Consider the following 113,434-nt stretch of genomic DNA (forward strand, 5'->3'; position numbering starts at 1 on the left):
GTCACGTTCTGTCCTGCCCGCTTTTGGCCTTCCAGGGCGTCGCCGAAGAAGGACGCGGTGACCAGGCCGGTGGTGTACCCCACCACCCAGGTGGAACCGTTGTTGTTCGAGGTGCCGGTCTTGGCCGCGGTGGGAACCTTGTCATGCACTTTGGGGTTGATCCAGACGCCGGAGCCCTTCTTCAGGACATCCTGCAGCACCGAGTTGACGCCGCGGGCCACGTCCGGTTTGACGGCCTCGTGGCAGTCCGGCGCCTGGGCAGGAAGTTTCGCGCCGGCCGCATCCGTGACGTCAGCCAAAGCAATGGGGGCGCAGTAGCGGCCGTCCGTGGCGAATGTGGCGAACGCGTTCGCAAGGGTGAGGGGGGCAACGCCGGTGCCACCCAGCAGGTTTCCCAGCTGGTGCATGTTGACAGGGCTGCTGTCGAGGCCGCTGTGCAGGCCCACGGCATCGACCATCTTTTGGATGCCGCAGAAGTCCAGCTGGGAGGCCGATGCGAAGGTGGCGGTGTTGATCGAGTTGTACAGGCCGTAATTGACGGGCATGCGCCGGTAGAAGCCTTCTTCTGCGTTCTGCAGGTCATCGGCAGCGCCAAGGGCAGGGTTTGCCTGCGCAGTGCTGTAGGCTCCCAGCACCTTGCCGCAGCTGTCCTTCCATGGGAAGCCCAGGGGGTAGACCCGCTTCGATGCGTCCACTTCGGCGGTGATCGGCTTCCCCTCGTTCAACCATTCCGCGAAAGTGAAGGGCTTCATGGTGGACCCCGGCTGGAATCCGCCGGCGCCGTTCAGGTCATTGCCCTGCGCGTCCTTGGCATCCACGTTGAAGTTCAGGTTGGTATCGAACTTGCCGGGTTGCGGAAGGAACGTCGTGTTTTGGGCCATCGCCAGGATCTTGCCGCTGCCGGGCTGAACGGTTACCAGCGAAGCAGCCCACCGGTCCGGATTTGCCCCTGCGGTCCCGTCCACCTGGGCCTGCGCGGCCGCCTGGAGCCTGCTGTCCAAGGTGGTGGTGATCGTGAGGCCGCCCCGGTACAGCCTCCGCTCACGTTCAGGCTCCGTTGGGCCGTAGGCCGGGTTGTTCAGGATCAGGTGCGAGATGTAGTCGCAGAAGTACGGCGCAATGGCGGCATTGGCACAGCCTTGCTGCTGCGGCGTGATCTTCAATTCGATGGGAGCGGCCACGGCCTCATCGTGTTGGGCCTGCGTGATCTTCTTCAGGCGCAGCATCTCGGAGAGGACCTGGTTGCGGCGCACGATCGACTTGTCCGGATTGGTGGCGGGGTTGTAGAGGGTAGGGCTGTTGACCAGCCCGGCCAGAAGGGCTGCCTGGGGAAGGGTGAGGTCTTTCGCGCTGGTGCTGAAGAAGTAGCGTGCCGCGGCTTCAATCCCGTAGGCGTTGCTGCTGAAGAACACGATGTTGAGGTAACCCTCAAGGATCTGGTTTTTGGTGTACTTCTTCTCCAGGGTGACGGCGAGCTTCATCTCCCGCAGTTTGTCGCCGAGGGTCTTCTGTCCGTTCAGGACCACCTCGTCCGGCCTGTCCTGTGAAAGTTGTGCCTCGTTCAGGACATTGGTGACGTACTGCTGGGTGATGGTCGATGCGCCCTGCTCGCCGCCCTTGGTCAGGTTGGACACCAGTGCCCGCAGGATCCCCTGCGGATCCACCCCTGCGTGATCGTAAAACCTGCTGTCCTCGATGGCGATAATGCCGTCCTTGATGAAGGGCGACATCTGGTCCAGCGGCACGCGCACACGGTTTTCCGCGTAAAACGTTGCGATTGGCTGCCCGTCGGAGGTCAGGACTTTCGTAGCCTGCGACGGCGGTTGCACGGTCAACTCCTCCGGCAGGCGTTCGAAGTAGCCAATGGAGGAACTGACACCCATTCCCGCGGCTGCCACCGCCGGGACCACCAGGCTGGCCACCAACACTCCGCACATGACACTTGCTGCAAGGAACCCCAGGATCCGTCCCAGGGCAACGCCAAAGCCGCGCCTGCGCTTCCGCCTCTTCACCATTCCTCAGCCCTCGTCCTCGAAGGTGGGAACAGAATACGCTTCCGCCAGGGGGCGAAACAGGGGCGAAAGGTCATGTTTTGGTCACGCTAAACCGTTGACCAGCGATAGTTACCGACATATCGTTAACTATCGCTGATGAAGCAGCGAAGACCTCAACAATGAAAGGACCATGCCACCATGAAAGGCATATTCGACGACAGGAATTCCGGCCCGGAGTTTGGCCGGGAGTTTGACAAGGGGCGCTTCGAACGGGGGAGGGGCCACAGGGGACCGCACGGGCACCGGGGTCCAGGCTTCGGCCCGGGCTTCGGACCTGGATTTGGGCCCGGATTTGGACCCGGTCTTGGCCCGGGATTCGGGCCCGGTTTTGGTCCGGGTTTCGGACGGGGAGGCCGGCGCGCCAGCCGCGGCGATGTCCGCGCCGCCATCCTCTCGCTCCTGGCGGAGGCCCCCTCCAATGGTTACGGACTGATCAAGACCATCGCCGCAAAGACCGGCGGAATGTGGCGGCCAAGCCCGGGCTCCATTTACCCCACGCTGCAGCAGTTGGTGGACGAGGGCCTGATCGAGGCGCTGAGCGAAGGGCGCGGCACCGAGTTCGCCCTTACCGACGCGGGCAGGGCCTACGTGGCGGAGCACGCCGAGGAGATGGAGAACGCCTGGAACGCCGAACCGGACAGCGCGGACAGGGACTTCCACCAAAGCATCGGCAAGCTCCTGGGCGCCATCCACCAGTTCCGCACTGGTGTGAGGCAGGAGCAGCGTGCTGCTGCCGTGGAGAAGATGGACGAAACCCGCCGCGCGCTTTACAAGATCCTTGCGGACTAGGACCTACGCGAAGGAATCTTCCTTGGCATGCCGTTCCGCGGGAGCCGCAGCGGTGGGGATGTGCGCCTGTGCCTGGCGCAGGGGATTAAAGCCTGCTCCGATCTCGCCGAACGCGTAGGCGGTCTCGGCGTGCTCGTACAGGTCCACGCCGGCGGTCTCCGCCTCATGGCTGACGCGGAACCCCACAGTGTTGTTGATGACCCGGGCAATGACCGCCGTGCCAATGCCTGACAAGAGCAGGGTGATGACGACGGCGGCAGTCTGGGCGATGAGCTGCTGGACACCGCCGCCGTAGAAGAGGCCGCCGCCCTGGCCGTCCACAGGCAGGGCGATGAAGCCCAGCGACAGGGTGCCGATAAGGCCGGCACCGAGGTGCACGCCCACCACGTCCAGCGAGTCGTCAAGGCCGAAGCGGTACTTGAGGTCCACGAAAACGCAGCACGCCGCTCCGGCCACCAGGCCCAGTCCGATTGCTGCAACCGGGCTGATGTTGGCGCAGGAAGGCGTGATGGCCACCAAACCTGCCACAACACCTGAGGCGGCACCCAGGGAGGTGGGGTGCCCGTGGCGGACCTTCTCGGTGATCAGCCAGGTGAGCATGGCTGCGGCAGGGGCCACCAGGGTGTTGATCCAGATGAGGCCGGCCTGTTCAACGCTTGTTGCGGCGCCGCCATTGAAGCCAAACCAGCCGAACCACAGGATGGCCGCGCCCAGCATGATGAACGGCAGGTTGTGGGGGCGGTGGTTGGGATCCTTTGCGAAGCCATGGCGCTGGCCCACGATGACCGCCAGCACCAGCGCGGCAGTTCCTGAACTGATTTCCACTACAGCGCCGCCGGCGAAGTCGATCACCTGGCCAAAGATTGCGGTGACGGCTCCGCCGGCACTCATCAGGCCGCCACCCCACACCATGTAGGCGAGGGGGCAGTAGATCAGCGTGATCCATACGGGCACGAACAAGGCCCAGGCGCTGAACTTGGCGCGGTCTGCGATGGCGCCGCTGATGAGGGCCACGGTGATGATGGCGAACGTTGCGCTGTAACCGGCCTTGAGGAGGTCCGGCGAACCCATCAGGTTCTGCAGGCCGAAGCTGGTGAAGGGATTTCCGAAGAGCCCCAGGAAGCCGTCGCCGGTGGTCATCGAGTAGCCCCAGAGAACCCAGACCACACCGACGATTCCTGCTGAGATGAAGCTCATCATGATCATGTTCAGTGCAGCCTTGGCACGGGTCATGCCGCCGTAGAAGAGGCCAAGCCCGGGGGTCATCAGCAGTACCATGGCGGCCGAAATCATCAGCCAGACGTGTTGGGCAGTGATTTCCACCGGTGGGTCCCTTCGCAACGTGATCTTGGCCCAGGGTCCCTTTTGGCCCCGGGGCATTTCCCCCGGGATCCATTTTTGGCGCCGCGTGTTTCAGCCAGTGCCGCTTAAAGTTGCGGCCACGTTACACAAATTGCTCCGGCGTGAAGTTCACGTGTCCGGTATGTTTCGGGCATGTAAACGGCTCCTCAGGCCGCAGGCGCCCGCGGCAGCAATTTCCGCGGAGGTTCCCTCCACGACAGGCCACGCGGGCCGCCCAAGGTGAGAAACGGCGTCGTACCCTGTTTTGCCTTCTGTTTCAGATCGGTGAACGGCGCCTCACGGGATTAGAACCTGCGGGCGTTGGCCAGCACCGGCAGCTTGGCCCGGACGTCATCCACGGTTGCGGGATCAATATCGACGACGGCGAGTTCGGGCTTGCCGCCGAGTGCCACCAAAGGTTTGCCCAAGGGGGTGACAACAGCGCTGTGGCCCACTCCGGTGGGAGCCGTACCCGCCGGACCGGCGCCAATGGTTTCGGGATCGCCCTGGCCGCAGGCAACCACAAACGTGGTGCTGTCCAGCGCCCGGGCGCGCACCAGCAGGTCCCACTGCTCTGCCTTGCCCTCCCCGGCGCCCCAGGAAGCACAGACGATGTTCACCTGCGCACCAGCATTCGCGTTGGCGGTGAACAGGCCCGGAAAGCGCACGTCGTAGCAGGTGGCCAGGCCGAGCACCGTCCCGTCCAGCTCAAAAGTCACCGGCGCTTCCCCTGCATCAACCGTCTTGGACTCTGTAAATCCAAACGCGTCGAAAAGGTGGACCTTGTCATAGGAAGCCTCCACCCCGGGACCGGTGACCAGCAGCGTATTGCGGACGCGGCCGTCCTTCCCGGGAGTGAACATGCCGGCCACGATCGTGATGTCCAGGTCCTTGGATATCCTGCGCACCTCGCTGGCCCATGGGCCGTCAAGCGGCTCGGCAATGTCCTTCAGGGAGTGGCCGAAGGCGCGCATCGTCGCCTCGGGAAAGACCACTAACTGCGCGCCAGCGTTCTTCGCCTGGGCGGCGTAGTCCCATACCAGTTCAAGGTTGGCGGCGGTATCGGCGCCGCTGATGATCTGCGCTACTGCGATCCGCATTACTGCCGGTAGCCCTCAACCTCGCTGATGGGGCGGGCCTCGGCGTCGTTTGGGTTTTCGCCCGACTCCTTCTTGGCCCGGCGCTGGCGCAGGAGGTCCCAGCACTGGTCCAGGCTTTCCTCCACGTACTTCAGGCGGGCCTGGTCCGGTGCCTGCCCATCCCCGGAACCCTCGCGCAGCGAGTGCTCCTCCTCCACCAGGGCCTGAATGTGCGTCAAAATATCCTGATCGTTCATGGCTTCCCCTTTACTCCGGTCCGGTCTCCTTCAGCGTACGGATCAGGTGCTGAAGCCACCAGTCCCCGCGCTGTACCATCAACTTCATGCCCACTGCGCTCGATATGGCAGGTCCCATCCTGGAAGTGCTCACCTGGTTGTGCCTGCCCGCCGGATTGGGGCTGCTGTTCTACACCGGATTCCTCCGCCGCTTCGTGCATCCGTGGGAGGTGGCCGAGGCCGTGGTGTATTCCGATTCCACCGGGGTGGGGTTCCGCTGGTTCGACCGGAAGCACCAGGTGCACAACGCCCCCATGTCCCCCTACGACATCAGGGACATGGCAGTGGGGGACACCCTGTCCATCTACTACCACCCCAAGCGCCCAACGCAGTGGCAAACCACCACTCCGGAGGAAGCCGGCAGGACGGCCTCGGTCCTGGGCCGCTGCCTGACGGCGATCGGCTCAGTGGCGCTGCTGGCCGGCTTCGTCCTGCCGATGTTCTAGCTGACTGATGTTCTAGCTGACCAGGATCACCACAATGCCCAGGCCGCCGAGGACGACTCCGGCGAAAGCGGTCCAGAGCACGGCAGTCAGGTCGGCCTCGATACTTTCGCCCGCCAGGCCATGCGACCTCGCCTGGTACCGGCGGCGCTGCGTGAGGTAAATGGCAAGGGCGGCGCTCCCGGAAATCACCGGCAGCACCAGGATGGGCGGCCCGTACGTGGGAAGCCAGCGCAGGAAGAAGGCGCTCGCCGTCACCAGCGCCAGCATGGTCCGGCCCCAGGCGAGGGCGGTCCGTTCGGGCTGCAGGCCGGGATCGCCATGGTGGCCGGGGGCGCGGGATGCCACAGGCTCAGCGCCAGAGGATAAAGACCAGTACGACGGCGGCAGCCAGCGCGCCTGCCCCGGCCAGCAGGGGCACGAAGAGCGGCAGGGGCAGCGGGGCCTTGGTGCGCATGCTCCGTTCCACCCGAAGCCACCGCACGGCGGCACCGCCACTGAGCATCATGCCCAGCAGGAGCAGGAGGACGGCCAGGCCTTTCCGGACAGGCTCGATGAAGAGGCCGGACGTGAACGCCTCGACGGCAATGCCACCGGCCAGCAGCGCGAGCGACGTACGGATCCACGCCAGGAAGGTGCGCTCGTTGGCAAGCGTGAAGCGGGGGTCGGGTTCCTCGCCGCCGGGCAGCAGCCGTTCGGCGATTCTTCCGCGCGGGGGCGGGCCTGCCGGTCCGGGCTGCTGCTCGCTGTTGGTCACCGGGCCAGTTTAGCCGTGGCCTATCCGCCGCTCCGCGGGGCAAACATGATCACGGCAACCCCCAGCAGGCAGACCAGGGATCCCGCGATGTCCCACCGGTCGGGGCGGAAGCCGTCAAAGGCCATGCCCCATGCCAGGGAACCCGCCACAAACACTCCGCCATAGGCTGCCAGGATCCGGCCGAAGTGCGCGTCCGGCTGCAGGGTGGCCACGAAGCCGTAGGCCCCGAGCGCAATCACGCCGAGGCCGGCCCACCACCAGTCCTTGCCTTCCCGGACGGCTTGCCACACCAGCCAGGCGCCGCCGATTTCCGCTGCAGCCGCCAGCACGAACAGCACAATGGTCTTGAAAATACTGACGGTTTCTTCCGGAATACCACGCAGCCATCATGCCAGCCGGGAATGCCGCCGCAGGCCGCGCAGTTGGGGAAGGTATGGAGCGCATAGGATTCCTTTCATTCGGCCACTGGGGCCCCGGCCAGGGTTCCCGAACCAGGACAGCGGCCGACGCCCTGCTCCAGGGAATCGAACTGGCGGTTGCCGCTGAAGAACTCGGCGTGGACGGCGCATTCTTCCGCGTCCATCACTTCGCCAGGCAGCAGGCATCGCCTTTTCCCCTCCTGTCGGCCATCGCCGCCCGCACCAGCCGCATCGAAATAGGCACCGGGGTCATCGACATGCGCTACGAAAATCCCCTGTACATGGCGGAGGAAGCCGCAGCGGCAGACCTGATCAGCGGCGGCAGGCTGCAGTTGGGCATCAGCCGTGGTTCACCCGAACCCGCCCGGGAGGGTGCGTCAGCCTTCGGCTACCGGCCGCAGCCGGGGGAGACCGATGCGGACATGGCCCGGCGCCACACCGCCGTGTTCCGCAAGGCCATCACGGGGGCCGGCATGGCGGAGGCCGACCCCCGGTATGCCGGCGGTGCCACCGGCCTCTTGCCCATCCAGCCGCAGTCCCCGGGCCTGTCCGAACGGATCTGGTGGGGCGCCGGCAGCAGGAAGACCGCCATGTGGGCGGCGGAACTGGGCATGAACCTGATGAGTTCCACGCTGCTCACCGAGGACACCGGCGTTCCCTTCCATGAACTCCAGGCCGAACAGATCCAGCTGTTCAGGGACGCGTGGGCGGCGGCAGGCCACGCCCAAACCCCCCGCGTTTCGGTCAGCCGCAGCGTCCTTCCCATCGTGGACGAGGAGGACAACTACTACTTCGCCGGCAGCGCGCTCCGGGACGGCCGCGACCAGGTGGGCGTCATCGACGGGCTGACCGCCAGGTTCGGGAAGAGCTACGTGGGCGCGCCGGACGTCCTGGCGGAGCAGCTGGCCACCGATTCAGCCGTGCAGGCGGCGGACACCTTGCTGCTGACTGTTCCCAACCAGCTGGGCGTGGAGTTCAACGCCAAGTTGCTGGGCAGCATCGTGGAGCACGTCGCCCCCGCCCTGGGCTGGAGCCGCCGATAGGGGTGTGGGAACCAATTGTGAGACCGAACCGTTACTCTTAGAGTGCGGCGTGGGGGCTTCGCGCCTACAACTAGTGTGTGACTGCGGAACGGTCATATGACGGAGAGAGAGATATATGGCTCACACCGCCCTAGGCTTTAACGCATGATCCGGCTACGTCAGCTGGCCCAGGCGGCCTCAGTGCTTACTACCCCTTTGGCGCCCGAAGACATTCTGGCGCTGTTCAACCCCGTCTACTCAGCCAGGCAATTGCGCGGCGTGGTGACCCGGGTGGTCCAGGAGACCGCCCAGTCGGCCACCATCTTCTTCCGCCCAGGCCGCGGCTGGAAGGCGCACCTGGCAGGACAGTGGGCGCGCATCGGCGTCGAACTCGACGGCGTCCGCCACTGGCGCTCCTACTCCCTCAGCGCCCCGGCCGGAAAAGACCCTGCCATCACCGTCACCGACGTCGGCGCGGTCTCCGGCACCCTGGTGCGCACCACCAAACCCGGCGACGTCCTGTTCCTGGCTCCGCCCCAGGGCGACTTCGTGCTCCCGGAGCACCCCCGCCCCCTCCTGATGGTCACCGCGGGCAGCGGCATCACTCCGGTGATGTCCATGATCCGTACGCTCGTGCCGCGGCGCCCGGACGCCGACGTCGTACTGGTCCACTCCGCACGCACCCCAGGTGACAGCCTGTTCCGTGAAGAGCTGGCCGAACTTGCCGACCAGTTCCCCAACTTCCGGCTGGCGCACTGGTACACCGGCGAACAGGGGCGCATGGACTTCTCCAGCACCAAGGAGCTGGACGAGATCTGCCCCGACTGGAAGGACCGGGCCGCCTACGCCTGCGGCCCCGACAGTTTCCTGGACGACGCCGAAGCCCTCTGGAAGCGTGCCGCGCTGACCACCCGGGCGCCCGGGACCGACGTCGCCGTTGCCGGCGAGGCCGGCAACCTCATGATCGAACGCTTCAACACCACCTTCAATGCCGGTGTAGGGCACGACGGCGGCCTGGTCACCTTTGAAGCGTCCGACCGGGAAGTGGAAGCCGACGGCGACACCCCCATCCTGGATATCGGCGAGGACGCCGGGGTGCTGATGCCCAGCGGCTGCCGCATGGGCATCTGCCACAGCTGCCTCACACCGCTCCTGGCCGGGCAGGTCCGTGACCTGCGGACCGGGGAAATCCATGGCGAACCAGGCCAACTGATCCAAACGTGTGTCTCGGCAGCCGCCGGGCCCGTCAACCTCGAACTCTGAGGAGCAGTACGTATGTCTGTCATCTCACCCACCAAGACCACTGCCGCCGGAGGAGCCAGCGCCGGAACCTCACGGACGCGGCCCGGCAAGCTCGCCGAATCCGGCAGCCCCGCCGTCCGGCCGCCTGCCGCCGCGCACCTCACTGACGAACAGGTTGCCGAGCTGGGCCGCGAACTCGACGCCATCCGGGACGAGATCCTGGGCAAGCGCGGGGCCGAGGATGCCGCCTACATCCGCCGGATGATCAAGATCCAGCGCGGCCTGGAAATCTCCGGCCGCGCCGCCCTCCTGGTCAGCAAGAACAAAGCCGCCTGGGTCACGGGCACCACCCTGCTCAGCCTGGCCAAGATCCTGGAAAACATGGAACTCGGCCACAACATCCTGCACGGCCAGTGGGACTGGATGCGGGACCCGGACATCCACTCCACCACCTGGGAATGGGACTTCGTCACCCCCTCACGGTCCTGGCAGCACACCCACAACGACCTGCACCACCGCTGGACCAACGTAGTGGGCAAGGACAACGACGTCGGATACAACCTCCTCCGGATGGACGAGAACCAGCCGTGGAAGCCCATCAACCTGGCCAACCCGCTGTTCAACGCCATCCTGGCACCGGTCTTCGAGTGGGGCATCGCCATCTACGACCTCGAGCTGACCGAGTACAAGGAAGGCACCAAGTCCAAGGAGGCCCTGCTCAAGGACCTCAAGGCGCTGGGCAAGAAGGTTGTCACGCAGTTCACCAAGGACTACGCGGCCACCCCCGCCGTCGCAATGCTGACCGGATCCGCCAAGCAGGCCCTGTTCGGCACCATCACTGCCAACGCCGTCCGGAACGTGTGGGCCCACGCGGTCATCTTCTGCGGCCACTTCCCGGAAGGAACCGACACCTTCACCGAAGAGATGGTTGACGGGGAAACCCGCGGGGACTGGTACGTGCGGCAGATGATCGGCTCGGCCAACATCTCGGGGTCCAAGTTCATGCACCTCATGACCGGCAACCTCTCGCACCAGATCGAGCACCACCTCTTCCCGGACCTGCCCTCCAACCGGTACGCCGAGGTGGCGCCCAGGGTCCGCGAAATCTGCCAGCGCTACGGCCTGAAGTACACCACCGGCCCGCTGCTGAAGCAGGTGGGGTCGTCCTGGGCCAAGGTCTTCAAGCTGGCACTGCCCGGCAAGGCTGCCCGGGCCTAGCCAAAATCGCCGGGACAAAAATGCTCCTCCGGTACCGGGAACCACCCGGGACCGGAGGTGCATTTTTGCCGCATAATTGATCCCACAGCCGCCGCGGCCATGGAGGAATCATGCGGATTCTCGGAGCACTTATCGTCATCTGGCTGATCATCGGCGGCGTGGCCGCCTGGCAGCGCGGTTACTTCGGCTCGGCTCCGGGAAATTGCGCCGAGGCCAGCACCATAGCGTTGACCATCGCAGCCGGACCATTGAACTACATGGGCGCCAACCCCCGGATATCCTGCGAACTGCCGCAGCCTTCCCCGTAGTCCGCGGCATGGCGGACCACCCTAGAGTAGGAACTGCACGGCCAGGCACTGCCCGGCTCCGACAGATTCCACAGCCTCGAAAGGACCGCCTCCATGGCTTTCATCACCGTAGGTACCGAGAACAGCACTGACATCGAGCTCTACTACGAGGACCACGGGTCGGGCCAGCCTGTCGTGCTGATCCACGGCTACCCGCTGGACGGCGCCTCCTGGGAGCGGCAGACCACCGCGCTGCTGGATGCCGGTTACCGCGTGATCACCTACGACCGCCGCGGCTTCGGGAAATCGAGCAAGACCACCGAAGGGTACGACTACGACACCTTCGCGGCGGACCTGAACACCCTGCTGACCACCCTGGACCTGAATGATGTGGTGCTGGTGGGTTTCTCCATGGGCACCGGTGAGGTGGCACGGTACCTGGGCAATTACGGATCGGCCCGCGTTGCAAAGGCCGCGTTCCTCGGATCCCTGGAGCCGTTCCTGCTTAAGACGGATGATAACCCCGACGGCGTGCCGCAGGATGTGTTCGACGGCCTCAAGGAGGCGGTCACGGCGGACCCGTACGCGTTCCTGGCCGACTTCTTCAAGAACTTCTACAACTCCGACGCCTTCCTGGGGACCCCGCGCCTCAGCCAGGAAGCCGTCAACGCCAGCTGGAACGTGGCCGCCGGAGCGGGGGCGACCGCCTTGGTTGCGGCACAGGCCACGTGGGTCACGGACTTCCGCGGCGACATCCCCAAGATCGACGTTCCGGCACTGATTCTGCACGGCACCGCGGACAACATCCTGCCCATCGACTCCACGGGCCGGCTGTTCACCAAGGCCCTGCCGAGCGCTGAGTATGTGGAGATCGAGGGTGCCCCGCACGGCCTGCTGTGGACCCACGCGGCAGAGGTCAACCAAGCCCTGCTCGGTTTCCTTTCGAAGTAGGGATCGGGAAACGGGGATGGCGACGGCGGGATCCCGCCGTCGCCATCCCCGTATGCCCCGTCAGCAGCAGGATTTGCCCGTGATGTGCGGCTCCTGTGAAACCGGCGGCGTCGGCGCGGCGAGTTGTCCGGCGAGCTCCCTGAGCTCCCACGGCCGGAAAGGCTTGGTGAGGTAGCCGGCGGCCCCCGAGGCCATGCCCGCCAGCACGTCGTCGCCCTCCGAACGGGCCGTCAGGAACAGCAGGGGCGCGCTGTTGACCTCCCGGATGGCGCGGGCCACTACATGCCCGTCCATGTCCGGCAGGCCAAGGTCCAGGGTCACCAGGACAATGGCGGGGTCGGCGGCGGCGGCGATGGCCTCAGCCCCTGTGCCCACGGTCCTGACCTCAAAGCCCGCTTGTGTGAGGACCACTTCAATCAGTCCGCAGATATCGTCGTCATCTTCCACGACAAGGCAAACACGCTGCTGTTCCATCAAGCCCCCCGGCGAAAAGTTGGCATCAGTCTACCGGCGGAAACGCTTGCCGCGGACCGCCGCGTCCGATATGGAACTAGCCGTCATAATGCGTCCGTGCCGGTCCTTGTCCCAAGGCGTTGACCACGGCGGCTGCCACGTCATGCAGCTTGGTGTTCCGGGTGCTGGAAGCGGTCTTCAGGATGTCGAAGGCGTCCTGCTGGCTGCACCGGTTCTGGGCCATGATGATGCCAACAGCCATGTCGATGACTGTGCGGGACTCAAGGGTGGCCCGAAGGTTCGCGGCCGTTTCGCTGTAATGGGCAAACCGCACCGCCAGGCGGAGGGCCAGCGAGGTCTGGCTGACGAAATCCTCGGCGAACTTCAGCACCCGGCCTTCAAACCGGTGCGCGCGGCGGGAGTACAACAGCAGGGACGCCTTGGTTTCCCCTTCAAGGCGGAAAGGAACGGCTGCCACGGAGCGGACCCCTTGGGCAACGGCGGCCCGGGAGTAGTCTGGCCAGCGGTCATCGGCGGTGAGGTCCGGGGCGTGGACAATCTCCTGGGCGGTGGAAGCCGTCAGGCCCGGGGTATCGCTGAAGCTGTGTTCAAGCCCTCCGATCGACTTTGCCTCCTGGCTGCTGCTGGCCACAGTGGCGGCTTTGCGTTGCCGGAGAAGGGCGATGGCGCACAGCATTTCGTCGCCGGGTTCGGAGAGATTGCGTGCGGAGACTTGTGCCAGTTCATTAAGGAAGTCCTCAACGTCGGAGCTGTTGAGGACTAGTTCATGCAGGTGCTTTGTAATCGATGTATCAGTTTTTGCTGTTGACTCGCTGGCCACGGTTTTCTGGTGCCATTCGTTCAGGTCAAAACGAGCCGGCAACACGCGAACCCCCAACTGGGTGGGGAGCCGGTGATGGTCGCTGGATCGACGAACTTTCCAACGGCCTGCTGCTAAACCGATAACCAGAAGTATATACATTCCCCGGCCGCCCACACTGTCAGATTCGCTGCCTCCAAATGCGCTCAGGCTGGCGCAGGGCCAGGCATGACCGGCACAATGAAGCAGGCGCCGGTGCTGCTGCGGGCTGGCCCTGGGACCAATGGCTGCCCGGCAGCGGAGGGACGGGAACATGACCAGGCTGCTCATTATTGGCCCGCCCGGGTCCGGCAAGGGAACGCAGGCCGAACACCTGGCGCGGCATTTCCGGGTTCCGGCCGTTTCCACGGGGGACATTTTCCGCAGCAACGTCACCCAACAGACCGAGCTGGGAAACCAGGCCGCCACGTACCTGGACGACGGCCATTTCGTCCCGGACCATCTCACCAACGCGCTGGTCAGGGACCGACTCCTGGAGGGCGACGCGGTGCAAGGGTTCCTGCTGGACGGCTATCCGCGGACAGCGCACCAGGCAACGGAACTCGACCGCATGCTTGCGGCCCAGGGGCATGTGCTGGATGCCGTGATCGAACTGCAGGCACCCGACGCGGAACTGGAGCAGCGCATGCAACGCCGGGCCCTGGAGCAGGGGCGCACGGATGACACCATTGACGTCTTCAGGCGCAGGCTGGACCTCTACCACCGGCAGACGCATGAAGTAGTCTCGGTGTACGCGGGCCGGGGCATTCTTGTGTCCGTCAACGGCAGCGGGGACCCGGGCGGGATTACTGCACTGGCGATCGCCGCCGTCGAAAAGTTCCTTGCAGCCCCACGGCCCCCGTCCTGACCGGAACACGCACGGTGAAGCACTCGAGCAGAAGGAAACACTGATGAGAATTGCCGTTACAGGCGGAAGCGGAAAACTCGGGCGGCACGTGGTGCGCCGGCTGGCCGACGACGGCCACCAGGTCCTCAACCTGGACCGCGCGGGCGCCCGCAGCCCCGGACTGCTGGTGGTGGACCTGCGCAACTACGGCCAGGTAGTGGACGCGTTGCTGGGCGTTGATGACCGGCACAACGGGTTCGACGCTGTGGTGCACCTTGGTGCCATTCCCGCCCCGGGCATCCTTCCGGACGCAGCCACCTTCGAGAACAACATGCTCTCCACCTACAACGTCTTCCAGGCCGCACGGCGCGCCGGCATCAAGAAGGTGGTGTACGCCTCCAGCGAGACCGTGCTGGGGCTGCCGTTCGACATCGACCCGCCCTACATCCCGGTGGATGAGGAATACCCGCCGCGGCCGGAAAGCACCTACTCGCTGGTGAAGCGCCTCGAGGAGCAGATGGCCGTGGAAATGACGCGGTGGGATCCGGAGCTGAGCATCACGGGCCTGCGGTTCTCCAACGTCATGGATGAGGCGGACTACGCCAGATTCCCCTCCTTCGACGCCGACGCCACCCTGCGGAAATGGAACCTGTGGGGCTACATCGACGGCCGGGACGGCGCGCAGGCAGTAGTGCGGGCTCTTGAGAACGCCAAGCCGGGGTTTGAAGCCTTCATCATCGCCAACGCGGACACAGTCATGAGCCGGTCAAGCGCCAGCCTGGCCGCCGAGGTCTTCCCCGACGTCAAGGTGACCAAGGAACTGGGTGAGCACGAAACAATGCTCTCCATCGACAAGGCGCGGCGCATGCTCGGTTTCGAGCCAGAGCACACTTGGCGGAACCACGTGGGGGCCGCCTCCAGCGCCCGGGAAAACCGGGAATAGATACCGGTCCGCAGGAACCGCCAAGGGTTGGCGAAGGATCATCCAAGGAGCCGGAAGCCGTGTGCTTCCGGCTCCTATCCTTTTGGTACAGCCACCCCTTTACCGCCACCTGAAGGACCCCAAAAATTCGTACCCGTTCCCTCGCGCTGCCTGCCCTCACGGCGCTGCTCTCCGCCGTCGCCCTATCCACGGCGTCCCTGCCGACCGTTGCTGCCCCCGCCCCTGTTGCCGGTGCCAGCCGTTACATCGTCCAGTACGCCGCCACCGCTGACGTCGCAGCAGAGGTTGCCGGACTGCGCGGCCAGGGACTCGCCGTCGGCCGTACCTTCGAACATGCCCTCCGCGGCGCCGTCATCACCGCCAATCCCGCCCAGGCGGCGGCCCTGGCCAAATCCGGAAAGGTCTTGTCCGTGGAGGCCGACGCCCCCGTCAAACTTTCCGGGACCGAACAGCCCGCCCCCTGGGGACTGGACCGCACGGACCAACGGGCCCTTCCGCTCTCCGGTTCCTACTCCTGGACCGCGGCCGGCGCCGGTGTGACGGTTTACGTGGTGGACACCGGCATCCTGGCATCGCATACGGACTTCGGGGGCCGGGTGGCAGCAGGCTGGACCGCCGTGGCGGACGGCAACGGAACCACCGACTGCAACGGCCACGGCACCCACGTGGCCGGAACCGTGGCCGGCACCACGTACGGCGTGGCCAAGAGCGCCACCCTGGTGCCGGTCAGGGTGCTCGATTGCGCCGGGTCCGGCTACAACTCGGACGTGGTGGCAGGCCTCGACTGGATCACCGCGAACCACGTTGCCGGCACGCCCGCCGTGGCCAACCTCAGCCTGGGCGGGGCAGCCAGCAGCACGGTGGACGCCGCCATCCAGGCAGTCCTCAACGACGGCGTCACCACCGTGGTTGCCGCCGGAAACTCCGCCGTGGACGCCTGCACCGCTTCACCCGCCCGCGTCCCGGGGGCCATCACCGTGGCAGCCAGCGACTCCGCCGACAAGCAGGCATCCTTCTCCAACTTCGGGTCCTGCGTGGACCTCTATGCTCCCGGCGTAGGCATCACCTCCGCCTACTACACCTCCACCACCGCCACGGCGTCCATGTCCGGGACCTCCATGGCCGCGCCGCACACCGCCGGAGCCGCCGCCGTCGTGCTGTCGCAGAACCCCGCCCTGGCGCCGGCTGACGTGGCTGCAGCCCTGGTGTCCAATGCCACTCCCGGGGTGATCGCCGGTGCCTCCACCGGGACCCCGAACCGCCTGCTGTACGCCGGTGCAGCGGCGCCTGCCCCTGCTCCTGCTCCTGCTCCTGCGCCCACTGTCACCTCCGTTTCGCCGGCACCCAAGGCCGCGGCAGTCGCCTCCGGTGCGAACGTAGCAGCCACCTTCAGCACTGCCGTGCAGGGCGTGTCCACCGGGACCTTCGTGCTCAGGAATGCAGCCGGCAGCAGCATCGCGGCCACTGTCACCTACAACGCCACCACCATGACCGCAACCCTTGACCCGGCAGCAAACCTTGCCCCGGACGCAAGCTACACGGCCACCCTGACCGGCGGAACCTCGGCCATCCGTGATGCCGCAGGCACCCCGCTGGCCTCCGCCAGCTGGACGTTCACCACCGGCCCGGCGCCCACCGTCACCGGCTACTCGCCGGGCAGCAACGCCCTCCTGGTCCGCAGGAGCAGCAACATCAGCGCCACGTTCAGCGAGGCAGTCCAGGGCGTGGGCACCACCACGTTCACCCTGAAGAACTCCGCAACCGGCGCCGTGGTGGCGGCAGCGGCCTACCGCAACGGCACCACCAACCAGTGGATCCTGGACCCCCAGGAGCCTCTGGCCGCCAAGACCCGGTACACCGTGACCCTTGCCGGCGGGACTGCCGGCATCCGGGACCTTGCCGGAAACCCGCTGGCAGGCCGGAGCTGGCAGTTCACCACCGGCTCGTTTTGACCGCGTGCTGGAGTGAACGGCCCAACCCCGGGATAATCTTCACCCTAGGCATTCATCACGGCACGCATCTTCCGCGGCGTAGGGACGGGCAGCACATTGGCACAGAAATCAGCAGGTTCGGCAGTCTCTGAACGAAGGGCGGGCAGGTGGCATGCCTTCCACGAGAAGTTCGTGGTGGAGGAACGCTACCTGGACCCTGCAGACCGGCGCGGTCTTTACCGGGCGTCCATCATCCTGGCCGTCGTGGGGGTGGCACTCTTCATCGCCACGCTGATCAGCGTGGTGCAGGCCGACGGCCTTTCCGCTGCGGACGTTCCCGTGCATGACTGGCTGCTCACGACGCGGTCCGGCGCCGTTACTGCCATCATGATCTTCCTGGCGGTGTTCTTCGGCCCCATCGCACTGCCCATCATCGTGCTGGTGGTGATCCTTGTCTGGGGATTCGCGGCGAAGCACGCCTGGCGCCCCATCCTGCTCGCGTCCGCCATGCTGACCGGCGTGATCATTTCGCAGATCATCCTCCACATCGTCCAGCGCTCGCGGCCGCCCGTGGACCAGATGCTGTTCGGTGCGGACCAGACGTTCTCGTTCCCGTCCGGGCACGTCCTGGGAGCCTGCGACTTCCTGCTGGTGGGGACCTACCTCATCTTTTCCCGGCGCCGGAACCGGCGGGCAGCAGTGTTTGGATTCATCGGGGCCGGAATCGGAATCATCCTCGCTGTGGTCAGCCGGCTGTACCTCGGCTATCACTGGACCACTGATGCGCTTGCGTCGTTCTCGCTGTCGCTGCTGATCCTCGGCGGCGTCATCGCGCTGGACACCTGGCGGACCGCCAGAATCCCGGGGGAGACCATCACCGGAGAGCTGTCAAGGGCCGAGTCGCCGCACGAATAAAGTCCAGCAGGGACACTGCTTTCACTGGGGCCGCGACCTGGCCCGCCGGAGCGCCCGGTGCAGTTTGACGTTGGCCGCCTCCAGCTCCAGGACCTTGGCAACGCCTGCCAGGTTCAACCCCTCCTGCAGGAGCTCGCCGATCCGCAGCAGCACGGCTATGTCGTCGTCACTGTACTGCCGCGTGCCGCCCGCTGTCCGCGACGGCGTCAGCAGCCCCCTGGTTTCGTAAAGCCTGATGTTCTGCTGCCCGGTTCCCGTCAGCTCCGCCGCCACCGAGATGGCATACAGGGCCCGCGGACGGGGGGAACGGCCAGCCCGTCCTGCAGCAGGATCTGCCATCGTCTCTCCCCAAAAATCGCGCCGCCGGTGTCTTGCTTCAGTTTTGCACGGGTGCTATAAAAAATCTATATCCACTGCCATAGATTACGGCGGCGGTGGGTAGCCGCAGTTCCAACACCTGGAAGCTAAGGAGTGGGAAATGATGTTGATGCGCACCGACCCGTTCCGTGAGCTGGACCGGCTCACGCAGCAGGTTTTTGGCACCGCCGCCCGGCCGGCCGCCATGCCCATGGACGCCTGGCAGGAAGACGGGGAATTCGTGGTGGCGTTCGACCTTCCCGGCGTGAAGGTGGACTCCCTGGACCTGAACGTTGAACGGAACGTCCTTACCGTCAGGGCCGAGCGCCAGGACCCCACCCAGCCCAACGTGGAGCTCGTGGCCTCCGAGCGTCCCCGTGGCGTGTTCAGCCGCCAGTTGATCCTGGGTGACACCCTGGACACCGGGAAGATCAAGGCCAGCTACGACCAGGGCGTCCTGACCCTTCGGATTCCGGTTGCCGAACAGGCCAAGCCGCGCAAGATCGAGATCCAGACCCAGCAGGGCGAAAAGCACCAGATCAAGAGCTAGAACCATGCTTTCGTGCCGGCGCCCCTGTCCCGTATGCAGGGGTGCCCGGCGAAACAGGAGGCAGGGATGACTGAAGTTCCCGACTACTACACCATCCTGGGCGTAGGCAGGGATGCCGGCCGGCAGGAAATTTCCCGTGCGTACCGGGCTCTCATGCGCAGCCACCATCCGGACCTGGACGGCGGGCGGGCCTACGGGGACACGGAAACGATGGGGGATACGGCTGCGACGACGGGCAGTTCCGGGCAGGGGGACGAACTTCTCCGGATCATGCAGGCATTCAACGTGCTGCGTGACCCAGTGCGCCGCGCCGACTATGACAGGAAGCTGGCGGCAGCGGCGCCCACCATTATTCCGGTCCGGAAAGTCCGCAGCCATGGCGGACCGTCCGGACCAACCATCCGCGCCACCCCGGTGCGGTGGGAAAGCGGGCCCTGGTCCTGAGCCGGGGGCAGGGCCATTCAGCCAAGGAGGCGGAAAACTGCATGAGCGACTGGCGGCGCTATGATTCACACCTGATTCCTGCATTCTTCGAGCGCTTTGAGCAGCGGTGGGGTGAGGGAACCGCACCCTTCCTGGACCCGGAGGCGCACGAACAGCCGTTGCCGCGCGCGCAGTGGATCAACCCCGCCACGGGTGCCGCGCTGGCAGTGGTCCCGGTCTGGACCGCCGACGAGAAGCAGCAGCGCTCTTTCGGGGTGTTCTACCTCCCGCCGGCCGGCGACATCTGGGTCCTGCGGCCCGGCTATACCGCGTACCTGGAGCCGTCCGACGGCGACACTGAACACCTGGTGACGCTGCGCAATGATGCCTTCCGCAAGGCAGTGGCGCACGCCAAGGAGTTCCTTTTCGGTTCCCAGTAGGCGCCGGCCCGGCGCGGAGTCGCTGCTCGTCAGCGGACCCCTGCTGTGCCATCCTGAGACGTACCCTGACTCCCGTGACATAAAGGCTGGCCCCAATGCACATCTCCGCCAAGGACCTCGCAGCGCTCATCCCTCCGGGGTTCACGCTTGGCGTCGCAACCGCAGCATTCCAGATTGAAGGGGCGCTGGACGAGGACGGCCGGGGACCCGCGGGCTGGGACAGGTTCGCCGCCCGGCCCGGCGCGATCGTGGAAGACCACAGCCCGGTAGTGGCCACGGACCACTACCACCGGATGCCGCAGGACGTGGCACTCCTGAAGCAGCTCGGCGTCGACTCCTACCGGTTCTCCTTCTCCTGGCCCCGTATCCAGCCCGGCGGCACCGGCCCGGCCAACCGGGCGGGCCTGTCGTTCTACGATCGGCTCCTGGATGAGCTCCTGGCCAACGGAATCTCGCCCATGGCCACCATCTACCACTGGGACACTCCCCTGGAACTCGATGAGGCGGGCGGCTGGATGAACCGCGACACCGCGTACCGCCTGGGGGACTATGCCGCGCTCGTGGCGGAGGCTTTCGGTGACCGGGTGGCCCGCTGGGTGACCATTAACGAGCCGGCCACCGTCAGCGCCAATGGCTACGCATTTGGCCTGCACTCGCCCGGCAAGGAGCTGGCCCTGGGCGCCTTCCCTACCGTCCACCACCAGCTGCTGGGGCACGGGCTCGCCGTCCAGGCCCTGCGCGCCGCGAAGGTGCCGGGCGAGATCGGCATGACGAACGTTTACTCACCCATGGTGCCGAACTCGATCAACCCCCTGGACAGGATCAGTGCCGGGCTCATGGACCTGGGCCAGAACCGGCTCTACGCGGATCCTGTCCTGACGGGCAAGTACCCCGACCTGATCCGTGCGGCCAAGTTCTTCAGCTCCTTTGAGCATCCCGAAGAGGACATGGAAATCATTTCGCAGCCCCTGGACTTCTACGGGCTCAACTACTACATGCCCACCAAGGTGGCGGCGGGACCCGGCGGCGGTACCGTGCCGTCAAGCATGGCGGAGGCCATGGGCAGCGACCTCAGCGCAACGGGCAGCGGCGCAACGCCGTTCCACGTCGAAACCTGGCCGGAAGCGGACATCACGGCCTACGGCTGGCCGGTAAAGCCCGAGTACATGGCGGTGGCCTTGAAGGAGATGGCGGAGCGCTACCCCAACCTGCCGCCCGTGATCATCACCGAAGGCGGAGCGAGCTTCGAGGACATCATCGTCCGCGACAAGTCCACCAACACCCGGTTCATCCCGGACGAGCGCCGGCTGAAGTACATTTCCGACCACCTTGAAACCGCCCTGCGCGCCACTGCCCCTGGCGGCGTGGCCGAGTCCCTGGACCTGCGCGGCTACTACGTGTGGTCCTTCCTGGACAACTTCGAATGGTCCGCCGGCTACAAACAGCCGTTCGGCCTCCTCCACGTGGATTTCGCAACGCTCGAGCGCACGCCCAAGGCCTCCTATTTCTGGTTCCAGGAGCTCATCGAGGAACGCGACCTGGCTGCCGCGGCCGGCGCGGCCATCGCGCAGGCGGCGGTTCAGGATCTGCTGGACAGCGATGATCTAGTGGACAGTGAACTGCCCGACGACGGCGCGCCCCTGGGTGCCGGCGCCAAATAACGGACAGCCCAGTAATCCCGGGGCCGGTCAGCCCTTGACCAGGTCCAGCATGGCGAGCTGCTTTGCGATGCCGGCGCCATCGGGGGAGTAGATCCACGGCACCCGGGAGGTGGTGTGGTCGCCGTCCTCGGAGTGGCCGCCGGCGAATACGGACTCGCTGACGGACAGCTGGCGGATGGCGATGGCGGCGACCTTGTCCGGGTTTTCGGCGGCAAAGGCGGAATAGATGGCCTCGTCATGCTGTCCGTTGTCGCCGATCAGGAGCCAGCGCATATCCGGGAATTCCTGGGCAAGCCGCTCCAGGTTGCGGTGCTTGTGGTCCTGGCCGCTGCGGAACCAGCGGTCCTGGGTGAGTCCCCAGTCCGTCAGCAGCAGCGCGCCTTTGGGGTACATGTTGCGGGTCAGGAACCGCGCCAGGGTGGGGGCGGCGTTCCAGGGGCCGGTGGACAGGTAGATGACCGGTGCTTCCGGGTGCTCGATGGTCAGCCGGTCCAGCAGCACAGCCATTCCCGGCGTGGCCATGCGCGCGCGTTCGCTGAGCACAAACGTGTTCCACAAGGCCAGGAAGGGGCGGGGCAGGGCTGTCACCATGACGGTGTCGTCGATGTCGGAGACGATGCCGAACTCCACGCCCGGGGCGATCACCTGGATCAGTGCCTCCACCGGATCGGTTCCTGCGGCCTGCAGCACGGCGGTGTGCCAGCCGGGGGACAGCTGCACGTCCACCTCGGTGTCGATCAGTCCGCCCCGGTCCGCCGTGACGTGGGTGACCACATGGCCGATGGTGATTTCGACATCGGTAAACTGCAACGGCACCCCGGTGAATGCCCGCCAGCCGCGGACGTTCTGGTTGCCGTTCCTGGCTTCGTGCTCGGCTTTGCTTCCGGGCAGTGGCTTCTGCGTCAGCAGTACCCTGCCCAGTACCCGCACCCGGGTGGTGGAGCCATAGCCCTGGTAGGCGATGGTCTGCGGCACGAAGTTCCACCGCTTTGCGAGCTGGATCCGGACGTCGTTCACTGCGTCCGACAATCGGTGTGCCAGCCGGAAGAACTGGCTTCCGGAAAGGGCGGTGCGGCCCTTCGTGTTCCGCCCGGTTGGGCGTGCCGTGTCCTGGGCGGGGTTCTGCGGGGCCGTGTCCATGCCACCACTCTGCCACAGGGCAGCGCCAGGCATCAGCCGTTGCCGAGGATCGCGCGCAGGGTCCGGGCGTTCCGCACGGCGTTCCCGCCGCCGTCGTTGTTGAAGTACGCGTAGACGTCGATGCCAGTGGCGTCCCACTCGCGGATCCGGTCGGCCCACCAGTGGAGGTCGGCGTCGGCGTAGGATCCCCCGTACAGGTGCTCCTGGTCGGGTCCATGCAGCCGGACATACGCAAAGGGGGCGGTGGTCCGCAGGATGCAGGGCAGGTTGGCGCCGCTCATGATGCAGTAGGCCGCCTGGTGCCGCTCCAGGAGGGCAAACACCTCAGGGCAGTCCCAGCTGGGGTGCCTGAATTCCACTGCCACCCTGATCCATGGGGGAACGGCGGCGAGGAAATAGTCCAGCCGCGCATCGTCCCGCTCGAGTTGGGGCGGCAGCTGGACCAGCAGCACGGCACGTTTGTCACCGAGTTCGTGCCAGCAGCGGGCGATGCGCTCCACCCACACTTCCGGTGAATACAGCTTCCGCGCATGGGTGAGTCCCCGCGGAGCTTTGACTGACATGCTGAACCCCGGCGGCAGGCGCCTGTTCCAGCCGGCGAAGGTGGTGTCCCGGGGCCACCGGTAAAAGCTGGCGTTCAGTTCCACCGTGGTGAATTCGGCGACGTAGCGCTGGAGCCGGTCCCGGACGGGCAGTCCGGGCGGGTACAGGACGTTCTCCCAGTGGTCGTAGCTCCAGCCGGAGGTGCCGATGTGGATTGCCATCTGCCTCAGGCTACACCTGGACATCCCCTTCCCTTCGGAGCTCTCTGTGGCAGGGTAATGTCATGGCGCGAATCGAAGATTATGCGGTAGTTGGCGACCTCCAAACCGGGGCATTGGTCAGCAAGGAAGGCTCGATCGACTGGCTTTGCCTGCCGCGGTTCGATTCCCCTGCCTGCTTCAATTCCCTGCTGGACACGCCGGACTCCGGGCGCTGGCTCCTGGCGCCCGAAAGCGGGGGTGCCTGCACGCGCCGGAGCTACCGGGACGGCAGCCTGATCCTTGACACCGAATGGGAGACGCCGGACGGAACCGTGCGCGTCACCGACTTCATGCCGCCGCGCGATTCCGTCGCTGACATCGTCCGGATTGTGGAAGGTATCAGCGGCAGCGTCAAAATGCACGGCGAGCTGGTCATGAGGTTCGACTACGGCCACATTGTTCCGTGGGTGCGCAAGGACAAGCGCGGGCTGCACGCGATCGCCGGCCCCGACGCCGTCTACCTGGTCACTCCGGCACCCCTGCATGGCGAGAACATGCATACGGTCAGCGACTTCACCGTCAACGCCGGCGAGAAAGTGCCGTTCGTGCTGACCTGGGCCCCCAGCCATGTGGGACGCCCGGTGTCAGTGGACGCAGAAGAAGTGCTAAACAGCACCTTTGCGTTCTGGCGCGGATGGTCTTCGCAATGCACCGTCAAAGGGAAGTACCAGGATGCCGTGGTCCGCTCCCTGATAACGCTGAAGGCGCTGACCTATGGCCCCACCGGGGGCATCGTGGCCGCCGTCACGACCTCACTGCCGGAGCAGCCGGGCGGCCAGCGCAACTGGGACTACCGCTACTGCTGGCTGCGGGATGCCACCATGACACTGCAGGCGCTGCTGGCTGCCGGCTACACCGCGGAGGCCGCTGCCTGGCGGGACTGGCTGCTCCGGGCCGTGGCCGGTGATCCCGCGGACCTGCAGATCATGTACGGGATCCATGGCGAACGGCGGCTGCCCGAGATGGAATTGCCGTGGCTGAAAGGCTACGAGAACTCGGTGCCTGTGCGGATCGGGAATGCGGCGGCCGAGCAGTTCCAGCTGGATGTGTGGGGCGAGGTCCTTGACTGCCTGGCGCTGACGCGGAACTCCTTGCTGAAGCACACGGACGAGGCGTGGGACGTGCAGATTGCACTGATGGAACACCTTGAAACCATCTGGGACCAGCCGGATAACGGGCTGTGGGAGATGCGGGGGCCGCGCCGGCACTTCACCCACTCGAAGGTCATGGCATGGGTGGCCGCGGACCGGATGGTGAAGGGCGTGCGCGAGTCCGGCCTGCCGGGCCCCGTGGAGCGCTGGGAGATGCTGCGGGACCAGATCCGCCGGGACATCATGGCCAACGGCTTCGACGCGGAGCGCAACACATTTGTCCAGTCCTACGGCCGTCCGGAGCTGGACGCCAGCCTGCTGCTGATTCCCAGGGTGGGGTTCCTGCCGCCCGATGATCCCAAGGTGGTGGGGACCATCGAGGCGATCCAGCGTGAGTTGACCCAGGACGGCTTTGTGCTGCGGTACCGGCCGGAGCAGAGCGACGACGGCCTGCCGGGCGACGAGGGCGTCTTCCTGGCCTGCTCGTTCTGGCTGGTGGAGGCTTTGTTGGGTGCCGGCCGCCATGAGGAATCCCGCGAACTCTTTGAACGGCTGCTGGAACTGCGCAACGACGTGGGGCTGCTGAGCGAGGAATGGGCGGTGAAGGCGAAGCGCCAACTGGGCAACACTCCGCAGGCCTTCAGCCATTTCGCCCTTGTGACTAGCGCCCTGGAGCTGCATCAGGATACGGTTCGGCGCAGTGACACCCCCATTCCGTCGGAAGGGGCGGATTCGCGCTGAGGCGGCGCGGACCGGGGCTGTAACTTCTCCTTCGCAGGATAGATAAGTATACTTACTAACACCTCATGGAGTGCTCCCAAGCACAGCGCCGTGATTGATGGAGGAGTGATAGTTATGGCCGGATATTTTGAACTCGTTGACGCCCCTGATGGTGGATACCGGATCAGGATGATGGACGGAAGCGGGAACCTGATGGCCATCTCGGTGACCTTCCCCACCAAGAGGGCCGCTGTGGCAGGCGTCGCCATGGCCCGGGAAATCGCCGGCACGGGCCTCATCCGGGACAAGAGCCTGGACGGGGCCGGATCCGTGATCCGCGACCGCGTCCGCCCCGTCAACTCTCCCAAGGAGGAGGCGGCCCGGCGGAAGAAGGCGCCGGACGTACGACGGGCAGCGGTGGGCTGATGCCGGATTCCATCACACCCCCTGGCGGCACGCGCCGGGGGGTACTCTTTGACGTTGACGGGACGCTGATCGACTCGTCCTACATCCACACCATCGCCTGGTGGGGTGCGTTCCGGCAGTACGGCCATCATGTGCCCATGGCGGCCATCCACCAGCTCGTGGGCATGGGCGGCGCCCGGCTGGTGGACAACCTCCTGCCGCCGGCCCGGGACCGTGACGAGGATGAGGACATTATGGCCAGCCATGGCGCGCTGTATGCCTCGCACTGGCCATCGCTCCGCGCCCTCGACGGGGCCAAGGAACTGTTGGGCCAGTGCCATGCGGGCGGCCTGGCGGTGGCGTTGGCCTCGTCGGCCCGCGAGCGGGACATGCAGGTGATGCGCTCCGTGCTGGACGCCGATGCCTTCATCGATGCCGCAACCAGCGCGAACGATGCGAAGGAAAGCAAGCCTGCGCCGGACATCCTGGAGGCTGCGCTGGCTGCGGCGGGCGTTGACGCAGCAGGCGCCGTCTATGTCGGAGACGCGGTGTGGGACATGAAGGCGGCAGGGGCGCTGGGAATCCCCGCCATCGGCGTTACCTGCGGCGGGATCCAGGCAAGCCAGTTGCGCGAGGCCGGCGCAGTGGAGGTTTATGACGGGCCGCGCCACCTGCTCGAAAACCTGGGTTCCAGCGCTATCGGCCGGCTGCTCGCCCTCCAGCCGAACCCCTGACGGACCCGGTGGCTGGTGGCTAGAGCGGCTGGCCGCCGGGCACCGATTCCTCGTCGCCCGCAATGGCGGGCTTTACCCAGGACACCACGACCTTGACTGAGCCGTCGTCGTTCCGTTCGATGTCCGTAGCCACCTCGGATGCCGGGGCGCCCATTTCCGCGATCCGTGTGCGGTAACTGTTGACCAATTCCACCAAGCTGTCCTCCGTCCATTCGCCCGGACGCATGCGGGTGGAGATTTCGACCGGCTCCGGCTGGTACAGCGACATGGCGTTCCTCTTTCACGTGGTCTTCTTCCCTGCCCTTCCTACGCTAGGAGCAGTCGACGGCGGCCACAAGGTTTTTATCAGCATGCTTACTTTTTTCGCGTAAAACCGATAGCGTCGAAGAAAGGGTGCCTGCGGGCATCCTGGCCGCCCTCTGAAGAACCCGGGGGCAAGACAGAGCGAAAGGGAGACTGTGAAAGCACTGACGTGGCAGGGAAAACGGTCGGTAAGCGTGGAGGAAGTACCCGATCCCGTTATCCAGGAACCGACCGATGCAATCATCCGGATCACCTCCACCGCCATCTGCGGCTCCGACCTCCACCTCTATGAGGTCCTGGGGCCCTACATGCACAAGGGCGACGTCATCGGACATGAACCGATGGGCATCGTGGAGGAAGTGGGAAGCGGCGTTACCAACCTCCGCAAGGGTGACCGCGTGGTGATCCCGTTCAACATCGCCTGCGGTTCCTGCTACATGTGCAAGCAGGGCCTGCAGTCCCAGTGTGAAACCACCCAGGTGCGGGAGAAAGGGTCCGGCGCGGCCCTGTTTGGCTACTCCGAGCTGTACGGGTCCGTTCCTGGCGGCCAGGCCGAATTCCTGCGGGTTCCGCACGCCGACTATGGTGCAGTCAAGGTGGGATCGGAGCTTCCGGACGAACGCTACCTCTTCCTCTCGGACATCCTGCCCACCGCCTGGCAGGCGGTGGAGTACGCCAACGTGCCGCCCGGCGGAACGCTCGGGGTCTTCGGCCTGGGACCGGTGGGCCAATTCGCCAGCCGGATCGGTGTGCAGCGGGGATTCCGCGTAGTGGGGGTGGACCCCGTTCCCGAACGGCGGGAGATGGCGGCCCGCCACGGGGTGGAGACCTTCGACTACACCAAGGACATCGCGGACGAACTGCGGGAGATGACCGACGGAAGGGGCCCGGACGCGGTGGTTGACGCCGTCGGAATGGAAGCCCACGGCTCTCCCCTGGCCGGCTTCGCCCACCAGGCGCTGGGACTCCTGCCGGACAAGCTCGCCCAGAAAGCGATGGAGACCGGCGGCGTTGACCGGCTGGCCGCGCTCCATACCTCCATCGACGCCGTGCGGCGCGGCGGCACGGTCTCCTTGAGCGGTGTGTACGGCGGAACGGCCAGCCCGCTGCCGCTGCTGACCATGTTCGACAAGCAGCTGCAATTGCGCATGGGCCAGTGCAACGTGCGCAACTGGACGGATACGCTGCTTCCACTCGTGGAGGACGAGGCCGACCCGCTGGGTGTCATGGACCTGGTCACCCACAGGTCGGGCCTGGAGGGCGCCCCGGCGCTGTACGAAAAGTTCCAGAAGAAACAGGACGGCTGCATCAAGGTGGTCCTCAACCCCGGCGCCTGAGCAGCGTGACGTAAAAAGCGGAGGCCGTTATGGACAGTCCATAACGGCCTCCGCTGCTGCCCGGGAGAGACCAGGGAGCACCTAGGTGAGCTTCACCTGCCGGTTCATGTCCTTGTACAGGAGATAGCGGAACTCGCCGGGGCCCCCGGCGTAGCAGGCCTGCGGGCAGAAGGCGCGCAGCCACATGAAGTCGCCGGCCTCCACCTCCACCCAGTCGTTGTTCAGCAGGTACATGGCCTTGCCCTCCAGGACGTACAGGCCGTGCTCCATTACGTGGGTTTCCGGGAACGGAATGACGCCGCCCGGCTGGAAGGTCACGATGTTCACCTGCATGTCGTGGGCCAGATCGTTGGAATCCGTGAAGCGGGTGGTCTTCCAGGCGTCATTGGTGTCCGGCATGGAGGTGGGCTCCACGTCCTTTTCGTTGGTGACGAAGGACTTGGCCTCGAAGCCCTCGAGCCGTTCGTAGGCCTTCCGGATCCAGTGGAAGGACACCACATCATCCGAGACGTTTTCCAGGCCCCACTCCGATCCGGCTGCCAGGTAGGCGTAGCCGCCTTCCTCCAGCTGGTGCAGCTCGCCGTCCAGGGTGAGGTTGACCTTGCCGCGGGTCACGAAAATGACGCCTTCCACCCCGGCCTCGAATTCGGCCTTGGGGGCGCCGCCGCCCGGGCCGATCTCCACGATCAACTGCGAGAACGTGGTAGCGAAGCCCGAGATGGGCCGGGCGATGATCCAGGAGCGGGTGTTCGAAAAGCCCGGCAGGTTGGACGTGACGATATCCGTCATCACGCCCTTCGGGATCACCGTGTACGCCTCGGTGACAATGGCCCGCTCGGTGGTGAGGTGCGTCTGCGGCGGCAGCCCGCCGGTGGGGGAGTAGTACTTGCCCATGAAGAGAGATCCTTAGCTAGGAGTTGGAAGTGGTGGCGAGCCGCGGGTGGGCCAGTCCGGTCAGTTGCGGAATTCCGACGCCGGCAAGCGCCTGGACTTCCTCCGCACCGACGGCGCCGCACTGGACCCCGCGCAGGACGAAGGCTGCCAAGGCGCGGGCGGTGGCGGGTTCGTCCATGACGCCGCCGTCGGTCTGCTCCACGTAGTTGCGCAGGCGGGCCGCGGCGGCGGGCAGGCCCTGCCGGTAGAAGGCGTAAGTGGCGGCGAAGCGGCTGGGCAGCTGGGCCGGGTGCAGGTCCCAGCCCTGGTAGTAGCCGCGTTCCAGTGACCGCCGGACCAGGCGGCCGTGCAGCTGCCAGGCGTTCTCCACGTTGTCGCCCACGGGAATGATGTTGGTGGATCCGTCGGAGAGCCGGATGCCCGTTCCGGCCACGGCTAGCTGCATGACTTCCTTGGCGAAATCGGCAACAGGGTGCTCCATGGACTGGTATTCCGCTGAGATCTGCAGTGACGCCGAGTAGTCGTACGTGCCGTAGTGCAGGCCGCTGATCCTGCCGGGTACGGCGTGCGGCAGCTGCGCCACCGGGGAGGTTCCTTCCGGGCCGAGGATCAGCTGCGGAGTTTCCACCTGCACCTCGAAGCGGAGCCGTCCCGCGGGCAGCGAGTGGACTTCCTCGAGCCGGGACACGGCGTAGTCCATGGCCTGGACCTGGGCCACCGTGGTGACCTTGGGCAGGGTCAGGACCAGGCCTTCGGGCAGTTCACCCGCCGCTGCGAGGCCTGAGACGAACAGGTCCAGGGTCCGCAGCCCGCGGGCCCGGGTGGGAGCCTCGAAGCACTTGAACCGGATCCCGATGAACGGGGGAGCAGACCCGGCAGCCACCGCCGTGGCCACCGCGGAAGCCGCGGCAACCGCGGCGGCATCCTCGGCGTCGTCGCCCCTGTCCCCGAACCCGTCTTCAAAGTCCAGGCGCAGGTCCTCGATCGGCTCGCTGGCCAGCTTGGCTGCCACGCGCGGGGCGACGGCCTCCGCCAGCGCCGCGTCCTGGCCCAGCAGCGCGCCGAGCTTTTCCAACCCGCCGTGGGCGTCGGCCGTTTTCAACGCCTCGGCGCCCCAGTCGGCAGCGAACGATGCCGTGAACCTGTCCGCGGGCACGTACACCGTGTGCACGGGCTGGCGTGAGCCGGCGTCGCCCGGGTAGTTCTGCTCCAGCAGGCGGTCCGTAGCGGCCAGCTGCCCGTCGATGGCCGCCAGGTCCCCGGCGGTCAGTGACGTTTTGGGTGATGCTGCCATGCCTCAGCCCACCAGTTCGTAGGCCGGGGTGGTGAGGAAGTCGGTGTAGTCCTCGGACAGGCAGATGTCCGCGATCAGTTCGCTGGCCGGCTGGTAGTAGCGGCGGAAGGCTTCGTCACCGAACTCGGTGCGGAGCCGCTCGGTCTCCTCGGCCAGGATCCGCTCCACCAGTTCCTTGGTCACGGTGTTGCCGGTGTCCGCGAGCACGGACTTGTTGCGGATCTGCTGCCACACCTGGGAGCGGGAAATTTCCGCGGTGGCCGCGTCTTCCATCAGGTTGTGGATGGCCACCGCACCGTTTCCGGAGAGCCAGACGGCCGTGTAGGCAACCGCCACGTAGAGGTTCAGGCGGAGGCCGGCCTCGGTGACCTGGCCGTCGGCGGAGGAGACATCCAGCAGTTGTTCTGCCGTGACGTTGACCTCCGGGCGCTGCTTGTCCACCTGGTTGGGCTTGTCCCCGAGCACCGAGTCAAAGACCTCGCGGCAGGTGGGCACCAGGTCCGGGTGCGCAACCCAGGAACCGTCGAAGCCGTCGTTTGCCTCACGGGTCTTGTCCGCGCGCACCTTTTCAAAGGCGGCTTCGGTGACTTCGGGGTGCCGCCGGTTGGGGATCACGGCAGCCATGCCGCCCATGGCAAAGGCGCCGCGCTTGTGGCAGGTCTTGACCAGGAGCTCGGTGTAGGCGCGCATGAAGGGGGCCGTCATCACCACGGAGGCGCGGTCCGGCAGGACGAATTCCTCGCCGGCATCACGGAAGTACTTGATGATGCTGAACAGGTAGTCCCAGCGGCCTGCGTTCAGGCCCGAGGCGTGGTCCCGCAGTTCGTACAGGATCTCATCCATCTCGAACGCGGCCGGGATGGTCTCGATCAGCACGGTGGCGCGGATGGTGCCCTGGTTCAGTCCCAGGAAGTCCTGGGCGAAGACGAACACGTCGTTCCACAGCCGTGCCTCGAGGCGGCTCTCCATCTTGGGCAGGTAGTAGTACGGGCCCTGCCCGTTGAGGACCAGCTGCTTGGCGATGTGGAAGAAGTGCAATCCAAAGTCCACCAGCGCACCCACCGCGGGTTCGCCGTTGACCAGCAGGTGCTTCTCCTGCATGTGCCAGCCACGGGGGCGGGCCACCACGACGGCGAGCGGAGCGTCGGTGCGGAGCCGGTACTCCTTGCCTTCGTCCGAGGTGTAGCTGAGCGTGCCCTGGGCGGCGTCACGGAGGTTCAGGATGGCGTCGATGACGTTCGCCCAGGTGGGGGTGCTGGCATCTTCGAGGTCCGCCAGCCATACTTTGGCGCCGGAGTTCAGGGCGTTGATGGCCATCTTTGCCGGTGAGGCAGGCCCGGTCATTTCAACCCGGCGGTCCTGCAAAGCCGCCGGTGCAGGCGCAACTTTCCAGTCGCCGTCGCGCACGTCCTGCGTCTCCGGCAGGAAGTCCAGCTTGCCGGTCTCGGCCACCCGCTGCCGTTTGGCGGCGCGGGCCGCCAGCAGCTCGTTGCGGGTGCCGGCGAACCGGTTGTGGAGTTCCTCGATGAAGGCCAGTGCCTTCGGGGTGAGGATTTCCTCTGCGCGGGCGATGGGCCGGGGATCTGTGACGGTGATGGCCATTTCTGGTCCTTTCCTTTGGCTGGAAGTCGGGCGGTCAGGCGGAGGCGAGTGCCGGCTCCGCTGCGGAATCGGCCGGTTCGGCAGCCGTTGCAACGTTTGAGGCCTGGGCGGCAGCCGCGACGGCGGCCGCGACGTTGGCTGTCACGTGCGGGTCGAAAATGCTCGGAATGATGTAGCTCGCATTGAGCTCATTATCATTCACCCGGTTGGCGATTGCCTCCGCGGCAGCCACCAGCATTTCCGGTGTAATGTCGCTCGCGCCCACGTCCAGGAGCCCGCGGAAGAGGCCGGGGAAGGCCAGGACGTTGTTGATCTGGTTGGGGAAATCGCTGCGGCCGGTGGCCACGACGGCGGCGTGCCGGGACGCGACCGTTGGGTCCACCTCCGGGGTGGGGTTGGCCATGGCGAAGACGATGGAGTCCTTGGCCATGGAAGCGATGTGTTCCTCGTTGAGGATGTTCGGTGCGGAGACGCCGATGAACACGTCGGCTCCCACCAGGGCCTCGTGCAGGCTCCCGGAGAAGCCCTCCTGGTTGGTGTTGTCCGCGATCCAGGTGCGGTGCGGATCGTTATAGGTCTCGCCCTTGTGGATTGCGCCGGAGCGGCCGGCGGCCACGATGTGACGGGCGCCCTGGGCCTTGAGCAGCTGGATGATGGCAGAGCCGGCGGCGCCGACCCCGGAAACCACGATCCTGACGTCCTCAATCTTCTTGTCCACCACGCGCAGGGCGTTCACCAGGGCTGCCAGGGTCACGATGGCCGTGCCGTGCTGGTCATCGTGGAAGACCGGGATGTCCAGTTCCTCGCGCAGGCGGGCCTCGATCTCGAAACAGCGCGGGGCGGCGATGTCCTCCAGGTTCACGCCGCCGAAGACGGGGGCCAGGAGCTTGACGGTGCGGATGATTTCTTCGGTGTCCTGGGTGTCCAGGCACACGGGCCAAGCGTCAACGTTCGCGAACTGCTTGAAGAGGGCGGCCTTGCCCTCCATGACGGGGAGCGCGGCAGCGGGGCCGATGTTGCCCAGGCCCAGTACAGCGGAGCCGTCGGTGACAACAGCCACGGTGTTGCGCTTGACCGTCAGGTTGCGGGCGGCGGCGGGGTCCTCGGCGATGGCGAGGCAGACGCGGGCGACGCCGGGGGTGTAGGCCCGGGAGAGATCGTCGCGGTTGCGCAGCGGAACCTTGGGGACCACCTCGAGCTTGCCGCCGAGGTGCATCAGGAAGGTGCGGTCCGAAACGTGCTGGACTGTGACCCCGTCGAGGGCGTTGAGCGCGTCCTTGACGCGGGCGGCGTGGGCGTCGTCGGTGGTGTTGCAGGTGACGTCGACCACGAGGGTTTCGTGGTGTGACTCGGTGACGTCCAGTGCGGTGATGGCTGCGCCGGCGGCTCCGACGGCTGCGGCAAGCTCGCTGGTGGCGCTGAAGCTTGACGGTGCTTCCACGCGCAGGGTGATCGAATTTCCGGGGCTGGGGTTCGCCATTGAATGTCCTCCTGTTAGGCCTTGTCCGGCTTCTGCTCTTATCCGAATATTTTCGTATTATGGATATTATTATCTACTTTATGGAAACACAACCCCTTGTATTACGACTGGCGGTCCACGTCGCCGCCGTAACCCAGGTGCTGTATCTTGGGTGTTCTAAGCAACTCTTTTCACGATGCGGATAAGAGTTGTCGGATTCCGAGCCGTAGGAGACAACGGAATGGCAGAAAAAGCCTCTGGTGGGGTGCAGTCGGTAGAGCGCGTCTTCGAACTGCTGGAGCTCATCACTGATGCCGGCGGTGACGTCACGCTCAGTGAGCTCTCGTCCTCCACTGACCTGCCGTTGCCCACCATCCACCGGCTGCTCCGCACCCTGGTGTCGCTCGGCTACATCCGCCAGTTGCCCAACCGGCGCTACGCACTGGGCCCCCGGCTCATCAGGCTGGGGGAGGGTGCCAACAAGCAGCTCGGCGCCCTGGCCCAGCCGCAGCTGAAGATCCTGGTGGACCGGCTGGGGGAAACCTCCAACATGGCCGTGCTGGATTCGGACATGGTGATCTACGTGGCCCAGGTACCGTCGCTGCACTCCATGCGCATGTTCACCGAGGTGGGCCGGCGCGCCCACACCCACGCCACCGGCGTCGGAAAAGCCATCCTGGCCCAGCTTGATGACGATACCGTCCGCGGCATTGTGGCCCGCGCCGGAATGCCCACCCCCACTGCCAAGAGCATCGGCGACGTCGACGAACTCCTCGCCGACCTCAAGCTCATCCGTGAGCGGGGCTACTCCATTGACGAGGAAGAACAGGAATTGGGTGTCCGCTGCTTCGCCATGGCGGTGCCCAACGCTCCCACCCCCAGCGCGATTTCCGTATCCGGTCCGGTCTCCCGGGTGGACGGCGACTTCGCCGACAAGGCCGTGCCCATCCTGCGGGAAGCGGCCGAGGCCATCTCCCGCGAGCTCAACCGCACCTGAGGCACCTGCCCCTTGCAGGCGGTCCCAACCACGCGCGACGGCGGCCCCTCCTTTTCGGAGTGGGCCGCCGCCATCCCCACCCGCACCCTGGCCTCGCAAGCTCGGCCAGGGAACCCTGCGGGCGTGGGCCCTTGCGGGCGGAGTCAGTGCTCCGGCGCCTTCTCGGCTGACTGGACGGGGACTTCCTTGCCGTCGCAGTCGATGAGCCTTCCGTTCTCGAAGCGGTCGCCCTCGGCCAGGCAGCGGAGGTCCTCGGCGCGCACCAGCCGCTCCGTTCCGGCAACGAACACCGACTGGTTGTCCGAATTCCCCGCCCGGAGGTGGTTGAACAGCAGGTTCAGCAGGATCGCCATCACGGCCGCTGAGCTGATGCCGGAGTGGAAGATGGTGCCAAACCAGGACGGGAACTGGTCGTAGAACGCCGGGGCGGCGATGGGGATCATGCCGAACCCGATGGAGGCAGCCACCACGATCAGGTTCATGTTGTTCTTGTAGTCCACCTTGGACAGGGTCCGGATGCCGCTGGCGGCAACCGTGCCGAAGAGCACGACGCCGGCACCTCCGAGGACAGGCGTCGGCACCGCTGCGACCACCCGGCCAAGGACCGGCAGCAGGCCAAGCACCACCAGGATGACGCCGCCGGCGCTGACCACGAACCGGCTCTTGACGCCGGTGATGGCCACCAGGCCCACGTTCTGGGCGAACGCGCTTTGCGTGAAGGAGTTGAACAGCGGGGAGATGGCGCTGGAGAGCATGTCCGCCCGCAGGCCGTTGCCGATCCGCTTGGAGTCCACCTTGGTGCCCACAATCTCGCCCACCGCGATGATGTCCGCGGACGTCTCTGTGAGGGTGACCAGGATGACGATCAGCATGGAGATGATGGCGGCCAGCTCAAACGTGGGCGGCCCGAAGGCGAAGGGGGTGGGGAAGGCGACAATCTCGCCCTGGCCCACCTTCGAGAAGTCGGCCATGCCGAAGACGAAGGCGATCAGCGTGCCCAGGACCATGGCCAGCAGGATGGAAAGCCGGGAGATGGCAGCGCTGCCCACCTTGCTCAGGAGCAGGACGATGCCCATGGTGGCCGCTGCCAGGCCGATGTTCGCGACGCTGCCGTAGTTGGGCGCCTTGCTGTTTCCGCCCATGGCCCAGTTCGCGGCGACGGGCATCAGGGTGAGGCCGATGGTGGTGATCACGGTGCCTGTGACGACAGGCGGAAAGAACCTGATGATCTTTGAGAACAGCGGCGTGATCAGCAGGCCGATCAGGGAGGCTGCGATGACCGAACCGAAGACGGCCTGGATTCCCCCCCCGCCGTGGACGATGGCCACCATGGTGGAGACCCCGGCGAAGGAGACGCCCTGTACCAGCGGCAGCTGCGAACCGAAGAAGGGGACGCCCACGGTCTGCAGGATGGTGGCCAGGCCGCCAACGAAAAGGCAGGCCGCAATGAGCAAACCGATGTCCTGGGAGTTCATTCCTGCGGCTGCGCCAATGATCAGGGGAGGGGCAATGATGCCGCCGTACATGGTGAGGACGTGCTGGAAGCCGTAGGCAAACATGCTTCCGATCGGGAGGCGCTGGTCCTCGGGGCGGGAAGGCCGTGCACCTTTTTCGGCGGCTGCAGGGGCCAGTTTCTTCTTGGTGTTCATGGCAGACTTTCTTGGTTCATGGCAGACGTCATCGTCTGGCTAACTGGTGTCTGGCTAACAGGGTGAAAGCTGTGGGGCGGCTCCGACGGGCCCAGCCGCGAAATGGGTGGCTGGGCCCGTCGGGACGCTGTGGGTGTTGTGTTTTAGCAGAAGCCGGCGATGCCGGACCAGGCTGCGGGGGCTGCCGCAGCGTCCTCGCGCTGGACCGTGGCCTCGATCAGGCCGTACGGGCGGTCCGCCGCGAAGAAGACCTCGTTGGGGTTGTCCAGGCCGAACGGCGAGAGGTCCACCAGGAAGTGGTGCTTGTTGGGCATGGAGAACTTGATCTCGTCGATTTCGCTGTGTGCCTCCAGCACCTTGGCGCCCATGTCGAACAGGGTCTGCTGCAATGCGTGGGAGTAGTTCTCGGTGAAGCCTTCGAGCAGGAGGCCCTTGACGTCGTCGTAGCTCTTGTTGAAGTCCAGCGCGCTGAAATCGGTGCCGGTCTTGAAGCGCCAGCGGGCCGAGACATCGGTGGCCAGGATGCGGTCGGTGGTCTCAGGCAGCGTGGTGTAGCGGTCCCGCGGGTAGCCAACAAAACCGGACTGGGTGGATTTGAGGACGGTGAGGTCCTTCAGTCCCGAGACCAGGTGGCTGGTGGCCCCGTCGCGGACCAGGACCGCGGTGCGGACTTCCTGGCCGTTGCGGACGAACGAGTGGTCGTGTTCGCTGCCGTGTGCCTGGATGCGGTTCCAGGCGTACGACTCTGCTTCCCAGCGGCCGCCGGTGACCCAGTCGAAGCTGGAGGTGAAGTGCTCGCCCAGGCGCAGCAGGAACGCTTCCGGTGAGCCGATGCCGTCGCGGGCGAAGGCGTAGATGGTGTTCTTCTGGGTGTCGGTGGCCACCACGTGGGCATTGTCGCCCTCGAGGTGGGCTGCGGCGAAGTCGCCCCGCAGCTGCGAGGTGACGTTCAGGTCTTCGATCTCGTGGCGGTTGGTGTCCCTGGTGATCTTGACGACGCGGACTTCTGCCTTGCCGTACTGGTTTTCGCCGAGGATGATCTTGCTGCTCATGGTCTGTTCCCAATCTCCGGTAAGTGGAACCAAGGTTCCATCACTGAAATTAAGCGCGCGTTTCAAGCGCGTTTCCGGTGGAGCCGACCCAACAAAAAAGAGCCGGCATCCATTGATGCCAGCTCATTACGACCCTGCCTGCTGCTCCCAGGTTACGTGACGTGCGCCACGAGTTGCCTAACAGCGTACCCCCGCAATCCGGTGGTGTACATCACAGGGCGAAAATTCATTTTGTGACTGCCCGGGCTGCATTCCTTCATCAGCAGGGCATTGACGGCGCCGGGCACCCCTACTTACACTTTTCATATAGCAATAACTATTTTCCGAGATACGGAATCGCTATGAGGAACAGGAGGAGCAGATGAACCCCCAGGAGCAGAACCAGGTAGTGGAATTTCCGGCACCGGGCCAGGAGTTGTACCTGCCCTTCGGAGCCAGTGACCCCGACTTCTACATTCCCGCGGACCATGAGCGGCGGGCCGGAGGGTTTTCCCGCTGGCTCCGTGCCCTTCCGGTCTTCGGCCGGCGCTGACCAGACGGCAGCCAGCCATCAGGAGCCTCCAGGCCACTGTTTACCGGCCCAGGGGTCGTAGTCCGCGATGAGTTCCTCCTGGGGAGGGCGTTCCGCCTCGGGTACGTGCTGAAGGTTCACCCGTACCCGGTACCAGAGCGAGCTGGACCCGCGCATCCCGTCAACCAGGATGTCGGCAGGCTGAAGGGACTGGACGACGTCGGCGTGCCGGGTCTTCCACTCATCGAGCGCCGCGAGTGCTTCGGGCTTGGTCCTGGTCCGGGCAACCTCGATGAGCGGCATCAGTGATTGCCGGCGTCCGGAGCCGTCGCCGCTGCGTGGCGCCTTCTCCGCCGGCCCCAGCTTTTCGGCAAGGGCCAGTAGGCCGTCCAGCCTGCCTGCCGCGCCGTCAATGCCGGCATGTGGATCGCCGATCTCCGCGAACCGCTCCAGGACGGCGGGCACCGTGAACTGCTCCGGCCGGGCAGTGCGCACCTCTTCCCAGGTGAGCGGTGTTGACACCCGGGCATCGGGCAGGGGCCTGACGGAGTAGGCAGAGGCCACGGTGCGGTCCTTGGCATTCTGGTTGAAGTCCACGAATACGCTCTCGCCGCGCTCTTCCTTCCACCACCGTGCGGTGGCCAGGCCGGGAGCGCGGTGTTCCACCTCCCGGGCCAGGGTTTCGGCAGCGAGCCGGACGTCCCGATAGGACCATTCCGGGGCAATGCGGACCAGGATGTGCAGTCCCCGTGAACCGCTGGTCTTCGGCCATCCCACCAGCCCAACATCGTCCAGGACCTCCTGCGCCACATACGCCACGTCCACGATCTGCGACCAGTCCACGCCCGGCATAGGGTCCAGGTCCACCCGGAGTTCGTCCGGGTGCTCCAGGTCCTCCGCGCGGACCGGGTGTGGGTTCAGGTCCAGGCAGCCGAGGTTGATGACCCAGGCCAGGCCTGCCGCATCGCGGATCACCGCTTCCTCGGCCGACGTTCCGGATGCGTAATGGAGCGTGGTGGTGTCGATGAAGGGCGGGTGGTTTTCCGGGACCCGCTTCTGGAAGAAGGGCTCGGCGTCGATGCCCTTGGGAAACCGCTTGAGCACCATGGGCCGGCCGCCCGCGCCCCGCAGCGCACCGTCCGCCACGGCCAGGTAGTACCGCACCAGGTCAAGCTTGGTCAGCCCAGGCTGGGGAAAGACCATCTTGTCCGGGCTGGAGATCCGGACTTCCTCACCATCGATGTCCAGGATCTCGGCCGGCGTCTTTGACGGAGTCATGGCGCCACGCTAGCAGTTGGCCGGGAAGGCGTCAGCCGTTCAGCGCGAGCCATTAATCAGGCGTCGTGCCGCGGCCGAGTGCTCGGCTATGAGCCCGGCCACGTCCAGTCCGGGGATCTGGCCGTCCACCACCCGCCACTGCCCGCCCACCATCACCCGGTCTGCCCGGTCCGCGGCACACAGGAGGAGGGCGGCGATGGGATCGTGGCTGCCGGAGAATCGCAGGTCATCGAGCCTGAACAGTGCAAGATCCGCCTGCATCCCCGGTGCCAGCTGGCCCAGCCCCGGCCTGCCCAGGGCGGCGGCTGAACCGCGGGTGGCCCAGCCCAGCGCCCACTCCACCGGGACGTCCGCACCATAACGGAGGCGCTGCAGGTACAGGGCCTGCCGCGCCTCCAGGATCATGTTGGAGGCATCGTTCGACGCCGAGCCGTCCACCCCCAGGCCCACCGGCACTCCGGCGTCCTCCAGTTCCAGGACGCGTGCGGTGCCGGATGCCAGCCGCATGTTCGAGGTGGGGCAGTGCGCCACGGCGGTTCCCGCGGCGCCAAGGCGGCTGATCTCGGCGTCGCTGAAGTGGATGCCATGCCCCAGCCAGGTGCGGTCCGTCAGCCAGCCAACGCTATCCAGGTAGTCCACCGTCCGGAGCCCGAACATCTCCCGGCAGAAGTCCTCCTCATCAAGGGTCTCTGCCAGGTGGGTGTGCAGCCGGACGTCCAGCCGCTCCGCGAGTGCCGCACTTTCGGCCATGATCTCCCTGGTCACCGAGAACGGCGAGCAGGGCGCCAGCGCGATCTGGATCACCGCGTCGTCGCCGCGCTCGTGGTACCGGCCCACCAGGCGCTCGCTGTCTTCCAGCACCACCTCCGGACGCTGCACTGTGGACTGCGGCGGCAGGCCGCCGTCGTCCGTTCCCAGCGTCATGGAGCCCCGGGTGAGCGTGGCGCGCATGCCCAGCCGGCGCACTGCCGCCACCTCGATGTCGATGGCGTCCTCGAGGCCTGCGGGAAAAAGGTAGTGATGGTCGGCAGCGGTGGTGCAGCCGGAGAGCAGCAGCTCGGCGAGGGCCACCGTCGCGGCCAGTTCCAGGTCCTTGGGGGTGAGTCGGGCCCACACCGGATACAGGTTCTGCAGCCACGGGAACAGCGGGGCATTGGACACCGGCCCCCAGGCCCGGGTGAGGGTTTGGTAGAAGTGGTGGTGTGTGTTGATCAGGCCCGGCAACAGCACGTGGCTGCCGGCGTCGAACGTCTCGGTGCAGGGCGCGGATGGCCGCTGCCCCGCTGCCAGGACCTCGGCAATGGCGCCGCCGCTGACCACCAGGCCACCTGAAGCGTCGAGGGTGTTGGCAGTGAAAGCGGCCTGCGGGTTTTTGATCCACAAGCGGGAAGCGGCTGCGTTGGATTGCGTCATGACGGTCCTTCTCTGAGCGCTGATGGTTTTCAATCCAGCTCAGTGAAGCCCTGTCTGCTGATCCAGGTGCCCGCAGCCTGCAGGGCAGGATGGGTGGGATCAGCCTAGGAAAACGCCCTCTCCTGCGTCAACGGGAGTCTTTGTGACTGCCCGGCCGGCACGGACGTGAAGGCGCCGAAACATCGATTTCACATTACGAAATTAAATTTCCAGAAAACTATGGCGCGGCCCACACAGCGGTGCTAATCTCGATTCTGCCAAAGGCGGGCGCCCGAACCCGGGAAGCTATCTACCAGGCGCAACTTAACCTTCACAGCACATGCTGAAGCCTGGTAACCGTTCGCACCTGGTTCTACTGGTCCTGCGCAGCACCAGGCTTCCCGGCAAAAGGAAGTCGCATCATGAGTACCACCGTCACGGCCGAACAATTTTTGGCCCGCTCCATCCGGCTGGCAACGGCCAACGTCCTCAACAGCGGAGGCCCCTTCGGCGCCATGATCGTCACGGCGGACGGCCAAACGTTCGACGGCGTCAACCGCGTCACCGCGGACAACGATCCCACCGCCCACGCCGAAGTCACGGCCATCCGCACAGCCTGCCGCGAACTCGGCACCTTCGACCTCAGCGGCGCCACCCTCTACACCAGCTGCGAGCCCTGCCCCATGTGCCTGGCCTCCGCGCTCTGGGCCCGGGTAAGCCGTGTTGTGTACGCCGCGGACCGCCACGACGCCGCCTCCGTCGGCTTTGACGACGCCGTGTTCTACGAATACTTCGAAAACCAGGACAGGGACTCCCTGATGCCGGTATCCAAGCTGGAGCTGGGCGATCCCCAGGCCCCGGCCCCGCTGGAGCCGTTCAACACCTGGAACACGCTCGAATCCAGGATCGACTACTAGGCCCGGCGGCTTCGATGACCATCCTGGACCATTCCCACGAGGAGCATCCGGCTCCAACCACCAGCACCTCCCGGCGGACGCCGCGCACGTCGGCGCAGGGATCACAGACCCCCCAGCCGCCGGAATCTTTCCTGGACCGCTTCTTCCAGGTCACCCGGCGCGGCTCAACCCTTGCCCGCGAATTCCGCGGCGGCCTGGTCACCTTCTTCACCATGGCGTACATCGTCATCCTGAACCCCCTCATCCTCGGCGGGTTCAGCGCGGACAACGCCCCCACCGACGTCGCCGGGGGCTGGCTGTCCGCCGCGCAGGTGGGCGCCGTCACCGGCCTCACCGCCGGCGTCATGACCATCCTCTTCGGCCTGATCGCCAACCTGCCGTTCGGGCTTGCCGCCGGGCTGGGCATCAACTCCTTCCTGGCCGTCTCGGTGATCCAGGAAGTCACCTGGCCTGAGGCCATGGGCCTGGTGGTGATCAACGGCATCCTGATCGTCCTCTTCGGCGTCACCGGGGCCCGGACCGCCATCTTCCGGGCTGTGCCCAAGGAACTGAAGGCCGCCATTACCGTGGGCATCGGCCTGTTCATCGCCTTCATCGGCTTCGTGGACTCCGGCTTTGTCCGGCCCACCGCAGGCGGCCCGCCTGTCCAGCTGGGCGACGGCGGCTCCATCACCTCGGTGCCCACGCTCGTGTTCGTCGTCGGTCTCCTGGCCATGGGCATCCTGGTGGCGCGCAAGGTCCAGGGCGGCCTGCTCATCGGCATCGTCGGCACCACCGTGCTGGCCGCCATCGTGGAAGCCGTCCTGAAGCTCGGCCCGGCCAACGCCACCAACCCCGGCGGCTGGCACCTGAACACCCCGGTCCTGTCCGGCCAGCTGGTCTCGGCACCGGACCTTGGCCTGGTGGGCCAGTTCGACCTCTTCGGCTCGTTCGCCCGGATCGGCGGCCTGGCCGCCACCATGCTGGTGTTCACGCTGGTGTTCACCAACTTCTTCGACGCCATGGGAACCATGACCGGCCTGGCCAGGAGCGCCGGCGTCGCCCACAAGGACGGCACCTTCCCGCGGCTGAAAGCGGCCTTCATCGTGGAAGGCTTCGGTGCCGTGGCGGGCGGGGCAACGTCCGGCTCCTCCAACACGGTTTACATCGACTCGGCGGCCGGCATCGGCGAGGGTGCCCGAACGGGCCTGGCCTCGGTGGTCACCGGTGTGCTGTTCCTCGGCTCGATGTTCCTCACCCCGCTCACCAGCGTGGTACCGCTGGAGGTTGCCGCTGCCGCGCTGGTGGTGGTGGGCGCGATGATGATGGCACAGATCCGCGAGATCAAGTTCACCAAGTTCACCGTGGCCCTGCCGGCATTCCTCACCATCGTCACCATGCCGCTGAGCTACTCGATCGCCAACGGCATCGGCGTCGGCTTCGTGAGCTGGGCCATCATCGGTGCGGCCTCCGGCAAGGCGAAGAAGATCCATCCGCTGATGTGGGTGGTGAGCATCGGGTTCCTGGTGTATTTCGCCCGCGGACCGATCAACCATCTGCTGGGCGGCTGAGCTTTGCCCCAACCAACAAGGGGGCCGGGCCAACGCTTGGCCCGGCCCCTGGCAGGACCGACAATAGACACCACCGCCGCGCGGAAGAAGGAGTGCCGCCATGCTTGACCTGATCCCTTCGCTCGGCCCCTGGATGCCCCGGGTCGCAGGCCGGCGGTTCGCCGTGGCCACCATCGTGGCCGCTTCCGGTTCCGTGCCCCGCCCGGTGGGCACCTCCATGCTGGTCACCGAAGCGGGCGAGGTGCTGGGCAGCCTCTCCGGCGGCTGCGTGGAAGGCGCCGTGGTGGCGCTCGCCCAGGAGGCAATGGACGACGGCGCCACGCGCCTTGAGACCTTCGGCTTCAGTGCCGCCGACGCCTTCGCGGCCGGGCTCACCTGCGGGGGACAGCTGGACATCCACATCCAGCCGGTCCCCGCCGCCAAGCCCGGAGAGGCGGGGCATCCGCTGCGCGCCGCCCTGCTGCGACTCGCCGAAGCAAGCCCGGACCAACCCGTGGCCCTGGTACGAGAACTGGGCGACGCAGGAGGCGGCGCCGTCGTCCTTTCCGATCCCGCCATCTTCCGTCTGGCCGCGTCTCCGGAACTGGGAGCCCTGCTGCACGGGGAGCCGGCGCTGCAGGTGGAGTCCATAGTGCGCGGCGGGGGCACGGGCCTGGTCCGGCTGAGCCAGCCGAGGGATTGTCCTCCGGACCGGACAGGCGCCGGGCAGCCTTCCGGCGAGCGGGCCATCCTCGTGGAGTCCCGGCTGGCCCCGCCGCGGATGCTGGTGTTCGGCGCCAACGACTTCGGCGCGGCGCTGGTCCCGGCCGCCAAACTGCTCGGCTACCACGTGACCCTCGTGGATGCCCGGCCGGCCTTTGCCGGGCAGCCGCGTTTTGCCGCCGCCGACCTGATAGTAACCGACTGGCCGCACCGGTACCTGGCAGCTGAAGCGGCTGCCGGCCGCACTGATACCCGGACCATGGCCGCCGTCCTGACCCACGATCCCAAGTTCGACATCCCGCTGCTGGAAACCGCACTGGCCCTGGACCTCGCCTACGTGGGCGCCATGGGCTCCCGCCGCAGCCACCTCCAGCGGGTTGCCGAACTCCTCAGCGCAGGCGTCCCACCGGAGCGGATCGCGCAGCTGCACTCGCCCATCGGTCTGGACCTCGGTGCCGTTACCCCCGCGGAAGTGGCGGTGTCCATCACGGCGGAAATCATCGCCGCCCGCAGCCGTGCGGCCAGCTGCCTGCCGCTGAGGGAAACGTCCGGCACCATTCATCAACACCCCACCCGTTCCCACCCCGCGCCCGCACCGGCGCCCGCAGACGTTGACAAGCAGGAGATCGCATGGACATGAACACCATTGAGGCGGTGGTCCGCACCACCGACCCCGCGGAATGGCGCGACGGCGACGCCTGGCTGGCCGGCGGGACGGTCCTTTTCTCCTACGGCAGTTACGCCTTCGGTCCCCAGCCGCTCAAACGGCTCCTGGACCTGGGCGCTGCAGGCTGGACGCCCATCACGGTGACCGGCGACGGCATCGAGCTCGCCGCCACCTGCACCATCGCCCAGTTGTACAGCCTTCCCGGCCAGCCGGAGGTGTCGGGCCGCAGCTGGCCGGCGCTGGACCTGGTCCGGGCATGCTGCGACTCCTTCGTGGCCTCTTTCAAGGTGTGGAACATGTCCACGGTGGGCGGCAACCTCTGCACGTCGCTGCCCGCCGGACCCGTCATCTCCCTCTGCGCCGGGCTCCACGGCGTGGCCACCATCCTGACGCCAGGCGGCGGCAGCCGCACCCTCCCGGTGGCGGACTTCATCACCGGTGATGCCAGGAATCGCCTGGCACCAGGCGAGCTGCTCCGCAGCGTCCACCTCCCGGCGTCGGCCCTTTCCGCCCGCGTGGCCTTCCGCCGCCTGTCGCTGAGCAACCTGGGCAGGTCCGGGGTGCTGCTCATTGGAAGGCTCGACGGCGGCACCTCCCTGGTGCTGACCGTCACCGCCGCCACCAAGCGGCCCGTGCAGCTGCGCTTCGACGCGCTGCCTGACGCGGACCAGCTGACGGCGGCCCTCGACGAGGCGATCCCTGCAGACCTTTACCACGACGACATCCACGGGCTTCCGGCCTGGCGCCGCGACATGACCTACCGGCTGGCCGAGGAAATCCGGGCCGAACTTGCAACGCCGCAGGGAACGCCGGGACTGGCTGTATCCGGAGACTTTTGGCCGCCGCGGACCGGCGGGATGCCGGGGTCCGGGCCCACAACTCTTTCGAAAGGGGCCTGAGCATGGCCATCGAGATCAACGGAACTTCCGCGGACGCCGCGCCCCGTCCCGGGCAGTGCCTGCGGACCTTCCTCCGGGAGCAGGGAAACCTGGGGGTGAAGAAGGGCTGCGACGGCGGCGACTGCGGTGCCTGCACCGTGCATGTGGACGGCACCCCGGTCCACAGCTGCATCTACCCGGCGGTCAGGGCCGAAGGACACGCTGTCACCACTATCGAAGGACTCGCCGGGGCTGGCGGCGCTGAAGGGCAGCTGCACCCCGTGCAGCAGCAGTTCCTGGAGCGCCAGGGTTTCCAGTGCGGCTTCTGCACGGCCGGCATGGTGATGACCGCCGCCACCTTCGACGACGACCAAAAGGAGAACCTGCCGCGGAACCTCAAGGGCAACCTGTGCCGGTGCACCGGCTACCGCGCCATCGCGGACGCGGTCTGCGGGCATGCCGGCCATCCAAATCCCCAGGGGCCGGGCTCCGGCATCGCCGGGGAAGGGCAGCCGGATCCGGAGCCTGGCCGGCTCGGTGACGACGTCCCGGCGCCGGCCAGCCGGGCCGTGGTCACGGGAAAGGCCCGGTACACCCTGGATGTTCCGCAGGAGCAGCTGCAGGGACTGCTGCACCTCAAAGTCCTGCGGTCGCCGCATGCCCATGCCCACGTGGTGTCCATCGACAAGGCGGCGGCGTTGAAGGTCCCCGGGGTGGTGGCGGTCTTCACGCATGAAGATGCGCCCGAACAACTGTTTTCCACGGCCCAGCACGAGCTGTTCACGGACGACCCCGACGATACCCGGGTGCTTGATGACGTGGTCCGGTTCATCGGGCAACGGGTGGCCGCCGTCGTGGCCGAATCAGTGGGGGCCGCGGAAGCAGGCGTGCGTGCCCTGCAGGTGGACTACGAGGAACTCCCGGCCGTCTTCTCGCCGCAGGACGCACTGCTGCCCGGCGCTCCGCTGGTCCACGGGGACAAGGATGCTGCACGCTCCCGGATTGCACGGCCGGAACGGAACGTGGTGGCGGAGCTGCACTCGGAGCTGGGAAATGTGGCCGACGGTTTCGCTTCCGCCGGCTTCATTCACGAACAGACCTACCAAACCCAGCGGGTGCAGCACGTGGCACTGGAAACCCACGCGGCAATTGCCTCGGTGGACGCCGAAGGCCGCCTGCAGGTGCGCACCTCCAGCCAGGTCCCGTTCCTGGTCCGCCGTACCCTCTGCCGGGTCTTTGGGCTTGAAGAGGACAAGGTGCATGTGGTGGCCGGGCGAGTGGGCGGTGGGTTCGGCGGCAAGCAGGAAGTCCTCACCGAGGACCTCGTGGCGCTCGCGGCCCTGAAGCTGAAGCGCCCGGTCCAGCTGGAACTGACCCGCACCGAGCAGTTCACCGCCACCACCACCCGGCATCCGTTCACCATCAAGCTGAAGGCCGGGGCCAGCCAGGACGGGAAGCTGACGGCCCTGGAGCTGGACGTGGTGACCAACACCGGCGCCTACGGCAACCACGGCCCCGGCGTCATGTTTCACGGCTGCGGCGAATCGCTGGCGGTGTACAACTGCGCCAACAAAAAGGTGGACGCGCATTCGGTGTACACCAACACCGTGCCGGCCGGTGCTTTCCGCGGATACGGGCTGAGCCAGATGATTTTCGCCATCGAGTCCGCCATGGATGAGCTGGCCGCCGGCATCGGCATGGATCCGTTGGAGTTCCGGCGCCTGAACATGGTCCGCGAGGGGGACCACATGCTGTCCACGCAGCCCGACCCGGAGGAGGACGTCCACTACGGCAGCTACGGGCTGGACCAATGCCTGGACCTGGTCCGGGATGCCCTGAGCCGCGGCCGCGAACGCTATCTGCAAGCAGGCCTTGAGGACCTCGGGCCGGACTGGATGGTGGGCGAAGGCGCCGCCTTGTCCATGATTGACACCGTGCCCCCGCGCGGCCACTTTGCCCATTCCCGCATCCGGCTCCTGCCGGACGGGACGTACCAGGCCGACGTCGGAACGGCCGAGTTCGGCAACGGCACCACCACGGTGCATGCCCAGCTCGCTGCCACGGCGCTGTCCACGCAGGCGTCCAAGGTGCTGGTGCGGCAGTCCGACACGGACCTGGTGGAGCACGACACCGGAGCGTTCGGCTCGGCCGGCACCGTGGTGGCCGGCAAGGCCACGCTCGCCGCGGCGGAGGAGCTGGCAGTCCGGATCCGGGCCCTCGCCGCCGGCATCCGGCAGACCCAGGCCTCCGCGTGCGTCCTCGACGGGGATTCCCTGGTGGTGGACGGGACTCCCTTGGCACTTTCTGAACTGGCGCAGGCGGCCGCGGAAGCCGGCGTCGAACTCGCTGCCGAAGGGCGCTGGGGCGGGACTCCACGCTCGGTCGCCTTCAATGTGCACGGTTTCCGGGTGGCGGTGAACCGCGGCACCGGCGAGCTGAAAATCCTGCAAAGCGTGCAGGCAGCCGACGCCGGTGTAGTGGTCAACCCGCGGCAGTGCCGCGGCCAGATCGAAGGCGGGATCGCGCAGGCCCTTGGTGCCACGCTGTACGAGGAAGTGGTGGTGGACGACGCCGGGAAGGTCACCACGGACATCCTGCGGCAGTACCACATTCCTACTTTTGCGGACGTGCCGCGCAGCGAGGTCTACTTCGCGGACACCAATGACAAGATGGGGCCGCTGGGGGCCAAATCGATGAGCGAAAGCCCGTTCAACCCGGTGGCGCCGGCGCTCGCGAACGCCATCCGCAACGCCACCGGGGTGCGCTTCGCATCCCTGCCCATTGCCCGGGACCGGATCTACCTGGGGCTGAAGGAGGCGGGGCTGGTGCCCAAGCTGGAGCGCGTGCCTTCGTAGGCCAGCCGCTGGTCATACTTCCGCTTGCGCGGGCGCAACCCGGGGTCGGATCTGACCCCGGGTTGCATCGTTGCATATAGTCGTGGGATGGAACAGCGGATTTTAGGCAAGACCGGACGGAACGTCTCCATCGTGGGGCTCGGCACCTGGCAGCTCGGCGCGGACTGGGGCAACGTGGATCCAGCACAGGCGCAGGCAATCCTGGCAGCTTCGGTGGAGGCCGGCGTCACCCTCTTTGACACCGCCGACGTGTACGGCGACGGCAAGAGTGAGCAGGCCATCGGTAAGTTCCTGGCGGACAACCCGGGCCTCGGCGTCACGGTGGCCACCAAAATGGGCCGGCGGATGGAGCAGCGGCCGGAAAACTACAACCTGGCCAACTTCCGCCAGTGGGTGGACCGCTCGCGGAAGAACCTAGGCACGGACACCCTGGACCTGGTCCAGCTGCACTGCCCGCCCACCCCGGTCTACAGCAACAACGAGGTCTACGACGCCCTCGATACCCTGGTGGCCGAGGGCGCTATCCGCAACTACGGCGTCAGCGTGGAACGGACGGACGAAGCCCTCGAGGCCATCCGCCACGAAGGAACAGCTTCGGTCCAGATCATCCTGAACGCCTTCCGGCTCAAGCCGCTGGACGAGGTGCTGCCCGCCGCCAAGGCCGCAGGGGTGGGCATCATCGCCCGCGTGCCGCTGGCCTCCGGATTGCTGTCGGGGAAGTACTCGAAGGACACCACCTTCGCGGAGAACGACCACCGGAACTACAACCGCCAGGGCGAGGCGTTCGACGTCGGCGAGACCTTCTCCGGCGTGGATTACGAGCTGGGGTTGAAGGCCGTGAAGGAGTTCGAACAGCTCGTGCCGGAAGGGGCCACCACCGCCCAAGCAGCCATCGCCTGGATCGCAGCACAGGATGGCGTCACCACCGTCATCCCCGGTGCCCGCAATGTGGACCAGGCCCGGGCCAATGCCGCGGCGGCCACGGTCAACGTGGGCAAGGAGTTCGACGACGGCGTGCGCTGGATCTACGACCACTACTTCCGCGAGTCCATCCACCCGCGCTGGTAGCGTCCGCTGCCTGCCCCATGCCTCGCTTCGCTCGCCGCGGGAATGCCGGGCGGCTATCTTACGCACTGCGCTTGGGGGTCCGCCGGTGAGTGCCTCGATCCACGGCTTTGTAAAGCGGCTTGCAGCCGTGGAGACCGGGCCTGCCTGCAACAACTTCTTCAATTACTCGGTGCCGGCAAATGAGGTGCGGCGGCGAAACCTGGAGATCTACCTGCAGGAGATGCTGGACAGGCGGCCCGGGGTACTGCTGGTAGGGGAGGCCCCGGGATTCAGGGGCATGCGCATCACGGGGGTGCCATTCACGAACCGGACCATCCTTGAGGGTCCGGCCAACAGCTTCGGGGTCTTCGGACCTGGGAAGGGGTATGTGCTGCCGCCCGAAGCTGTGGGAGTTGCCGCCGAGCCAACCGCCACCGTGCTGTGGCAGGTCCTGGAAGAAGTAGGGCTTTTGCCACTGCTGTGGAGCGCCTTTCCCTGGCATCCCCATCAGCCTGGGAAGCCGTTGTCCAACCGCACGCCCAGGCCCTCTGAAACGAAACTGGGGACACCTTTCTGGCAGGACCTCGCGGAGCTTTTCGGGATCAGTTCCATCGTTGCAGTGGGCAACGTGGCGCAGCACAGCCTGCAGCGCAGCGGGCTGGCTGCGCCCAAGATCCGGCATCCGGCGCATGGCGGTAGATCCGGCTTCAAACACGGGTTGGAGCAGTTGTTGGAAGGTGGGATTCAGGCCTGAATCGGCCGCATCAGAATGTCACACCCCCTTGCCATGATGGGTTTATGGGGAAAGCGGCGGTGGTGAGGGCGTTGGAGGACATCCGTGCTGCCCTTGCTGTGCTGAACGCGGAAGTTGACGGGGCGGGTTCGGAGTCGTTTTCGGAGGCTGATCCGTTGGCGAGGTTGGCGGATGGGTGCCTGGATATTCTTGCCGGTGCCGGTGAGGTGGAGGCCGGGTTTGCGGGGTTGAAGGCGAAGGCTGCTGTGAAGTACGCGGAGACTGCCTGTGCTGTTGCGGGGCCGGGTGTGCCGGTGGTGGCGCAGGAGATGGCGGTTGCTGCGGAGATCGGGTGCGTGCTGGCTCTGGGGCCGCGGGCTGGGGCGTCGTTCCTGGCCACGTCGCACGCCGTGATGACGACGTTGCCGCGGACCCTGGCGGCACTGCGGACCGGGGTGATCTCGTGGCAGCATGCGRTGGTGATGTCCGATGAAACCGCGAAAACAGGTGGGGCAGCGCAGGTTGCAGTGCTCGNAGTAGATGGCGGAGCGGGTTGCCGGACCGGCAGGAAAGGTGGGCCGCACGTCCAAAGACTCCCGGACCGCGGAGTCGAAGCTTTCCTCGATGTCCGCCATGTGACATCAAAGGCAACGCTGTGCACCCTGCCCGGTGCGAAGTCCGCAGCCATCGCCGCCACGGCGGCCTTAAGCGGATCGATGCTCATGACTTCACGTTAGCCGGAAAAGGACGAAAATGGAGAGCAAATGAAGGAACTGGGGCGTCGTTCCTGGCCACGTCGCACGCCGTGATGACGACGTTGCCGCGGACCCTGGCGGCACTGCGGACCGGGGTGATCTCGTGGCAGCATGCGATGGTGCTGGCCGATGAAACCGCGGGTCTTGATCCTGCGGGGGCGGCGGCGTTGGAGGCGCATTTCCTGGACCCGGACGCACCTGACGCGGTCAGGGGGTGTCCGGTGGGGGAGATGCCGGCGCATCGGTTCAGGGCCAAGGCCCGGGTCTGGCGGGAACGCCACCATGCCGGGTCGATCGAGAAGCGSCACGCCAAGTCCGTGCTGGACCGGCGGGTGGAGTTCCGGCCGGACCGGGACGGGATGGCCTGGCTCAGCGCGTGTCTGCCGGCGGACCAGGCCGTGGCTGGCTGGAACCGGCTTACCGCTGTTGCCCGGGGCATGCAGGGCCCGGACGAGTCCCGGAGCATGCCCCAGCTGCGGGCGGACACCTTCGCCGGCGCGATCCTGGGTGGTGGGCTGGGCATCGGCGGTGACAGCAGCGGCACCATGAGCGGGAGCGGTGCCGGCACGAACGGTGCCAGCGCGAACGGTGCCGGCGCCACGGGCGACGTCGCTTGGCTCAGCGCGTGTCTGCCGGCGGACCAGGCCGTGGCTGGCTGGAACCGGCTTACCGCTGTTGCCCGGGGCATGCAGGGCCCGGACGAGTCCCGGAGCATGCCCCAGCTGCGGGCGGACACCTTCGCCGGCGCGATCCTGAGCGGTGGGCTGGGCACGGGCGGTGACAGCAGCGGCACCATGAGCGGGAGCGGTGCCGGCACGAACGGTGCCAGCGCGAACGGTGCCGGCGCCACGGGCGACGTCGCGGGCAGAGTCGTCGCGGCCGGTGGCGGCGACGGTCGGAGTGACGGTACTGGACAGGAGCAGCTGTCAACGCCGATCCGGGCGCAGGTTTTGGTGACGGTTCCGGCGTTCGCGCTGATGGGGKTGACGGATGAGCCGGCGATGCTGGACGGGTACGGGCCKATCCCGGCGTCGATGGCCCGGCGGCTGGTTGCCGASGGGGCCGACTCGTTCCACCGGGTCCTGGTGGACCCGCGGGATGGGGCGCCGCTGGAGATCGGCAGGACCAGCTACCGGCTCACGAAAGCCATGCGGAACTGGTTGCGGATGCGGGACGGGAAATGCCCGTTCCCGGGGTGCAGCAACAACTCCCTGGACAACGAAGCCGATCACATCCTCGCCTGGCACCAGAGAACGGGCCTGGGTCTTGGCGGTTACGGCGAGGCCCTCGAGCACAATGGAGCGGGCCGGAGTCGCGCGGTGACATAGCCCCCAAAGGTAGAGTGCGGCAACATGCGGAACTGGTTGCGGATGCGGGACGGGAAATGCCCGTTCCCGGGGTGCAGCAACAACTCCCTGGACAACGAAGCCGATCACATCCTCGCCTGGCACCAGGGCGGCACCACCGGAATCAGCAATTTGGGACAGCCCTGCCCGAAACACCACAGGCTACGGCACACCACCGGCTGGAAACCCACCCCGGCTAGCAAGAACGAACCACCCGGCTGGACCTCACCGGCCGGCCGGCACTACAAAAGCGAACACCAGGACTGGGAACCGCCACACTGGCCTCCCGGCTTCCTGCCCTGCCAACGAAGCCTCCTCGAGGAAGCACTCCTCCAGCATCTCGCCTCGTAAAGCCGAAGTGGGTGAACTGCAGACTGCCTGTCCTCAGCGTGACTCATGGACGAACCCGCCAGCCCCGCCGCTAGCCCCGCCGCCTGCCCGGGCGGCTGGCACCGGCGTCCAGCGCAGGCCACGACACCCCGCCACCCGCCGTCGGACTTTCCCTGTCCATGCACGTCCGGTTAGATTCATCAGCAAGATGACAAATTCACAGACTCCGATCCACGCAACCGCATACTGGACCACTGCCAAGGAACACGGCGAGCTCAGGACGGAAGAGGTGCCTGCGCCTGGACCTGGCGAAGCGCTGGTGCGCGCCCTCTACTCCGGCATCAGCAAGGGCACCGAGATGGTGGTCCATGCGGGTGCCGTGCCCCCGCGCGTCGCGGACGAGATGCGGGCCCCACACCAGGAAGGGAACTTTCCCGGCCCCGTGAAGTTCGGCTACCTCTCTGTGGGAGTGGTGGAGGACGGGCCCGAGGAGTGGAAGGGCCAGCGCGTCTTTTGCCTGAACCCGCATCAGGACCTTTACGTGGTCCCGGTGACCTCCCTGACCAGGATTCCCGACGACGTTCCATCCCGGCGCGCCGTCCTCACCGGAACGGTGGAAACGGCAGTCAATGCCCTGTGGGAAGCCGGCCCGCGTCTTGGCGACCGGATTGCCGTGGTCGGCGCCGGCCTGGTGGGCAGTATGGTTGCGACCCTGCTGCGCACCTTCCCCTTGCAGCGCCTGCAACTGGTGGACCTGGACCCCGGCAGGAAGCAGCTTGCGGACACTTTGGGTGTTGACTTCGCGCACCCGGATGAAGCTTTGGCGGACTGCGACATCGTGTTCCATTGCTCGGCGTCGCAGGAAGGCCTGGAGCGCAGCCTGCAGCTCGTCGGCGATGAAGGCGAGGTCATCGAAATGTCCTGGTACGCCAACCGTGAGGTCACTGTGCCACTGGGGGAGGACTTCCACGCGCGGCGGTTGTCCATCAGGGCAAGCCAAGTGGGCATGGTGGCACGCGCACGCAGGCACCGCCGCACCAATGCGGAGCGCCTCGACCTGGCCGTATCGCTGCTCAAGGACCCCGTCTTCGATGCGTTCCTGACGGGCTCGTCCCGGTTTGAGAACCTGCCCAGCGTGGTCCAGAGCCTGGCAGATGGCAGCCTGGAAGCCTTGTGCCACGTCGTCGAGTACCCCGCCGGCGCTCCCGAGCCCGGCCCAGCCGTCCACAACCCGGAAAACTTGAGGTAACCCATGTTCAGCCTGACCATCCGCCGCCACTTCATGATTGCCCACAGCCTTCCGCGTGAAGCCTTCGGACCTGCCCAGGGATTGCACGGCGCAACCTTCGTCGCCGAGGTGGCCTTCCGCCGTCGCGCCCTGAACGCCGACGCGATTGTCCTGGACATCGGCGCCGCCGGAACCATCATCGAGGAAGTGCTCGCCGGACTGAATTACCGCAACCTGGACGAGCACCCGGATTTCGAAGGCAAGCTCAGCACCACGGAAGTCCTCGCCGAGTACGTTGCACGTAAGGTGGCCGCGCAGGTCAAGGACACCGGCGACGGCCGCGAACTCGCAGGAATCGACGTCACCCTCCGCGAGAACCCGGACGCCTGGGCCACCTACTCCCTGGACCTCACCGCTTAGCCATGCGCCCCATCCGGCTGCTGGTCCCCGGCAACATCCACCACAGCTCGGGCGGCAACATCTACAACGCGCGCCTGGTTGCCGGGCTGCAGGAACGGGGGGCCCAGGTCGAAGTGATCGCCGTGGAGGGCACCTGGCCGGACGCCGGTGCGAAGGACCGGCGCAGGCTGGGCACCCTCCTTGGGGCGTGGGGACCGGGGGCTGGCCCGGGGCAGGGGGTGACCATAGTCGATGGGCTGGTTGCCGTAGGTGCGCCGGATGAGCTGGAATTCGCGGCTAAGGCAGGACGTGAAACATGGATCCTGGTGCATATGCCCGTAGAGGAAAGTTCCGGGGCTGCAGCGCTGGACCGCGAAGCCAGGGCTCTCCGCGCGGCAACGGGCGTGATCTGCACCAGCACCTCTTCCGCGTCGCTTCTCTTGGAGAGAGGGCTTCCGCGAGCGGGAGTTGTCCTTCCCGGGGTCAATCCCGCACCACAGGCATACGGATCCACACCCCCGCATGTTGCGGTGGTCGCCGCACTGCTACCTAACAAGGACCAGTTGCTGACGGTGGAGGCCCTAAGCCAAATTCAGGACCTTGCCTGGACGGCATCGCTTGTGGGCTCAGACCAGGCGGACCCGGACTACGCGCAGCAGGTCGGGGCAGCCATTACGGCCAACGGACTCAGCAAGCGGGTCCAGCTCACCGGCGAGCTCAGCGGCGAAGCCCTTGAGTCTGAATGGGCTCGCACGGATCTGACCGTGCTGGTATCACGGGTGGAAGCCTTCGGCATGGCCGTCACCGAATCCCTGGCCCACGGCATTCCCGTACTGGTCCGGTCAGGGACAGGGGCAGTGGAGGCGCTGGGGATGGCTGGACTGGCAACGGACGACGGCGAACCCCGCCTTCCGGGGGCAGTGCTTTCCCTTCCGGCCGGGGGACAGGAGAGTCCGGGCCGGCTGGCCGACGCCTTGCGCGGGTGGTTGGTGGATGTAAGGACTCGCGAGAGCTGGCGGACAGGTGCGCTTGATGCGCGGACCGGGCTGCCGGGGTGGAGCAAAACCGCGCAGGACGTGCTGGCACTTCTGGCGGGACGCGACGACCCGGGAGAGCGGCGACAGCGCTAGCGGATGCTCCGGTGGGCCGCGAAGAACTCCCGCAGCACCAGCGCGCATTCTTCTTCGCGGACCCCGGGGTACACCTCAACCCAGTGGTTGAGCCGGCGCTCCCGGAGGATATCGAATACGGATCCTGCGGCGCCGGCCTTCTCGTCCCAGGCCCCAAAGACAACCCGGGGGATCCGGGCCAGGACAATCGCGCCCGCACACATGGCGCAGGGTTCCAGGGTGACCACCAGTGTGCAGTCGGACAACCGCCAGCCGTCGCCCCTGCCGCCGTCGAGCCGTGCCCTCTCCTTCAACCGCGCCGCAGCCTCCCTGATGGCCACCACCTCGGCGTGGGCTGTGGGGTCGCCCAGTTCCTCCCGCTGGTTCCGTCCGGAACCCAGCACATCGCCGTCGGGCCCTATGACCACGGCGCCGATGGGCACATCCTCCGTGGCGAGCGCGCGACGGGCCTCCGCCAGGGCAAGGCCCATCCAGGCGTCGTGTTTCTTTTCGGGCAACCGCATGGCTCAATGATAGTTTCGGGGTTAGTCAGGTTACTTGCCGATGCCGGGAGGCACCATGGACACTCTTCGGGACCGCTTAGGTACTTGGTTCAAACCGTACGCGGCGCTGATCCTCACCATTCTGGTGGGCGGTGTGATCATCGTGTCCCTGGCGCTGCTTGGGTCCGAGGTCTATGACGACGTGGTGGACTCCGCCGGGCTGGCCAATCTGGACAAACCTGCCCTGGCGTTCGCCGAGACCCTGCGCAGCCCCTGGCTCGATGCGGTTGTCACGGGGTTCACCAACATCGGCGGCGGCATCGGGATGCCCATCCTTGCCAGCATCCTCACGGCATGGTTGACGTTCCTCAGCCGGAACTGGCGCCCCCTGGTGCTGATTGGTGGAGCAGCGGCGGCGTCCGTCAGCGCCACCACTTTCGGCAAGAAGTTGGTGGGCCGTACCCGCCCGGACCATGCTGACGCCGTTCCCCCCTACGAGGATTCGCCCTCTTTCCCCAGCGGGCACACCCTGAACACCACGGTGGTGATCAGCCTGGTGATCTACCTCATCTGCCTTCAGTTCCACACGATGCGGGTCCGCGTCACTGCTATCACCGCTGGTTCCATCTTCATCATCGCCATGGGCCTGAGCCGGGTTTTCCTGGGCCACCACTGGCTGACGGACGTCATGGCCGGGTGGATCCTGGGGCTGGCCTGGGTGGCCATCGTCATCCTGGCCCACCGGCTGTTCCACCTGGTCCGCAGGCGCGAACACATCGGCGCAGCGCCGTCGTTCGACCGTCCTATCGTCCGCGACGTGGTGGCCGAGGAACTACACGACGGCGGATCTTCCGGACGTGGGAAGGGCAGCGCCGGGTGATAGTTTTGGGGGATGCGCACTCTCGTTGTTGACCACCCCTTGGTCGCCCACAAGCTCACCGTCCTGCGGGACAAGAACACGCCGTCGCCGGTCTTCCGCCAGCTGACGGAAGAGCTGGTGACCTTGCTCGCGTACGAAGCGACGCGGGAGGTCCGCACCGAGCCCGTCACCATCCAGACGCCGGTCAGCACCACCGTCGGTACCGCCTTCACCAAGCCCACTCCGCTGGTGGTTCCCATCCTCCGCGCGGGTTTGGGCATGCTGGAGGGCATGACCAAGCTCGTTCCCACCGCTGAAGTGGGCTTCCTGGGCATGGCCCGGGACGAGGAAACGCTGGACATCATCACCTACGCAGAGCGCCTGCCGGAGGACCTCACCGGCCGCCAGGTCTTCGTCCTGGACCCCATGCTGGCCACCGGCGGAACCTTGCGCGAAGCCATCAAGTTCCTCTTTAAGCGTGGCGCCTCCGACGTCACCTGCATCTGCCTGCTGGCCGCCCCCGAGGGCCTGGCCCGGCTGGAAGAGGAACTGTCAGGAGCCAACGTGCACATCGTCCTGGCCTCCATTGACGAGAAGCTCAACGAGAAGTCCTACATCGTCCCGGGCCTGGGCGACGCCGGCGACCGCCTCTACGGCATCGCGGGGTAGATTTCACCCTTTTTCATAACTGTTCCCGCCGCTAGCCTTTGCGGATGGACTGGAAACTTGAGCTTGTCTTTCTCCCCGTGTCTGACGTTGACCGCGCCAAGGACTTCTACGTCAACAAAGTGGGCTTTAACGCCGATTTCGACGAGCGGCCGTCGGACTCCATCCGCTTCGTGCAGCTGACGCCGCCGGGTTCGGCCTGCTCCATCTGCATTGGCGAAGGACTCATCGACGCCCCTCCCGGCACGGGTTCCAACCTGCAGTTGGTGGTCAACGACATTAAAGCTGCGCATGACCACCTGAAGAACAACGGCGTGGATGTCAGCGATGTGGACGTGCAGGACTGGGGCCACTTCGTCTACTTCGCCGATCCCGACGGAAACAAGTGGGCCGTCCAGTACATCCCTTGGCGAAACACCGGACAGGAAGCTGGCCAGGGCAGTGTTCAGGACGCCCGGCAAAACGCGCGTTAACCACAAACGCGGGCCGCATCATGATGATGCGGCCCGCGGTTGAATGTGGCTTGCCTAGTACCAGTTATGCGCCAGGTGGAAGTTCAGGGCGCCGCAGGGCGACTGGTAGCGCTCCTTGATGTAGTCCAGGCCCCAGTTGATCTGCGTGCGGTAGTTGGTGAGGTAGTCCGCGCCGGCGCTGGCCATCTTCTCGGCCGGCAGGGACTGGACAATGCCGTATGCCCCGCTGCTGGCATTGGTGGCCGTGGTGGTCCAGTCCGATTCCTTGGTCCACAGCGTCTGCAGGCACTGCATCTGGTCCGGAGCCCAGCCAAAGGTCCCCAGCTGGCTGGCGGCGTAGGCTTGGGCACCGGCGGGATCGTTGACCGCGACGGCGGCAGCCGGCTCAGGTGCGGGGGCAGGCTCGGGAGCCGGCGCCGGGGCGGGGGCTGGGGCAGGCGCTTCAGGCGCGGCCGGTGCTGCAGCGGGGGCCGGTTCCGCTGCCTGCGGTGCCACGCTGATGGCAGCGGGAGCCGGGCTGGCTGCCGGGTTGGAACGGATTTCGCTCTTCTCGATGCTCATTTGAGCGTCGGACGCTGCAGTGGAAGAGTTGGACCCGGTGGATGACACCGGGGTCATGCTGCTGGTGGCCTGTCCGGCCGCGCCAACCCCCACCAGCACCGCACAGGATGCTGCAAGGACGGCCGCGCGCTGGCCCAGGGTGGTCTTCTTTGCCTGCTGCTTGGCCTTGTGTTTAGCCTTGGCCTGCAGCAGACGTGCTTCTGCCGTGTTTTTGGACATGATTGATCGCCTCTCACACCTGCGGAGTTAGCTGTCGGGTTCGGATGAGGGCATCCGGCTGTACGGAAAGATCACGTACTGGCTTAACCCCAAGGGCATTCAGTGCCCGGGACGGTGGGTCCCCCGCCTCTGCCGTAGCTCAATCGGAATCCGGGGAAGCGGCAGAGCTTGGCGTCAACCCGGGATATGCGGCCCGAACGGGGACCGCACCCAATCGACGGTACAGGAAGAACACGACAAAGTCACATTTAGGTAACGGAAGTCACGAGGGCCAGCGCGTCGAATTGCGGGACAGAACCTGTCGAAGATCTCGATTTGACGAAGCGGATGGCCTTGAACGCAATGTGTGACGAACTCAGGGCACGGCGGGGCCGGCCGCGGGAAGACGGACAGCAAACTCGGTCCTGCCCGGCCGGGACACCAGTTCCACGGTGCCGCCGTGGGCCATGACGATGGACTCGACGATGGACAGGCCCAGGCCGGACGAGCCCTCGGAGCCGGAGCGGGCGGCGTCAGCCCGGGTGAAGCGCGAAAAGATCCTGCCTTGGAATTCCGCGGGGATGCCGGGCCCGTCATCGGTGACCGTGACCACCACGCTCCCGTCGGCAGAGCGCATCAACCCTGTGGTCACGGTGGTGCCGGCCGGTGTGTGCTTCCGGGCGTTTGAGAGCAGGTTGGCCAGCACCTGGTGCAGCTGGGTGGTGTCACCGCGGACCGTCACGGGTTGATGGGGCAGCTGCAGCTGCCAGATGTGTTCAGGGGCCATGACCTTTTCGTCGCTGACCGTTTCTATGACCAGCTGGGTAAGGTCCACTTCGGTGGTCTCCGTTGCCTTGCCCTCATCGAGCCTGGCCAGCAGCAGCAGGTCCTCCACCAGCGCGGTCATGCGCTCCGACTGGCTCTGCACCCGCCCCAGCGACTTTTGCCCGTCCTCGGTGAGGTGTTCGGTCATGCGCATCAGCTCGGTGTACCCGCGGATGGCGGTCAGCGGCGTTCGAAGCTCGTGGGAGGCGTCGGCAACAAACTGGCGCACCTTCATCTCGCTGCGCTGCCGGGCCTCCAGCGCGCTGGACACGTTGTCCAGCATCAGGTTCAGGGCGTGGCCCACACTGCCCACCTCAGTGGTGGGGTGCGCTGCGGAGGGTGGCACGCGCACGGCGAGTGCCACCTCGCCGGCGTCAAGGGGCAGCTTGGAAACCTTGGTGGCGACGTCGGACAGCTGTTCCAAGGGGCGCATGGTCCGGCGGATCAAGGCGGTGCCAACCAGCCCAATCAGGACCAGCCCGCCCAGCGAGACCAGCACCATGGTGAGCACCAGGGAGCCTTCGGTGGCTTTCTTCGTAGCAAGCGGAAGGCCGGTAATCACCACATCGCCATAGGGCGTCCCGGTAGCCATCAGCCGGTAATCGCCGTTGGACAGTTCGCGGTCCACCGGCACGCCATCATGGGGGAGTGCCTGCAGGATGGCAACGTCGCGGGAGGTCAGGGAGATGCGGGTGGCGTCGGATGACAGGAAACCGGCGGCGCTGCTGACCTGGCCGTTTATCACGCGTGCGTTCAGCGTGCCTACACTTTGGCCGCGCGCGTCAAGGGGGTCGGGGCGGCCTGAGGGGTTGCCTTCGGGCGGCCGGCCGCGGGACGCCAACTTCAGCTGCGCATCCAATTGACTGGTGAGGACCACGTCCATCGAGGCATAGCTGACCACCCCGATGGCGCCCGAGATGGCTACCAGCAGGGCCATGGACAGCAGGATCAGGCGGGTGCGAAGGTGCCAGGTGGAGGGCTTGAACCAGGACCGGCCGGTGGGCCGAGGGACACCGGAAAGAGGCACGCGTTTCCTTTGGCTAGTCTGCAGGCTTGATGACGTAGCCCGCCCCGCGCACGGTGTGGATCATCGGCGGATGGCTGGCTTCGATCTTCTTGCGCAGGTAGGAAATGTACAGTTCCACGATGTTCGCCTGGCCGCCGAAGTCGTAATCCCACACGTGGTCCAGGATCTGGGCCTTGCTGACCACGCGCTTGGGATTTTCCATCAGGTAGCGGAGGAGCTCGAACTGGGTTGCCGTCAGTTGGATCCCTTCTCCGGCACGGGTAACTTCGCGGGTGTCCACATTGAGCACCAGGTCGCCCACCACCAGCTCGGCGGTATCCATGGCGGCCACCCCGGAACGCTGCACCAGGCGATGCAGGCGCAGCAGGACTTCCTCCATGCTGAAGGGTTTGGTGACATAGTCGTCCCCGCCCGCGGCCAGTCCCACGATGCGGTCCTGGACGTCGTCTTTGGCTGTCAGGAAGAGCGCAGGCACCTCCGGCGCAAAGGCGCGGATCCTGCCCAGCAGCTCGACGCCGTCGAACCCTGGCAGCATGACGTCCAGCACCAGGACATCCGGATGGAAGTCCTTGGCGAGCTTCACGGCAGCGGGTCCGTCCGCTGCCACGGCCACAGACCAGCCCGCCATGCGCAGGCCCATGCTCATGAGTTCGGACAGGCTCGGTTCGTCATCCACCACCAGGGCACGGATGGGGGAGCCGTCCGGGTGGGTGAGCTGGGGAAGGTTGTTGGTCATGGAGTGCGGGGATGCCATGGGACAACTCTCCGATCTGTCGGTTTGCCAAGGCTTTGCCAATGCTGTGTTCCAGCTGTGAGCTCCAGCCTAGCCACCTGAACCAGGGGCAACGGTTGCCTTGCCCAAGCGGCGCCGCGGGTCACAAGTTGGCTCGGACTGCCGTACAGCCCCTGCGCAGCATCGCGGCGGACCCTTGTGGGACAAGAGCATCACCGCCAGCAGTTTCAACCTCTTGGAGAACGCCATGGATCAGCGAGACCAGGCGCAGGGAATGCGTCAGGGGGCAGAGCGGGACCACCCCCGTCCGCTCAGCTTGTCCATCATGACCACGGGAGCCAGCGTTCGCGTGACGGCCCTGAAAGGATTCGGACAGAGCGCACAGCACAATGGTTGCCCCTGCGACGGGCATCGCACGCCACTGAGGCCCAAAAAATCAGCAGGAGACGGAACGTCGGCTGGACAGGAGAAGTTCCTGTCCGGTCGATTCTATGTCAAACGGTTGAATTTTGACTGAATTCGATGAAGTGCGCTTTCGGCGAAGAAAATTCTGGAATAGGTAGGGCCCGGGCATATTCTCCGGATAAGCAGCAAAAAAATTTCACTCTTCCGAAATAGTGATCTGCAGCACAATTCCGCGTTTCGTCTCACGATGCGGACGATCCGGTCCATTGTTACTTGCAAGTTGGCATTGTTACGCTGCACACTTCCAATGTGAACAAGAACTCAACAGCACCTGCAGCCGCAGAATATTGGCCCAGCACATCAGCTGCTGCCGACATGCGCTGTTGTCGAATGCACGCCTGACCTTCCCACCCACCGAAGTTCTTAGGCATTCGCCCCCAAGCCCAGCGTCGGGCGCCCCTCCCCGGTCCGCTGACGGGGAAGCCAGCATTCGAGCCGCGAATACGGCCATTTCACATTGAGGTAACCACACATGTCAGTTGCATCCGGATACGTCCACATCTCAGTCCGTAACGCCGCCAAGGCAGGACAGCCCTCCGGTCTTCGTCCCGGCTTCGGTCCGCGCACGTCGCTCGCTCCCTCCACGTCCGGCAGCAGCTTCCCCGGCCAGGGTTTCGCCCCGCAGGGATACAACCCCAACTCCTACGGCCAGCTCCGAGCCGTGCACCCCGCAGAGTCCGCACCCGTTACCGCCCCTACCCCTGTGGTGGCAGGTCCAAACGCGGTCCGCCCGGTAGCCAACGAGAACGTCGCCCGCGGCTTCGTGCTCTACATGGGCATCGACGAGGAGACCGCTGCAGCAGCGGGAACCTCCATCGCCAAGCTCGCACAGGAAATCCGTGCCTACGCCCAGTCGCTGGTCTCCGGTGCCGAAAGCTACGCCGCCGTGGCAGTAGCCCCCGCCGGCACCCCCGGCTCCGCGCTCGACGTCGTCCGTTCCACTTTTGGCGACCCCACCGTCAACTCCCGCCAGCGCACCGAAACCCCGCGCCCCGCCCAGCCCCAGGAACCGCGCCCCTCCGGTGTGCTCATCGACCTCGCCCGCCGCGAAGTCCACCTCGACGGCGAATCCCTGAACCTGACCTTCAAGGAGTTCGAGCTCCTCAACTACCTCGTCGAAAACGGCACCCGTACCGTGGGCCGCGACGAGCTCCTCGAAGGATTGTGGCGCAACGCAGAAGAAGTGCCCAACGAGCGCACCATCGACGTCCACATCCGGCGCCTCCGCTCCAAGCTGGGCCGCCTCGCCAACACCGTCCGCACCGTCCGCGGCCAGGGCTATCGGTTCTACGAGCACCCGGAAGTTGTTGTCTGGGCCGCTCCGGAGTACTCGATCTAGTCTTAGCCTTCGCTCGAAAGCCTGGCCCCTCTCTGGTGGGCGCCTTCGCTTTCGCAAGGCATCCTTTGGCGCCTGCGCTCGTTCCTCACGCAACAACGGCGCCTTCAGGACGCCTTGCTACGCTACGGCGCCGCACGTTAGAGGGGCCTTCCAAGCGCGTTGGGGCTCTCCGGGTGCTGTGCCTACGCGGCTGAGGGGTCCTCGCGTCACTGAGAGCACGCTTTGGAGCTCTGGTTTCGTTCTGAAGCCTGAATTTCCGCCGTATGTGTTGCTGGCGGCGGCTCAAAGCGTGCTTGGCGTGACGTTCCGCGGCGAAGGAAATCTTCGCTCCCTGGTGCTTTTGCTGGCGCTAGGCTTGGGCCATGAGTTCGCACCACGTTCGACGCCTTGTGATCATGCGGCACGCCAAGGCCGACTGGCCCGGCGGGGTGGCCGATCATGAGCGGCCACTCGAAGAGCGCGGGCACCGGGAGGCGCCGCTGGCCGGGCGTTGGCTGCTCAAGCACAACATCGTCCCGGACTTCATTTTGTGCTCCAGCGCCCTGCGAACCCGCCAGACCTGCACCTGGGTCTGCTCTGAACTCGGCGACAAGGCCCCCACGCCCAAGCTCGAAGACGGACTCTATGCGGCGTCGGCCCTCCGGATGCTCACCGTGGTCAACCATGTTCCGGACACCGTGACCACGCTGATGCTGATCGCGCACCTGCCCGGCGTGCAGGACCTGGCCATGCACCTCGCCTCGCGTGATTCCGACCATGACGCCTACATGGACGCCGCCACCCGCTTTCCCACCAACGCGCTAACCGTCCTGGAGACGGAGAAACCGTGGGCGGAACTGGACGGCCAGGATGCCCGGATCACGCGGTTTGCGGTGCCCCGGTCCCACTAGACAGGCCGGCTGCCGTCGGGCCCGCTGGCCCCGGACCCGCTGCCCGCGATCTCCCGCAGAAGTCCCGCCACGTGCCTGATGCCGGGGCTGGCAGTCATGGTCCTGCGGTGAACGAGTCCCACTTGCCGCGCCTGGACCGGATTAACCACAGGGATGGCGACGACGTCCGGAGGCAGCGCCGGGCGGCCCAGGCGCGGCACGAGCGCTACAGCCACCCCCTGCTCAACGAAAGCGATATGAGTCGCGAAATCGGGGTCGTAAACCCTGATGTCCGGAACCCGCCCCAGGTCGGCGAAGATCCGCAGCAGGGCTTCGTTGCAAATCGCTCCTGCCGGCGTGCTGATCCAGCGCTCGTCCACGAGTTGAGAAGGTTCAACCTCCGGCTGCTGCGCCAGCGGATGGCCGCGGTGGACCAGGACGTCCGCCACGTCCTCGCACAGCCACTCCAGCGTGAGGTGCTCCGGGATGACCAACGGCACGGAATTCCAGTTGTGCACCAGGCCCAGATCGGCTTCGCCGTTGGCAACCCGGGCCACGGCCTCGCGCGGGTCCTCGGCCAGGACGGAAATATCCAGTGCTGCCCCCGATTGCCCCACTTCGGCCAGCAGGGGGCCCACCAGTCCGCGGCAGGCAGTGGAAAAGGAAACCACCCGCAGGCTGCCGCTGGGTTTGGCGGGGTCGGCCATCAGTGTGGACTCCAGCTCCTCCAGCTCCGCGAGGATGCGCCGCCCATACGCCGCCAGGGCTAGTCCGCGCTCGGTCAGCAGGACTCCGCGGCCCCGGCGTTCCAGGACGGCGAAGCCGCCCTCTTTCTCCAGCTTCTTCACCTGTTGGGAGACGGCGGACGGGCTGAACCCCATGGCTTCCGCGGCGGCGATAACGGTGCCGTGCTGCTCAATGGCCGCGAGCGCCCGTAAGGACCCTATGTCGATCATGAAGCAAAGGTACATGATTGAACGCCGAATAAAGCGCTGGTGCTTCATTTGCCGCTCTGCCAGAGTAGGAGCGTGACCCTCCGCGATTCCCTCCTTGCCGTTCTCGTCGCCCTGCTGTGGGGGCTGAACTTCGTGGCCATCGACATCGGACTCCACGCCGACGGCCAAAACTTTCCACCCCTGTTGTTCGTTGCGCTGCGCTTCATCCTGGTGGTGGCCCCCTGGATCTTCTTCGTCAGGAAGCCGGACGTGGGCTGGAAGGCCATTGTCGGCGTCGGCCTTTTCATGAGCGCCGGCCAGTTCGGCCTCCTCTACCTGGCCATGGCGCTCGGCATGCCCGCCGGTCTGGCGTCGCTGGTCCTGCAGGCGCAGGTGCTGCTGACCGTCCTGCTGGCCGCTGTGTTCCTGAACGAGCGGCCGACCAAGCGCCAGTTGGCGGGCGTTGGGCTGGGTATTGCAGGACTCGCCGTCGTCGCCGTGGGACGCAGTGCGGTGGCACCGCTCCTGCCCCTGGTCATCGTCCTGGCGGCAGCGCTGTCCTGGGCGGGCGGAAACGTCATCGCCCGGAAGGCCAAAGCTGCCTCGGGCCTGGGGCTGGTGGTCTGGTCAGGCGCCGTGGTGCCGCTCCCGCTCGCAGCGTTGTCAGTGCTGGTTGACGGGCCGGGGCAGGTGTGGAATTCGCTGTCCACCATTCAGGGGCCAACCATGCTCAGCGCCCTGTACACCGCTGTTTTCGCCTCACTGGTGGGCTACGGAATCTGGAACCGGCTCCTGGCCAGCCATCCGTCGTCGGCCGTTGTGCCGTTCACCTTGCTGGTCCCCGTGGTGGGAATGAGCGCTGCCTGGCTGGTCCTCGCGGAGGTGCCGTCGCCAACCGAACTGGCGGGCGGGCTGCTCCTCCTGGGCGGCGTGGCGACGGCGGTGCTCACCGGGGCAGGAGCGCGGCGTCAGCGGCGGGAGGCGGAGTCGCTGCCGGGCCTGGAAGCCGGCCTGGCTGAGGGTGAAGAAGCGGACGACGACGGGCGCTTGGCCGCCGGGGATCCGGCGGGCGGGACGCGGGTGACGGAAGCCCGTTGACGGGCGGCGGCTTGGCTGCCCGGGCGCTGGGCGGCAGCGCGCTGGGCGGCAGCGCGCTGGGCGGCAGGGCGCGCCGGCCGCGGACTCCCGCGCCGTCCGGCGGAAGGCCTGCGGGCCGCCGCGCTCCCTCCCCGTCCCGGCCACAAAGCACCCAGGAAGAGGATCCCGAAGGTTCCGGCCAGCGCACAGGCGGCACCAAGGAAATAGTTGTCGGGGTCATGAGTGGGAAGCGGGGTGCCCAGGAACGAGGACTGGCCGTCGAACGCCAGCTCCCATGTGCTGAGGAACGCCAGGGAAAAGCCGAGGGCAAGGGCAGTCCCGGCGCCTGCCGCCAGCAGGGCAAACCGCCGCCGCCGGACCAGGATCTCGGCAAGCGCGGCGAGGTACGCCAGGACGAGGACGCCGAGGAACGCCATGAAGACCGGCTCGGCCAGCGTCATGGCCGTGAGCACCAGCAGCCCTGCAGCGACGATGCCGCAGACCACCGCGAACTTTCCGCTCTTCCCCGTATGGCGCATGTGCTCCATCATCCCCGAGAAGCGGGTTCCTTGAGGACGTAGCCGCGCATGATGGCCATGATTGCTGCAACGCTCTGGTCCCGGGTGCGCTCGGGGTTGTAGGTCTGCCGGTCCAGGCCCACCACAAAGCAGGCACCGAAGATGGCGGTCTCCAGGCTTCCCCTGGACACTGCATCGTCCACGGGGTAGGCCTTGGCCACCCTTTCCACGGCCTTGCCGATGACTTCCAGGAGCTCGCCGCGCAGGACCGAGAAGGTGCCCTGCCACTCACTGGGAATCCGCCAGTTCTCGCTGACCCACAGGCGTGCAAACGACGGGTACTCCGCCATGAAATCCATGGCCTGGCCGATCATCGCTTCCATGGCCAGCAAGGGGTCACGGCCGGTGCCTGCGCTGTCCCCGGCCTCGAGCAGCTGCGCCTTGAGGATGTCCACGCCATGCCGCAGCAGCTGCGCGATCAGCTCCGACTTGCTGCCGAAGTTGTAGTAGACGGTGCCTTTGGAGACTCCGGCCGCCGCAGCGATCTCATCCACCGTGACGCTGGCCGCCCCGCGCTCGCCGATCAGCTCCATGGAGGCATCGAAGAGTTTCTGGCGGGTGGCGTTGGTGCGGGCGGGCCTGAGGCTTTTGGCCGCGGCGGCGGGTTCGGTGGTCATACCGCGATCTCCGGTTTCAGCGTCTTGAGGGTCCAGTATTTGTTCTTCCGGACAGCGAGGGTGGACATTGCCGCGCCCAGCAGAGTGTAGCCCAGCAGGCCCGCCAGGGTGGGGACGATCATGGACAGGTCGCCGCCGTAGATCAGGTGCCGCATCCCGGTCACCACGTAACCCATGGGCAGGACCTGGTGCACCACGTGCAGTGGCTGCGGGGTGGTCTGCCACGGGAACGTGCCGCCGGATGACACCAGCTGCAGGACCAGCAGGATGAGCACCACCAGCTTGCCCGGCGAACCCAGCAGCGCCACCACGCCCTGGATGAGCGCGCTGAACGCCATGGCGGCGGCCAGCATGAACAGCCACATCAGGACCGGGTGGGCCGGGTTCAGCCCCAGCGCCACGTCCACCACCAGGGTCAGCAGGGACGCCTGCACTATTGAGACCAGCAGGAAGGGCAGCCAGCCGCCCAGCGCGATCTTCCACGACGGCGCATTGGACGCCAGCGCCCGCTGCGTAATGGGGCGCATGGCCTGGACCAGCATGAAGATCCCGATCCACAGGGCGAGCGTCAGGAAGAACGGGGCCAGCCCGGCGCCATAGGATCCTGCCTTGGCCTGCGACACGTTGCTGACCGCCACGGGATCGGCCATGACCTGGGACAGGTTGCTCTTCTGGGCGTCGTCCGGGTTGGGGACCTGGCCGGCGCCCTTCCCGATCTCGTCGGCGAGCGTGCGGGAGCCCGAGGCGGCCTGGCCCGCGCCATCGGCAACCTGGGCGGCTCCGGCGTCCACCTTGTGTGCACCGTCCGCAAGGCCTGCGGCACCGTCGACGGCGGATTGCTCGCCTGCCGCCAGGGCAGCGGCTCCAGTGTGCAGCTGGTCAGCCCCTGCCGAGGCCTGTGCGATGGCGTCCTTCAGTGCGGGCATCCCCGCAGCCAGCTGGGCCGCGCCAACACTGACTGCTTCGGAACCGTTGGCCAGCTGCTGGACCTGGGCCGCATCCGTCTGGATTTTGCTCTTGGCGGCTGCCACCGGACTGGATGAAGCGGCGGCGTCGAAATCGGCAAGGACCTTGTCCGCCTGCTCCTGGGTCAGGACGCCGGAAGCGACCAGCCTGCCGTTGGACTCCACAATGCGGGAGCGGAGTCCCTGGTCGGCTGCGTCCAGCTGCGCCGCCACGTCCTGGACCTTCGCGTTCAATTGGGCGTTCCCGGCAGCCACCTGGGCGGCGCCGGACGCGAGCGTCTGGGTGTCCGTGGGCAGGGTGGCCGTCTTGTCCTTCAAGACTGACAGGCCGCTGCTGAGCTGCCCCGCGCCGTCGGTCAGCTGGTTGGCGCCGTCCCGCAGCTTCAGCTGGCCGGCGTACAGCTGGTCCGCCCCGCTGCTCAAAGCCGTGGTTCCCTCGTGGAGGGTGAGGGTTCCGTCCCTGAGGGTTGCCACGCCGTCGGCCAGCTGGGAGGCGCCGTCCCCGGCCTGGACCATCTTGGCGTGGATGGTGCCGAAGCCGGTGAGCAGCTGGTTGGCGGTTTCCTCACCCACTTCCTTGGCAACGGTGGAGTGCACGGCAGTGGTCAGCTTGTCCACGATGGTGCTCAGGAGGTAGTTGTTGGCATCGTTCGTGGTCACATTCAGCATGGCCTGGCTGGCGGAGTCGAAGCTGCCGGGCGAAACCAGGTTGGCTGAAAAGTCCTTGGGGATCTTCAGCGCGAAGGCGTACTGCCCGCTGCTCACTCCGGCATCGGCTTCCGTGGAGCTGGCCACGGGCACCCAGTGGAAGACGTTGCCTTCCACCAGGCTGTCCGCCACCTTGGCCCCCGCCTCCAGCCGGGTGCCGTCGGCTGTGGTTGCGCCGGTATCCTCCACCACCAGGGCGGCGTCCAGGTTGTTGAGGTGCCCGTACGGATCCCAGTTGGCGTAGAGGTACACCGCGCCATAGAGCAGCGGGACCATGGTCAGCGCCAGGATGGTCAGCTTGGGCAGCAGCCCACCGGTCATGCGCTTGAGTTCTGAGCGGGCCAGCCGCAGGACAGTCACTTGGCAACCTCGGTTTCGAGTGGGGTTTGCTGGTTTTCGGGGGTTCCTGTGTCCTCCGGGTCTGGCGCAGCTTCCGCTGCCGGCGCCGCTGCCGGCGCCGCATTGCCGATCACAGCAGCCGGCCCGTCCCACGAGCCGGGGACGGCACTGACTGCCGCCACGACGGCGAGTGGACGCCCGGCGTCGTACGCCAACTCCTGCAGGCGCGGCAGCCAGGTGAGCTCATCGGCGCTGTGGCGGTCCGGGGAGTCAACCACCAGCAGGTCCGTGCGGGGGTTGGCCAGGGCCAGCGCCGTCAGCAGCTCCAGCCGCCGCTGCGGTTCCAGCTGTTCTGTCCACAGCCCCGCGATGTCCTCGAACCGGTTGACCTTGAGCCACGGGCCGCTGAGCAGCGCCCCGCGGTAGCGGCGGGGTATCAGGGCCAGGTCCTCGGTCACCAGGTCGCGGACGCTGAGGTGTTCCTCAGGTTCATTGACACCGGGGGAGTCCACCAGGGCTGCCGCCAGGCGGAGGTGCTTGGTCCGCGTGCTGTTGTCCCAGCTGAGGTGTCCACCGGCAGCCTTCATCCTCCCGCTGAGCAGGAGGGACAGGGCGGTGCGCTGGTCCTGGCGGTCGCCGGCAACGAGCAGCAGTTCGCCGCGGCGGACGGCCAGCGACGTTGGCGGAAGCAGCGGATCCCGGCGTCCTTTGGCATGGAGCTGGTGTGCTGAGAGCAAGGCTTGCCTTTCACAGAAATCGTCTGCATCAAGGCTAACCGAACTGACTGGTCAGTTCAAATAGGAATCAGAGCCCATACTTTTCCAGCAACCGGAGCCATACCTCGCTGATGGTGGGGTAGGAGGGGACGGCATGCCAGAGGCGGTCCAGTGGCACCTCGCCCACCACGGCAATGGTGGCCGCATGCAGCAGTTCGGCCACGTCCGGGCCGGCGAACGTGGCGCCAAGCAGGACCTTGCGGTCTTCATCAACCACCAGCTGGGCCCAGCCTTCATAGTTCTCCGAATGGAGGGAGGATCCGGCCACCTGGATGGGCAACTCAACGGAGCATGCGTTGTACCCATCCTTCCTGGCCGCCTTCAGCGTGCGTCCGACGCTGGCCAGCTCCGGGTCCGTGAAGACGACGCTGGGCACGGCATGCTCGTTGGCCGTCTGGGCATAGCGCGACCAGTCATCGGGGTTTCCCTTGAGCTCGCCGTTCGCCCGCGCCGCGATGGCGGCGCCGGTGGCGCGGGCCTCGTACTTGCCCTGGTGGGTAAAGAGGTTCTTGCCTGCGGCGTCCCCCACCGCGTAGAGCCAGGGTTCGTCGCCGGGGGTTCCCTGGACCAGCCCCGACCCGTCCGTTGTGAGGGAAAGATGCCCGGAATCGTCCGGCTCGAAACCCGCGCTCTCGAGGCCCAGGCCTTCGAGGGCAGGGTGCCTGCCCGTGGAAACCAGGACCTTCTCCGCCGTCACGTCGGTTCCGTCGCCGAGGCTGACGGTGAGGGTGCCGTCGTCGTTCTCCCTGATGCGTTTCGTGGCGGTGTTCAAGCGAAGTTCCACCCCGTCCGCGCGCAGCCCTGCCGCAACCAGTGCCGAAGCCTCCGGCGGAAAATTGCCCAGCAGCCCGCTGCGCGCCACCAAGGTGACGCTGGAACCCAGCCGGGCGAAAGCCTGGGCCAATTCGGCACCGGCCACCCCTCCGCCCAATACCGTCAGGCTCCTCGGGACCTCACCCGCTGATGTGGCTTCGCGGGTTCCCCATACCTGTACATCCTGCAGGCCCTCAATGGGTGGGGTATTGGGCGTTGAGCCCGTGGCAAGTACCACCGCATGCCGCGCCCGCAGCAGGTGCCGGTTTCCGTCCAGCCCTGCAACCTCCACGGCCCTGGGTCCGGTCAGCCAGGCATGGCCGCGGACCAGGTCGATGCCGGTATCTTCGACCCACGAGACCTGGCTGTCATCCTGCCAGTTGGACGTGAAGTAGTTGCGGCGTTCAAGGACGGCGGCGGCGTCGAGGGTGCGGGTGACTGCCTCCTTGGCGCCCGGCGTCGTCTGTGCCCCGTGCAGCGCGGTGCCTGGCCGGAGGAGTGCCTTCGACGGCATGCAGGCCCAGTAGGAGCATTCACCGCCCACCAGTTCCGCTTCCACGAGTACGGCGGTAAGCCCGCCTTCCACGACGCGGCCTGCCACGTTTTCCCCTACGGCGCCTGCGCCGATGACAACAACATCAAATTCGCGCTCAATGGCGTCGGGCATCATGTGCACAGCCTAGCCGGGGATGACGGGCCCGGCGGCACAAAAAAGGTCCGCACCGGCGAACCGGTGCGGACCTTGTTGGTGCGCCCAAAGGGATTCGAACCCCTGACCTTCTGTTCCGTAGACAGACGCTCTATCCAGCTGAGCTATGGGCGCATTCCGTGTCCCGGGAGAAGAACCGCTCTCCCTGAACCTCGAATTACTTTACGCGAGGGTTGGCCGGGATGCCAAATCGAAAGGACTGTAATCTCGACAACTAGACCGGTATAGGTGACCTTTGTCACTTAATCGGTCGTTTCGCCGCAATAATTCCTTGATTTTCCGCGGAATTCACTTTTGGTGACGGCAGATGTCAGTCAAGCTCCCCAAAAACTCCACTGGTCCGGACCATAGCATTTAGCTCACACCGATGAACCCGAGGAAGGGAACTGCAATGGGCGATCTGGCGCAGAAGCCGCTGCTTGAGAAAGCACCCACCACACATGCCGGTCTGCTGGCATGGGTCGAAGAGGTTGCTGAGCTTACGCAGCCGGACCGCATTTACTGGGTTGACGGGTCCGAAGAGGAAAACACCCGCCTTACCGACGAGCTTGTTGCTGCCGGAACCTTGACCCGGCTCAACCAGGATCTCTTCCCGAACTCCTTCGCTGCGTTCTCGGATCCCGCTGACGTTGCCCGCGTTGAGGAACAGACCTTCATTTGCTCCGAGAACAAGCGTGACGCCGGCTTCACCAATAACTGGATGGAACCGCGGGAGATGAAGGACAAGCTGCGCGGCCTGTTCGCCGGTTCCATGCGCGGCCGCACCATGTACGTCATCCCGTTCGTCATGGGCCACCTGGACGCCGAGGACCCCAAGTTCGGCGTGGAGATCACCGACAGTGCCTACGTTGTTGCCTCCATGCGCATCATGGCAAACATCGGCACCGAGGTCCTGGACAAGATCACGGCCACCAATGCCTTCTTCGTTCCGGCCCTGCACTCCCTCGGCGCCCCGCTGGCACCGGGCCAGGAGGACGTGGCCTGGCCCTGCAACCCGGACAAGTGGATTGTCCACTTCCCCGAAGAGCGGTCCATCTGGTCCTTTGGCTCCGGTTACGGCGGCAACGCCCTGCTCGGAAAGAAGTGCTACGCCCTGCGCATCGCCTCGGTCATGGCGCGCGACGAAGGCTGGCTGGCGGAGCACATGCTCATCCTCAAGCTCACCTCGCCGGAGAAGAAGTCGTACTACATGTCCGCAGCCTTCCCCTCGGCCTGCGGCAAGACCAACCTTGCCTTGCTCGACCCCACCATCGAAGGCTGGGAAGTTGAAACCCTTGGCGATGACATCACCTGGATGCGCATCGGCAAGGAAGGCGAACTGCGCGCCACCAACCCGGAGGCCGGCCTCTTCGGCGTAGCCCCCGGCACCGGCTGGGGCACCAACCCCAACGCGATGCGCGCCATTGCCAAGGGCCACAGCATCTTCACCAACGTGGCACTGACCGATGACGGCGGTGTCTGGTGGGAGGGCATGACGGACGAAGTTCCGGCCCACCTGACCGACTGGGAGGGCAACTCCTGGACCCCCGATTCGGGCCGTCCCGCCGCCCACCCGAACTCCCGGTTCTGCACCCCCATCTCGCAGGTGGACATGCTGGCTGAGGAGTACTACAGCCCCGAAGGCGTGGAGCTCTCAGCCATCCTGTTCGGCGGCCGCCGCAAGACCACGGTTCCACTGGTCACGCAGGCGCGCAACTGGACCAACGGTATCTTCATGGGTTCCACCCTGTCCTCCGAGACAACGGCCGCTGCCGCCGGGCAGGTGGGCGTGCTCCGCCGCGACCCGATGGCCATGCTGCCCTTCATCGGTTACGACGCTGGTGACTACCTGAAGCACTGGATCAGCGTTTCAGGCAAGGCCAACCCGGAACGCCTGCCGCACATCTTCCTGGTGAACTGGTTCCGCCGCACCGCGGACGGTGATTTCGCGTGGCCTGGCTTCGGCGACAACGCCCGGGTCCTGAAGTGGGCCATCGAGCGCCTCGAGGGCAAGGCGGACGCCGTCGAAACCCCCATCGGCTTCGTCCCGGCCGGACATGCACTGGACCTCACCGGCCTGGACCTCACCCACGCCCACGTGGAGGACGCCGTCCGCGTTGACCGCGAGGAATGGGACGCCGAGCTCGCTTCCATCGAGGAATGGTACGCAAAGTTCGGTGATTCCCTCCCGGATGCCCTGCGCGCGGAGCTCGACTCCCTCAAGGAACGCATGGCCAAGCACTAGCCACTGGTGGCCCCGCACCTTTTCGACAAGGTGCGGGGCCGCCGTCGTTCCCCACCATCGAATCAGCTGGCGAGCCAGATGTCCGGGCCGAAGACCTCGTAGTGGATCTTGGTGGCCGGAATGCCGGCGTTGATGGCCTCATTGCGGATGTTCTTCATGAACGGCAGGGGGCCGCATAGGTAGAGGGAGGCGTCGGCCGGAAGGTCCACTTCACGCAGGGTCATGAATCCCTCCTTGGCGCCGTCCACCGGCTTCTCCAGCCAGAGCTGCAGTTCGGCACCGTCAAGGCGTTCGACGTCGTCCGTCATCTGGCTGCGCAGTGCCCAGCTGTCCAGGGTGCTTTCGGCGTGCAGCACCAGGACCTGCCGGTCGGAGCCGGTTTCGGCGAGGGAGCGGAGGATGGAGGCGGTGGGGGTGCAGCCGATGCCGGCGGAGGCGAGAACCACCGGGCCGTCCCCCTCCTTGAGCGTGATCTCGCCGTAGGGATTCGAGATCTCGACGACGTCGCCCACCTGGACAGTGTTGTGCAGGACGGGGGAGACCTCGCCGCCGTCGTCCAGTTTGGTGGTGAAGGTGCGGCTGGTGCCCGCGTCCCCGGAAAGGGAGTACTGCCGGACCTGGCGCAGGCCATCAGCGACGGCCACCTTCACGCTGATGTACTGGCCGGGAAGGGCCGGGGTTACAGGGGTGTCGTCGGCGGGCTCGAGCGTGAAGGTCATGGAGCCGGTTCCTGCCGGTTGCTTGGCTGCCACGCGCCAGGGCATCCACATCCTGTCATTGGCCTGCGCTGCGTAAAGACCCTTTTCGAGCTTGATCAGGGCGTCCGCCATCAGCCAGTACACCTCGGTCCAGGCTTCGGCGATCTCGGGCGTGATGACCTCGGCCAGATCTTCGGCGATCGCCGCGAACAGGTGCTCATAGACCACCTGGTACTGCGGTTCCGTGATGCCCAGTGAGGCGTGCCGGTGCGCGATGCGCGAGAGGACGGTTTCCGGCAGGGTGCCCGGGTTGTTGACCAGGTGGGTGGCGAAGGCGGCAATGCTCCCGGCCAGGGCCTGCTGCTGGTTGCCGGAACGCTGGTTGGAGCGGCTGAACAGGCCATCCATCAGTTCGGGGTGCGCCGCAAACAGGCGGGCGTAGAAGTTGGGGGTGATGGATCCGATCCTGGAACCGACCAGCGGCAGGGTGGCCTCAATGACGGGGCGGGACTTGTCCGAGAGCATCTGAACTCCTGAGGTTATGGCCGGGGCCTTCGTCCGGCCGGATGAAAACTCATATTTCAAATACGAGTATTTCTGCCTCAGTTCTACACCTTGTAGAAGTTTGAAATCAAACCGGGAGCCGGCACCCGGATAGCAGGGTCACAGCCCCGGGCGGAGGCCGATCATCTGGAAGACCGGTGCCATTTGCCGCTCCTGCGGGAGGTCCGCGATGACCACGGAGTCCAGTTCCGCATAGAAGGCCTCGCGGGCCCGGGCGAGTGCGCCGCGGAGTTTGCACTCGTTAATGAGGGGGCAGTTCCCGCCGGGCGCCACGCAGTCAGCAGGGTCAGTGCGGGTATCAAGCTGCCGCAGGATCTGCCCCACGGTGGCGATGCGGCCCGCGTGGCTGAGGCGCGAACCGCCGGAGCGGCCACGGGCAACCTCAATGAGCCCCATGCTCCGGAGCTTCGCCATGGCCTTGCTGACGTGGTTGTAGGGCGTTCCCACTGAGTCTGCGATGCTCTGGGTGGTGAGCAGCGTGCCGTCCGGAACGGCTGCCAGCACCATGAGTGCGCGCAGGCTGACGTCAGCGAAGGCATTGATCTTCATGGCTGCAGTCCGGTCTAGTCCACCCAGATGGCGGGTTCGCTGGCGTCCGCACCCAGCTCGCCGAATTCCCAGGACTGGGTGGTCGCGTTGGCGGAGTATGGCAGCACCGCGGCAAACAGGGAACCGTCCCGGTGCTCGGCGGCCACGTGGATGGCGTCCGAATCCTCCTCCACCAGCAGGATGTCGCAGACCACGGCGGCGGCGCGGAAGTCGTCCCGGTTCTGGCGAAGGAGGGCCTGCAGGTCGTGGATCATGGCGTCGGCGTCGAAGTCCCCGTCGCTGCCTTCCGTGGCATCCGCCGGTGAGACGGCAACCAGCCGCACCTCGCCGTCGTTCTGGACCGTCAGCGCGAAGGGCAGGAACCCGCCGTTGCGCTGGAGCTGCTCCTGGGCCGCGCTGACGCCCGTGCCCAGGAGGTTCTCCAGGTCAGTTGCCGTGGCGTCGGAGACGGAATCGCGCCAGCTTTCCTGCCCGCTGTTTCCGTCCGCTGCCTGTCCGGTGGAGTCCGTCATCCGCGGCTAGGCCCGGACCAGGGACAGGACGCGGTCGCGGATGCGTTCCATGGTGGCCCGGTCCGTGGCCTCGGCGTTGAGCCGCAGGAACGGTTCGGTGTTGGAGGGGCGCAGGTTGAACCAGTAGCTGCCGTCGTTGGCCGTGAAGGTGCTGCCGTCGAGGTTGTCGATGGTGAGGTCCTCATCCGCGAAGGCCTGGCGCACCCGCTCCACCGCTGCCGGCTTGTCCTCCACCTCAGAGTTGATTTCGCCGGAGCTGACGTAGGGCTCGTATTCGCGCGCCAGCTCGGAGAGCGGGCCGTCCTGCTCGCCCAGGGCTGCCAGGACGTGCATTGCTGCCAGCATGCCGGTGTCGGCGTTCCAGAAGTCGCGGAAGTAGAAGTGGGCGGAGTGCTCGCCGCCGAATACCGCGCCTTCCTTTGCCATGACTGCCTTGATGAAGGAGTGGCCAACGCGCGTGCGGACGGCGCGTCCGCCGTCGTGCTCCACCAGTTCGGCGACGGCACGGGAGGTCAGCAGGTTATGGATGATGGCGGGCTTTTCCTCGCCCTGGGCCTTGGCGCGGGCGATCTCGCGCCGGGCCACCATGCCGGTAATGGCCGACGGCGACACGGGCTCGCCCTTCTCGTCGATGACAAAGCAGCGGTCGGCGTCGCCGTCGAAAGCCAGTCCGATGTCCGCACCGTGTTCGATCACCGCTGCCTGCAGGTCGCGGAGGTTTTCCGGCTCCAGTGGGTTGGCCGGGTGGTTGGGGAACGAACCGTCCAGCTCGAAATAGAGGGGGACGATGTCGAAGGGCAGCTTGGGCAGCAGCGAGTCACCCAGGACAGCCGGGGTGGTCAGGCCGGCCATGCCGTTGCCGGCGTCCACCACCACCTTCAGGGGACGGGAGGCAGAAAGGTCAACGAGCTTGCGGAGGTACTCGGAGTAGTCCTTGAGGACGTCGCGGACGCTGATGAGGCCCCTGGTGCCGGTTGCGGGAATGGACCCGGAGTTGAGGTACTGCTCCGCGAGGGCCTGGATTTCCTTGAGGCCGGTTTCGGAGGAGATGGGGACGGCGCCCGCCTTGGCCATCTTGATGCCGTTGTATTCGGCGGGGTTGTGGCTGGCGGTGAAGGTGGCCCCGGCGCGGTTAAGGAATCCGCAGGCAAAGTACAGCTCGTCGGTGGAGATCAGGTCCAGCAGCTCAACGTTGGCGCCGCGGGCTGCCGCGCCGTTGGCGAAGGCCTTGGAGAACTCGGGGGAGGAAGGACGCATGTCCCCGCCCACCACGATGGTCTGGCCTTCGAGCTGCAGGACGTCCACGAACGCGGCCCCCACGGCTTCGACGATTTCGGCGGTGATCGACTCGCCCACAATCCCACGGACGTCGTAGGCCTTGAAGGATGCCGAAAGGTCAAATGTCGTTGTCTGTTCGCTAGTCACGGGCTTTATCTTACGTGGGCAGCGCGCGCGGCCAATGTGGTTGGGGGAGGTCTTTCATAACAGGTCCGCCCTTGCGCCCGCTTTCCACATAGCAGCCGGCTGCTGTGCAGGGTGTCGGAGGGTGCTGGGATACTGAATCAATGGCCGATAACCAGTACACGTCCACCGTTTCCGCTACCGCCGTTGCAGACCCGGCAGGTCCCGGCGCACCCGGAACCGCCACCCACGCCGAAGCGCTTGAGGTCCTGCGCGGCCTGGTGGGGCACCCGGACGCGGTCTTCCACGAGGGGCAGTTTGAGGCCATCGAGGCATTGGTGGACGGCGGGCGGCGGGCTTTGGTGGTCCAGCGCACCGGCTGGGGCAAGTCGGCCGTCTACTTTGTGGCATCCCTGCTGCTGCGGCGGCGGGGTGCCGGGCCCACGCTGATCGTCTCGCCGCTGCTCGCCCTGATGCGGGACCAGGTGGCCGCTGCCGCGCGGGCCGGGGTTCGCGCCGTGGCCATCAACTCCGCCAACCAGCTGGAGTGGGACACCGTCCGTGAACAGCTGGCCGCCGATGAGGTGGACGTGCTCCTGGTTTCCCCGGAACGGTTGACCAATCCCGCGTTCCGGGAAACCCAGCTGCCCGAATTGATCCGGCGGACCGGCCTGCTGGTCATCGATGAAGCCCACTGTATTTCCGACTGGGGCCACGACTTCCGCCCCGACTACCGGCGGATCGCGGACCTCATTACACGGCTGCCGGATTCGGTCCCGGTCCTGGCCACCACCGCCACAGCCAACTCGCGCGTGGTGCACGATATCGAAGAGCAGCTCGGCGCCGGGGTCCTGACCATCCGCGGTTCGCTGGGCCGCGACTCGCTGCGGCTTGGTGTCCTGTCGCTCCCCGACTCCAAAGAGCGGCTGGGCTGGCTCTTGACCCACCTGGCGGATCTGCCGGGCAGCGGAATTATCTACACCCTTACCGTTTCCGCGGCCGAGGACACTGCCCGCCTGTTGTCGGAGGCGGGACATAATGTGCTGGCCTACACCGGACGGACCGATCCGGCAGACCGTGAGCGGGCCGAGCAGCTGCTGAAGGACAACCAGGTCAAGGCGCTCGTGGCCACGTCCGCCCTGGGAATGGGCTTCGACAAGCCCGATCTTGGTTTCGTGGTCCACCTCGGGGCGCCGTCCTCGCCGGTGGCTTACTACCAGCAGGTGGGGCGTGCCGGCCGTGGTGCTGCCGATGCTGACGTCCTCCTTCTCCCCGGCGCGGAGGATCGGGAGATCTGGCAGTATTTCGCCACCGCGTCCATGCCCTCGGAGGAAAAGGCCGCGGCGGTGCTGACGGCTCTGGCCGGGGCCGGAGCCGCCCTGTCCACGGTGGCGCTGGAAGCAAGGGTGGATCTTCGCCGCACACCGCTGGAGCTTCTGCTGAAGGTGTTGTCGGTGGACGGCGCGGTGGAACGGGTCGGCGGTGGCTGGCGGTCCACCGGCCAGCCGTGGGTTTACGACGCCGAACGCTACCGCCGGATTGCCGAGGCGCGGGTGGACGAGCAGGACTCCATGGTGATCTACCAGGACACCGCAGGCTGCCGGATGGAGTACATCACCTCGGTCCTGGATGATGAGACGGCCCGGCCGTGCGGGCGGTGCGACAACTGCGGGGGCCGCTGGTTCCCGGCGGAGGTGGCAGCCGATGCCACAGCGGCAGCCAGCCAGACCTTGAGCCGGGCCGGCGGTGTCCTTGAACCGCGGCTTCAGTGGCCCAGCGGCATGGACCGGCTGGGAGTGCCGGTGAAAGGAAAACTCAAGCCGGGAGAAGGCCTTTCGGAGGGGCGCGTCCTGGCCCGGCTGACGGACCTCGGGTGGGGCGGCGCCTTGCGGGAGCTGTTTGCCGCCGGCGCGGAGGACCGGGCGGTGGACCCCGGGATGCTCCAGGCATGCGTGCAGGTCCTGCGCGAATGGGGAACCGGTGATGGCCGGAACCCGGGGTGGAGCGGAGCGGGCAGGCCGGCAGCCATCGTGGGTGTGCCGTCCCGCAGCAAACCGCAGCTGGTGGGTTCGCTGGCAAGGGGGATTTCAGAAATCGGGCGGATCCCCTACCTCGGAGAGCTGCAACCGGCACATGGCGGCCCCACCGGCGGCCGCGGCGGAAACAGCGCCTACCGGCTGGCGGGGGTATGGGACCGGCTGGTGGTGGGACCGGAGCTTGAAGCCGCCCTGCAGTCCGTCCAGGGCCAGACGGTCATGCTGATTGATGATCTGGCCGACAGCCGGTGGACCCTTACCGTCGCGGGGCGCGCCCTTCGGATTGCCGGGGCGGGAGCGGTGCTTCCCCTGGTTCTGGCCCAGGCCGGCTGACGGCGGCCCCTGCATGGCGGGGGAGCAGGAGGCTGTCCGCGGTGCTGGCCAGCATCAGGACGGCCATGGCCACGAACGCGCCGCGGAAGGGCCCTGACGGATCCTGCGGTCCAAACGCCAGCCCGTCGAAGGTCCGGATGAGCAGGGCTGCCACCGCGATACCCGAGCCCGTGCCGAGTTGTACCAGCGTGGCGGAAACAGTGTTGGCGGAGGTCAGCTGTGCCGGCGGGATGTCGGCGTACTGCACGGAGGCATAAGCCGAGAAGCCGATGGAGCGGAAGGCGCCGCTGCATACCAGCAGCACAACCATCAACGCCTCAGGGGTCTCCGGTGTGAGAAGGGCGCAGAGAGCGAAGGTGACGGCGGACCCCAGCGAGGCGAACACCAGCATCGCCTTGAAACCGAATTTCCGGATCAGCGGGGTGGTGGCCGGTTTGATCCCGATGTTCCCGATGAACACGGCTGCCACCAGGGCGCCGGCATGCAGCGGGGACCAGCCGAACCCGGTCTGGAGCATCAGCGGAAGCAGGAACGGGACCGAGCTGATGGTGACCCGGTACACGAACCCGCCCGTGGCCATTGCCCGGAAGGTCCGGGTGCGGAAGACCTGCAGGTTGAACAGTGGATGCGGCGTCCGCCGCATCCAGAACACGGCTCCGGCCAGTGCCGCAAGGCCGGCGGCGGCACTGATTCCGGCCCAGGGGAGGTCCGGGTGGCTGCTGGCGAGTTCCAGGCCGGCCACCAGCGCGCCCACCCCCAGGGTGGTCAGGACCATCCCGGGCCAGTCGAGCCGCCGGCCGGAATCCCCGGGTGCTACCGGAACCAGGCGCAGGGCGGCGAGAAACGCGGCGGCACCCAGGGGGATGTTCACCAGGAAGATCCAGTGCCAGGAAAGGTACGTGGTGAGCGCCCCGCCCACCAGCGGTGCCAGGACCGGCGCAAGGAGTCCGGGCCACACCAGGAATGCGGTGGCACGCAACAGCTCGGATTTCGGGGTTCCGCGCAGGACCACCAGGGTCCCCACCGGAACCATCATGGCCCCGCCAACGCCCTGGGCGACGCGGCTCAGGGTCAGCGTGGCCAGGTCCTGGCTAAGGGCGCAGGCCAGGGAAGCAAGCGTGAAGACGGCGATGGCCGCGCAGAAGATCCGCCTGGCGCCGAACCGCTCCGCCAGCCAGCCGCTGATGGGAATGCCGACGGCTACGGTCAACAGGTACGCGGTCATGGTGATGTTGACGTCGGCGGCGGGAACGGCCAAATCTGCCGAAATGCTGGGGATGGCCGTGGTGAGGACCGTGCCGTCCAGGAATTCCATGAAGAACGTGGCCGCCACCAGAAGTGCCAGGCGTGGGTTCCATGCCGCCCGGGCGACGTCCGTTTGGTGTGATTTGCTGCGTGCCGCCATGCGCCAATCCTGCCACCGCTGCAGAGGCAGGCGCCTTCCCCGTCCGCTTTGCGGACAGCGCGTTCCAGGCGGAGGCGAAAGCCACACCCCGGTTTCAGAAGCTTGTCCGCGCATCCGAAACCATAACGCTCTGATACGCGAACGGGCTTATGGCAGGTTGCGGGGCGCCGGGAAACGCAAAAGGCCCCGGTCCAGTGGACCGGGGCCAAACGCGGAGACGGGGGGATTTGAACCCCCGGTCGAGTTTAACCCCGACCCTTCATTAGCAGTGAAGTCCATTCGGCCGCTCTGGCACGTCTCCAATTGCTATTCCTAGCCCACCAAGGATACGCAGATCCGGCCATGCAGTGCAAAACGGTCACTCCCAACGCCCCGGCCAGCCGGCCGCGGCCCAGGGAGCCTACGGGAAACGCTGCACGGGGCGGACCATGCGGATCTCCGGCAGGTCCTCCCAGTCCGGCAGGATGTCCCGGGCGCCGTCGGGTTCAAAGCCGAACCGGCGGTAAAAGCCGATGGCGCGGCCGTTCCCGGCGGCCACCCACAGACTCGCCGCCTTGGTGCCCAGGGCTGCCGTGAGCAGGCGCCGGCCAAGCCCAAGGCCCTGGTGCGAAGCCAGCAGGTACAACCCCCACAGTTCCAGATCACCCGAGGACGGCGGCGGGTGGCCTTCGGGGGAACCGGGAGCCGGCAGGAGCCGTACACCCGCGAACCCAACTACCGTCCCGCCGTCGCACGCCACCCACACCTCGGCAGGTTCCGGCCGGTCCAGCAGGTGCCGCCAGAGCCGCAGCCTGTCTGCCGGATCCACGGCAGCGAGGAAAGCATCGGACAGCATTCCCCGGTATGTTTCCTGCCAGCAGCGGACATGCACCTGTGCCAGCTGTTCGATGTCCCTGGCGCCGGCCCTGCGGACGGCCGGAGTGGGCTCCATGGCCGTCAGCCTGCCAGCGCCTTCCACAGGAAGTGCTGGCTGCGGGCCTGCAGCGCGGCGGCCTGCCGGTTGTCGGAGGCGCCGGCATGGCCGCCTTCCAAAGCTTCGTGGAACCACACGTTGGGAATGCCCATGGCCAGCATCCGGGCCGCCATCTTGCGCGCCTGCACCGGGCCGACGCGGTCGTCCGATGTTGCCGTCCAGATGAAGGTCTCCGGGTACTCCACCGCATCCTTGAGCAGGTGGTAGGGCGAGAAGGTCCTGATGTACTCCCACTGTTCGGGGACGTCCGGGTCCCCGTACTCGGCAATCCAGGAATGCCCGGCGGAGAGCTTGGTGTAGCGGCGCATGTCCAGCAGTGGCACTCCACAGGATACGGCCCGGAACAGTTCGGGGTAACGGGTGAGCATGTTTCCCACCAGGAGCCCGCCGTTGGAGCCGCCCACGCAGCCCAGCCGCCGGGGAGATGTGACGCCGCGCGAGATGAGGTCGCGGGCCACGGCTGCGAAGTCCTCGTACGCACGGTGCCGGTTTTCCTTCAGCGCGGCCCGGTGCCAAGCCGGCCCGTACTCGCCGCCGCCGCGGATGTTTGCCACCACATACACACCGCCGCGGGAGTGCGGCGCCTTCCCGTCGCTTGCGTCCGACAGCGTGGTCCGCCGCTCCAGCCATGCCCGGCCCACCGTGCCGCTGTAGGCGGGCGTCCGGGAAACCTCAAACCCGCCGTAGCCGGACAGCTGGGTGGGGTTCTGCCCGTCCAAAGCCAGCCCGCGCGGAGCTATCTGGAAGTACGGGACCCGGGTGCCGTCGTCTGACACGGCGAAGTGCTGCTCCACCTCATAGTCGCCGTCGGCAAAGAACGACGGCGAGGCCTTGATGGTGGCGTGGCGGCTCACCACGCCGGACGTCCCGGCCTCGTCGTGCCCGTTCCCGGCCCTTTCCAAGGTGCCGCGCATGAGGGTGGTGGGGGTGGTGAAGCCGGTGGCGACGAGCCAGAAGTCGTCGCCGGCGCCGCCGTCCGCCGGTCCCTCGTCCTCGTCGTCCACGGCGTAGGCGTTCACGTCATGCAGCGGCGGGCAGGCATCAAGGAGGGTTGCCGTCCAGCCGCCGTGCGCGCGGCCGGTGGGCCGGGAAGGGTCCAGTACCCGGATTTCCGAGGAAACGTCCCTGAGCAGGTTGAGCAGCAGGAAGTTCCGGGTCCAGCTCCAGGACTGCAGCGACGTGTGGTCATCCGGAGTGAACAGCAGGGTGGGCTGCCGGCTGCCGGACAGGTAGTCCTCGAAGTTGGCGGCGAGGAGCGATCCTGACGGGTAGGTGGTGCCGTCCAGGTCCCAGTCCTGCTGCGGGCGGAAGAGCAGCCACTCCCGGTGCGCGCTGATGTTGACGTCGGTGGGAACGTCAATCTGCACCCAGTCCCCGTCCCGCAGCACGAAGTTGGTCCGGTTGAAGAAATCGATGTAGTCCACGGCGAAGGTGCGCTCAAATCCGGGCGTGGAATCGTGCGCCGCAAACGCCATCATGTGCTCTTCCGGCACCTCGAACAGGCGCGGGGCCGCGGCCAGGGAATCACCGCGCTTGAGGGTCACCGCCGTGCGGGCATAGGAGGATGCGGTCCTGGGCAGGCCTTCTGCGGTGGAGGAAACCAGGAGCGTATCGGCGTCCAGCCATGACACATTGCCCTTCGCGGTGGGCAGGTCGAACCCGCCCCGGGCGGGATCAACGAAGCCGCGCGCCTCGACGTCGAACTCACGGTAGCGGTTCGCGTCGCCGCCGTCGGGGGAGAGCGCAAGCAGTGCCAGGCGGTAGGGCTGGCCGGCCGCGGGGCGCAGGAACGTGGCCCCGTGGAACACCCACTCTTCGCCTTCGGCCCGGGACAGTTCGTCAACGTCCAGCAGGACGTCCCATTCCGGGGAATCGGTGAGGTAGCTCTCCCAGGTGGTGCGCCGCCAGAGGCCCTTGGGGTTCCGGCTGTCCTTCCAGAAGTTGTAGTACCAGTCGCCGCGCTTGCCCACCATGGCGATCCGGTCCGTGGAGTCCAGGACCTCCAGGATGCTGTTCTCCAGTTCGGCGTAGCCGGCGTCCTCCAGCAGGTCCTCGGTCCGGGAATTCTGCTCCCGGACCCAGGCCAGCTGTTCCTCGCCGTAGATGTCCTCCAGCCACACATTTTCGTCGACGGGCACCGGTGCCGTTCCCTGCGGTGCGGTGCCGGGGGTGTCCTGGCCGGGACCGGGAAGGGATGCTTGATCAGCTGCTGTGGTGGTCATGGGGCCCATCCAAACAACATCCCCCAACGCTGGCAAGTCAAGCGGCCGCGGCATACTCCGCTTCCAGCCCGTACGCTGGATGCCGTGGAATTATCGCAGAGCATCCGGGCCGTCATCATCGGCGGCGGCCCCCGTGGCACCAGCGTGCTGGAGCGGCTGCTCGCCCACACCAACGCAGCGGGCACGCCCGTGCGGCTGCACATCGACGTGGTTGACCCCTACCCGGCGGGCCCCGGGCACGTGTGGCAGCCCGGGCAGTCCCGGCTGTTCCTGATGAACACCCAGTCGTTCTACCCCACCCTGATCCCGCAGGACCCTTCGCTGCCCGCGCCGGTTGCGGGCGGCACGTTCGACCAGTGGCGGGCGCAGCAGCAGCGGGAGCCGCTGCCGGTCCTCAACGGCGAGGAACGGGCGGAACTGGCAGTGCTTGAGTCGAACGACTTTCCCAGCCGGGCCCTGTACGGACGCTACCTTCAGTGCACGCTGGAGGAACTGCTGGGCAACGCACCCGACGGCGTCACGGTGGACTTCCACCAAACCTCGGCCGTGGCGGTGCGTCCGGTGGGGGACGGAAGGTTCGACGTCGGCCTGGCCACCGGAGCGACGCTTCGCGCCAACGCCGTGGTGCTGGCCCTGGGGCACATCCCGTCCCGGCTGAACCCGGAACAGCGCGAGCTCCAGGCCGCAGCTGTGCAGCTGGGTCTGCAGTACTTTCCCCCTGCCGCGCCCGCAGACGTGGACTGGTCCCGGATCCCCGCGGGCGAGCCCGTCCTGGTCCGCGGCATGGGCCTGAATTTTTTCGACACGATGGGGCAGCTCACCGAAGGCCGCGGCGGGAAATTCGTGTCCACCGGCAGCCGGCTTGAGTATGAACCGTCCGGCCAGGAGCCCCGGATCATTGCTGCCTCCCGGCGTGGGACCCCCTACCGTGCCAAAGCAGCCCTCAACGGCTACTACGCCGCGTCCGTCACCCTCCGGTACCTCACAGAGGCTGCCTTGGAGCGGCTGGCGAAGGCGGGTATCCGGCCCTCGTTCGACCATGACCTGTGGCCGCTGCTGCACCGCGACGCCCTCTGGGCCTACTATTCAACGCTTGTGCGCTCGCAGCCGGCCGCGGTCTCCGACGCGAAGGTCTTCCTCGCAGCGCTGGAGGAAGCCTTGCAGCCGCACGCGCACAGCGCCGTTAAGTGGGAAGACAACGTGGAGAGCGTCCTGGCCATCCACGTCGGTCCACGGCACCGGCTGGACCTGCCAGGCCTGGCGGCCCCGCTGGCCGGCCGCTCGTTCGCGTCCCGCGGCGAGCATGATGCCGCGGTGGTGGAGTTCCTGCTGGACGATGCGCGCCGTTCAGCCCGCGGCGAGGACGACCCCGTCAAAATGGCCATTGCCGCGCTGCACCACGGGCGTGCCGTCCTCAAAACGGCAGTGTCCGACGGCGGCATCACCGACGAGTCCTGGGTCGCCGGGCTGCGTGGCTGGTTTGAGTCCTTCGTGGAGGGCCTCGCCAGCGGCCCCCCGGCGCTGCGCGCCGAACAGCTTGCCGCACTGGCAAGGGCCGGCGTGGTCAGCTTCGTTGGGCCGGACCCCAAATTCGGTGTGGACCGGAAGTCCGCGATGTTCACTGCTTCCTCGCCGTGGGTTGCGGGTCCCCGGGTCATTGCGCGGACCATGGTGGAGGCCCTTGCCCCGGGCAACCGGGTGTCGGCAAACGATTCGCCGGTCCTGGAACAGTTGCTGTCCGATGGCCTGGTGCGGCCCAGGCTCATGATGGCCGCCGAAGGTGCTCCGGTCGAGTCCACCGGCCTGGACGTGGAGCCCCACCCGTACCGCCCGGTTGCCGCCAACGGGTCGGTGACGGAAAACCTGTACGTGCTGGGCCTCCAGTTGTCCTCCACCCAGTGGGGCACCGCCATCGCCGCCGAAGCCCTCCAGCCAGGCAGCCCCGCCTACCGCAGCGGTCAACGGACCCTCCGGGATGCCGACGAGATCGCGGCGGCCATCCTCCGCAGCTGACCCACGCCCGCTCACCTTTGGCAATGATTCTCCAAACGCCCGCTCACCTTTGACCGTAAAACAGCAGCGCCCGCTCACCAATGGCGAGCGGGCGCTGCTGTTACGCGGCCGCCTGGCCGCGCCGTCGGGGTGCCTTTCCGTCAGCCCCGCAGGCAGGCGCGGTAGGCGGCCATGGCCTGGCCGTAGTTCGCCTGGCCCCTGACGTCAGCGGGGCGGGTGGGCTTGACCGGCGGAACGCATACCGGCTGCGCCGGCGTATCGGCTCCCACCAGGACGGCGACCTTCACCACGGTGCCGGACTCGACGGCGGTGAGCACCAGTGTGGCCGCGCCCTCCGCTGTCCCGGCCGGGACCGCCAGGTTCACCGTGGCCGCGCCGGAGGCGACCGGAACGGTGCCCAACTGGGTCACAGTGCCGGCGGCATCGGTGAACGAGGCCTCCAGCGCCGTGTTTACCGGGCTGCCCAGGGACGTCATGTCCAGTTTGGACACGGCCGCCGTGACCGGTTCGCCGGGCTTGACGCCAGCGGCAGTGGTGTTGGTGACTGCCACGGAGCGGCGGGCGAAGTCCGGGGAGACGGGGCTGCTCTTCTGGAGGTACCCGATCCACGCGTCCCGGTCCACCAGCCCGGAATCGCGGGTGTTTGTGCCCTCCGTGAAGATCCGGAAGTTGTCTCCGCCGGTTGCCAGGAAGCTGAACGTGCCTACCCGGTAGGACCTGGCCGGGTCCAGCAGTTCACCGTTCACGTGAACCGAGGTGATGCGGTCTCCGGCTGCGCGGGCGGCGTCATAGGTGTAGTTCACGTTCTTCGACAGGCCCAGCTGCAGGTAGGCGCGGCTGGGAACCGTGCCGTCCGGGTTGGTCTGCCACTGCTGCTCCAGCAGGGTCTTGAACTGGGCGCCGGTCAGGGACGTGGTCCACAGGTTGTTCACGAACGGCAGCACCGCATTGGCCTCGGCGTAGGTAATGGTGCCGTCCGGTGCGTAGTACAGCTCATTGCGCAGGCCGCCGGGATTGACGACGCCGATTTCCGCGCCGCCGAGCTCAGCCGGCTGCAGGGAAGAGAGCAGGGAGTCGGCCACCAGGTTGCCCAGGGTGGATTCGCTGCCGCGGTCATCGCGCTTGGCGGTACCGGTGGCGTCGGTGGTGAAGGCGGTGGTGATGTCCTTGGTGACCGAGCCGATGGGCTGGTTGCCAACCACGGCGGCGTCCGCGAGCGCTTTCTTGACGATGGCATCCACTGCGGCCACCCGCGGGTACGCGGCGACCAGGTCAGCAGCAGCATCCGTGGTCCGTTTGACGTTACCGGCCTTGTACGCCGTCACCTCCTTGCTGGCGGTGTCCACGGTCAGCTGGATCTGGCCCACGTTCTCACCGTAGTTTCCGGTCTGCACAATGGGACGGGTCTTGCCCGCTGCGCCGGGAACGGGAGCGTCCCAGGCGTATTCCTTGTGCGTGTGGCCGGTGAAGATCGCATCCACCTCGGGAGACGTTTCGGTGACCAGCTTCGCGAACGGGCCGCCGGCTGCCACTTCCTGTTCCAGTGTGGCGCCTTCCACCACACCGGATCCGGCGCCGTCGTGATCCTCCACGATGATCACGTCGGCCAGCTTGTCCGCCGTGATCTTTGCGGCCACCCGGTTGATGGCGTCCACCGGGTCCCCGAAGTCGAGGTCGGCGATGCCGGCCGGTGTGACCAGGGACGGGACCTCCTGGGTGACGGTGCCGATCACGGCAACCTTGATGCCGTTCAGGTCCAGCACCGTGTACTCGGGCAGCACCGGTTCGGTGGTGCCCTTCCTGTAGACGTTCGCGCCCAGGTACGGGAACTTGGCGTTGGTGCCGCCCGCGATGACGCGGTCGCGCAGGTCCGCCCAACCGCCGTCGAACTCGTGGTTCCCCACCGCGGAAGCCTTCAGGTCCAGGGCGTTCAGGACGTCGATGGTGGGCTGGTCCTTCGCAACTGCCGAGGCGAACAGGGAAGCGCCGATGTTGTCACCGGCGGACAGGAACGCGGTGGCGCCGGGGGCGGCTGCGGCCCGCAACTTCTCGATGGTGCCGGCGAACTGGACCGTGTTGGTGTCGATCCTGCCGTGGAAGTCGTTGATGTTCAGGAGGTTGAGGTCAACGGTGGCAGGTGTGGACGCCAGGTTCAGGCCCACCACCACGGGGTCGTGGTCGCTGGCACGGAACTGGTCCGGGGCGTAGTAGTTGGTGATGTTGCTGTTGTAGCGGCTGTATTCCAGCGCCACGGATTCCACGGAGTTGATGTTCCAGATGTCGGCCCCGGTGACCACGGCATTGGCCGCCGGAGAGGCAAGGATGTGGTCCAGGGACCCCACCAGGCCGCCGAACAGGTAGGAGTGCTTGGCTGAGCCGTCGGCGTTGCGGGCCTTGTCGTCCTGGTTGACATAGCCCGCGGCGGTCAGGACGTTGATCGGGTCTTCTTTGCCGTAGGAGTTGAAGTCGCCGGCCAGGAACACCTTGTCGGTGCCCTTGGACTTCTGCAGTTCGTCGGAGAAGGCAAGCAGGGACTGCGCCTGCGCAGTGCGGGCAAGGTTCGAGGCGCCCTGGCCCTTGTCGGTGTCGTCCGGGGTAGCAGCCGAGCCCTTGGACTTGAAGTGGTTGGCGATGGCGATGAATTCGGTGCCGGCTCCGCCGCCCACAGGCCTGAAGACCTGGGCCAACGGCTTGCGGGCGCTCGCAAAGGCCACGGTGTCGTTGTGGATGATGGATTCACCTACGGGTTCGGCCACGGCCTTTTTGTAGATGAACGCGGTGCGGATCATGTCCTCGTCAGCCAGCGGCGGAGCGTTGGCGGGAGAGCGGACGTAGTCCCAGATACCGGGGCTGGGGATGTTGAGGGCTTCCACCAGCCTGGCCAGGGCATCGTCCCGGTTCTTGCCGAACTGCGCGGAGTTCTCGACTTCCATCAGGGTCACCACGTCGGCGCCGGATTTGGTGATGGCGGAGACGATCTTGTCCTGCTGGCGCTTGAAGTTCTCGGTGTTGGCGGCGCCGCGGGCGTCACAGCCGCCGCGGACCGTGATCGGGTTGCCCTCGCGGTCCTCATAGAACGTGCACCCGGACAACGTGTCGCCCGTGGTGGGGAAGTAGTTCAGGACGTTGAAGGACGCGATCTTCACGTTGCCGCCCACCGGTGCGGGAGCTTCGGTGCGGGTGGCCCCGAAGCTGGCCGGCTGGACCGTGCCCTTGTTGGCTTCGGTGAGGTGGGTCAGCGGCTGGAGCTTCCAGGAGTTGTTGGCGTAGCCCAGCACCACGTTGCTGGTGAAGGTAGCCGGGGAGCCCACGCGGACGGGGTCTGCAGTTGTGAGGTACGGAAGCACCTCGGCCTTGGTGGTGGCGTCCTTGAGGAAGTTGGTGCTGGACCCGTCATCGAGCTTGATGCCCCGGGCAGCATTGTCCGCGACGACGGTGGTGTACTCCGGTGAGCCGTACGGCGCCACGGCGGTGGGCTGCACCAGGGGAGTGGTTCCGCCGGCCAGGCCAATCTCGCCGTACTGGTTCAGGCTGTAGTTGTCGCTTACGGTCAGAGGGCCCTGGGGTGTCAGGAGCATGCCTTCCAGCGACTCGCGGAAGGCCTCGGTGGCGGGCAGGGTGAAGAGTGCCGGCTTTACTTCGGGAGCGGCGTCGGTGAGCTTGGTGAGCCCGGTTTCGGCTGTGACGTTGAGTTGGGTCATGCCGTAGTACTCGGCCACCGTGCCGGTTACCTGGACGTAGTCACCGGCCTGCACAGAGGCCACCGTGGCGGGGGAATAGACGAAGATTCCGTCGGAGGCTGAGTGGTTGGTGGCCGTCAGGTCACCGCCAGTGCCGGGGGTTTGGAGGTAGTAGCCGTTGAGCCCGCCCGTGGGAAAGGCCGCGGTGACTTTGCCCTTGGTGGTGACCATGGCGCCGGTCAGGGGGCTTTCCGTTCCGGTGCCCTGGATTTCCGCGATGGCCTTGGCCACGGGGTCGGGGGTGGGGACCGGCGTCGGATCCGGAGCGGTGCCGCCGGAGGAAGCCGGCGTGATGGCGGCAGCCAGGGTGAAGTCCGCGGCGTTGCTGTTGCTGTCCCCGCCCGCGGTCCGGTTGAGGCTCTTCACATCGGTGTTTGATGCAGGTGCCCCGGCGGCCCGGGTCTCAAAGGTGTTGGAGGTGCCGTAGCCCAGGAGGTCGGCCACGCCCGTCGTTTCCACCACGGAGCCGGTGGGGAGGCCGACGGCGGTGGGCTGTTTGGCGAGCACGATGGTGCCGCTGCTGCCGCTGAAGTTAAGGGCCCCGGCAACGAGGTCCGGCGCCGGCAGGTCGGCGCCGTTGGTGCCGTTGCTGCTGCCCTGTACCAGGTAGTAGCCCTTGGCGGGAATCGAACCCGAGAGGGCGGCCACCCCCGTTGGAGCCGCGGTGCCGGTGCCGGAACGGTACTGCACGGACCAGCCGTCCAGGGAAACAGGAGCGTCGGAGCTGTTGTAGAGCTCCACGAATTTGTTCTTGTAGGCGGCGCCGCTGCTGCCGCCGCTGAGGTAGGCCTCGTTGATGACAACGGGGGAGGTGCCGGCCGCGGTTGAGACCTCCGCGGCCGCCGGGACAGCTGTCAGCGGGGCTGCGATAAGCCCCGCTGACAACGCTGTGCCCAGCGCTAACTTCCAAGGTGTTTGATGCATCCGCTCTTACTTTCATTGAGGTGTCCCGGTGGGGGACCCAGTGGAGTGCGTCCGGCTGTGCCAATCGGACTGGGGCCCGGATCCTGCTCCTGGTCAAGTGGGTGTCCGGCACATGACAACAGCACTGAATGAACGCAGGGTGGATGGAGCGTGCATTCGGCGGGACGTTCCCCAGCGGAGCGGCCCGCTCTCCGGCCCGGAGCCTGCCTGGCCCGGACCGGAGGTGCTGTTGGCGGGAGTGATGGCGCCGGCAAACCCCAGGTGTGCCGGCAATCACAAACGATACCCGCGGGTAGCTTTCGGTCCCGGGTTTGGCTGCGGGTTAATCCAAAGAATTTACGTGCCTGCAACAGGCGCGGCCCGGAAAGTTAAAGCAGGAAACCCCTGGCGGCCGTTGCCGGCTGCCAGGGGTTTCTTCCGCGGAAGGTAAGAGATTCGAACTCTTGGTACGGGGTTACCGCACACTGGTTTTCAAGACCAGCTCCTTCGGCCGCTCGGACAACCTTCCTCAGCTAGTAGTGTTTCATAGGCACTTGCCTGCAACAAAACAGGCCGGGGATGGTGACCGGTGCACACTGGTTGCAGCCAGGATTTGAGTCAGGAACGGGAGAGGTCCATGAAAGCCGTCTACATATCGGAACCGGGCGGCCCGGAAGTGTTGGAAGTCCGGGACGTGGATGCCCCGGTGCCCGGCCAGGGCGAAGTGCTCATTGATGTGGTGGCCGCGGGCCTGAACCGGGCTGATGTCCAGCAGCGCAGGGGTTTCTATCCGCCGCCGCCAGGTGCCTCCGAGATTCCGGGACTGGAAGTGTCGGGCCGGATCGCAGGCTTTGGCCCCGGCGTCAGCAAGCCCTTCTCGCTGGGGGACAAGGTAGTGGCCCTGCTGGCCGGCGGCGGCTACGCCCAGCAGGTGGCGGTTCCGGCCGAACAGGTACTGCGGGTGCCCGAAGGGGTGGACCTGGTCACCGCGGCGTCGCTGCCGGAGGTGGCGGCAACGGTCTACTCCAACCTGATCATGACAGCGCAGCTGCAGCCGGGTGAAACCGTCCTCATCCACGGGGCTACCGGCGGGATCGGCACCATGGCCATCCAGCTTGCCAAGGCCTTCGGTGCCAAGGTGGCCACCACAGCCGGCACAGAGGAAAAGGTCAGCACCGCCAAGGCCTTCCTTGGAGCGGACATCGCCATCAACTATGCCGAGGAGGACTTCCCGGAGAGCCTCCGGCGGCAGAATGACGGCAAGGGGGCGGACGTCATCCTGGACGTGGTGGGCGCCAAGTACCTGCAGCAGAACGTGGACGCCCTGGCGGACTACGGGCGCCTGGTGGTGATCGGGCTGCAGGGTGGCGCCAAGGGTGAGCTGGACCTGGGCCTGTTGCTGAAGAAGCGCGCAGCCGTGGTGGCCACCGCCCTGCGGCCCCGGCCGGTGGCAGAAAAGGGCGCCATCATGACTGCGGTCCGGGACGCTGTATGGCCGCTGGTGGCCGATGGCCGGATCCGCCCGCTGGTCGCCAAGACGTTCCCGCTGGACCAGGTGGCTGCGGCGCACCGCTATTTCGACAGCGGCGACCACGTGGGCAAAGTCCTTCTGCTCATGTAACACCCTGAGCTGCATACCCGGTATTGCTTCCGGTTCCCCTCCGCGCTAGTCTGTCTATACGCGGTATGCACGGGTCTTGGGGGCCTGTGCATACCGGTAGTGACTAAGCCCGGGGGAGCAACATGTCTATTCGCCACAGCCTCCTCGCCCTGCTGCAGGACCAGCCGCGTTACGGCTACCAGCTGCGGGTCGAGTTCGAGAACCGCACCGGAGCCACGTGGCCCCTCAATATCGGGCAGGTGTACACCACGCTTGACCGGCTGGAACGCGACGCCCTGGTGGCCAAGGAGGGCGACGACGGCGAAGGCCACGTCGTCTACAGCATCACCCCCGCCGGCAAGGCCCAGGTGCGGAATTGGTTTGCCGCCCCCGTGGAGCGGAACAACCCGCCGCGCAACGAGCTTGCCATCAAGCTCGCGCTCGCCGTCACCCTGCCCGGTGTGGATGTCCAGGCCATCATCCAGGCCCAGCGTGTGGCGTCAATCAGGGCCCTGCAGGACTACACCAAGGCGCGCCGCGACACGGCCGCCAACCAGCGGGCCACGGACACCGCCTGGCTGCTGGTCCTCGATTCGCTGATCTTCCAGACCGAAGCGGAAGTCCGCTGGCTGGACCTCTGCGAGGCCAGGATGGTCCAGCAGGCCCAGGCCGCTGCGACGGGTGGAGCACGGAAAACGTCCAACGGGGCCACGGAAGACGCCCCGCTCAATGCGGACAGCCGCCGGTGAGCGTGCAGGGTCCGCAGCAGGTCCTTGAACTCGCCAAGGTGGGCAGGACGTTCGGGGAAGGCGCGACGGCGGTCGCCGCCCTCCGCGACGTTGACCTCACCATCTCAGCAGGGGAGTTCGTGGCCGTCATGGGCCCGTCGGGCTCCGGCAAGTCCTCCCTCCTCGCCCTTGCCGGCGGGCTGGACCGGCCGACGTCGGGCGCTGTCTACGTGGAGTCCACGCCCTTGGCAGGGCTGGGACTGAACGAACTGGCCCGCTTACGCCGCCGCGCCGTCGGCTATGTCTTCCAGGACTTCAACCTGGTCCCCACGCTGACTGCCGCGGAAAACGTGGCATTGCCGCTGGAACTGGACGGAACATCCACCAGGAAAGCGCACCGGCAGGCGGCCGATGCGCTCCGGCAGGTGGGAATTCCGGAGCTCGCGGACCGGTTCATGGACCAGATGTCCGGTGGCCAGCAGCAGCGCGTGGCCATTGCCCGGGCCATCGTGGGCAAGCGGCGCCTGATCCTGGCGGACGAACCCACCGGTGCCTTGGACTCCACCACGGGCCAAGGGGTCATGGAGGTGCTGCGCGCCAGGGCCGACGCCGGTGCAGCCGTCATGCTCGTAACCCACGAACCCAGGCACGCCGCCTGGGCGGACAGGGTGGTCTTCCTTCGCGACGGACGCATCGTCGACCAGGCCGCAGCCATGCACGACCCAGCCATGCTCCTGACGCAGGCCGGACTCTGATGCCCCTGGACCTCGCTCCGGTGCCGCAAGGGCGCCGGAGCAGCTACCGGGTTGCCCTGCGGCTGGCACGCCGCGACATCGCAAGGCACAAGGGACGGTCGCTCCTCATCGTCCTGCTGATCATGCTGCCCGTGGCCGGAATGACCGGCGCCGCCACCCTCTATCAGAGCTCGCAGCGGACACCGGACGAAATAGTCCGTTACGAACTGGGCAGCACCCAGGCCAGGTTCAGCGCCCTGCCGGTGCCCAGTGCCGATTCCCTTCAGGACCCGCTCAACGACGCCATGGTCGCCTCCAGCACGGGCCGCTATGATCCGGAGTTCCACGCGACCGACCCCCGCGATATGCTTCCCGCCGGCTACGACGTCCTGCCGCGACGCGAACTGCCGCTGACCACTGGAGTAGGGGATGCCCTGGTCGCCCTCCAAGGCGTTGAGGTGGACGCACTCAATCCGGCCTTCACCGGCAAGTTCACCCTCCTGGAGGGGCGGGCCCCGCGCGGCGGGGCGGAGGTGTTGGCGTCAACCGGGCTGATGGCGCGTTTCCACCTCACCTTGGGGCAGGAATTTACGACGTCGGCAGGAACGTTTGTGCCGGTGGGAACCCTTCGCGACGCCGGCGCCGCGGACAGCAACAGCATTCTGTACCTGAAGGCCAGCCAGGTCCCCGCGAACCTCGCCCGGGGACCGCAGACCCACCAGTCCGTGTCGTACTACCTGGTGGGTCCGGAGCCGGTCATCTGGCAGCAGATCATGGCGGCCAACAGCAAGGGGGTGGGCGTCCTCTCACGCAGCGTGGTGCTGAACCCGCCGTCCCTTCCGGAGCGCACGGTTCCCGGTTCCCTGCCGCGGGACGATTCCTCCGCCCTGGTGGCGGTCTACGCCACCTTCGGCCTGATCGGCTCCCTGGCCCTGCTGGAAGTCGGTTTGCTCGCCGGGGCTGCCTTCGCTGTCGGAGCAAAGCGGCAGGTGCGTGAACTTGCGCTGCTGGCGTCCGCCGGGGCGGAAAGTTCCACCATCGGCGCTGTGGTCACGGCGGGCGGGTTGTGGCTAGGCGGCATCGCGGTCGCCGTGGGAGTCGGGGTGGGCCTGGGAGCCGCTGCCGGCGCCGTCCACGTGGTCCGTTCCACCGGCTCTGTCCGGCTGGCCGGCCTGCATCCGGACTTCCTGCTGACCGTGGTGGCCGTGGCCATGGGGCTGGCGGCCTGTATCCTCGCGGCGATGGTGCCCGCCCGCCAGGTGTCCCGGCAGGCGGTGCTGGGCGCACTCAAATCCGGCCGGGCGCCGGCACCAAGGGGACGGCGTGCAACACTGGCGGGCGCCGCCACGCTGATGCTTGCAGCTGTGCTGCTGGCTGCCGGCCGGCTGCTGGGCATGTCCACCACCGACCCTGACCGGCAGGCGGAGCTGCTGCCGCTGGCGGTCACGATGCTGATTATTGGCGCGGTGCTGGCTGTAGCCGGCCTGGTGCTGCTGACCGGCTGGCTGATCCAGCGGCTCACCTCGCGGACCTACCGGTTGTCCCTGTCCCTTCGCCTGGCCGCGCGCGACTCGGCCCGGAACCAGGGGCGCAGCGTTCCCGCCGTAGCCGCCGTCCTTGCTGCTGCCGCGCTCGCCAGTGCCGCGCTGGTGCTGTCCGCCAGCCAGCAGGCGGGACAGCGGGAATCGCATTACTGGGGCGCGCTGGAAAACCAGGCGTATCTTCCGCTGGTGGTGGATTCACCGGTGTCGTCCGATGGCAGCAGGCCACCGTCGCGGCAGATCGATGCGGAGGAACTGTCCACGGCCCTCTCCGGTGCCCTGGAGACGGTGGAATGGACACGGGTGATGATGGCCCCGGAAAGCCTGCGCACCTGCTCGGACGGGCCGGCTGACCTGACGGTGCCTGCCCGGACGGCAACCTCCAACTGCCTCATGTACTCGCTGGCGAAGCCTGCAGCCAACCAGTGCCCGCGGACACCACAGGGAAGGATGGTGGATCCGGGTGACTGGCGCTGCCGCGGGGCTCTCGTGGGTGACCAGCCGTCCGACCGGGCCATCCTGGTGGGCGGCGCGGACGACATCCGGGCAGTACTGGGCCGTGCCCCCTCCGCGGAGGCACTGGCCGTGCTGGACGCCGGCGGGATGGTGGTGGCCAATCCCGTGTTTGTCACAGAGGGAAAGGTCCTGCTGCAGGCGCAGGATGTGCGGACGCAGGTGCCGTCGGCGTCGGGCCAGGCCTCCGTCCACGCAACGGTCAGGAGTGACTCCCTCCCAGCGGCAGTGCTTGAACCGGCCGTCCCCGTTCCCTATTACGGCGTTGTCTCACCGGAAACTGCCGCGCGCCTGGACCTGGGCGCGGCACCGGCCGGATTGTTGGTGCAGTTGGCGGGCTACCCTTCTGACGCGGAAGCGGACGCGGCCACCGCTGCTGCGGCGGCAGTCTATGGGCAACCCGGCATCCCTTTCCAGGCAGAGCCGGGAATTTCCCAGGGCACCCAATGGGCCATCTGGCCCATTGTCGCCGTGGCCGCACTCATCACGTTCAGCGCAGCAGGCATCACCACCGGCCTGTCCCTGGCCGACGCCCGCGCCGACCACGCCACACTTGCCGGGGTGGGCGCCTCGCCACGGCTCCGCAAGGCGTTGGCCGGGTCCCAGGCCCTCTTTACCAGCGGTATCGGTATTGTCCTGGGAGCGTTGGCGGGATCGGTGCCTGCCGTCCTGCTTGTCCTGTCCACGGACATGCGGACAGCCCTGGAGGTTCCGTGGCTGCACCTGCTTGCCCTCGTGCTGGCTGTACCGGCGACGGGTGCGGTGCTTGCCTGGGCCTTCACCCGCTCCGGTCTCCCCCTGTCCCGGCGCAATTTGGCCTGACGGAGCCTGGCCCCGCGGCATTAGGACACATAATTGGGTCTTTTTGATCGCTGGGATCAGGCCTACGGTGGGTTCCGGAAGCTGCCCGCCGGGTAGCGGAACTTACGGAGGAACCTCATGACAACACATGTTGCCGACTGCAGTGTCACCCGTTGTTCATTCAACGACCATGAAGGCTGCACCGCGCACGCCATCACTGTTGGCGGAAGCCAGGACCATGCATCCTGCGCCACGTTCATCGAGACCGGCATCCACGGCGGCCTGCCCAAGGTCCTGGCCGATGTGGGAGCGTGCCAGCGCGCCGAGTGCGTCCACAACGACCACCTGATGTGCAACGCCGCCGAGGTGCACGTGGGCCCCGGCGCTGACAACGCCGACTGCCTCACCTACGCCCACGCCTGACTAACCCTGACCCTCCCGAAGGCTCCCGTCCGGAATCCTGGACGGGAGCCTTCGCCGTGCCGCCGCCCGCCGTCGTCCACGTGATCCTGCTCATTCGGCGCCGGCTCACCGCCGCTCGCCGCACAGCCCGGCGCCGCGCCGCCGTCGGGCGTTTCCGGCATGTTACCCCTTGGTAGGGTTCCCAGTAGCAAAAGTGGGAAATCTCTCAAGGAGGAGACATGGCCGGAGTGCCTGACCAGCGGAAGAACGGATCCCGGGCGGAGGGCGGACTGGCGACGGACCCGGATCTTCCCCCGCCTTCCGTGGACAAGGCACGGCTTGAGGCCGAGGAGCGGAGGTGGACGCCGGCCAAGATCGCCCTCTGGGCAGCAATAGCCCTCCTGGGTGGCGTCGCCTGGTTCATGCTGGCGATCGTCCGCGGGGAAACCGTCAATGCCATCTGGTTCGTCTTTGCCTCCGTGTGCACCTACCTGATCGGGTACCGCTTCTACTCCAAGGTGATTGAGCGCTACATCACCAGGCCTGACGACCGCCGCGCCACCCCTGCCGAATACAAGGCCGACGGCAAGGACTACGTCCGCACGGACCGCAACGTCCTCTTCGGCCACCACTTCGCCGCCATCGCCGGCGCGGGCCCGCTGGTTGGCCCGATCATCGCTGCCCAGATGGGGTATCTCCCCGGCACCATCTGGATCATCCTCGGCGTCGTCCTCGCCGGCGCCGTCCAGGACTACCTGGTCATGTTCTTCTCCATGCGCCGCGGCGGCCGGTCCCTCGGCCAGATGGCCCGCGAGGAACTCGGCGTCATCGGCGGCACTGCCGCCCTCATCGCCACCCTGCTGATCATGGTGATCATCGTGGCCATCCTGGCGCTCGTCGTCGTCAATGCCCTGGGTGAAAGCCCGTGGGGCGTGTTCTCCGTGGGCATGACCATCCCCATCGCCCTGTTCATGGGCGTCTACCTCCGCTACCTGCGCCCCGGCAAGGTCATGGAAGTCTCGATCATCGGCTTCGTCCTCCTCATGGCGGCCATCATCGGCGGCGGCCTGGTGGCGCAGACCGAATGGGGTGCCACCGTGTTCCACCTGGACAAGGTGACCATTGCCTGGGGCCTCCTTATTTACGGCTTCATCGCAGCGGTCCTGCCCGTGTGGCTGCTGCTGGCCCCGCGCGACTACCTCTCCACCTTCATGAAGATCGGTGTCATCGTGATGCTCGCGCTGGCCATCATCGTGGTCCGGCCCGAAGTCAGCGTCCCGGCCTTCAGTGAATTCGCCAGCCGCGAGAACGGACCGGTGTTGTCCGGTGCCCTGTTCCCCTTCCTGTTCGTCACCATCGCCTGCGGTGCGCTGTCCGGTTTCCACGCCCTGATTTCCTCCGGCACCACCCCCAAGCTGGTGGAGAAGGAACGGCAGACCCGGTACATCGGCTACGGCGGAATGCTGATGGAGTCCTTCGTCGCCATCATGGCCCTGGTGGCAGCCATCTCGATCGACCGAGGCCTCTACTTCGCCATGAACGCCCCCGCAGCCCTTACGGGCGGGACCGTGGAAACGGCAGCAACCTGGGTCAACAGCCTGGGCCTGAGCGGCGTCAACATCACCCCCGGTCTCCTGAGCGAAACCGCCGCCAACGTTGGGGAGCAGAGCATCGTCTCCCGCACCGGCGGCGCACCCACCCTGGCCGTGGGGCTGGCGCACATCATGCAGCAGTTCATCGGCGGGACGGCCATGATGGCGTTCTGGTACCACTTCGCCATCATGTTCGAGGCACTCTTCATCCTCACCGCCGTTGACGCCGGCACGCGCGTTGCCCGTTTCATGCTGCAGGACTCGATCGGCAACTTCGTCCCCAAGTTCAAGGAAGCCTCCTGGCGCCCGGGGGCCTGGCTCTGCACGGCCATCATGGTGGCTGCCTGGGGTGCCGTGCTGCTGATGGGCGTGACCGACCCGCTGGGCGGCATCAACACCCTGTTCCCGCTGTTCGGCATCGCCAACCAGCTGCTGGCCGCCATCGCGCTGGCTGTATGCCTGGCGATCGTGGCCAAGCGCGGCACCTTCAAGTACCTGTGGATCGTTGCTCTGCCGCTGTCCTTCGCCGCCGTGGTCACCATCACTGCCAGCTTCCAGAAGATCTTCTCGCCCGTCCCCGCCGTGGGGTACTTCGCCAACAACGCCGCCTTCAGCAAGGCGCTGGCCGATGGCAAGAAGGAGTTCGGCACCGCCAAGACCGTGGCCGCCATGGAAGCCGTGGTCCGCAACACCGCCATCCAGGGCTGGCTCTCCGTGATCTTCGTGGTGCTCACCATCATCGTGATCGCGACGGCGGTGCTCGCCACCGTCAAGGCGTTCCGTGACAAGGCGGCCGGGAGAGCCACCACGGACAACGAGGACCCGGCAGTTCCCTCACGGGTCTTCGCCCCCGCCGGGCTGGTGCCGACAACGGCTGAACGGGAATTGGCAGCCGAGTGGGACAGGGTGCCCGCAGACGTACGGCTTGAACGGGCCGGGCACTGATGAGCGCCGGTATGGCCCTGGTGGCCAATGGATTCCGCGGCTTCGCCCGCTACCTGGGCGGAGTCATGGGCGCGGACGCCTATGCCAAGTACCTGGAACACCACAGGGCGGCCGGGCACCAGGAACCGCCCCTCACCGAACGCGAGTTCTGGCGGGACCGCACGGACCGCCAGGACACCAACCCGCAGGGGAGGTGCTGCTGATTTGAGCCGGCAGCGGACAAGCCCGCCACAGGCCTTCATGGGTGGGCCCCTGGCGGATGGGCCGTGAGAGTATGAACGCATGAGCGATCCCAATGACACTCAGGCACCTGAGGACCTCCCGGTAGAAGGCACCCCCGTTGATGACGCCCAGGACCCGGTACAGGTTCCGTCCGCCGCGGACGGCAAGCCCCGGGGCAGCAGCCTGCAGGACCTGGTGGACGAGCCGGCCAAGGTGATGCGGATCGGCACCATGATCCGGCAGCTGCTTGAAGAGGTGAAGTCCGCGCCGCTGGACGACGCTGCGAGGGGCAGGCTGGCGGCCATCCATGCCCGCTCCATCAAGGAGCTGGAGGACGGGCTTGCGCCCGAGCTCGTGGCGGAACTGGACAGGATCAACCTGCCGTTCTCCAATGAGGCCACTCCCTCCGATGCCGAGCTCCGGATCGCCCAGGCCCAGCTGGTGGGCTGGCTGGAGGGCCTGTTCCACGGGATCCAGACCGCCATCGCCGCACAGAACGCCGCCCGCGAACACGCCGCAGCGCAGCTGCAGCTGCGCCAGTTGCCGCCGGGCACCATGATTGCCCCCGGCGTCGTCATTGGCGAAAACGGTGAGCCGCAGCGTGCCCCGGCCGGGGCACGCCCCGGTCCGCAGGCGCGGCCCGGCCAGCGTGAAGACCCGGACCACGGTCCCGGGCAGTACCTGTAGGTTCCGCTTGGGCCTTTTCAGCGCCGCCCGGCAGGGGCGCAAAGATGACGCGGAATTGGGCAAGGGGCTGTGGCGCCGCGCGCACGACCGCTTCCAACGGGGACTTGACCGCTTCCACCAGGTGCTCGAGGGCGTGGAAGACGACCAGCTGTACGGCGAACTTCTTGAGATCGCCAACGAACTGGCTGCCGTCCTGCAGCGCGTCCGGGCGGTGTGCATGGAGGCGCAGCGGCGTGCGCCCAGCGAGGGCCTGGACATACCGGCAGGCCTGGCGGACGTGCACAGGTCCCTGTCCAAGGCCGGCAATTCGCTGGCCACCACCGCCGAAGCGGCGGCCATGCTTCGGCTCGCCGTGGGCCCGGTGCCGGTTGGTGCCGCGTCCGTGCGGCGCCGGGCTGACGCCGTCTTCCAGCAGGTGGACGACGCCGAGAGGCGGCTTCGCGGGGACTAGCTGGGCCGGCGGCACGAAAATATTCCCGCTTGGGCAGGAGAATATTGCGGTTAAGCGGGTGGCTTACATTGACCCAATCGGGGGCGTGGCGCGGGGGACGTTTGGCAGGATGAAGGAATGACTTCTTCACCTACCTTGACTTTCAACGACGGAAACACGATCCCCCAGCTCGGCTACGGTGTGTGGCAGGTTGAGGACGACGTGGCTGAAAAGGTTGTCCGCCAGGCGTTCGAAGCCGGCTTCCGCCACATCGACACTGCGAAGATTTACGGCAACGAGGCAGGCGTGGGCCGCGCCATCGCCAGCTCCGGCCTGTCACCGGAACAGATCTTCATCACCACCAAGCTGTGGAACGCGGACCAGGGGTATGAGTCCACCCTCGCCGCTTTCGAGGAATCCATGGACCGGCTTGGCCTCGAAACGCTTGATCTTTACCTGATCCACTGGATGCAGCCCAAGCAGGACAAGTACGTTGACACCTGGAAGGCCCTGATCGAGCTCCAGAAGCGCGGCCGGGTCAAGTCCATTGGTGTTTCCAACTTCACCGCCGAGGGCCTGCAGCGCCTGATCGACGAAACCGGAGTGGTTCCGGCCATCCACCAGATCGAGCTGCACCCCTACTTCAACCAGCGTGAACTGCGGGACTTTGGAGCCGAAAAAGGCATCCTGACCCAGGCCTGGTCCCCACTGGGCCAGGGCGGGGAACTGCTGGAGGACCCTGTTGTCGCCTCGATCGCTGCGAAGCACCAGGCCACCCCTGCCCAGGTGGTCATCGCATGGCACCTCGCCATCGGCAACGTGGTCATCCCCAAGTCCGTCACCGAGTCCCGCATCAAGGAGAACTTCGCGGCACTTGAGGTATCCCTGGACGCTGAGGACGTCGAAGCCATCAACAACCTGGACCGGACCGCCAGCGGCGAAGGCCGCATTGGACCCGATCCCGCGGTCTCCGACTTCGCGTAACCCGCGACGGCGGCACCGGCCCAACAGGCCGGGGAATCCGCCAAACCAACGTCAGCCCGCGCTGCCGGCAACCGCCAGGCAGCGCAGGCTGACGCCTTTAACGTCGATGGTGCAGAACATGGCCGTGGTGCCGTTGGCCGGCCCCGGGCCTTTCCCTGCGGCGGTCAGGCAGCGATCTGGACGTGCTCTACCGTGACGGAGTCCACCACGGCCCAGTTGTCTTCGCCATGGCAGTGGCGGCAGGCGAAGCGCTCGGCCTCTTCAAGCGTTTCAAAGACCTCTGAACGTGTGCGGCCGCAGTCGGCGTCAAAGTACGTTACGTGAAATTCCTGTACAGCGTGGGTTTCCATAGATCCAGTGTGCAACCGGGGTCTGACATTCCCAGGAACCAGCGCGCCGCGTGTTGTCTGGACATGACATGGCGGCGCGACTGGCGGCGGACCTGGAGGTTCAGTTGGTCCGTGAATCTGCGATGGCTTCCGGCGTCGGCCGTACCTTCAGCGCGAGTCCGGCCAGCGACAGCATCACCAGTCCGCTCCAGGTGAGGGTGCCGGTCCATATCTCGGGCTGGAAGCTGAGCGCCCCGTCATGCAGTGCCACGGCAGCGAAATAAGGCGCCCAAAAAACGACGGGTGCCAGGCCCGCGGCAGTCATGAGCCGCCCGGGCCGGTCCGGGGCAGGACGCACGGCCGCCCACACCAGTCCCACGAGGACGGCGCCGGCGAGGGCCGCCGGAAGAAACCATGCATCCCGCAGGGCCACCATGGCCTGCAGGGCTGCGGAGGGGACCAGTGCCATCGCCGCAACCAGCACGGCCGGCAACCGCCACCGCAGCGACAGCAACAGGACGGGAACGAAGAGCACCACGGTTGAGACAAGGAATGAGGCAAGGGAGACCATGATGCTCGACGACGTCGGAACCGTCACGGCCGGCTGGGTCCCCGCGGCGCTGGAGTAGGTCTGGATGAGGCCATGGCGGGCGAAGACCGCGAACTCCTGCAGGATGAACGCCGCCACCATTCCGGCGAGCATGGCGCTCACGAACGCCGGCACCAGCTGTGGCCAGGCCCGGTCAGGAGAGTGCCATGCTGCCGAGAACGGGGCGCCCAGGATAAGGAAGGCGCCGGTAGCGAGTCCCAGATGGGACGGGCTGAACAGTGCGCTGATGTTCTGCTCAATGCCGAACACCGAATGCCAGGCGAAGTCGCCCATTCCCGACGCCAGGAAGAGCATCACGCCGGCCGCCGCAGCTCCATAGCCTGCGGGAACCGCTTCCCGCCATCGCGTCCCCGGGGCATGCCGGCGCCAGGTCAGGGCGGCGATCCAGACGGCGCACGCCGCGAAGCCCGAGTAGAGGATGGCGTGCCACGGCGTGAAGAACGTCTCCAGGTCGCGGAGGTTGTTGTGGGCCCAGCCGTCAACGTAGGTCCCGGTAATGAGCCAGACACCGGCCGCGAGGGTGACGGCGTCTTCCGCGGCCGTCGTGGGGCGGTGAACTGACACCGGCGGAATCGCAAAGGCGTGTGCTGCTGCGGCGTCCATGGCTACAGAGTAGGTCCTGCCGGCACCCGGGGCGAGGGGACTTTCACAACACGTTGGCGCCTCTCAGTTGCTGGCCAGGCGGAGGACGCGTTCCTGCGCAAGCATGGCGGTACGGCTGGCCTTGCCGGCCGCCCGCACCGCTTGTTTCGCCTCCGCCGAAGTGGCGGCAAGTCCCTTGCGGGAGCGGTCCAGGCTTTCCTCGACGGCCTTGAGCCGGCTTCGAAGGTCAGCCGTTTCCTGCTGCAGTTCCGCTATTTCCAGCCGCATCCGTTCCTCCTGCTCCTGCAGGTCGCGTGCCAGCCGGGTGGCTTCCTCTTCCGTTGCCTGGGCTTCGGCCAGCGCAGCCTTGGCCCGTTCCAACGCCGGCGGCGACGCCGGCCGCGGTGTCTGGCGCACGGCCTCAAGCCGGGGCTTGGCGCGCGGTGGCTGGGATGCCTGCTCCGCCGTCGTCCGTGTCTTTGCCGCTGTTGCCTTTGCTGCTGCTCCCTTCACCGCAGCCGGGGGAGGGCTGGCACGGCGGGTGGTGCGCGCAACGGGGAGCATCCCTGGGAGGGCCACCGCCCCGTCCAGGTCCACGTCATTGATGCCGTCGGCGGTCAGCACCTTCAGCAGCCGGCCACTGCCCACGGCAGCCTCAGCACGCTCATCTGCCGTCATCGAGCGCAGGGTCTCCTCAACGTCGGCGGCCATGGCGTCGCTGATGGGGCGGCCCTGCTCCTGGGCAACAGCCCGGGCAACATCGACGGCGTCAGCCAGCATGGAGCGGCGCTCCCGGCCCAGCTCGCGGAGGGCAGGCGCATCCAGCGAATCCTGGGCCGCCCGCATGCGCTCCCCAAGCCCGCCAAGCCCGGCCAGCACGTCCGGCCGGTACCGGGAAAGCATGTTGACTGCCCAAGCGGCCACGGCTGGTTTCGGAAGGGCGCGGACCGCTGCAGCCAGCTGCTTGTCCTGGAGCGCAGCGTCCTTCGCCGCTCCGGTCCGGGCCGCAACGAAGTCGTCCAGCGGCCCGCCGTACAGCCTGTCCGCAATGTCCGCCAGGGCTTCGTCTTCCATGCCGCCATCTTAGGTGCCATGCTGCAGCGGGCCGGCCGGTCCGCCCGTCCGGCTCCTGGAGAGGACGCCGCCTGCAGTGGCAAGGGCACTCTGTTGTTCATCGGCCCGTAGGGGTATGTTGCACAAATGGACGATTCATACCAGGTCATTGTGGTGGGCGGCGGCTTCGCCGGAAAGACGGCGGCTGAGGAGTTGGGCCGCAAAGGCGTCCGGGTGCTGTTGCTCGATGCCAACAATTACCAGCAATTCCAGCCGCTCCTCTACCAGGTGGCTGCATCCCAGATAGGCGTCTCGGCAGTTACAAGGCCGCTCCGCTCCGAGTTCCGCCGGATCAACAACGTGCGGGTCCTGACGGCGGAAGTGACATCGATCGACGCGGCCAACCGCACCGTCACCACCGTAGACGGTTCAAGCTACCGGGCCAGGATCCTGGTCATTGCCACCGGGGCCGTGCCCAACTTCTTTAACACCCCCGGGGCTGAAGAGCACGCCTACCCGCTGTACTCTGTGGCGGACGCAACACGGCTCAGCGCTGCCATCACCGCCGTCCTGGACGAAGCTGACCGCGAGCCGGCGGCGGAGGCCGACGTGATTGTGGTGGGCGGTGGTCCCACGGGTGTGGAGACTGCCGGTGCCCTGGCGGAAAACGTCAAATACATTCTGCCCAAGTACTTCACACCGGGACTGGCCGCCCGGTGCCATGTCCACCTGGTGGATATGGTTCCGAATGTGCTTGCCGCCTTTTCGGAGAAATCACAGGCGTACGCCCGCCACCGCCTGACCAAGCTGGGCGTGCAGCTGCACATGGGCCAGGCAGTCGGCGAGGTACGGCCCGACGGCGTGACCCTCAAGGACGGCACCGTCATTCCTGGCCGTATCGTGGTGTGGGCCGGAGGCCTGCAGGCCGGCCGGATCATCACCGAGTCCGGCCTGAAACAGGGCAGGGGCGGCAGGGTGGACGTGCAGCCGGACCTCACAGCCCCTGACTTCGAGGGCGTGTACGTGCTGGGGGACTCCGCCAACATCACCGACGCCGCAGGAAACAAATTGCCGCAGCTGGGTTCGGTTGCCCAGCAGTCAGGCAAATGGGCGGCCCGCAACATCCATGCTGACCTGACCGGGGGTGTGCGGCAGCCCTTCCGCTACCTGGACAAGGGGTACATGGCCATGGTGGGCCGCGGGGCAGCCGTCGCGGAGCTGGGGCCCCGTCGCCTGCAACTGCAGGGACCCCTGGCATTCGTGTCGTGGCTGGCGGTCCACCTCGCCCTGCTGCCCGGATTCCAGCAGAAAGTACGGGCCCTGTTCTCCTGGGCAAACGGTTATGTCACCCACAGCCCGGCGCAAGTAGTGGTGGGCAGGCCGGATTAGGTTCGCGCCCGCACCTGCCGCGCCGCCGCCGTCGTCAGTTTTTCATGAAACTCAGGAGGCGGCCCGCCACGGCCCAACCCGACGCCTGGTAGCGGTCGGCGATGTCCGGTTCAACCACCATGTGCAGGTACTCGACGCCGTGGACGAACGCCTCCTCGGCCATGCCCGCGAACAGCCCCTGCTCAAACGTTGCCTGCTCCGGCCCTTCTGGGAGTTCCGTGACGGCGACCGCCGCGAAGTCGTCCCGCACCTGGATACGGCCCCTCGCCACGGGGCGGTCATAGACGGTGATTTCGACGGCGTCGTAGCTCTCCATGGGTGCCAGGGCCACCTGGGAGTTTTCCGGCAGTTGCACCGCTGTGTTCAGTCCGGCGGTTGCAGCCATGAGCAGGACCCGCTCCGAAGCCCGGGTGAGGCCGTCCGGAGCGCCCATGCCCTCAGCCTCGGCGCAGACCAGGGTGAGGCGTACGCCGGAACCGGCCGCTGCCTTGGCGGCAAGTTCCTCCACAGCAGGCCCCGGCCAACCTGCCAGGTACTCCTGCCCCTTGGCCGGCTGCCCTTGACCCGCGGGCCCTGCATTCGTCTGGGCAGGGCCGTCTCCGACGACGAATCCCGATTCCACGGCCTCAACCCTGCGCTCGTGAAGATCCGCCCAGGCAGGCACCCAGCCGATGGCGGGTGTGTTGTGCTGTTCCGGCATGGCGGGTCCTCACGTTTGGCGCCGGCCGGACATGGTCCACCCGACGCTGCTGGGCAGGCTTTCCCTGTCAACGTATCGGATCAGCACCCACCCTGCCAGCCGAAGTGTGCAGGCACGGTCAAGGCAGATGGGTGAAGGTGGTTCCAGCCGAGATCAGCTTGTCCACGGCCTGCTTGGTGCCTTCCGCGGTTCCGCCGTTGGGATGGTTGCCGTGGCAGATCACAATGTCTCCTGCCCGGGCCCTGCCCACCTCTTTGGCTACGACGGCGGCGGAATATGTTGCACCGCCGTCGCCATTGATGCTGAAGCCCGCAGGCTTCACGCCCAGCGTGCCCAGGATCTCCACGGCAACATCATCCATGTAGGCGGTGCCCGGGCGGAAGTACCGGGGACGTTTGCCTGTTATCCCGGACAGGACCTGATCGTTGGGCATGATCTCGTCGTAGACTTCGCCGGCACTCCTGGTGCCGGGGATGCCATAGGCCGTGTTGCCGCTGGTGGACAACGGCTTATGGGACGTTCCGTGGTTTGCGATTTCAAAGAGCGGATCCGCTGCCAGTTGCCTTGCCGTGGCCGGATTGGCTGTGACCCACCGGGAATTCAGGAAGAGCGTCGCCGGGACATGCCGTTGGCGCAGCATGTCGATCAGTGCCTGATCGTAACCGCTGCCGCCGGCACCGCCGCAAAAGTCGAAGGTGAGGGCGACGCCCTGTGAGCCGGAGGGCAGCCGCGTCAGGACACCCGGAGCTTCCAACCCCCAGTACCGCGCCTGGCGCGTGGTGTAAGTGTCCACGATCTGTGTCCGGGCCGGCACGGGCGCCGCTGGCCTGTTAGGCGTCGACTCGCCACCCCCGGGGCCCGTCTGTGCAAGCGGCGCGGAGACCTCATCCCTGCAGGTTTGCCCCAACGTATCTTGCGCCGCGGAACAACGTTCTGAACGCTGCTGCAGGTCCGGCACGGCGGCCGACAACGTCAGCACGGCTGCCAGGAGGACGGTCCTGCGCGCGGGGCCTTTCCCGTCCTGGCTCAAATGCCGGGGTGCGTTTGGTTCCACTCCTAAAATCCCCGCCGGGCCGCGACGCCGACGAACGTACGGGCTCGCCGCCCCGGGCATCCGGGGATGTCCGGCCGGGCGCAGCCGGAACGGACTGGATGTGCCGCGGCGCGCGGAACAGCAGCGTGGAAGCGGGGGATCATGTGGGGAGGATACCGCGGCTGTCCTGCCGTTTCCTGAACCTTGCAGCTCACGCGGAGCGGCGGGCGTAACAAAGGGCCTTGGCGTTCACTTATCCGCTGTTTCGCAAGCGTGCCGTGCCCTCAGGCAGTACCACCCGCTTAACCAGCGAAAAACCCCGGAAACCCCAAAAGGAGGGGCTGTCCGGGGTTTATCCCGAGCTTCCTATCAGAATCGAACTGATGACCTTTTCATTACGAGTGAAACGCTCTACCGACTGAGCTAAGGAAGCACCGCACAAAATCCCCGGCGGAACCGGGCGCTTCATGCAAGAGTCAACTGTAATAGAGTCCCGCCGCCCCGGTCAAAATGGCCGGACGGACTGTGGTGCGACCCTCAGCACACCGTGTTGTCGGCCGGCAGTTTGCCGCTGACCAGATAGTTGTCCACCGAATCCTCCAGGCAGCTGTTGGCCCGGCCGTAGGCGGTGTGTCCTTCGCCCCTCCAGGTGAGCAGGGAAGCGTTCCCCAGCTGCTTGCGCAGCGACGCGGCCCAGTCCACGGGAGTTGCGGGGTCGCCCGTGGTACCGATGACCACGATGGGCGAGTCACCGCTGTATTCCACAGGGGCCGGCGTGCGCACGTTCTTGTAGGGCCACTCTGCACAGGTGATCCCGCCGTAGGCGAAGAAGTAGCCCAGGGTGGGGGAGTCCTGTTCCAGCCGCTTCTCCTCCGCGCGCATGCCTTCGGTGTCCGAAACCATGGGGTAGTCCAGGCAGTTGATTGCGTTGAAGGCAAACGTCGAATTGGAGGTGTAGGTACCGTCGGGGGAACGGTCGGCGCCAAGATCGGCAAGCCGAAGCATGAGGCTTACATCACCGGACACAGCAGCTTCCAGCGCCTGGGTGAGGGCCGGCCAGCTTTGGTCGTTGTACAGCGGGGTAATGAGGCCGCTGACCAGCGTGGTGGCATTCACCAGCCGGCCGTCCTTGGCAGTGCGGGGTGTCTGCTGCACGGAGTTGATGAGGTCCCGGATCTGCTGCACGCCGGATTCGACATCACCACCCAGGGGGCACTTGCCTTGCTTCTGGCAACTGGCCACGTAGCTGTGCAGTGCTTTTTCGAAGGCGCGGGCCTGGCCGCTGGTCAGGTCCTCGTTGCTGATTGATGGATCGAGAGCCCCGTCGAGGACCATCCGGCCCACATTGGCCGGGAACAGTGAGGCATAGGTGGAGCCAAGGAAGGTGCCATAGGAGTACCCCAGGTAGTTCAGCTTGGTGTCGTTGACGACGGCGCGGAGAACGTCCAGGTCCTTCGCGGAGCTGACGGTATCGATGTGCCCCAATACCGGGCCCGTTTGTGCTGCGCACTGGTCAGCGATGGCCTTGGTGTCAGCCAATGCCTCCGCCAGCCCGGCCTCGGTTTCGTATTGGTAGGTCTTGGCGCGCGCGGCGTCGCGCTCCGCATCCGTCAGGCAGGTGACGGGGGCGGAGCGCTTCACACCGCGCGGATCGAAGCCCACCAGGTCGTAGGCGTTGCGGACAGCGGCTGAAAAGTGTGTCCCGGCGGCGTCTTTCACAAAGTCGTAGCCGGAGGCACCCGGTCCGCCGGGATTAACCAGGAGGCTGCCGGTCTTCTTTCCCGTGCTGGCGGCCCGCAGTGCGGCAATCTGGATGGTATCGCCGCCGGGATTGCCGTAATCCAGGGGCACGGTCACTTTGGCGCACTGGAACTCCTTTTCGCAGGGCTGCCACACGACTTCCTGGGAGTAGAACTTTTCCAGCCCGGCGGGAGCGGACGCCACGATCGACGGGTCGGCCTTGGCGGTGGCAGCCTCCGGCGGGTTTTTGTCGCCGCCGTTCAGGAGACTGCACGAGGCCAGGACCATGGCCAGGGCCATGGCACCGGCGGCGCGGACGGCGACACCGATGGACCTGTGGCGTGCGGGCAGGGGGCGGGCAGTCATCGGGTCTCCTTGGAGGGCTGGATCAGGCTGGCAGCCATGGACTCAATGGTCAGCAGCGGGGCAACGTTGGTGGTGGTGATGCGTTCACGGGCTTTGTTGATGGCATCCATTCGGGCCAGCGTGGCTTCCGGGGTGGAGCGGGCGGCAAAGTCTTCCAGCTCACTCCTCAGCTCAACGTTGACCAGCTCCACGGCGTTCCCAAGCTGGATGATCAGGACGTCCCGGTAGAAGGACAGCAAGTCCGTCAGTGTCCGGTCCAGGGAGTCCGTAATGGACCTCTTGGCCCGCCGTTTCTGGTCGTCTTCGAGCTGTTTCAGCTGGCTGCGCATGGCCGGAGGGAGGGTGCCTGATTCCGGTGCGCCCAGCGTCGCCAGGAGGGCAGCCTTCTCCGCCGCGTCCCTTTCCTCGTTGGAGCTGTTGGCTTCTGCCGTGGCAATCTTGACCAGCTTGTCCGCCATCATGACCGCGGCTGTTACGCCGCGCAGCCCAAGCGGAAAGCGGACCGTCTCCAGGCGGCGTTCCCTTGCGGCAGGATCCCTGGCGAGCCGCCGGGCAATGCCCACGTGGCTCTGGGCAGCACGGGCCGCCTGCTCAGCAAGGGCAGGGTCAACGCCGTCGCGCCGGACCAACAGCGCTGCCACGTCGGAGGCGGGCGGCAGCCGCAGGGCCACGCTGCGGCAGCGGGAACGGATGGTGACCAGGACATCGGCAGGGGACGGCGCGCAGAGCATCCACACGGTCCGCGGTGTAGGTTCCTCGATGGCCTTCAGGAGCACGTTGGTGGTCCGCTCGGCCATGCGGTCGGCGTCCTCCACCACGATGATCCGCCAGCGCCCGGACGATGGCCGGTTGCCCGCGGTAGCCACCAGTTCGCGGGCTTCGTCAATGGTGATGGTGACCTTCTCGGTGCGCACGAACGTTGCGTCTGAATGGGTCTCACCCAGGATCGTGTGGCATGCCTGGCACTGTCCGCAGCCACGCAGGCTGACGTCCTCCTGGTCGCAGTTCAGCGCGGCCGCGAACGCCTTGGCCGCATTGGAACGCCCCGACCCCGGTGGGCCGGTGAACAGCCACGCGTGAGTCAGGCTTTCGCCGCTTGCGGCCTGGCGCAATTGTTCGACGACGGCGGGCTGGCCTTGGAGGTCATCCCAGACGGTCATGAGCCACCGCCGTCCGTGGCCGTTGCCGCGGCGGGAACAGCAAGGAGCGTATCCACCCGGGCGAGGATCTGCCCGGCCAACTCATCCACCGGCAGGTGGGCCGGGAGGACCAGGTACCCCTCCGGGCGGCCGGCGGCGAGGCTGAGGAAAGCTTCCCGGATCCTGGTGTGGAACTCGTCGGCCTCGGATTCCAGGCGGTCTTCCGCTGCCTGGCCGGCAGTCCGGCGCCTGCGGCCAAGTTGGGGGTCGACGTCCAAAAGGACTGTGAGGTGGGGCTGGAGGCCCGAGGTGGCCCACTCATTGAGGGAGCGTACCGCCTCCAGGCCCAGGTTGCGGCCGGCCCCCTGATAGGCCACAGAGGAGTCGATGTACCGGTCCGTCAGCACGATCTCACCGCGGCCAAGGGCCGGGCGGATGACCTGGGTGGCGTGGGCGGCGCGGGAAGCGGCAAATATGAGCGCTTCCGTGTGGGCATCGATGTGGCCGTTCCCATGATCCAGGACCAGTGACCGCAGTTTCTCGCCCACCGGGGTGCCGCCGGGTTCCCGGGTGCGCAGCACGGTGTAGCCACGGGACTCCAGTGCCGCCGCAAGCCTGGCTGCCTGGGTGGACTTGCCGGCACCATCGCCACCTTCGAAAGCGATGAATACGCCGGCCCTCTGTTTATTCACTACTCAAGCCTACCGAGGCGCGGCGACATTCCTGGCCTCCGTATACCCCCTGTGCAGGAGGGGTGGATGTACCAGCGTCCACAAAATGACACCACTTTTCGGCCCAATTGGCCGGAACAGTACGCTTTTCACCATGAGTCTTTCCGAGCATCAGGCCGCTGCCCTCTCACCCGAGACCGTGGTGGTGGCGGCAGGGCGTCCGCCGCGGGAAAGGGACCAGCCGGTCAATCCTCCCATTACCCTTTCCTCCACCTACTTCGGCACCGGCCCCCTGGGGGACGGGGACCGGGGTTACGGCCGCTACTCCAACCCCACCTGGGATCCCTTCGAGGAGGCGCTGGGCCAGCTTGAAGGATCCGCTCTTCCCGGCCTGCTATACGCGTCGGGGCTGGCTGCGGTCAGTTCCGCGCTGTCCCTGATACCTGCCGGCGGCGTGCTGGTCATGCCCAACCACAGCTATTCCGGCTCGCTGGTGATGGCCTCGGAACTCGCCGAAAAGGGCTTCATCGAACTCCGGACCGTTGACATTGCCGACACCGATGCGGTGAAGGACGCCCTGGCACCGAACGGCCCGTCGTCGAAAGCCGCGGCCATGCTGTGGCTGGAAAGCCCCACCAATCCCATGCTGGGAATCGCTGACATGGCCGCCGTCGCGGAGGCCGCACATGCGGCCGGCGCGATCGTGGTCACGGACAACACCTTCTCCACGCCCCTGGTGCAGCAGCCCCTGCTGCTTGGCTCCGACGTCGTCCTTCACTCGGTGACGAAGTACCTTGCCGGGCACTCCGACGTCGTCCTCGGTGCGCTGGTCACCGCCAACCCGGACATCCGCTCCGCGCTGCTCCACCACCGCATCATTCACGGCGCCATCGCCGGTCCCTTTGAGGCATGGCTCGCGCTGCGGGGACTGCGGACCCTGGCGCTGCGCGTGGAGCGGTCCCAGGAGTCTGCGATGGTCCTGGCGGAACGTCTCGCCGCGCACCCCGCCATCGAATCCATCCGGTTCCCGGGGCTGGATACCGATCCGGGCCACGCCCGGGCCAAAGCGCAGATGAAGGGGTTCGGCTCCATCATCTGCATCCAGGTGGCACCCGCGGCGGGCCTGGGCGGCGCCGACGCCGCGGACAAACTGGTGCAGGCGCTGGATCTCTGGCTCCCTGCCACGTCCCTGGGCGGGGTGGAGTCCCTGATCGAACGCCGGCGCCGGCACTCAGCCGAACCCGCCAGCGTGCCGGAGAACCTGGTCCGGCTCAGCGTCGGCGTGGAAAACGTCGAGGACCTCTGGGCCGACCTGAAACAGGCGCTGGACACACTGGAGGGCTAGGCTGGGCTTGTGGACGGTCGAATAATCATCGCGTACGTAGAGCAGGCAGTGTTCTTCATCCTTGGCCTGGTGGCACTGGGGCTTGAACTGTGGGCGTTCGTCGACTGCGCCCGGCACCGGGCCAACGCGTTCGAAGCCACGGGCAAGCGGACCAAGACCTTCTGGCTTGCCCTGACCGGTGGCGCGCTGCTGGTGGGCATCATCTCGCTGTTCGGCGCCGGCGGCGGCATCATCAGCACCCTCGGCCTCTTCGGGCTCGCCGCGGTGGTGGCGGCCTCCGTCTACCTGGCCGATGTCCGTCCCGCAGTAAAGGACGCGGGCCGCGGCGGCAGCCGCAACATGGGCCCCTACGGCCCCTGGTGATCAGCGCTTAACCCGGCCCTAACCCAGCGGGGCCACCGCTTGCCAATCCACCGTCAGCTCGCCCAGTCGCCACCTGGCCGGTCCGTCCTGGAGCGGCCACCCGGCGTCGCGCAGGCTTCGGCACATACCCACCCAGCGCTGCCTGTTGCCAAACGAGGCAAGCGGCGCGCTCCCCAGCCACGCCCGGTCCATCGCCTGCATGAAGGCATGAACCGGTTCGCCCGGGACGTTGCGGTGGATCAAGGCCTTGGGAAGCCGTTCGGCCACGTCCGAGGGCAGGTCGAAACTGCCGAAACGGACAGAGATGCTCAAGGACAACGGGCGGTGTTGGTCAAGGGTCACCCAGGTCACGCGCCGCCCAATCTCGTCGCACGTGCCGTCAACGAAGATGCCGTCCGGCGACAACTTGTCCTGCACCAGCCGCCAGATGCCCTGGACATCGGCTTCCTCGTACTGCCGGAGGACATTGAAGGCGCGGACCAGGACTGGACGCCCGGGAATGGGCAGTTCGAAGCCGCCCACGTGGAAGGTCAGCCCGGGCCGCTGCAGGGGAAGCGCGGCGCGGACGCGCTCGGGTTCAATCTCAATCCCGCAGACCCGTACGTCCGGCCGGACGGCAGCGAGCCTTTCATAAAGTTCGACGGCGGTGGCTGGGGTTGCGCCGTAGCCCAGATCGACGACGAGGGGGTCCGCCCCGGACCGCAGGCGCCAGGCCTGCGGTCCGGTCAGCCAGCGGTCCACCCGGCGCATCCGGTTGGGATTGGTGGTGCCGCGGGTTACGTTGCCCACCGGGCGGCCCTGCCGGGTGCCGGAGGTCCTGCCGGAAAGTTGCGGGGCGTTCACCCGTTCAGCCTTTTGAACCACCGCACAACC

General features: G+C 66.7%; 102 protein-coding genes, 4 tRNA genes, 1 pseudogene and 1 riboswitch (1 of these 108 cut by a window edge). Of the genes and pseudogenes, 55 read left to right on the forward strand and 52 right to left on the reverse strand.

From position 1 onward, the window contains the following. A protein-coding gene (locus ASG86_RS02890) for a transglycosylase domain-containing protein (protein WP_056330002.1) crosses the window boundary here: on the reverse strand, positions 1-2,015 show its 5' portion. The gene continues 157 nt to the left of window position 1, outside the view; the window shows 2,015 of its 2,172 coding nt (coding positions 1-2,015); the start codon lies at positions 2,013-2,015; its stop codon lies beyond the left edge, outside the window. A gap of 177 nt (positions 2,016-2,192) precedes the next feature. Between ASG86_RS02890 and ASG86_RS02895 the strand changes: the two genes are divergently transcribed. Beyond that, positions 2,193-2,843: a PadR family transcriptional regulator gene (locus ASG86_RS02895; protein ID WP_056330005.1), complete on the forward strand. Its 651-nt coding sequence runs from the start codon at positions 2,193-2,195 to the stop codon at positions 2,841-2,843. Between the two features lie 3 nt (positions 2,844-2,846). Here the strand turns inward: ASG86_RS02895 and ASG86_RS02900 are convergent, their stop codons facing one another. From ASG86_RS02900 to ASG86_RS02910, 3 genes are all read right to left on the reverse strand, one after another. Beyond that, positions 2,847-4,166 carry an ammonium transporter gene (locus ASG86_RS02900; RefSeq protein ID WP_200946115.1) on the reverse strand — a complete coding sequence of 440 codons (1,320 nt, stop codon included), beginning with the start codon at positions 4,164-4,166 and terminating at the stop codon, positions 2,847-2,849. A gap of 323 nt (positions 4,167-4,489) precedes the next feature. Then, positions 4,490-5,284: a carbon-nitrogen hydrolase family protein gene (locus ASG86_RS02905; RefSeq protein ID WP_056330010.1), complete on the reverse strand. Its 795-nt coding sequence runs from the start codon at positions 5,282-5,284 to the stop codon at positions 4,490-4,492. After that, positions 5,284-5,520 carry a DUF2630 family protein gene (locus ASG86_RS02910; RefSeq protein ID WP_056330013.1) on the reverse strand — a complete coding sequence of 79 codons (237 nt, stop codon included), beginning with the start codon at positions 5,518-5,520 and terminating at the stop codon, positions 5,284-5,286. Before ASG86_RS02910 ends, ASG86_RS02905 begins: the two co-directional genes overlap by 1 nt. Positions 5,521-5,606: 86 nt before the next feature. Between ASG86_RS02910 and ASG86_RS02915 the strand changes: the two genes are divergently transcribed. Next, complete coding sequence (locus tag ASG86_RS02915) at positions 5,607-6,005, forward strand: hypothetical protein (protein WP_056330016.1); 399 nt, start codon at positions 5,607-5,609, stop codon at positions 6,003-6,005. Positions 6,006-6,017: 12 nt separating this feature from the next. On the opposite strand, the gene ASG86_RS02920 is transcribed toward ASG86_RS02915, so the two are convergent. Genes ASG86_RS02920 through ASG86_RS02930 form a run of 3 tightly spaced genes read right to left on the reverse strand, consistent with a single transcriptional unit; the run spans position 6,018 to position 7,133 of the window. Beyond that, a complete protein-coding gene (locus tag ASG86_RS02920) occupies positions 6,018-6,350 on the reverse strand; it encodes a DUF202 domain-containing protein (RefSeq protein ID WP_056330019.1) in 333 nt (110 codons plus the stop codon). Positions 6,351-6,354: 4 nt separating this feature from the next. Next, positions 6,355-6,759, reverse strand: a complete 405-nt coding sequence (locus ASG86_RS02925; RefSeq protein ID WP_056330021.1) for a YidH family protein — start codon at positions 6,757-6,759, stop codon at positions 6,355-6,357. 20 nt (positions 6,760-6,779) lie between these two features. Beyond that, positions 6,780-7,133, reverse strand: a complete 354-nt coding sequence (locus tag ASG86_RS02930) for a YnfA family protein (RefSeq protein WP_056330024.1) — start codon at positions 7,131-7,133, stop codon at positions 6,780-6,782. Between the two features lie 59 nt (positions 7,134-7,192). On the opposite strand from ASG86_RS02930, the gene ASG86_RS02935 reads away from it, so the two are divergent. The 5 genes from ASG86_RS02935 to ASG86_RS02955 all read left to right on the forward strand — a co-directional run bounded on the left by ASG86_RS02935 (position 7,193) and on the right by ASG86_RS02955 (position 11,898). Beyond that, entirely contained in the window at positions 7,193-8,221 is a 1,029-nt protein-coding gene (locus ASG86_RS02935; RefSeq protein ID WP_056330318.1) for an LLM class flavin-dependent oxidoreductase, read from the forward strand. Positions 8,222-8,365: 144 nt separating this feature from the next. Then, positions 8,366-9,463, forward strand: a complete 1,098-nt coding sequence (locus tag ASG86_RS02940; protein ID WP_056330028.1) for a ferredoxin reductase — start codon at positions 8,366-8,368, stop codon at positions 9,461-9,463. A 12-nt stretch (positions 9,464-9,475) separates the two neighbouring features. Next, positions 9,476-10,660 (forward strand): fatty acid desaturase family protein, encoded by a 1,185-nt coding sequence (locus tag ASG86_RS02945; protein WP_056330031.1) that lies wholly within the window; start codon positions 9,476-9,478, stop codon positions 10,658-10,660. 110 nt (positions 10,661-10,770) lie between these two features. Beyond that, positions 10,771-10,968 (forward strand): hypothetical protein, encoded by a 198-nt coding sequence (locus tag ASG86_RS02950; RefSeq protein ID WP_056330034.1) that lies wholly within the window; start codon positions 10,771-10,773, stop codon positions 10,966-10,968. Positions 10,969-11,061: 93 nt separating this feature from the next. Then, on the forward strand, positions 11,062-11,898 hold the full coding sequence (locus ASG86_RS02955; RefSeq protein ID WP_056330037.1) for an alpha/beta fold hydrolase: 837 nt from the start codon (positions 11,062-11,064) through the stop codon (positions 11,896-11,898). Positions 11,899-11,958: 60 nt separating this feature from the next. On the opposite strand, the gene ASG86_RS02960 is transcribed toward ASG86_RS02955, so the two are convergent. Both ASG86_RS02960 and ASG86_RS02965 read right to left on the reverse strand, forming a co-directional pair. Continuing rightward, positions 11,959-12,372, reverse strand: a complete 414-nt coding sequence (locus ASG86_RS02960; protein WP_056330040.1) for a response regulator transcription factor — start codon at positions 12,370-12,372, stop codon at positions 11,959-11,961. Positions 12,373-12,448: 76 nt separating this feature from the next. Further along, on the reverse strand, positions 12,449-13,192 hold the full coding sequence (locus tag ASG86_RS02965) for a GAF and ANTAR domain-containing protein (protein WP_056330043.1): 744 nt from the start codon (positions 13,190-13,192) through the stop codon (positions 12,449-12,451). Between the two features lie 292 nt (positions 13,193-13,484). On the opposite strand from ASG86_RS02965, the gene ASG86_RS02970 reads away from it, so the two are divergent. Then, positions 13,485-14,078 (forward strand): adenylate kinase, encoded by a 594-nt coding sequence (locus tag ASG86_RS02970; protein ID WP_056330321.1) that lies wholly within the window; start codon positions 13,485-13,487, stop codon positions 14,076-14,078. A gap of 43 nt (positions 14,079-14,121) precedes the next feature. Beyond that, the gene (locus tag ASG86_RS02975) at positions 14,122-15,000 is read left to right on the forward strand and encodes an NAD-dependent epimerase/dehydratase family protein (protein ID WP_056330046.1); all 879 of its coding nucleotides are present in this window, start codon (positions 14,122-14,124) and stop codon (positions 14,998-15,000) included. Positions 15,001-15,182: 182 nt separating this feature from the next. Here ASG86_RS02975 and ASG86_RS20895 read toward each other — a convergent pair whose 3' ends face one another. Continuing rightward, complete coding sequence (locus ASG86_RS20895) at positions 15,183-15,335, reverse strand: hypothetical protein (protein WP_235565077.1); 153 nt, start codon at positions 15,333-15,335, stop codon at positions 15,183-15,185. 75 nt (positions 15,336-15,410) lie between these two features. Between ASG86_RS20895 and ASG86_RS02980 the strand changes: the two genes are divergently transcribed. Together ASG86_RS02980 and ASG86_RS02985 are read left to right on the forward strand one after the other, a co-directional pair. After that, positions 15,411-16,952: a S8 family serine peptidase gene (locus ASG86_RS02980; protein WP_235565078.1), complete on the forward strand. Its 1,542-nt coding sequence runs from the start codon at positions 15,411-15,413 to the stop codon at positions 16,950-16,952. Between the two features lie 96 nt (positions 16,953-17,048). Then, positions 17,049-17,846: a phosphatase PAP2 family protein gene (locus ASG86_RS02985; RefSeq protein ID WP_056330051.1), complete on the forward strand. Its 798-nt coding sequence runs from the start codon at positions 17,049-17,051 to the stop codon at positions 17,844-17,846. Positions 17,847-17,867: 21 nt separating this feature from the next. Here the strand turns inward: ASG86_RS02985 and ASG86_RS02990 are convergent, their stop codons facing one another. Next, entirely contained in the window at positions 17,868-18,185 is a 318-nt protein-coding gene (locus ASG86_RS02990) for a MerR family transcriptional regulator (protein WP_056330054.1), read from the reverse strand. Positions 18,186-18,327: 142 nt separating this feature from the next. On the opposite strand from ASG86_RS02990, the gene ASG86_RS02995 reads away from it, so the two are divergent. The 4 genes from ASG86_RS02995 (at position 18,328) to ASG86_RS03010 (ending at position 21,277) form a co-directional block, all read left to right on the forward strand. After that, a complete protein-coding gene (locus ASG86_RS02995) occupies positions 18,328-18,753 on the forward strand; it encodes an Hsp20/alpha crystallin family protein (protein WP_056330324.1) in 426 nt (141 codons plus the stop codon). A 66-nt stretch (positions 18,754-18,819) separates the two neighbouring features. After that, positions 18,820-19,197: a J domain-containing protein gene (locus ASG86_RS03000; protein WP_056330057.1), complete on the forward strand. Its 378-nt coding sequence runs from the start codon at positions 18,820-18,822 to the stop codon at positions 19,195-19,197. Between the two features lie 41 nt (positions 19,198-19,238). Further along, on the forward strand, positions 19,239-19,616 hold the full coding sequence (locus ASG86_RS03005; RefSeq protein WP_056330326.1) for a hypothetical protein: 378 nt from the start codon (positions 19,239-19,241) through the stop codon (positions 19,614-19,616). 95 nt (positions 19,617-19,711) lie between these two features. Then, positions 19,712-21,277: a glycoside hydrolase family 1 protein gene (locus ASG86_RS03010; RefSeq protein ID WP_056330060.1), complete on the forward strand. Its 1,566-nt coding sequence runs from the start codon at positions 19,712-19,714 to the stop codon at positions 21,275-21,277. 27 nt (positions 21,278-21,304) lie between these two features. On the opposite strand, the gene ASG86_RS03015 is transcribed toward ASG86_RS03010, so the two are convergent. Both ASG86_RS03015 and ASG86_RS03020 read right to left on the reverse strand, forming a co-directional pair. Further along, positions 21,305-22,417 (reverse strand): App1 family protein, encoded by a 1,113-nt coding sequence (locus ASG86_RS03015; RefSeq protein WP_235565079.1) that lies wholly within the window; start codon positions 22,415-22,417, stop codon positions 21,305-21,307. A gap of 32 nt (positions 22,418-22,449) precedes the next feature. Next, complete coding sequence (locus ASG86_RS03020) at positions 22,450-23,181, reverse strand: DUF72 domain-containing protein (protein WP_056330066.1); 732 nt, start codon at positions 23,179-23,181, stop codon at positions 22,450-22,452. Positions 23,182-23,225: 44 nt separating this feature from the next. Here ASG86_RS03020 and ASG86_RS03025 point away from each other — a divergent pair, with 44 nt between their 5' ends. From ASG86_RS03025 to ASG86_RS03035, 3 genes are all read left to right on the forward strand, one after another. Continuing rightward, the gene (locus ASG86_RS03025; protein ID WP_268760563.1) at positions 23,226-25,052 is read left to right on the forward strand and encodes a glycoside hydrolase family 15 protein; all 1,827 of its coding nucleotides are present in this window, start codon (positions 23,226-23,228) and stop codon (positions 25,050-25,052) included. 114 nt (positions 25,053-25,166) lie between these two features. Next, a complete protein-coding gene (locus ASG86_RS03030; protein ID WP_056330070.1) occupies positions 25,167-25,457 on the forward strand; it encodes a hypothetical protein in 291 nt (96 codons plus the stop codon). Next, positions 25,457-26,170, forward strand: coding sequence for an HAD family hydrolase (locus ASG86_RS03035; RefSeq protein WP_056330072.1), 714 nt, complete (start codon positions 25,457-25,459; stop codon positions 26,168-26,170). Before ASG86_RS03030 ends, ASG86_RS03035 begins: the two co-directional genes overlap by 1 nt. A 19-nt stretch (positions 26,171-26,189) precedes the next feature. Here the strand turns inward: ASG86_RS03035 and ASG86_RS03040 are convergent, their stop codons facing one another. Next, positions 26,190-26,438, reverse strand: a complete 249-nt coding sequence (locus tag ASG86_RS03040) for a hypothetical protein (RefSeq protein ID WP_056330075.1) — start codon at positions 26,436-26,438, stop codon at positions 26,190-26,192. Positions 26,439-26,628: 190 nt separating this feature from the next. Between ASG86_RS03040 and ASG86_RS03045 the strand changes: the two genes are divergently transcribed. After that, a complete protein-coding gene (locus tag ASG86_RS03045) occupies positions 26,629-27,810 on the forward strand; it encodes a zinc-dependent alcohol dehydrogenase (RefSeq protein ID WP_056330077.1) in 1,182 nt (393 codons plus the stop codon). An 81-nt stretch (positions 27,811-27,891) separates the two neighbouring features. Here ASG86_RS03045 and ASG86_RS03050 read toward each other — a convergent pair whose 3' ends face one another. From ASG86_RS03050 to ASG86_RS03065, 4 genes are read right to left on the reverse strand one after another with little or no spacing between them, the layout of a single operon-like run. Continuing rightward, positions 27,892-28,704 carry a bifunctional allantoicase/(S)-ureidoglycine aminohydrolase gene (locus tag ASG86_RS03050; protein ID WP_056330079.1) on the reverse strand — a complete coding sequence of 271 codons (813 nt, stop codon included), beginning with the start codon at positions 28,702-28,704 and terminating at the stop codon, positions 27,892-27,894. 16 nt (positions 28,705-28,720) lie between these two features. Next, entirely contained in the window at positions 28,721-29,998 is a 1,278-nt protein-coding gene (locus ASG86_RS03055; RefSeq protein WP_056330082.1) for a DUF6986 family protein, read from the reverse strand. A 3-nt stretch (positions 29,999-30,001) separates the two neighbouring features. Continuing rightward, positions 30,002-31,600: a malate synthase A gene (gene aceB / locus ASG86_RS03060; protein WP_056330085.1), complete on the reverse strand. Its 1,599-nt coding sequence runs from the start codon at positions 31,598-31,600 to the stop codon at positions 30,002-30,004. Between the two features lie 34 nt (positions 31,601-31,634). Then, entirely contained in the window at positions 31,635-33,080 is a 1,446-nt protein-coding gene (locus ASG86_RS03065) for an NAD-dependent malic enzyme (RefSeq protein WP_056330087.1), read from the reverse strand. Positions 33,081-33,300: 220 nt separating this feature from the next. Here ASG86_RS03065 and ASG86_RS03070 point away from each other — a divergent pair, with 220 nt between their 5' ends. After that, on the forward strand, positions 33,301-34,056 hold the full coding sequence (locus ASG86_RS03070; protein WP_056330089.1) for an IclR family transcriptional regulator: 756 nt from the start codon (positions 33,301-33,303) through the stop codon (positions 34,054-34,056). A 143-nt stretch (positions 34,057-34,199) separates the two neighbouring features. On the opposite strand, the gene ASG86_RS03075 is transcribed toward ASG86_RS03070, so the two are convergent. Together ASG86_RS03075 and pucL are read right to left on the reverse strand one after the other, a co-directional pair. After that, positions 34,200-35,705: a nucleobase:cation symporter-2 family protein gene (locus tag ASG86_RS03075; protein WP_056330092.1), complete on the reverse strand. Its 1,506-nt coding sequence runs from the start codon at positions 35,703-35,705 to the stop codon at positions 34,200-34,202. A gap of 143 nt (positions 35,706-35,848) precedes the next feature. Next, positions 35,849-36,757, reverse strand: coding sequence for a factor-independent urate hydroxylase (pucL, locus tag ASG86_RS03080; protein WP_056330095.1), 909 nt, complete (start codon positions 36,755-36,757; stop codon positions 35,849-35,851). A 361-nt stretch (positions 36,758-37,118) separates the two neighbouring features. Here pucL and ASG86_RS20720 point away from each other — a divergent pair, with 361 nt between their 5' ends. Further along, on the forward strand, positions 37,119-37,289 hold the full coding sequence (locus tag ASG86_RS20720) for a hypothetical protein (RefSeq protein ID WP_200946117.1): 171 nt from the start codon (positions 37,119-37,121) through the stop codon (positions 37,287-37,289). An 18-nt stretch (positions 37,290-37,307) separates the two neighbouring features. Here the strand turns inward: ASG86_RS20720 and ligD are convergent, their stop codons facing one another. After that, entirely contained in the window at positions 37,308-38,546 is a 1,239-nt protein-coding gene (ligD, locus tag ASG86_RS03085; RefSeq protein WP_056330098.1) for a non-homologous end-joining DNA ligase, read from the reverse strand. Positions 38,547-38,585: 39 nt separating this feature from the next. Further along, entirely contained in the window at positions 38,586-39,959 is a 1,374-nt protein-coding gene (locus ASG86_RS03090; protein WP_056330101.1) for an 8-oxoguanine deaminase, read from the reverse strand. A gap of 401 nt (positions 39,960-40,360) precedes the next feature. Here ASG86_RS03090 and ASG86_RS03095 point away from each other — a divergent pair, with 401 nt between their 5' ends. The 12 genes and pseudogenes from ASG86_RS03095 (at position 40,361) to ASG86_RS03155 (ending at position 54,475) form a co-directional block, all read left to right on the forward strand. Further along, positions 40,361-40,855, forward strand: coding sequence for a nucleoside deaminase (locus ASG86_RS03095; RefSeq protein WP_056330103.1), 495 nt, complete (start codon positions 40,361-40,363; stop codon positions 40,853-40,855). Positions 40,856-40,869: 14 nt separating this feature from the next. After that, entirely contained in the window at positions 40,870-42,405 is a 1,536-nt protein-coding gene (locus ASG86_RS03100) for an NCS2 family permease (protein ID WP_056330106.1), read from the forward strand. Positions 42,406-42,505: 100 nt separating this feature from the next. Then, positions 42,506-43,747, forward strand: a complete 1,242-nt coding sequence (locus ASG86_RS03105; protein WP_056330108.1) for an XdhC family protein — start codon at positions 42,506-42,508, stop codon at positions 43,745-43,747. Continuing rightward, positions 43,738-44,673 carry an FAD binding domain-containing protein gene (locus ASG86_RS03110; protein WP_056330111.1) on the forward strand — a complete coding sequence of 312 codons (936 nt, stop codon included), beginning with the start codon at positions 43,738-43,740 and terminating at the stop codon, positions 44,671-44,673. The genes ASG86_RS03105 and ASG86_RS03110 overlap by 10 nt, the downstream gene beginning before the upstream one ends. Before the next feature lie 2 nt (positions 44,674-44,675). Continuing rightward, positions 44,676-47,507 carry a molybdopterin-dependent oxidoreductase gene (locus ASG86_RS03115; RefSeq protein WP_056330329.1) on the forward strand — a complete coding sequence of 944 codons (2,832 nt, stop codon included), beginning with the start codon at positions 44,676-44,678 and terminating at the stop codon, positions 47,505-47,507. Between the two features lie 87 nt (positions 47,508-47,594). Further along, a complete protein-coding gene (locus tag ASG86_RS03120) occupies positions 47,595-48,575 on the forward strand; it encodes an aldo/keto reductase (RefSeq protein ID WP_056330114.1) in 981 nt (326 codons plus the stop codon). An 85-nt stretch (positions 48,576-48,660) separates the two neighbouring features. Further along, positions 48,661-49,308, forward strand: coding sequence for a uracil-DNA glycosylase (locus tag ASG86_RS03125; protein ID WP_056330117.1), 648 nt, complete (start codon positions 48,661-48,663; stop codon positions 49,306-49,308). Between the two features lie 787 nt (positions 49,309-50,095). Further along, entirely contained in the window at positions 50,096-51,370 is a 1,275-nt protein-coding gene (locus ASG86_RS20900; protein WP_082566652.1) for an HNH endonuclease signature motif containing protein, read from the forward strand. 24 nt (positions 51,371-51,394) lie between these two features. Continuing rightward, positions 51,395-51,739, forward strand: a pseudogene (locus ASG86_RS03140) (HNH endonuclease signature motif containing protein); the annotation flags it as partial. 187 nt (positions 51,740-51,926) lie between these two features. Beyond that, the gene (locus ASG86_RS03145; RefSeq protein WP_056330126.1) at positions 51,927-52,967 is read left to right on the forward strand and encodes a zinc-dependent alcohol dehydrogenase; all 1,041 of its coding nucleotides are present in this window, start codon (positions 51,927-51,929) and stop codon (positions 52,965-52,967) included. Between the two features lie 3 nt (positions 52,968-52,970). Further along, on the forward strand, positions 52,971-53,366 hold the full coding sequence (locus ASG86_RS03150; RefSeq protein WP_056330129.1) for a 6-pyruvoyl trahydropterin synthase family protein: 396 nt from the start codon (positions 52,971-52,973) through the stop codon (positions 53,364-53,366). Positions 53,367-53,368: 2 nt separating this feature from the next. Then, positions 53,369-54,475 (forward strand): glycosyltransferase family 4 protein, encoded by a 1,107-nt coding sequence (locus ASG86_RS03155; protein WP_082566650.1) that lies wholly within the window; start codon positions 53,369-53,371, stop codon positions 54,473-54,475. On the opposite strand, the gene ASG86_RS03160 is transcribed toward ASG86_RS03155, so the two are convergent. Then, the gene (locus ASG86_RS03160) at positions 54,472-54,978 is read right to left on the reverse strand and encodes a nucleoside deaminase (RefSeq protein WP_056330132.1); all 507 of its coding nucleotides are present in this window, start codon (positions 54,976-54,978) and stop codon (positions 54,472-54,474) included. The two genes, ASG86_RS03155 and ASG86_RS03160, sit on opposite strands and share 4 nt — an antisense overlap. 55 nt (positions 54,979-55,033) lie before the next feature. On the opposite strand from ASG86_RS03160, the gene ASG86_RS03165 reads away from it, so the two are divergent. From ASG86_RS03165 to ASG86_RS03175, 3 genes are read left to right on the forward strand one after another with little or no spacing between them, the layout of a single operon-like run. Further along, positions 55,034-55,837 carry a phosphatase PAP2 family protein gene (locus ASG86_RS03165; protein WP_235565080.1) on the forward strand — a complete coding sequence of 268 codons (804 nt, stop codon included), beginning with the start codon at positions 55,034-55,036 and terminating at the stop codon, positions 55,835-55,837. A gap of 12 nt (positions 55,838-55,849) precedes the next feature. Then, complete coding sequence (gene upp, locus ASG86_RS03170; RefSeq protein WP_056330138.1) at positions 55,850-56,485, forward strand: uracil phosphoribosyltransferase; 636 nt, start codon at positions 55,850-55,852, stop codon at positions 56,483-56,485. 44 nt (positions 56,486-56,529) lie between these two features. Then, a complete protein-coding gene (locus ASG86_RS03175) occupies positions 56,530-56,955 on the forward strand; it encodes a VOC family protein (protein ID WP_056330142.1) in 426 nt (141 codons plus the stop codon). A gap of 54 nt (positions 56,956-57,009) precedes the next feature. Here the strand turns inward: ASG86_RS03175 and ASG86_RS03180 are convergent, their stop codons facing one another. The 3 genes from ASG86_RS03180 to ASG86_RS03190 form a co-directional block, all read right to left on the reverse strand. Further along, entirely contained in the window at positions 57,010-57,735 is a 726-nt protein-coding gene (locus ASG86_RS03180; protein WP_056330145.1) for a hypothetical protein, read from the reverse strand. Positions 57,736-57,740: 5 nt separating this feature from the next. Then, positions 57,741-57,901: riboswitch (cyclic di-AMP (ydaO/yuaA leader) on the reverse strand. 189 nt (positions 57,902-58,090) lie between these two features. Continuing rightward, complete coding sequence (locus ASG86_RS03185; protein WP_056330147.1) at positions 58,091-59,566, reverse strand: sensor histidine kinase; 1,476 nt, start codon at positions 59,564-59,566, stop codon at positions 58,091-58,093. A 13-nt stretch (positions 59,567-59,579) separates the two neighbouring features. Further along, positions 59,580-60,320 carry a response regulator transcription factor gene (locus tag ASG86_RS03190; RefSeq protein WP_056330149.1) on the reverse strand — a complete coding sequence of 247 codons (741 nt, stop codon included), beginning with the start codon at positions 60,318-60,320 and terminating at the stop codon, positions 59,580-59,582. Positions 60,321-61,236: 916 nt separating this feature from the next. Here ASG86_RS03190 and ASG86_RS03195 point away from each other — a divergent pair. Further along, entirely contained in the window at positions 61,237-62,103 is an 867-nt protein-coding gene (locus tag ASG86_RS03195; protein ID WP_056330150.1) for a winged helix-turn-helix domain-containing protein, read from the forward strand. Positions 62,104-62,465: 362 nt separating this feature from the next. Next, on the forward strand, positions 62,466-62,993 hold the full coding sequence (locus ASG86_RS03200) for a SixA phosphatase family protein (RefSeq protein WP_056330153.1): 528 nt from the start codon (positions 62,466-62,468) through the stop codon (positions 62,991-62,993). Here the strand turns inward: ASG86_RS03200 and ASG86_RS03205 are convergent. Then, positions 62,990-63,928 (reverse strand): LysR family transcriptional regulator, encoded by a 939-nt coding sequence (locus ASG86_RS03205; protein ID WP_056330334.1) that lies wholly within the window; start codon positions 63,926-63,928, stop codon positions 62,990-62,992. The genes ASG86_RS03200 and ASG86_RS03205 overlap by 4 nt on opposite strands. A 72-nt stretch (positions 63,929-64,000) precedes the next feature. On the opposite strand from ASG86_RS03205, the gene ASG86_RS03210 reads away from it, so the two are divergent. Further along, positions 64,001-65,005: an EamA family transporter gene (locus tag ASG86_RS03210; protein ID WP_056330155.1), complete on the forward strand. Its 1,005-nt coding sequence runs from the start codon at positions 64,001-64,003 to the stop codon at positions 65,003-65,005. A 526-nt stretch (positions 65,006-65,531) separates the two neighbouring features. On the opposite strand, the gene ASG86_RS03215 is transcribed toward ASG86_RS03210, so the two are convergent. The 5 genes from ASG86_RS03215 to ASG86_RS03235 all read right to left on the reverse strand — a co-directional run bounded on the left by ASG86_RS03215 (position 65,532) and on the right by ASG86_RS03235 (position 70,603). Then, positions 65,532-66,179 carry a TetR/AcrR family transcriptional regulator gene (locus ASG86_RS03215; RefSeq protein ID WP_056330158.1) on the reverse strand — a complete coding sequence of 216 codons (648 nt, stop codon included), beginning with the start codon at positions 66,177-66,179 and terminating at the stop codon, positions 65,532-65,534. Beyond that, the gene (locus ASG86_RS03220; protein WP_056330161.1) at positions 66,176-68,212 is read right to left on the reverse strand and encodes a YhgE/Pip family protein; all 2,037 of its coding nucleotides are present in this window, start codon (positions 68,210-68,212) and stop codon (positions 66,176-66,178) included. Before ASG86_RS03220 ends, ASG86_RS03215 begins: the two co-directional genes overlap by 4 nt. After that, positions 68,209-68,928, reverse strand: a complete 720-nt coding sequence (locus ASG86_RS03225; RefSeq protein WP_056330163.1) for a hypothetical protein — start codon at positions 68,926-68,928, stop codon at positions 68,209-68,211. Before ASG86_RS03225 ends, ASG86_RS03220 begins: the two co-directional genes overlap by 4 nt. Positions 68,929-68,995: 67 nt before the next feature. Next, positions 68,996-70,450 (reverse strand): dihydrolipoyl dehydrogenase family protein, encoded by a 1,455-nt coding sequence (locus tag ASG86_RS03230; protein ID WP_056330165.1) that lies wholly within the window; start codon positions 70,448-70,450, stop codon positions 68,996-68,998. Between the two features lie 76 nt (positions 70,451-70,526). Then, positions 70,527-70,603: transfer RNA gene (locus ASG86_RS03235), tRNA-Arg, on the reverse strand. A gap of 277 nt (positions 70,604-70,880) precedes the next feature. Here ASG86_RS03235 and ASG86_RS03240 point away from each other — a divergent pair. Beyond that, positions 70,881-72,713, forward strand: coding sequence for a phosphoenolpyruvate carboxykinase (GTP) (locus ASG86_RS03240; protein WP_056330168.1), 1,833 nt, complete (start codon positions 70,881-70,883; stop codon positions 72,711-72,713). A gap of 62 nt (positions 72,714-72,775) precedes the next feature. On the opposite strand, the gene ASG86_RS03245 is transcribed toward ASG86_RS03240, so the two are convergent. From ASG86_RS03245 to ASG86_RS03260, 4 genes are all read right to left on the reverse strand, one after another. Next, positions 72,776-73,936 (reverse strand): globin domain-containing protein, encoded by a 1,161-nt coding sequence (locus ASG86_RS03245; RefSeq protein ID WP_056330171.1) that lies wholly within the window; start codon positions 73,934-73,936, stop codon positions 72,776-72,778. Positions 73,937-74,074: 138 nt separating this feature from the next. Beyond that, positions 74,075-74,524 carry an RrF2 family transcriptional regulator gene (locus ASG86_RS03250; RefSeq protein WP_056330173.1) on the reverse strand — a complete coding sequence of 150 codons (450 nt, stop codon included), beginning with the start codon at positions 74,522-74,524 and terminating at the stop codon, positions 74,075-74,077. 14 nt (positions 74,525-74,538) lie between these two features. Continuing rightward, positions 74,539-75,036, reverse strand: coding sequence for a hypothetical protein (locus tag ASG86_RS03255; protein ID WP_056330177.1), 498 nt, complete (start codon positions 75,034-75,036; stop codon positions 74,539-74,541). A gap of 6 nt (positions 75,037-75,042) precedes the next feature. Then, complete coding sequence (locus tag ASG86_RS03260) at positions 75,043-76,461, reverse strand: phosphomannomutase/phosphoglucomutase (RefSeq protein ID WP_056330180.1); 1,419 nt, start codon at positions 76,459-76,461, stop codon at positions 75,043-75,045. A 140-nt stretch (positions 76,462-76,601) separates the two neighbouring features. Between ASG86_RS03260 and ASG86_RS03265 the strand changes: the two genes are divergently transcribed. Beyond that, complete coding sequence (locus ASG86_RS03265) at positions 76,602-78,806, forward strand: RecQ family ATP-dependent DNA helicase (RefSeq protein ID WP_056330183.1); 2,205 nt, start codon at positions 76,602-76,604, stop codon at positions 78,804-78,806. Here the strand turns inward: ASG86_RS03265 and ASG86_RS03270 are convergent. The 4 genes from ASG86_RS03270 to ASG86_RS03285 all read right to left on the reverse strand — a co-directional run bounded on the left by ASG86_RS03270 (position 78,730) and on the right by ASG86_RS03285 (position 83,406). Beyond that, entirely contained in the window at positions 78,730-80,211 is a 1,482-nt protein-coding gene (locus tag ASG86_RS03270) for an MFS transporter (protein WP_056330185.1), read from the reverse strand. The two genes, ASG86_RS03265 and ASG86_RS03270, sit on opposite strands and share 77 nt — an antisense overlap. A gap of 212 nt (positions 80,212-80,423) precedes the next feature. Continuing rightward, a tRNA-Ser gene (locus ASG86_RS03275) sits at positions 80,424-80,512 on the reverse strand. 99 nt (positions 80,513-80,611) lie between these two features. Then, positions 80,612-81,142 (reverse strand): GNAT family N-acetyltransferase, encoded by a 531-nt coding sequence (locus ASG86_RS03280; RefSeq protein ID WP_056330336.1) that lies wholly within the window; start codon positions 81,140-81,142, stop codon positions 80,612-80,614. A gap of 5 nt (positions 81,143-81,147) precedes the next feature. Then, entirely contained in the window at positions 81,148-83,406 is a 2,259-nt protein-coding gene (locus tag ASG86_RS03285) for a prolyl oligopeptidase family serine peptidase (RefSeq protein WP_056330187.1), read from the reverse strand. Between the two features lie 84 nt (positions 83,407-83,490). On the opposite strand from ASG86_RS03285, the gene ASG86_RS03290 reads away from it, so the two are divergent. Next, positions 83,491-85,419: an FAD/NAD(P)-binding protein gene (locus ASG86_RS03290; RefSeq protein WP_056330189.1), complete on the forward strand. Its 1,929-nt coding sequence runs from the start codon at positions 83,491-83,493 to the stop codon at positions 85,417-85,419. Positions 85,420-85,559: 140 nt separating this feature from the next. On the opposite strand, the gene ASG86_RS03295 is transcribed toward ASG86_RS03290, so the two are convergent. Continuing rightward, complete coding sequence (locus ASG86_RS03295; RefSeq protein ID WP_056330192.1) at positions 85,560-90,083, reverse strand: ExeM/NucH family extracellular endonuclease; 4,524 nt, start codon at positions 90,081-90,083, stop codon at positions 85,560-85,562. Between the two features lie 420 nt (positions 90,084-90,503). Next, a tRNA-Ser gene (locus ASG86_RS03300) sits at positions 90,504-90,591 on the reverse strand. A 108-nt stretch (positions 90,592-90,699) separates the two neighbouring features. Here ASG86_RS03300 and ASG86_RS03305 point away from each other — a divergent pair. The 10 genes from ASG86_RS03305 to ASG86_RS03350 all read left to right on the forward strand — a co-directional run bounded on the left by ASG86_RS03305 (position 90,700) and on the right by ASG86_RS03350 (position 101,241). Further along, positions 90,700-91,683: an NAD(P)H-quinone oxidoreductase gene (locus tag ASG86_RS03305; protein WP_056330194.1), complete on the forward strand. Its 984-nt coding sequence runs from the start codon at positions 90,700-90,702 to the stop codon at positions 91,681-91,683. 122 nt (positions 91,684-91,805) lie between these two features. Next, positions 91,806-92,411 (forward strand): PadR family transcriptional regulator, encoded by a 606-nt coding sequence (locus ASG86_RS03310; RefSeq protein ID WP_056330196.1) that lies wholly within the window; start codon positions 91,806-91,808, stop codon positions 92,409-92,411. Continuing rightward, positions 92,408-93,145 (forward strand): ABC transporter ATP-binding protein, encoded by a 738-nt coding sequence (locus ASG86_RS03315; protein ID WP_056330199.1) that lies wholly within the window; start codon positions 92,408-92,410, stop codon positions 93,143-93,145. Before ASG86_RS03310 ends, ASG86_RS03315 begins: the two co-directional genes overlap by 4 nt. After that, a complete protein-coding gene (locus tag ASG86_RS03320; RefSeq protein ID WP_056330202.1) occupies positions 93,145-96,000 on the forward strand; it encodes a hypothetical protein in 2,856 nt (951 codons plus the stop codon). The genes ASG86_RS03315 and ASG86_RS03320 overlap by 1 nt, the downstream gene beginning before the upstream one ends. Before the next feature lie 117 nt (positions 96,001-96,117). Then, on the forward strand, positions 96,118-96,402 hold the full coding sequence (locus ASG86_RS03325) for a DUF1540 domain-containing protein (protein WP_056330203.1): 285 nt from the start codon (positions 96,118-96,120) through the stop codon (positions 96,400-96,402). A 218-nt stretch (positions 96,403-96,620) separates the two neighbouring features. Continuing rightward, complete coding sequence (locus ASG86_RS03330) at positions 96,621-98,918, forward strand: carbon starvation CstA family protein (RefSeq protein ID WP_056330206.1); 2,298 nt, start codon at positions 96,621-96,623, stop codon at positions 98,916-98,918. Further along, entirely contained in the window at positions 98,918-99,121 is a 204-nt protein-coding gene (locus ASG86_RS03335; protein ID WP_056330209.1) for a YbdD/YjiX family protein, read from the forward strand. Before ASG86_RS03330 ends, ASG86_RS03335 begins: the two co-directional genes overlap by 1 nt. 79 nt (positions 99,122-99,200) lie before the next feature. Further along, a complete protein-coding gene (locus ASG86_RS03340) occupies positions 99,201-99,827 on the forward strand; it encodes a bacterial proteasome activator family protein (RefSeq protein ID WP_056330211.1) in 627 nt (208 codons plus the stop codon). A gap of 7 nt (positions 99,828-99,834) precedes the next feature. After that, positions 99,835-100,278 carry a hypothetical protein gene (locus ASG86_RS03345; protein ID WP_056330214.1) on the forward strand — a complete coding sequence of 148 codons (444 nt, stop codon included), beginning with the start codon at positions 99,835-99,837 and terminating at the stop codon, positions 100,276-100,278. A gap of 117 nt (positions 100,279-100,395) precedes the next feature. Continuing rightward, a complete protein-coding gene (locus ASG86_RS03350) occupies positions 100,396-101,241 on the forward strand; it encodes an aldo/keto reductase (RefSeq protein ID WP_056330216.1) in 846 nt (281 codons plus the stop codon). A 164-nt stretch (positions 101,242-101,405) separates the two neighbouring features. On the opposite strand, the gene ASG86_RS03355 is transcribed toward ASG86_RS03350, so the two are convergent. The 3 genes from ASG86_RS03355 to ASG86_RS03365 all read right to left on the reverse strand — a co-directional run bounded on the left by ASG86_RS03355 (position 101,406) and on the right by ASG86_RS03365 (position 103,836). Further along, complete coding sequence (locus tag ASG86_RS03355) at positions 101,406-101,591, reverse strand: hypothetical protein (RefSeq protein WP_056330218.1); 186 nt, start codon at positions 101,589-101,591, stop codon at positions 101,406-101,408. A gap of 100 nt (positions 101,592-101,691) precedes the next feature. After that, a complete protein-coding gene (locus ASG86_RS03360; protein WP_056330222.1) occupies positions 101,692-102,783 on the reverse strand; it encodes a hypothetical protein in 1,092 nt (363 codons plus the stop codon). A gap of 63 nt (positions 102,784-102,846) precedes the next feature. Then, entirely contained in the window at positions 102,847-103,836 is a 990-nt protein-coding gene (locus tag ASG86_RS03365) for a hypothetical protein (RefSeq protein ID WP_056330224.1), read from the reverse strand. Positions 103,837-103,962: 126 nt separating this feature from the next. On the opposite strand from ASG86_RS03365, the gene ASG86_RS03370 reads away from it, so the two are divergent. Then, positions 103,963-105,204: an NAD(P)/FAD-dependent oxidoreductase gene (locus tag ASG86_RS03370; protein ID WP_056330227.1), complete on the forward strand. Its 1,242-nt coding sequence runs from the start codon at positions 103,963-103,965 to the stop codon at positions 105,202-105,204. 34 nt (positions 105,205-105,238) lie between these two features. On the opposite strand, the gene ASG86_RS03375 is transcribed toward ASG86_RS03370, so the two are convergent. From ASG86_RS03375 to tmk, 6 genes are all read right to left on the reverse strand, one after another. Continuing rightward, a complete protein-coding gene (locus ASG86_RS03375; protein WP_056330229.1) occupies positions 105,239-105,904 on the reverse strand; it encodes a hypothetical protein in 666 nt (221 codons plus the stop codon). Between the two features lie 118 nt (positions 105,905-106,022). Beyond that, positions 106,023-106,697, reverse strand: coding sequence for a polysaccharide deacetylase family protein (locus ASG86_RS03380; protein ID WP_235565081.1), 675 nt, complete (start codon positions 106,695-106,697; stop codon positions 106,023-106,025). A 600-nt stretch (positions 106,698-107,297) separates the two neighbouring features. Continuing rightward, positions 107,298-107,370 (reverse strand) — tRNA-Thr (locus ASG86_RS03385). A 104-nt stretch (positions 107,371-107,474) separates the two neighbouring features. Then, positions 107,475-109,043, reverse strand: coding sequence for an alpha/beta hydrolase (locus ASG86_RS03390; RefSeq protein WP_056330234.1), 1,569 nt, complete (start codon positions 109,041-109,043; stop codon positions 107,475-107,477). Continuing rightward, positions 109,040-110,203, reverse strand: coding sequence for a DNA polymerase III subunit delta' (locus tag ASG86_RS03395; protein ID WP_056330236.1), 1,164 nt, complete (start codon positions 110,201-110,203; stop codon positions 109,040-109,042). The genes ASG86_RS03390 and ASG86_RS03395 overlap by 4 nt, the downstream gene beginning before the upstream one ends. Beyond that, entirely contained in the window at positions 110,200-110,874 is a 675-nt protein-coding gene (tmk, locus tag ASG86_RS03400; protein WP_056330239.1) for a dTMP kinase, read from the reverse strand. The genes ASG86_RS03395 and tmk overlap by 4 nt, the downstream gene beginning before the upstream one ends. 133 nt (positions 110,875-111,007) lie before the next feature. Between tmk and ASG86_RS03405 the strand changes: the two genes are divergently transcribed. Next, positions 111,008-112,198 (forward strand): trans-sulfuration enzyme family protein, encoded by a 1,191-nt coding sequence (locus tag ASG86_RS03405; protein ID WP_056330241.1) that lies wholly within the window; start codon positions 111,008-111,010, stop codon positions 112,196-112,198. Positions 112,199-112,207: 9 nt separating this feature from the next. Beyond that, on the forward strand, positions 112,208-112,561 hold the full coding sequence (locus ASG86_RS03410; protein WP_026266062.1) for a DUF2516 family protein: 354 nt from the start codon (positions 112,208-112,210) through the stop codon (positions 112,559-112,561). Between the two features lie 18 nt (positions 112,562-112,579). Here the strand turns inward: ASG86_RS03410 and ASG86_RS03415 are convergent, their stop codons facing one another. Beyond that, positions 112,580-113,425, reverse strand: coding sequence for a class I SAM-dependent methyltransferase (locus ASG86_RS03415; RefSeq protein WP_056330244.1), 846 nt, complete (start codon positions 113,423-113,425; stop codon positions 112,580-112,582). Positions 113,426-113,434 lie beyond the last annotated feature (9 nt).

The sequence above is a fragment of the Arthrobacter sp. Soil764 genome, from assembly GCF_001428075.1.
Classification (GTDB): Bacteria; Actinomycetota; Actinomycetes; order Actinomycetales; family Micrococcaceae; genus Arthrobacter.

Coding starts and splice junctions, on each gene's coding strand:
- ASG86_RS03015 (WP_235565079.1), bottom strand. CDS start 22,417: ATGGACACGGCCCCGCAGAACCCCGCCCAGGACACGGCACGCCCAACC.
- ASG86_RS20720 (WP_200946117.1), top strand. CDS start 37,119: ATGAACCCCCAGGAGCAGAACCAGGTAGTGGAATTTCCGGCACCGGGC.
- ASG86_RS03090 (WP_056330101.1), bottom strand. CDS start 39,959: ATGACGCAATCCAACGCAGCCGCTTCCCGCTTGTGGATCAAAAACCCG.
- ASG86_RS03310 (WP_056330196.1), top strand. CDS start 91,806: ATGTCTATTCGCCACAGCCTCCTCGCCCTGCTGCAGGACCAGCCGCGT.
- ASG86_RS03035 (WP_056330072.1), top strand. CDS start 25,457: ATGCCGGATTCCATCACACCCCCTGGCGGCACGCGCCGGGGGGTACTC.
- ASG86_RS02905 (WP_056330010.1), bottom strand. CDS start 5,284: ATGCGGATCGCAGTAGCGCAGATCATCAGCGGCGCCGATACCGCCGCC.
- ASG86_RS03190 (WP_056330149.1), bottom strand. CDS start 60,320: ATGGCATCCCCGCACTCCATGACCAACAACCTTCCCCAGCTCACCCAC.
- ASG86_RS02990 (WP_056330054.1), bottom strand. CDS start 18,185: ATGGCAGATCCTGCTGCAGGACGGGCTGGCCGTTCCCCCCGTCCGCGG.
- ASG86_RS03355 (WP_056330218.1), bottom strand. CDS start 101,591: ATGGAAACCCACGCTGTACAGGAATTTCACGTAACGTACTTTGACGCC.
- ASG86_RS03350 (WP_056330216.1), top strand. CDS start 100,396: ATGACTTCTTCACCTACCTTGACTTTCAACGACGGAAACACGATCCCC.
- ASG86_RS03050 (WP_056330079.1), bottom strand. CDS start 28,704: ATGGGCAAGTACTACTCCCCCACCGGCGGGCTGCCGCCGCAGACGCAC.
- ASG86_RS03095 (WP_056330103.1), top strand. CDS start 40,361: ATGAGTACCACCGTCACGGCCGAACAATTTTTGGCCCGCTCCATCCGG.
- pucL (WP_056330095.1), bottom strand. CDS start 36,757: ATGAGCAGCAAGATCATCCTCGGCGAAAACCAGTACGGCAAGGCAGAA.
- ASG86_RS03230 (WP_056330165.1), bottom strand. CDS start 70,450: ATGATGCCCGACGCCATTGAGCGCGAATTTGATGTTGTTGTCATCGGC.
- ASG86_RS03250 (WP_056330173.1), bottom strand. CDS start 74,524: ATGAAGATCAATGCCTTCGCTGACGTCAGCCTGCGCGCACTCATGGTG.
- ASG86_RS02945 (WP_056330031.1), top strand. CDS start 9,476: ATGTCTGTCATCTCACCCACCAAGACCACTGCCGCCGGAGGAGCCAGC.
- ASG86_RS03240 (WP_056330168.1), top strand. CDS start 70,881: ATGGGCGATCTGGCGCAGAAGCCGCTGCTTGAGAAAGCACCCACCACA.
- ASG86_RS02910 (WP_056330013.1), bottom strand. CDS start 5,520: ATGAACGATCAGGATATTTTGACGCACATTCAGGCCCTGGTGGAGGAG.
- ASG86_RS03270 (WP_056330185.1), bottom strand. CDS start 80,211: ATGGCGGCACGCAGCAAATCACACCAAACGGACGTCGCCCGGGCGGCA.
- ASG86_RS03330 (WP_056330206.1), top strand. CDS start 96,621: ATGGCCGGAGTGCCTGACCAGCGGAAGAACGGATCCCGGGCGGAGGGC.
- ASG86_RS03245 (WP_056330171.1), bottom strand. CDS start 73,936: ATGCTCTCGGACAAGTCCCGCCCCGTCATTGAGGCCACCCTGCCGCTG.
- ASG86_RS03160 (WP_056330132.1), bottom strand. CDS start 54,978: ATGCGGTTGCCCGAAAAGAAACACGACGCCTGGATGGGCCTTGCCCTG.
- ASG86_RS02975 (WP_056330046.1), top strand. CDS start 14,122: ATGAGAATTGCCGTTACAGGCGGAAGCGGAAAACTCGGGCGGCACGTG.
- ASG86_RS03305 (WP_056330194.1), top strand. CDS start 90,700: ATGAAAGCCGTCTACATATCGGAACCGGGCGGCCCGGAAGTGTTGGAA.
- aceB (WP_056330085.1), bottom strand. CDS start 31,600: ATGGCCATCACCGTCACAGATCCCCGGCCCATCGCCCGCGCAGAGGAA.
- ASG86_RS03055 (WP_056330082.1), bottom strand. CDS start 29,998: ATGGCAGCATCACCCAAAACGTCACTGACCGCCGGGGACCTGGCGGCC.
- ASG86_RS03000 (WP_056330057.1), top strand. CDS start 18,820: ATGACTGAAGTTCCCGACTACTACACCATCCTGGGCGTAGGCAGGGAT.
- ASG86_RS02940 (WP_056330028.1), top strand. CDS start 8,366: ATGATCCGGCTACGTCAGCTGGCCCAGGCGGCCTCAGTGCTTACTACC.
- ASG86_RS20895 (WP_235565077.1), bottom strand. CDS start 15,335: ATGTTCGAAGGTACGGCCGACGGCGAGTCCCTGGCCGCGCAGTCCGGC.
- ASG86_RS03195 (WP_056330150.1), top strand. CDS start 61,237: ATGTCAGTTGCATCCGGATACGTCCACATCTCAGTCCGTAACGCCGCC.
- ASG86_RS02935 (WP_056330318.1), top strand. CDS start 7,193: ATGGAGCGCATAGGATTCCTTTCATTCGGCCACTGGGGCCCCGGCCAG.
- ASG86_RS03105 (WP_056330108.1), top strand. CDS start 42,506: ATGCTTGACCTGATCCCTTCGCTCGGCCCCTGGATGCCCCGGGTCGCA.
- ASG86_RS02950 (WP_056330034.1), top strand. CDS start 10,771: ATGCGGATTCTCGGAGCACTTATCGTCATCTGGCTGATCATCGGCGGC.
- ASG86_RS03115 (WP_056330329.1), top strand. CDS start 44,676: ATGGCCATCGAGATCAACGGAACTTCCGCGGACGCCGCGCCCCGTCCC.
- ASG86_RS02970 (WP_056330321.1), top strand. CDS start 13,485: ATGACCAGGCTGCTCATTATTGGCCCGCCCGGGTCCGGCAAGGGAACG.
- ASG86_RS03150 (WP_056330129.1), top strand. CDS start 52,971: ATGTTCAGCCTGACCATCCGCCGCCACTTCATGATTGCCCACAGCCTT.
- ASG86_RS03155 (WP_082566650.1), top strand. CDS start 53,369: ATGCGCCCCATCCGGCTGCTGGTCCCCGGCAACATCCACCACAGCTCG.
- ASG86_RS03205 (WP_056330334.1), bottom strand. CDS start 63,928: ATGATCGACATAGGGTCCTTACGGGCGCTCGCGGCCATTGAGCAGCAC.
- ASG86_RS03215 (WP_056330158.1), bottom strand. CDS start 66,179: ATGACCACCGAACCCGCCGCCGCGGCCAAAAGCCTCAGGCCCGCCCGC.
- ASG86_RS02915 (WP_056330016.1), top strand. CDS start 5,607: ATGCCCACTGCGCTCGATATGGCAGGTCCCATCCTGGAAGTGCTCACC.
- ASG86_RS03180 (WP_056330145.1), bottom strand. CDS start 57,735: ATGTCCAAAAACACGGCAGAAGCACGTCTGCTGCAGGCCAAGGCTAAA.
- ASG86_RS02895 (WP_056330005.1), top strand. CDS start 2,193: ATGAAAGGCATATTCGACGACAGGAATTCCGGCCCGGAGTTTGGCCGG.
- ASG86_RS03165 (WP_235565080.1), top strand. CDS start 55,034: ATGGACACTCTTCGGGACCGCTTAGGTACTTGGTTCAAACCGTACGCG.
- ASG86_RS03020 (WP_056330066.1), bottom strand. CDS start 23,181: ATGGCAATCCACATCGGCACCTCCGGCTGGAGCTACGACCACTGGGAG.
- ASG86_RS03280 (WP_056330336.1), bottom strand. CDS start 81,142: ATGGAGCCCACTCCGGCCGTCCGCAGGGCCGGCGCCAGGGACATCGAA.
- ASG86_RS03175 (WP_056330142.1), top strand. CDS start 56,530: ATGGACTGGAAACTTGAGCTTGTCTTTCTCCCCGTGTCTGACGTTGAC.
- ASG86_RS03285 (WP_056330187.1), bottom strand. CDS start 83,406: ATGACCACCACAGCAGCTGATCAAGCATCCCTTCCCGGTCCCGGCCAG.
- ASG86_RS03340 (WP_056330211.1), top strand. CDS start 99,201: ATGAGCGATCCCAATGACACTCAGGCACCTGAGGACCTCCCGGTAGAA.
- ASG86_RS03395 (WP_056330236.1), bottom strand. CDS start 110,203: ATGACCGTCTGGGATGACCTCCAAGGCCAGCCCGCCGTCGTCGAACAA.
- ASG86_RS03335 (WP_056330209.1), top strand. CDS start 98,918: ATGAGCGCCGGTATGGCCCTGGTGGCCAATGGATTCCGCGGCTTCGCC.
- ASG86_RS03325 (WP_056330203.1), top strand. CDS start 96,118: ATGACAACACATGTTGCCGACTGCAGTGTCACCCGTTGTTCATTCAAC.
- ASG86_RS03375 (WP_056330229.1), bottom strand. CDS start 105,904: ATGCCGGAACAGCACAACACACCCGCCATCGGCTGGGTGCCTGCCTGG.
- ASG86_RS02995 (WP_056330324.1), top strand. CDS start 18,328: ATGTTGATGCGCACCGACCCGTTCCGTGAGCTGGACCGGCTCACGCAG.
- ASG86_RS02955 (WP_056330037.1), top strand. CDS start 11,062: ATGGCTTTCATCACCGTAGGTACCGAGAACAGCACTGACATCGAGCTC.
- ASG86_RS03005 (WP_056330326.1), top strand. CDS start 19,239: ATGAGCGACTGGCGGCGCTATGATTCACACCTGATTCCTGCATTCTTC.
- ASG86_RS03365 (WP_056330224.1), bottom strand. CDS start 103,836: ATGGAAGACGAAGCCCTGGCGGACATTGCGGACAGGCTGTACGGCGGG.
- ASG86_RS03010 (WP_056330060.1), top strand. CDS start 19,712: ATGCACATCTCCGCCAAGGACCTCGCAGCGCTCATCCCTCCGGGGTTC.
- ASG86_RS03320 (WP_056330202.1), top strand. CDS start 93,145: ATGCCCCTGGACCTCGCTCCGGTGCCGCAAGGGCGCCGGAGCAGCTAC.
- ASG86_RS02960 (WP_056330040.1), bottom strand. CDS start 12,372: ATGGAACAGCAGCGTGTTTGCCTTGTCGTGGAAGATGACGACGATATC.
- ASG86_RS03390 (WP_056330234.1), bottom strand. CDS start 109,043: ATGACTGCCCGCCCCCTGCCCGCACGCCACAGGTCCATCGGTGTCGCC.
- ligD (WP_056330098.1), bottom strand. CDS start 38,546: ATGACTCCGTCAAAGACGCCGGCCGAGATCCTGGACATCGATGGTGAG.
- ASG86_RS03040 (WP_056330075.1), bottom strand. CDS start 26,438: ATGTCGCTGTACCAGCCGGAGCCGGTCGAAATCTCCACCCGCATGCGT.
- ASG86_RS03145 (WP_056330126.1), top strand. CDS start 51,927: ATGACAAATTCACAGACTCCGATCCACGCAACCGCATACTGGACCACT.
- ASG86_RS03295 (WP_056330192.1), bottom strand. CDS start 90,083: ATGCATCAAACACCTTGGAAGTTAGCGCTGGGCACAGCGTTGTCAGCG.
- ASG86_RS03255 (WP_056330177.1), bottom strand. CDS start 75,036: ATGACGGACTCCACCGGACAGGCAGCGGACGGAAACAGCGGGCAGGAA.
- ASG86_RS03405 (WP_056330241.1), top strand. CDS start 111,008: ATGAGTCTTTCCGAGCATCAGGCCGCTGCCCTCTCACCCGAGACCGTG.
- ASG86_RS03100 (WP_056330106.1), top strand. CDS start 40,870: ATGACCATCCTGGACCATTCCCACGAGGAGCATCCGGCTCCAACCACC.
- upp (WP_056330138.1), top strand. CDS start 55,850: ATGCGCACTCTCGTTGTTGACCACCCCTTGGTCGCCCACAAGCTCACC.
- ASG86_RS03265 (WP_056330183.1), top strand. CDS start 76,602: ATGGCCGATAACCAGTACACGTCCACCGTTTCCGCTACCGCCGTTGCA.
- ASG86_RS03200 (WP_056330153.1), top strand. CDS start 62,466: ATGAGTTCGCACCACGTTCGACGCCTTGTGATCATGCGGCACGCCAAG.
- ASG86_RS03065 (WP_056330087.1), bottom strand. CDS start 33,080: ATGGCGAACCCCAGCCCCGGAAATTCGATCACCCTGCGCGTGGAAGCA.
- ASG86_RS03360 (WP_056330222.1), bottom strand. CDS start 102,783: ATGGACGCCGCAGCAGCACACGCCTTTGCGATTCCGCCGGTGTCAGTT.
- ASG86_RS03110 (WP_056330111.1), top strand. CDS start 43,738: ATGGACATGAACACCATTGAGGCGGTGGTCCGCACCACCGACCCCGCG.
- ASG86_RS03030 (WP_056330070.1), top strand. CDS start 25,167: ATGGCCGGATATTTTGAACTCGTTGACGCCCCTGATGGTGGATACCGG.
- ASG86_RS03070 (WP_056330089.1), top strand. CDS start 33,301: ATGGCAGAAAAAGCCTCTGGTGGGGTGCAGTCGGTAGAGCGCGTCTTC.
- ASG86_RS03370 (WP_056330227.1), top strand. CDS start 103,963: ATGGACGATTCATACCAGGTCATTGTGGTGGGCGGCGGCTTCGCCGGA.
- ASG86_RS03075 (WP_056330092.1), bottom strand. CDS start 35,705: ATGAACACCAAGAAGAAACTGGCCCCTGCAGCCGCCGAAAAAGGTGCA.
- ASG86_RS03120 (WP_056330114.1), top strand. CDS start 47,595: ATGGAACAGCGGATTTTAGGCAAGACCGGACGGAACGTCTCCATCGTG.